The following is a 115,343-nucleotide window of genomic DNA, read 5'->3' as shown; positions in this document are numbered from 1 at the left end:
AAGCAGTAAACCTTAGTTATCAAACAAAGTTTCCATTTGCCTGGAAGGGTGCGTAGGATACCATGGGAGAGATGGAATTCCTTAGCACCCCGGCAAAGGAGACAAGTACCATGATATCCAGAGGCATCATTGACATCGACGGCTTCCCGCTCGCTTACCGGATCGAGGGGGAAGGTCCGCCCGTTCTTATCGTCGGCAGCGAAACGTATTATCCGCGGCTGTTCTCTCCGGAGCTGCGGAAGAGGCTGCAGTTCATTTTTATCGACCACCGGGCCTTCGTCAAGCCTTCCCGCGAGATCGGGCCGGATGATTACACGCTGGAGCGGATCGTGCAGGATATAGAGATCGTCCGCACGGCATTGAAGCTCGGGCGCATTACGGTGCTCGGCCATTCGGGCAGCGCGTTCATAGCGCTCGAATACGCAAGGCTTTATCCCGGGCATACCGCCAAAGCGGTTCTGCTGAATACCGCGCCTACGAACAGCATAGAGCGCCGGCAGGGCAGCATCCGGCATTTCGAGGAGACGGCCTCTGCGGAGCGCAAGGCGAAGTTCGAGCGGGACATCGCGTTATTACAGGGGGATATCGAGAGGGAGCCGGAGCGGCGGTTTGCGCACGGATGCATCCGGATGGCCGCGCACAGCTTTTATGACCCCGAGGTGGATGCGGCTCCAATGTGGGAGGGTGTGTACACAAACATGGAGATCATCGACGATCTGTGGGGCAGGGTGTTCGCGGAGATTGATCTCGCAGAGCGTCTGTGTAAAGTGCATGCCCCCGTATGGATCGGACTTGGGCGGTACGATTACCTCGTAGCTCCGGTTTCTCTGTGGGATGGAATCGAGGAGCGATGCGCCCATGTGAAGAAAACGGTGTTCGAGTTCAGCGGGCACAACCCGATGTGGGAGGAGCCGGAAGCGTTCGACCGGCTGCTGACCGAGTGGGTGGATGCGAGGGAGTAGGCTTATAGCGCATTCTGGCGTTTCCGTCAGGAAGCGCTCTTTTTTTGTGGAGGCATGGTATAATAAGGAAAAAAGAGGAGCAGGAGGCGGGCACGATGCAGAGGCTTAACAGCGGGACGGCGGTAAAGGTGGAAGAAGCGGAGATCCGCGCGGTGGCTTCCCGGCTTCAAGCCATTCGCGAGCAGGAGGGGAACCCCCACGGCGTGTACATCCGGCGCTTCGGCCGGGTTCATGCCTTCCTCGTCAAAGCTATTCCGGATTTCAATTCGGTCAGGGGACTGGGACTGGAGGAAGGAGACGAGGACCTTGTGGATGAGATCCTGGACTTTTATGCGGAGCATGAGGCGGCCTGCCGGTTCGACATCGTGCCCTTCGGTGCCGCGCCGGCCCTGCTGACCCGGCTGGCGGAGCGGGGGTATGGTCAATCCGGCTTTCATACGTCACTGTGCGGCTTCGTTCCGCAGCTGGGTCTTTCCGCGGATCCGCGAAGCGGAAGGCTGGCTGTCCGGAGGCTGCGGGAGGATGAATTTGGCCTGTATGCCGAAATCTACACGGCCTCCTTCGGCATGCCGGCGTTCCTGCAGCCCGCTGTTGCTGAGAACAATCGCGTGCTGTACGGCCGGAGCGGCTGGCGCTTCTACCTCGCGCTGTACGACGATCAGCCTGCCGCGGTCGGGGTGCTCCATGCAGAGCAAGGGACCGGCTCGCTGGCCGCGGCAGCCACCCTGCCCGGGTTCCGCCGGCTCGGGTGCCAAAGCGCGCTGCTGCTCGCAAGGCTCGAGGAGGCCGTACGGCAGGAGTGCGGCCTGCTGGTGGGACAAGCGGCCTTCGGCTCGCCCAGCCAGGCCAATATGGAGCGGATCGGCATGAAGGTCGCGTACACGAAGGCCTTGTGGCGCAGGCTCGAGACCGCCAAGGGGTGAAGGAGGCCGGAGGAGCGCAGGGAAGCGGCGGGTAGGCGTCATTGAAATACCAAGACCGCGGGGCCAGTCGGCCTTACTTCTCTGTCTAGAATGCCGGCTGCTCCCGGCCCATGGTCCCTTCGGGGCACTTTTGCCATTTCTTGTCTTTACGTGACACAGCGGAGTTTATTATAATGAGGTCGAATTGTCTGTTTATGTCAAAGGAAGGGAGGAGCTGGAACGAGAGCCTCCAAGAATCGGCACAAGAGAACAAAAGACGGCAGGATCTGTCTTTTGCGATACAAAATGTATCCGAATGAAAAGGAGTTTTAATCCCATGATTCAAAGGCTGTTCACCCCGCTTCTCGCCCTGATGCTTTTCCTCCAACTATCCGCTTCGGTTTATGCTTCGGAGAATATCAAGGTCACCATGAGCCTGTCGTCCTTCTGGGAAGTGAGTGAGAATCATCTTCCCGTTACCGCTTGGGTGGAGTCCAAGTACCCCATCCGCAGCGTCAAAGCGAGCATCGATTCGACAGAGGTCGATCTGCGGGTCTGCTCTTACGAGGGTCCGTACTGCGGAGAAATTCCACTCGGGGGCATCGCCTATGGCGAGAAGACCGTGATCGTTAAAGTCGAGGATGTGGAAGGGGGGACTGCAGCCGCCCAGACGACGTATGTTCACTTGCCGAACCCCGAGCTTCAGGTGATCGAACCGCTCGAGAATTCCGTGGTAACGGACGGCAGGCTCCATGTCCGGATGAATGTGCTCAGCAACGCCTCGAATCCCAATATTTATGGGGACCTGAGAGATGACCGCGGGAATACGTTTTCCCCGTTCGAAGGTACGGACCATGTCGACGAGTGGGTGGATGTGCCGGGTAGCTATGGCAGCTCCGCCTCGCTGTACGCCCGCTTAACGGACGACACGGGCATGTCGACCGCGTACCGGTCCAAGCTCTATATCGAGAACAATCCGAGGCTTCAGCAGGTTTACTCGATCGGAGAGACCGGTCCGTTCGATATCGTCGCTTACGATGAGGCGAGAGTATTTGCCCTCTCGAACAATAAGTTGTACCAGATCGTGCGGTCGGACGGAACGAAGACCGAGATTCCCTCGGCTCCGATCGGTGAACGGTTCGGCGGCGGCTTTCATCTCACACCGGCCGGGCTGCTGTTCAGTGTGACGGATCCATACGATCAGGACAAAACCTACTTCTGGAACGGCACAGAAGCCAGGGAGCTGGCCGACCCCATCGAGAGCGATGTGCAGACCCAAGGGAATATGGCGCTCTATCACAGCGGAGAGTACGGCAGCCAGTGGGTATGGCTGAACCTGGAGACCGGCGAAGCACGACGGTATCCGCTCTCCCAGTTCAGCAGCGCATATCTTGAATCCGGCGGAGACCTGCTCACGGTGCAGGGGGATGCGATCAAGAGATGGAGGACGGATGGAACCGAGGAAGTAGTGCTCACCGGACAAAGCGGCATCGAGAGCCTAATCTCGGATGGCGGCCGGATCGTCTTTAAGCAAGCCGGCGTGGAATCGCTGCATGCTTATGACGGAGGGCAGGTGGAGACGGTCGCCCAAGGCCCGGTGGGCACCTATCTCGCAGCCGGCGGATGGATTGCTTACACGGCTCCAGCCGGGGGGGACTCAAAGCAGGCATTCCTCCGTTCGCCGCAGGGAGAGAGCCGGCAGGTCACTTCCTCCGGGAGCGAAGCGATCGTCAAGGAACTGCAGCCGGATGGGGAATTAGCTGTCGTTGACGGCGCCGACCTGTATGTTGCCAGGGCCGGAGCGCGGGAGCCTGAGCGTCTAACCTCGTACTATGTGGGAAAAGTGCAGCACGCGAACGGCAAATGGTACAAAGGCCTCGGCCGCACCCTGTTCGAGATCCGGACGGGAGCAGCGGACACGGAAGCCCCCGTCTGGCCTTCCGCAGATGCGCTAACCGTACAAGAGGTGACATATAACTCGGCCCTGCTGCAGTGGCAGCCGGCGACCGATAACGCAGCCGTAGAGCAGTACCGCATCTACCAGGGCGAATCGCTGATCGGGAGCGTTGCCGGTTCGGTTTACGCCTACCCGGCTGTAGGATTGCAGCCTGCATCCACCTATACCTTCTCGATCGAAGCGGTGGATGCCGCTGGGAATGTGTCCGCCGTAACCCCTGCGCTGAAGGTCTCCACGCCTGCACAGTCGGCGGTGGATACATCAGCACCGGTTTGGCCGTCCCAGGAGGGTGCGCTTACGGTTCAGGATGTGACTTACAGCTCGGTGAAGCTGGCGTGGATCCCAGCCCTGGATGATACAGGCGTCTCTGCCTACCGGGTCTACCGCGGCACCGAGCTGCTGGATACCGTCAGCGGGGCTGTGTATAACTACTCCGTTACGGGTCTTGCGCCGGAGACGCTGTACGAATTCGGTGTACGTGCCGTGGATGCGGCCGGGAATGCGGGGCCGGCGGCTGCCGCATCGGTTACGACCGCAGCCTATGGTCCTGTAACGCAAACGCCTGCCGTATCGCTGCAGTTGAAATCCGGGTTCCTCGCGAAGGGCTCTCCAGTTGAGGTCACCGTGCGGTCCGATCAAGCAGCGGATCTCTATGCGTTCCTGCTCAGGCTGCAGTATGACCGGAGCTGGCTAAAGCTGAACACCGTGACCCTGCACGGCGAGTTCGGCAAAGAAAAGAAGGATGCCGTCCTGTCGGCTACCGGCCTGCAGGCCGAGACAGTCGGGTTGACGGGCTCCCTGCTCGGATCTGTACCGGGTAAGAACGGGAGCGTAGGGCTGGTGACCCTGAAGTTCACCGCGCTGCAGAACGGCGGCACGGAGCTTCGGCTGCTGTCCTCATCCCTTGCGGACAGCCAGGGGAACGTGCGGCAGGCGGCGCAGCCGCAGGTCTTGACGATCCAGATCGGCAGAGGAGACTTCGATCACGACGGAGTGATCGGGCTGAGCGATCTCGTGCTGATCTCCCAGGCCTACGGATCCGCGAAGGGGGATGCCGGGTATGATCCGGCGTTCGATCTTAACAGCGATGCGCGCGTGGACCTGACCGACGTTCAGTATATCGCAGGCAGGGTGTCTGCGGGAGCATAGCCCGGGCCGGCGGATGGAATGTCCTCCGCCGCCTGCATGAAGTGGGAAACCCGCCCTCGGCGGGTTTCTTTTTGCTGGTTGAAGAAGTGCTGCCGCGAAGGCAGGTGAAGCGGTTTACCCTAATGGCGTCCGGATGAAAGAATCATTTGACTGTAACCGTTTGCGTAACATACACTGGGGGCATTTGAAAACATGAGGAGCCTGTACTGTGAATACCGAATCTCTGCCTACATGGAAAAAATTAAGCCTGTTCGCCGTCACCTGGCCGATCTTCGTCGATTCCGTCCTGCGAATGCTGCTCGGCACAGCCGATGTGTATATGCTCAGCCGCATCTCGGACCGGGTCACCGGAGCCGTCGGCCTGGCCAATGAAATCGTTGTTTTCTGTATTCTGATGTTCGGCTTTGTCGGCATCGGCACCAGCGTGGCCGTCGCCCAGTTCCTCGGTGCCGGACGGGCACAGGAGGCGAGCCGCATCTCGGCGCTGGCCATCACGATCAATTTGATCTTTGGCCTCCTCGTCAGCCTGACCCTGGTGGTCTTCGGCGAAGGAATCATGCGTCTGATGAATCTGCCGCCGGAGCAGACGGCGATCGCCAAGCAGTATCTGACGATTATCGGCTCCTTTATCTGGATCGAAGCCCTGTCGTATGCCATCTCTTCGATTATCCGCTCCAACGGACAGACGAGGGATGTCATGTTCGTCACCCTCGGTGTGAATCTGATCCACATCGCCGGCAATTATCTGCTGATCTTCGGCCACTTCGGATTCCCGGAGCTGGGGGTAACAGGGGCTGCCGTCTCCACGGCCGCCAGCCGGCTGATCGGCCTCGTGGTTCTGATCTTCATCCTGTACCGGCGCATTCCGTTTCCGATACGGCTGAAGGATTACACTACGTGGAACGGCACTTATGTGAGACAGATTCTCTCGATCGGCCTGCCTTCCGCAGGCGAGCATCTCTCCTGGCAGTCCCAGCACATGATGACCGTCAGCTTCATCAATCTCATCGGGACAGCCGCACTGAGCACCCATGTGTACGTGATGAACATTTCCAACTATTTCATGGCGCTCGGCATGGCCATCGGGATGGGCACGGAGATCCTAATCGGCCATATGATCGGGGCGGGAGAGACCAAGGCGGCCTATCACAGGCTGCTGACAAGCCTGCGGTTCTGCTTCCTGCTGACCGCGGCCGTAGTGGGGTGCGCTTCGCTCTTCCGCGAGCAGCTCATGGGACTGTTCACGACGGATGCGGATATTATCGCGATGGGCTCAAGCATTCTTCTGCTGTCCATCATCCTGGAGCCCGGACGTACCTTCAATCTTGTGGTCATCAACTCGCTTCGCGCAGCGGGGGACGCCAGGTTCCCGGTCATGATGGGAGTGCTCTCGATGTGGGGCGTCGCCGTGCCGCTTGCCTACCTGCTCGGGATCAAGCTGGGCATGGGCCTGCTCGGCGTCTGGATCGCATTCACCGCGGACGAATGGCTTCGCGGCCTGATGATGCTGCTCCGGTGGAGAAGCCGGGCCTGGGAGAGCAAAGCTCTCTTGAAGCCGGCCGGCACAACTGCCGCCGCTGCCGAACATGGCGTGTGGGGCGGCGACTGAAGAATAAGTGGACCGCTGGAGAGCTCCAGCGGTCTCTTGGCATTGGCGGTCCGGGCGCCCGTCTTCAGCCGATGGGCCTGGGGTTGACTTCGCCGCCCGAATTGCCTATTGTCGAGCTAGAACGTATGAACGTAACACTGCGGGAACCCGGAGCGTGGAAAGGGGCATAGAATATGCGCATTCAAGTGCAATTGTCGGTAGCCGGCCAACCCGTGAAGAGGGAAGAGCTCGTGATCGAGGAGACGAAGCTCGGCGAGCTCACCGACGAAGAGATTGAGCAGGCCATTGAGATCAACATCCGCAGCTGGGCGGACCGGATGATAGAGATCGCCTGGGAAGTGGTTGACGAAGAGGGCGCTTGAGCTGCGGCAGGTGGCGCCTTGCATCTTGAAGGTAGTCCTGCCGGGAGACTGATCCGGCAGGACGGCGGCCTATGGGTGCAGCACCGTCTGAATCCCCGCCCGCAGCGGCTCATGGCCGGCGATAATGCCTGTGCACCCCCAGGTGAACGGCTCCCCGGCCGGCCCGGTGACATGCCCCCCGGCTTCGGAGACGAGCAGTGCGCCAGCCGCCCAGTTGTACAGGGACTCGCCATACTCCCAGTAGGCGTCCAACCGGCCGCCGGCCACATAGGCGAGCTGCAGGGCGACGGAGCCCATCATCCGGATGAGGAAGGCTTCCGGAAGAAGGAGTCCGTAGCTTCGCGCCGCAGCTTCCGTGACGGCCGGGTCGGGCTCGGGCACCGCCGGAGGGGCCGTCGCGAGCAGGGCCGCCGACAGGGCGGTCTTGCGTGCGGTGCGGATCGGCCTACCGTTCAGGAAGGCGCCGCCGTCCCGCACCGCGTGAAAAAATTCATCGCGGTGCGGGTCATACACCGCAGAGAAGACCGGCACGCCGCCGTCGATCAGGCAGAGCGACATCGCCCAGAGCGACATGCCCTGATGCAGGTGCATCATGCTGTCCACGGCGTCAAGCACCCAGTAGGCGCCGTCCTGCTCGGGGCTTTGCTGCCGGCCGAAATCCAGCTCCGCCTCGGACCAGCCTATCCCGGGATGCAGATCATCGAGCCGCCTACGCAGCTCGTGCTCTGCCGCGGCATTCGTCTCCAGAAATCTATGATACAGCTCTTCGAGCGTTACCGGAGGCGGCTCCGCGGAACACTTCTCTACCAGCTCGCGGCCGATGAGGCGAAAAGCGTCTTGAATTCCTTGGATGTTTACATGGATCATGGTTCTATTCCTCCTGATTATAGAAGTATTAATAAATACGACTAAAAAATGGTCTGAAAAAAGGAATGCCTGCAGCGGACTACAGGTATTCCTTGTAAGGCCCGATAATGCGTTCGTAATGCTCCCCGTATCTCTCCGCCAGCTCCCCGCCCAGATCCCGCTCGATCCGTTCCATGACGAGGTCGTGATAAAAGCCGTTCTGCAGCAGCTCCACCAGCGAAGGATGATCGGTCTCCAGCAGGGAAGGCTTCAGCGCTCTGCCGAAGCTGCCGAGCAGGGCGGACCGCGAATCGCAGAGCATTGAGAATTTGCGGGTCTCGGACTTGTTCCACTCCTCGCTGCGCTTGTGCACGAGGACCTGCTTCAGCGGCGTATGGCACGGGCCGATGCTGATCACGGTGACGGCGACGCCGCGCGACTCGGCCTCAAGCAGCGCTTCCTCAGCCAGGTGGAGGTCCTCGGCCCACAGGTCGACAAGGATGCTCCGGTCCGCATTAGCGGCGAGGCGCCGGATGGCGGTGCCGACGGCTTTGTCCCCATGCCAGCTGTAGAAGGACTTGGATGACGGGGGCGGGGCCTGCAGGCGGCTCAGCAGGGTGCGCGAGGTGAGCTCGAAGTCCGCCTGGAGCAGCCGGATCAGCTGTTCGATGGGGACGGCTTCGTAGACCACCGGTTCGCTCTCGATCATCCGGCACATGCCCTTATCCGCCAGGGAGCGCAGGGCAGCATACACATTCGTGCGGGAGACCGACACCTTCTTCGCCACCTCATACCCGGTGATTCCCTGTTCTTCGTGAAGGGCCAGGTAGCATCTTGCCTCCAGATCATTGAGGCCGATCCGCCGCAGTTCTTCGATCACATGGACAGCCTCCTCTTCGACATGATGTTCACTATATGCGTATTCAAGAATACTACTAAATATTACCCGGGAATCCATTCCACGTCAAGCCAATCGTTCTATTCCGGATCGCCGGGGGCCGGCGTCCCCCCAGCAGAGCGGTCCAGGTACCCCAGCAGAAGTCCGCGTTCCGAAGAAGTGCAGTGCGGAACTCCATTTGCCTCCATCATCCTTAAGCCCGGCAGCGGCCGCTCTGATTCAGCCGTTCTTCCCCATGGTAATGTAGGGAAAGGAAGTGCTGAACAGGGGGATGCCTATGTGGTACAGAGAGAATTTTTTCAAATATACGGTCGGTGCCATTCTGGTGCTCCTGGTGATTTTTCTGCTCGGCAAGATCGGTTACTTCTTCGCCCCCTTCCGGCAGATGTTCTCCGCGTTATTCTTCCCGCTCTTGATCTCCGGCTTTCTCTTCTATCTGCTTCGCCCCTTCGTGGATTATCTGGAGGGCAAGCGGCTGCCGAGGACGATGGCGATCCTCTTCATCTTTGCTATCCTGACCATGCTGATGTCCACGGCGGGCAGCTATATCAGTACGATGATTCAGCAGCAGTTCGTCGATCTGGCGAGCAATCTGCAGGAGAGCATTCAAGATGCCACGAAGAAGACGGATGACCTGCTGCAGGAAAACAACACGTTTTTCTCCGTCCAGGACATCGAGCAGAGGGTCAGCGCCACGCTGCGTTCCCTGATCGGGTGGGCACAAAACAATGTAGGGGGCATTGTCTCGGCGTTCGCCAGCGCGGCAACGACGCTGACGCTCGTCCCGTTCATTCTCTTCTACTTTCTGAAGGACAGCACAAGCTTCCATACGAGGGTCGTCCGGCCGTTTCCGGAGGAGTACAAGGGGGAGCTGAGCAAAATGCTGCTCGAGATGGATTTCACCATCTCGGCGTATGTGAAGGGCCAGGCGCTCGTGGCCGCCTTCGTGGGCGTGTTCATCTACCTTGGGTATCTGCTCATCGGCCTCGATTTTGCCTTCATCCTGGCGCTGTTCGCGATGTTCACCAATGTCGTCCCCTTTCTCGGACCGTTCATCGGGGCCATTCCCGCGCTGTTCATCGCCCTTACGGTGAGTCCGGTGATGGCCTTGAAGGCTGCACTCGTCACCCTCGTCGTGCAGCAGATCGAAGGCAATATGCTCCAGCCCAAGATCATGGGGGATAAGCTGGATATCCATCCGCTGACCGTCATCCTTCTTGTCGTCGCCGCCGGTTCCATCTCCGGCTTCGTGGGCCTGCTCATCGCCGTTCCCGTCTACGCGGTAGGCAAGATCATCCTGTTCAAAAGCCTCCGTATCTACAAGTTCCACCATGCGAACCAGCTGGAGAAGCGGGAGCGGAGGCTGCCCTAGCGGCAGCCCGATGAGATGATCAGAATGCCCCATTTTCGCAGCTTTCACGTCTTCACCGGTATTTTCGTACAAGCAGCCGGGGGAAACTAGTAATATCCTATTCTATTCTACTAGGATAGGATGGGATAGCGATGAAGCCTAAGAACCGCTTGCCGAGACTCCAAACTCTACGGGCTCCGGGTGCCGGGAGCAGCCGGGGGCGCCTGGGCACGAAGCCGGCCCGAATCTCCCAAACGACGGTCCGCTGCTTGGTGCTCTCGGTGTATGCCGCGCCGGATTCGACGATTACACAGGCTGCCTTTATCGACCATATGAACCGGATGATCCGTATCTGGAGAAGCTGCGGCATCTACTTCTCCATTCGTTTCCGGACGGCGGCAGGAGGTCCCACTTTCCGGCGCTTTCAGACGGGACCCATTGTGAATCCGGGGACATTCCCCTGCGGCGTTCCATTCTCGAGCCTTCATCCTTATTTCCGGGCGTGGCTCAATTACAGACCGGGTGCGCTGACTACGGACGTCGCCGTCTATTATGTCAAAGGCCCCCTGATTGGAGGGGCCATCGGGTGTGCGCCTTTCATCACGGATTCGGGGCCTGCGGTAGTGATTACGAACGGCTACTCCCCAACAACCCTTGCCCATGAAATAGGTCATGTCCTGAGCCTCGGTCATGTGGCCCAGATCCCGGCGAATACCTCGAACCTGATGTATCCGGTTGCTGTTGCCACACGGAGCGAGTTAACCGCTGATCAGTGTGCGGCCGCCCTGCGGAGCAGCCGTCTGCAGAACTGCCGGCTCGGCGATTCCCGGAGATCGACGCGTCTGCCGGGCAGCCAAACGAAGGAGCCTGTCTACCGCCGGCCCAAGCCGGGCATGGCAATTCCACGGTCCGCAAGAGCGAGTTCCCCGGTCAGCCGGCTTCGGAGAGACTGACGCATACCTGTTGTGCCCGGGCGGGGGCTGCTCTGCCGGGGCTTATTGTTGTGTGACTGCCTTAATCGGTTGAAAAACCGGATTTGATCACAAGAGTTACATACCTTGGAAGGTCATAGGAATAGAAGGGCGAGGTGAACGGCCCCAGATTGCGGTAACCGATCTGCAGGGAGTCCAGGATCCGATGCTGTTGTGCCTGTTCTTCCAGGCCTTTGTTGGTGATGATCAGTACGCCGGGCGATTCCAGATGGTGATAGGCGTGCTCGAACAGCCGGTACGGAAGGAAGCTCTCCAGCGGCAGCCCCCAATGCAGCAGCGGATCCTCCGTGACGAACGGGAGAAAGAAGGTGCAGAGGTTGAACGGCTCCCGGTAGCCCAGGAAGTCCATGGGCAGGTAAGCGGCAGCGGGACAACCGAGCTCCCGCAGATAAGCCTGCGCATAATCGTAAGCCGTATATCCCGTACGGTAGCGACGGTACGCGTCGAATTCCACGCCGTGCAGCCGCTCCACGGCAGCGAGGGTCCGGTAGAAGTGGAATAAGGCCGGCGCATAATAAAAGGTTCGGCTTCCGACATCCACCGCGCGGACCCGCTCTATTCCCAGGGAAGCCATGTGGGGACGGCAGGCTTCGAGGAGATCGAGAACATACAGATTCAAGCGGTAATCCTGTGCTCCAAGCCGCTTGTGCCACCGGGTGAAATCATACCGTTCGATGAACTCCTGTTCTCTGCGGCGGACATGGGGATCGCCGAACAAGCCTTCCTTGGAGGCGGCCTTGAGGCGGACGGGGCCCAGGCTGAAGCTGAGCCTGCTGCGGACCGCGAACCGGGCTTTATTGAACAGGCTGTGCAGCCGTTTATTCATCGGACTCATGGGCGCTCCCCCTTCGGTATTCGTACGGCAAGCCTAAGCATTATGGGTGATTTGGGTACCGCGAGCCAGCCGCTACCCTAGTCTAAGTATGACCCTTCCGGGGAAGAACTTAACAAATTTCCCGCTGTTTTTCTGCTTCACTTCGGAATGCTTATCCGAAGTGCACCGTGCCTGGCTGTCTTCAGACTCCAGCCGCCTCGTTAAGGGCTGTTTATTGGTGCTGCCCAGGTTGCGCGTCCACATACCGCTTCATAACTGTCTTACTTCCGGGCCCCATCCTTCCCGGCCGGTGTCTCCTGATAAGACAGGGACAGATCCAGCACCTGGCGCCTCCCATCGTAAGAGACGAGATCCTCCTTCCCATTGCCGTCAAAATCAGCCGCAGCCCCCGTACGGCCGGCGCCCGATGCCCAAGGGCCGTATCCGTTCGGCATCGCGGCGAACCGGAAGTCCCCTTCATTGCGGTACACCTGCCAGGCTCCGGCTTCCGGTTCATACAACGTCAGGTCCGTGTCGCCATCCCCGTCGGCATCCATGCCCAGCAGCTCGCTTCCGCGGCTGGCGGCGGGAAGCGCAGCAAGGGAGACGGCAGGACCGAGGCTCCCTTGGCCGTCATCCGGGTACAGCAGCACGCCCGCTGCGGACCGGACGGCAATTCCAGCTCCGCCGCCTTCGCTGGGACGAACGGCGAGCCACTCGGCATCCTCCGGCAGGGGGAGCCCCGCCGTTTCTACCGGAGGTGAAGAACCCTCCCATACGCTTAACCGCCCTTGTCCGGAAGCGATGAAGAAGGGACCCCATCTGCCATCACGCTCCGGCCGTTTCGGATGATAGCTTATGACCTCCCGCAGTCCGGTGGGCAGCTGCGCATAGGGGGCTGCGGAAGAGAAGCCCTGCCCGCCGGAGCGGTATACCAGAACGGCGCCGTCCAGGCTGCGGTAATGCAGCAGATCCTGTCTGCCGTCTCCATCCGTGTCATCGAGCCACAGCCGGTCCCCATCCGCAAACGAGCCCTGGAGCCAAGCGCGCGGGGCGGGCTGCGTGTCGCTGCGCGGACCGGTGTAGCGGCCTTCAATGACCTCGACCCGCTCCCCTCGGACGATGACCGGATCGGCATGCCCGGCTCCCCGCACATCGCCGTACAGCACTTGTTTGGGCTTGTCCGCACCCGGAAGGGCTACCCGGTGAGCCGGGGTGAACGGTACCGCTTCGGCGAGGGAGAGCCAGCGGTACCCCTGCGCCCGAAGCCCGCTCACCAGCTTGTGCAGAGGAGACTCCCCCGGCTTGTAACGGTACAGGGGCAATCCGTCTTCTGCAGCTTGCGTCCCGTCCGGTGTCAGAACCGGCTCGAGATAAGGGAACTCCAGCATCGGGTGAAAGTACAGGGAAGCCAGGCCGCTGTAATCCTCGGACTGCTCGAGCAGCTGCTCCACCGTTCGTCCCTCATGGATGTATTTCAGAGGCGCGGGGACATAGACCGACCCCAGGGTTGGCTGCTCCCCGTACGTATTCTCCGATTCGTACACCTGACTGTCCCGCAGGGACCGGAGAGAGAAGAAGTCGGGCTCGTACAGCAGCCCTATTCTGGAGCGGAACACTTCCTCCTGCGCGCGGGTGTCCTGGTAGTGGGGGGATTCCCAGAAGCGCGGGAGCAGCCCGGCAGCTTCGAACGCCCTCAGGCTGCTGTCGATGCGGGCCTCGGCGTACGACGGTTCGTCCGACTCCGGAGCGCCTTCGACCTTGAACTCGCGGCCGATCCCGGTGGTTTGCCCGCCGTCGCCCCGGGGGACGGTACCGTACTGGTGGGAGTAGCCGTGCATGCCGAGGGCCGCGCCATCCCGCTGCGCGGACTGCAGCACCTGAACGAATTGGTGCAGGTAAGGCTCCGCGCCTTCCCGGCCGATCTCCTTGTCGTAGAGGGAGCCGTCGCCCTGGACGGCGATCCAGTGGGGAATGACGGCGATGCTGAATGGGACGTGCTGCGCTTTCAATTCCTGAAGCACGGCCCGCAGTCTGCCGAGATCTTCCGCCCCGGCATAGGCGCCTCCGGGCCCCACGTCTTCCAGACGAAGGAGCGCCTGCTTTTTTCCGATATGGGACATTGGCGTACTGCCATACAGACTGCCTGCTGCGATGCCGGCCGAGAGGAGCAGCAGAGCTGCTGCCAAGAAGAAGGGATGATGTTTACTGAGCTGAGTACGAACACGTGCCACTAGATGTTCCTCCATGCGGGCTTCGCCTCCGAAGGCCCCGATTTCGATCTTGATGCTCCCTATAGTAGCAGAAGGGACGTAGAGTTTGTTGTTTTTTGTGGAAAAAGATCGAATTCCCTTTATAATAGAATCGTTCGAATAGAATAGAATCGTTCGAAAGGTTTATATCACGGTGATCTACAGGGAGGGAAGGGACCTGCTATCGATACGCTGGCGGAAGGTATGGCGGGACTTGTGGCTGCACAAAGCCCGGACGCTGCTTGTGGTCCTGTCCGTTGCTCTCGGGGTCGCCGGCATGGGCATGATCGGCCGGTCGAAGCTCATCCTTCTGCAGGGCATGAATGACAGCTATGAAGACTCGAGCCCTTCCCATATGACCTTCCTTACCGAATCATTCGACAGGGAGCTCCTCGGAATGATCCGCAGAGAAGCCGGGGTGAAAGCCGCCGAAGCCAGGAGGAATTTGTATGGCCGCCTCCATCCGGACACCGGACTGGAAGGGGAGCCGGCCGGGACGGGCTGGACCGAGCTGCAGCTTTTTGCTTCGGACGATTTCCCGGGGCTGCGTATGGAACGGGTATATCCGGTGCAGGGCCTGTGGCCTCCGCCGGAAGGCGAAATCGTACTGGAGCGTTCGGCGATGGAGGTGGCGGGACTTCATACCGGTGAGCGCGTGTGGGTGGATTTTGGCGGGGGAACGATACATAGGCTCCGAATCGCGGGAGCCGTCAGGGACCCGATCCGGGATACGGCCGCCGTTGCGGGCCGCGCTTACGGCTATGTGGCAGCGGACACCTTAAGGGACCTGGGCCTGTCAGGCAGCTATAATCTGCTGTCCCTAAAGGTGGACAGGGAAGAGCACAGCATTCGGCATCTGAACGATACGGCTGTTCGGATCAGGGACGTGCTCCAGCGGCATGGTGTGAATGTGCTGTCCCTTGACATCCCCCCTCCGGGCAGGCACTGGGCCTATGACCTGGTGGCGTCGATGGGACTCATTCTGCAGGGCTTCGGCGGGCTGGTGCTGCTGCTCGGTACCACGCTCATCGTGAATACGGTGTCGGCGACGACCCTTGGACAGCTGAGGCAGATCGGCGTGATGAAGGTCATGGGGGCGGATACGATGGCGCTCCTGCGCATGTATCTTGGCAGCATGGCGCTCATCGGCATCCTCGCGCTGCTGGCGGGCATCCCCCTGGGCTGGGGCGCCTCAATGATCATTACAGACCATGCGGTGCGTCTGATGGGCTTCGAACAGACGCCCGGTATGCCGCTCGAGGTTCTGCTGCAGCAGGCGGCCGTCGGGCTGCTCCTGCCGCTGCTGGCCGCAGCCGCACCCGTCCTCTGGGCGGTCCGGCTGCCGGAGCGCAGCGCCATCGGGGGGACAACCGCGGGCACCAGCCCCGGCCGGTCAGGGACACGTTGGGTGTGGGACGGTCTGCCGTTTCTCTCCCGCCCGCTGCTGCTTTCGCTTCGCGGCACCTTCCGCCGGAAGGGAAGGCTTGCCCTTACGGTCCTGACACTCGGGATCGGCGGTGCTGCGGTCCTCTCGGTGTTCAGCGTCCGGGCGTCGTTGGAGCGGACGCTGGAGGATGCGGCGGGCTTCACGAATTATGACGCCCGCATCAGCTTTAGCAGCGTCCAGCCGGGAGAGGAAGCGGAGCGGCTGGCTCTTGGCACACCGGGCGTCCGGGAGGCGGAGAGCTGGTACAGCCGCATGGCGGTAAGACAGCGGCCGGATGGAACGCGCAGCCAGGACCTGTCTCTCTACGCGGTGCCGCCCGGCAGCCCGTTCTTGATTCCGCACATGTCGGCAGGACGCTGGCTGGGCAGCGGAGGGGAGGACGACATCGTCCTGAACTCCTATCTGCTGCGCAGGGAGACGGACGTGCGGATCGGCAGCCAAATCCGGCTGGAGGTCGGGGGGCAGGTGAAGAGCTGGCGTGTCGTCGGCTTCGCCGCCGCCCCCGCTGAGGTGGATGCCTATGTGAGCTACGGGCCGTTCACCTCCTGGCTTGGCGCGGACGGACGGGCCGGGATGCTCCAGCTTCGTACGGAAGCCGGGGATCGGGATGCAGCCGCCCAAGCGGCGGCCGAGGTGAAAACGCGGCTGAGTGCGGCGGGGATGAAGGTGAATGCGCCCTCCTTGACGGCCGACGTCCGGGAAGCGGAGCGGTCGCGTTACGGGATTGTGACCGTGTTTTTATCGATGATGGCCCTGATGCTGGTGCTCGTGGCCGGGCTCGGCCTGACGGGAACCCTTTCCCTGAGCACCTTGGAGAGGACCAGGGAATTCGGCATTATGCGGAGCATCGGGGCATCGGACGGAGCGGTCCGGAGGATGGTTGCCGGGGAAGGGCTGGTGATCGGGGGGCTGGGTTTTGCCGTCTCGGCTGTGCTGGGGCCGCCGGTTAGCAGGAGGATCAGCGACGGGGTCGGCAGGGCCCTTTTTGAAGCTCCGCTGCATTATGTGTTTCCACTGGAAGGGGTAGTGTACTGGCTGTGCGCCGTACTGGTCCTCTCCTGGCTGGCGGGCGTCTGGCCGGCTTGGAAGGCATCCCGGCTCCCCGTCAAGGATGTCCTGAATTACGAATAGAAGAATCGATGAATCGTACCATAGATCCGGATCAGTCATAAGGTGGGTTGACAGCTATGAGTCAGTTGTTGGATGTGGTGTTTACTGTCCTGCAGATCATCGTGGGCGGCATCGGAGTGTATCAGGTGCTGCTGGGATGTGCGGGCATTGTAAGAAAAAAGGAAGAGCGGCGCCACGCCGTGCACAAGTCTTTTGCGGTGCTGGTGGCCGCCCATAACGAAGAAGCGGTCGTTGGCGCGCTGCTCCAGAATCTGGGCGGGCTCGACTACCCCAAAGAGCTCTATGAGGTATTCGTCATCTGCGATAACTGTACCGACCGCACGGCCGAGATCGCCAGGGCGCACGGCGTGCATGCCATGGTGAGAACCGCGCCGGACCGGCGGGGCAAAGGCCACGCGATCGAGTGGATGCTCGAAGAGCTGTGGGCGTACGGACGGCCGTTTGACGGCGTCGTGATCCTGGATGCGGATAACCTCGTGAGCCCGAATTTTTTGCTCGAAATGAATGAGAAGCTATCCAGGGGAGAGCGCGTCATCCAGGCGTATCTCGAAACGAAAAATCCGTATGACTCCTGGGTTAGCCTCTCGTACGCACTGATGTATTGGTACATGAACCGGGTGTGGCAGCTGGCCAGGTATCAGCTGGGGCTTCCCAATGTGCTCGGCGGCACGGGGATCTGCATCGAGACGGCGCTGCTGCGTGAGATCGGCTGGGGTGCCCAGTCGCTGACGGAGGACGTCGAGTTCACGGCCCGCTGTGTGGAGAGGGGAATCTATCCTACCTGGGCGCACGAAGCGATAGTCTATGACGAGAAGCCAATTACATTGTGGAGTTCGATGCGCCAGCGTCTGCGGTGGATGCAGGGGCATGTCTTCTGCGCGAGACGCTACTTCTGGAGGCTGGTCATCCTGGCCTTTAAGCAGCGCAGCTGGGCTCGGCTGGATGCGGCGCTGTATCTGTTCCAGCCGTTCCGTTTTCTGCTCTATATCGTTTATATTTTTATGCTGTACGCGCAGGTGGCTACCTCCCTCATCGACCGGATGGGTGTGACCCGCCTGCTGCCCGATGCGTTCTGGACGACGGTCGGTCTGCTGCTGTTCCTGCAGACGCCCCTGGTGCTGTGGATCGAGCGAAAGTCCTGGAAAGCTTTCCTTGGGTATATCCCGTACCAGCTGTTCCTGCTGACCTGGATGCCGGTGACGGTGTGGGCCTTCTTCACGAGCAACAATCAGACGTGGAGCCATACGCAGCATACCCGGGCGATTACGATCGACGAGCTTCAGCACGAGGCGCGCCCATGATCGAGCTGCGCGGGGTGGTCAAGACGTTCATGAGCGGCGGCGGCCCCTTTCAGGCTCTGAAGGGCATTGACATGACGATCGGGGAAGGCGAGTTTACTGCGGTGATCGGCCGGTCGGGCTCCGGCAAATCGACCCTGCTCAGCATGATTACGGGCATCGACCGGCCGACCTCGGGGGAGGTGGTGGTCGCCGGCACCAGGCTGCATGAACTGCGCAGGCGGGAGTTTGCCTCCTGGCGGGGAAGGCAGGTCGGCATCGTGTTCCAGTTCTTCCAGCTGATGCCGGCGCTGACGCTGCTGGAAAATGTGATGCTGCCGATGGATTTCTGCCGGATGTATACGCCGAAGGAGCGGCGCAGCCGGGCCGAACGCCTGCTCGGCGAGGTTGGACTGGCCGAGCAGGCGCACCGGTTTCCCGCGTCCGTATCGGGGGGACAGCAGCAGCGCGCGGCGATTGCCCGCGCCCTGGCCAACGACCCGCCGCTGATCGTCGCGGACGAGCCGACCGGGAGTCTGGACTCCGTCACGGCCGATACGGTCTTCGGGCTGTTCGGGAAGCTGGCGGCCCAGGGCAAGACCGTGGTGCTCGTGACGCACGATCAGACCTTGTCGGCCCGGGTGAACCGGACGGTAGTCATGGCCGACGGCCAGATCGTCAGCGAGGGGGTGCTTCGTGCCTTCCCGAAGCTCGATCTCGAGCAGCTCACCCAGCTTCAAAGCCGCTTCCGCACGCTGCGCTTCGCTCCCGGATCGGTCATGATCCGCGAAGGCGATCCCGCGGACTGCGCCTATATCCTGATCTCCGGGGAGGCGGAAGTGGTGAAGCGCGGCGCGGAGGGAAGCGAGGCTGTCGCCGCCCGGCTCGGCCCGGGCCAGTACTTCGGGGAGATCGCTTTGGTGCTTGGCGGCCCCCGCACGGCAACGGTGCGTGCCGCCGGTAAGACGGAGACGGAAGTGCTCGCCCTGAGCGCCGATGCGTTCAGCGGGATGCTTCTGCATTCGGAGATGACCCGGCGGGAGATCGAAGAGCGGATCCGGCACCGGTTGGAGGAGCTGTCCGGCTTCCGGCCGGAGGGCTCATAATGCAGGGCGCATGACCGGCTGGCCTGCAGAAGCAAGACAATAGTGAGCAAAGGGGAACGCGCATGGGAAGGTTAGGGTGGCTGCTCGGATTGGCGGCGGCGGGACTCCTCGGAGGCAGCCTGGTGTATGTACAGGGGCGGGAGACGGAGGTCCGCACAGCGCCGGTCGTACAAGCGGATATGACCAGCTATATCGAGCTGACCGGGCGGGTACGGGCCAAGCGGGAGCAAACCGTCTTTGTGCCCGTCAGCGGCAGGATCGGCTCCCTGTCGGTGCAGGTTGGCGACCGGGTGGTGCAGGGACAGAGGCTGGCTGATCTCGATACCCGCGAGGCACAGAACCGCACGCTGGAGCTTGAGGCGCAGCTTGGGCAGCTGGACGCCGAGCGGGCGCAGCTGCAGGCCGTACCGCCGCCCGAGGAGATCGGCGGACTGGAAGAGGCGGTCCGGCAGGCGGACATTCGCAGCCAGGCGGCATTACGGGCGCTGAACAAGGCCCGCAACCGTTACGACAGCGGGGAGGCGGGCAGAGAAGAGGTCATTGCCAAAGAGGATGAATGGCGCCTCGCGGAATCCCAGCTCTCCTCGGCGAGAAGCGCGCTCCTCCTCAAGCAAAAAGGTCCCTCCGCCGAAGAGCTGGCACTGAACGGGACGAAGCGCCTGGAGGTCGAGCGGCAGATCGCCGCCCTGGAGGAAACCGTTCGCAGCGGTGTGCTGGAAGCGCCGATCGGCGGTACGGTCATCCGCCGTCCGGCGGCGGACGGCCAGTACCTTCCGGCGGGGGGCGAGCTCTTGACCGTTGCGGACCTGACCGGCGTGGAGATCGCTGCCCGGGTCAAGGAGACGCTCATGAAGGACATCCGGCTCGGGCAGGAAGCGGTACTTCGCCTGGACGCGCTTGGCGGCGGCAAGCTGGCGGCGCGCATTGTGAGGATCGATCCGGTGGCGACGGCCGAGCAGGGGCAGGACACGGCAGCCTACGTTAACGTGTACCTGGAGCCGGCTGCAGCCGCTGCAGGGCTTGTCCCGGGCTACCGGGTGGATGTCGACATGCTGGACCGCCAGGCGGCCGGAGCCCTGCAGGTGCCTTATGACGCGCTGTACCAGGATGCGGAGGGGAAGAGCTTCGTCTGGCGGGTGGAAGGGGGACGGGCGGTCCGGGTGCCGGTCCTCATCGGCATGAAGGACGAACAGGCCTTCGAGATCCGGGAAGGCCTGCACCCGGGCGAATCCGTGATCCTGAATCCGCCGGCCGGGCTGGAGGAGCACCAGCGGGTCCGGCCGGTGGCGGAGCAGGGGGGAGAATAGACCGCGCGCGGCGCGGTCTTTTTGCCGTGCCGCCATGTCTTCAGACTATGCTGTGACTAAGGCGGCGCCGACGATGGACGGGGTCATCATTTAGGGATAGGTAATCCGTTGTAAAAATCTTCAAGGTAAGTGTCCGCCCCTGGGGATGTCAGATCATGATGCCGCCCATTTATCGGTGCCGGAGCCGCTGATGTACCTTACCAACTCTCTCCCTATCTCATACTATATTTCAGTCTTCAACTTTGATCTGCAAGTAGAATCCGATAGGAGCTGAGAGGATGAGCAAGCGAGCAGTAAGGCGTTCGGGTGGCGGTCCGGCGATCGACGTCCTGATTCCCGCCATTGAGAAAGACCTGCACACCCTTCCGTATGTGATCGACAGCGTGCGCGCCTTTGTCCGGCATCCCATCGGCCGCATCTATATCGTGTCCCCGGACAGCAGGCGGATCCGCACGTTGTGTGCGAGGAAGAAATGCACCTTCGTGCTGGAGACCCGGCTGCTGCCGATCACGAAGAACCAGATTCACTACCGCTCCCGCACCTGGGAGCGCTCGGGATGGCTCTACCAGCAGCTGCTCAAGCTGAGCGGAGATAAGGTGTGCCGCCGCAGCTTCCTGGTCGTAGATGCCGACACGGTCTTTGTCCGGCCCCACCGCTTCCGGGTAGGGAGCAGGCCGGTGTTCTACTGCCGGAAGTGGAGCCAGCCGGAATACTTCCGGACGTATCGGAAGCTGATGGGCCGCAGGAAGACGGCACCGCAGTCTTTTGTCACGCATTACATGCTGTTCGAGCGTTCCAGGCTACGAGCGCTCAAGCGCACGATCGAGAAGCGTCACGGCCGGCCCTGGTACAAGGCGATTCTGAAGAGCATCAACCGGAGAAAACAGTTCGGCTTCTCGGAATTCGAAACGTACGGCAACTATGTCTATGCCCGCAGACCCGGGAAGAGTATTCTCCGCAGTGCGCGCAACAAGACGCTTTCGACTCATCCTTCTCAGTTGACGGGTTCCCGCGTACAGCGTCTGGCCCGGGCCTACCGGTCGGTTTCGTTCCACCAGCGGAGCGTCTACAAGCGCGGAGTCAAGGCACGCAGGGGATAGCGTCCCCGGCCCGCCGTCCGCCGGCGTACCTGCGGCAGGCTCAGCTTTCCGGAACCCGGAACGGGGGGGATGTTGACGCTGCAAGCAGAGAGCGGGTTTATAAAAAATCAAAGAGCAGGCAGGCCTTACAGCCTCCTGCTCTTTGGTATGCGCGGGGAAGAATTGCCCTTCAGTTGAAGGGCGCCCTTCCGTATTACAGCGCCGAGTCGTCCACGCCGTCCAGCCACGATTGAATGCGTCCGATCACGGAGGAGACCACCTGAGGGTCGAAGGGCGACCCCAGCCTCGCGTCCGCAACCAGCTCCGTGAAGGGCAGGCTGCCGCCCAGCTTGCACAGACGGTTATAGCTCCCCCAGGCTTCCGCCGGGCGCTCGGTGTGAAGCTGCCAGAACTGGAACGCACAGAGCTGGGCCAGCGTGTAATCGATATAGTAGAAGGGCGTATGGAAGATATGTCCCTGCTGCTGCCAGAAGCCGCCGCGTTCGAGATAGTCGTTGTCATCGTAGTCCCGGTGCGGCAGATACCTTCGCTCGATTTCCCTCCAAGCGCCCTTGCGTTCCCCGGGCTCCGCATCCGGATGGGCGTAGATCCAGTGCTGGAATTCGTCCACCGCGCAGCCGTACGGAATGAAGGTGAGTCCGCTCACCAGATTGGTATACCGGTATTTGTCCGCATCCTCCTGGAAAAAGAGTTCCATCCACGGGTAGGTGATGAACTCCATGCTCATCGAGTGGATCTCGGCGGCGTCCATGGTAGGCCAGTGATATTCGGGCACCTCCAGCCTGCCGCTGCAGTAGACCTGGTAAGCATGGCCCGCTTCATGGGTCAGTACGGAGATATCTCCGGCCGTGCCGTTGCAGTTCGCGTAGATGAACGGTGACCCGAAGTCCGTCAGATAGGTGCAGTAGCCCCCGGTCGCCTTGCCGGGGCGGCTGGTGAGGTCAAGCAGATTCCGCTCCGCCATGAAGCTGAAGAACGTACCGGTCTCCGGCGACAGCTCCCGGTACATCCGCTCCGCCTGCTTCACGAGCCAGGCCGGCTCACCCTTGGGTTTGGCGTTTCCGCCGGGAAAGAGGAAGCTCTCGTCGTAGAAATACAGACGGTCGGCGCCGATCCGCGACCGCTGGCGTTCCTTCAGCCGGCTAACCAGAGGAACGAGCGAGCGCAGCACGCCTTCCCGGAACCGGGCGACCATCGCTTCATCATAGTCCGTCCGGCCAAGACGGGCATAAGCAAGAGGCGTGAAGCTCTCGAACCCGAGCTTGCGGGCAAGCCCGGTGCGTACCTGTACGAGCTTGTCGAACAGGTCGTCGAAGCGGGCTTCATTGGCGCTGAAGAAGGAATAGCGGGCAGCGCTGGCTCTGCGTCTGACGTCACGGTCCGGCGACTGCAGGTACGGGCCCAGCTGCGGCAGCGGCAGCTCGCGCCCGTCGAAGGGGACGATAGCCGAAGCGACAAGCTGGGTATACTCGCTGACCAGCCTGTTCTCCGTCTGGAGATCTTCGACCACCTCGGGCCGGAATGTCTTCAGTGAAGTTTGTGCCAGAGCGAACAGCTGCCTGCCGAAGCGGGCTTCGAGCTCCGTGCGGAACGGGGAGGAGACCAGGGCTTCATAGAAGGGATTCACGAGCTTTTGGAAGGCGGGCCGCGCCTCGTCGATAAAGTCCTGCTCCGCCTTGTAGAAGTCATCCCGCGTGTCGGCCGTATGCCGGATATAAGCCAGATTGGAAGCCGTTTCGAACGAGGAGCGAAGACGGTTTATGTCCGCCAGCAGCGCTTCCTGCTCTTGCGGGGTTCCGGCTAGCCGGAACTTCTCCAACAGGCTCCCGAACTCCTTTTCCATCAAGTCCAGATCCGGCCTGCGATATGGGTACTCGGCAAATTTCATCATGGGCATCATCCTATCCGTGGATTGGCTGTCCCTTAAATTATACAACAATTGGAAAGTATGATGACGGAAATTTTTGGGGTTTCCGTGTTAAGAAATATATGGTAATATGAAAATAATATGCGAACTTTTGTTCTGATTGTGAGTCTGAGAGTTTCGTCCCATTTTTATTCCGAGGAGGGATGGAAGGATGTCGGTCCACTGTTCCGAAATCGATGAGGTCATTTCCTTTATCCATCAGCACATGGATGAGCCGCTGCCCCTGGAGAGGCTGGCGAAGGTCGCAGCATACAGTCCATATCACTTCACCCGGCTGTTCAAAGAGAAGACAGGGCTGCCGCCCTTATATTACGTATCGTCACTCAGGCTTCAGAAGGCCAAGGATCTGCTGCTGCGCACGGGCTGGAGCGTGCGCGACATCGGGCTGGAGATCGGCCAGCAGAGTCTCGGGACCTTTACGACCCGTTTCACCGAGCGGGTAGGCATGACGCCTTCCGAATTCCGGAATTCGGTGCAGCAGACGGACAACCATCTGCAGGCACTGCGGACGCTCCAGGATTGGCGTTCACCGAGTTCGGCCCCTTCCGCCTTCGACTGCATAGAAGGGACGGTCCAGGCAGAGGTGCCGTTCGAAGGGGTCATTCTCATCGGCCTGTTCGCGAAGCCTATTCCCGAGGGGATTCCGCTGTACGGAACCCTGCTGTCCTCCCTGGGCGGCTTTTGTTTTACAGGGGTGAAGCCCGGGACTTACTACCTCATGGCCACCTCCGTATCCTGGAGCATGCAGGCCATGGATGTGCTGCTGCCGCAGGCTACCCTGCGAACCCGGGCGAAGACGCCGATCTGTGTCTCGCCTTTCACCCGGGTTCCCCATCAGGAGGTTCATCTATATCCGCCGCGTTTGGACGATCCGCCCATCCTGATCTCCCTGCCTCTCCTCATGAACCGGTTCCTTCACGGGATGCTTCAAGCCTCCGCCAAGAAGGGACGATAGTCAGGGCAGCCGGTCCTCTTTTTCAGGGAAATGATATACTACATACATGAACAGAAAGAATACAAAAAAGACATATTTCAGGCAGCGCTTTCAACCCGAGGAAGCGGCAGGGAAAATGAACCGAAACCAACCCGGCCACTCCCGAACCGAGGTAGGAGAGGAAGAATCGGACATGGCTCGCGGCAAGGAGAGACGGACAGCGGGGTGACGGAGCAGGTGCGGGGGCCTGCTGGGCGATTACCTGAGCACCTGCAGCGGCCAGTACGATACGTTTAACCTTCAACCTGTGCAAGGAGGACAATGCGGCGCACAAGGCTGGGCTCGATAACGGAAGGGGTCACTGATCACCTTGCCGCCGGTGAGGACGCGGCGTATGGCCGGAAGAAAGGAGCGATACATAGTGGTTCTATCTCAGCAGGAAGCAAAAACGGACGTCTTCTATGCCGGCTATGAGGTGGTTCCCTTAAGGGTCACCTGGCGGCATTATATCAATTACAGTTATTTGATCGTCGACCGGGCGTCCCGGCAGGCAGCGGTGGTGGATCCGGCCTGGGAGCTCGATACGATTGTGTCGGAGGTGGAGCGGCAGGGAGCCGTCCTGACCTCGATCCTGCTGACGCATGCCCATCACGATCACGTCAATCTCGTGGAGGCCCTGTGCAGCCGGTATACCGGTCTTGCGGTCTATATGATGAGCCGGGAATGCGACTTCTACGGGTTCAGCGCGCCGGGGCTGCACAGGCTGGGGGACTCAGATACCCTGCTGATCGGGGCAACGCCCGTCCGCTGCTACCTGACGCCCGGGCATACGGCTGGAGGGGCCTGCTATCTGCTGCCGGACAGCCTGTTCAGCGGCGATACGATCTTCATCGAAGGCTGCGGGATGTGTGCAGGGGCCGGTAGCGACCCGCATGAGCTGTATCACAGCGTGAAGCGGATGCAGCGGCTTGTCCCGGATGAGGTAAGGGTGTATCCCGGGCATTCCTACGGGGCGAAGCCCGGCCAGACCATGCGCTATCTGAGAGAGAACAACATCTATTTCCAGATCGAGTCGCAGGAGCATTTTGTCGGCTTTCGAATGCGCAAGAACCAGTCGAATCTGCTCAATTTCCAATAGGGAAGCCGCGTCAGCGGCCGAAACCACGCATGCAGGGATTGCGGCAGCACACAATTCCATAGCACGGAAAAGGACCCGATGGCTCGGGTCCTTTGTGCCGCTTGCTCGCATACGCCGCGTATGATGCTACCAAGTGCGCATCGGCGGGGCGCCGGGGGGAGCGTGCTGAATCATGTGGGCGACGGGGATCGTGTAGGCGAACAGGATCAGCAGGATGGAGACCCCGATCCATACCGACCAGCGCTCCAGGATGGCCGGCGTGCCCTGTGCCGCTTCCTGCACTACGCCGAGCGGGTAGTCGGCAGCCTGCTTCGCGGCAGGCGCGAACTTCCACAGATAGACCACGATGAAGAGGTAGAGCAGGACGCCGACAAAGAGAATTCCGCTCCCGATTCCGATCAGTGTCCGGTAAGGCGCCCAGGTGTTGACGATCGGATGATCCATGTAGGTCGTATACGCGATCCTGCGCGGCTCCCCCAGCACACCGACGATATGCATGCTCACGGACATGAAGAGCATGCCGATGCCCCAGACCACGGCCTGGATGATGCCGAGCCGGTTGGCAAAGGGCGTAAGCTCCCGGCCGGTGAGGAGGGGAACGAGCCAATACGAGATCGCAAAGAAGGTAAGTGCCACGGTGGAGGCCACCGTCAGGTGAAAATGCCCGGTAATCCACAGCGTGTTATGTACCACCTGATCCAGCTGGTAGCTCGCATTGATGATCCCTCCGGCGCCGGCGGGGATGAAGATGACCATCCCGAGGAAGGCGGCGAAGAAGCGGACATCCTTCCAGGGCAGCTTGCCGAGCCATCCGAACAGCCCGGTGGCCCCCTGCTCCCTTCCTGCAAGCTCGAAGGTCGCCAGCATGGAGAAGGCGGTCATCAGCGAAGGGATGACGACGATCATCGTCAGCGCGACCTGCACGAACTTCCAGAAGGAGCTGATCCCCGGCTCCAGCAGCTGATGGTGGAAGCCGACCGGAATCGAATACAGGATGAACAGGATGAACGTCAGACGGGGCAGCGAATTGCTGAAGATTTTTCCCCGGACGATATGCGGAATATTGACGTACCAGTAGATGTAAGCCGGCAGCAGCCAGAAGTACACCAGCGGGTGACCGAAGTACCAGAACAGCGTCCGGCTGAGCTCCACATTGATGGTCGGCACAAGACCGAGGGACCAGGGAATGAGCTGAAATACGACTTCGGCCGCGACCCCGAGCGAGCAGATGTCCCACAGGACCATCGTGGCGATGGCCATGTAGGCGAACAGCGGGGAGACCTGTCCCGGATGCTCCCTCCGCCACCGGGTGAAGCAGAGGAACACGGCCGCACTGCTCAGCCAGCTGCCCACCACGACCAGGGCCAGTCCGATATAGAAGAACGGAGAAGCGGCCATGGGCGCATAGAAGGTATACAGCACCGAGGCATCATTGCTGAGTATGGCGTACGTGCCGAGCGCGGTGCCGATCACCATAAGCCAGAAGCCGATCCAGGCGGCCTTGCGGGACGCGGGAGTCATGGTCCCGCCGAGGGTGCGGGAGACGCCGGAATACAGGAACCCGACGATGAAGAAGGTGGTAAAGATCAGCGCCATCATCACGCCGTGCGCCGTCAGCAGCTGATAATAGCCGATCGGCGAGGGCAGCGTGATGAACCCGGTACGCTGCAGTCCCTGCAGCAGACCGGCGATGGCGCCGATGAACAAGGCCAGGAAGGCGATGCCCAGATGGACCAGAATCAGACTCCGGTCCTTGCGGTCGAACAAAAACGGCTTGGTTTCCATTGCATCCCCTCCTTAAGATGTGATGGGTTCCCATAAGCAGGACTGCGGCTAAGTCACATGGAGCCTGCCCATCATGAGGTGATGCCCCATGCCGCAGTACTCATTGCACAGCAGGGGATAATCGCCGCTTTGCTTGAAGGTGTACGTGAACTCCGTTACGTGTCCCGGCACGATCATCATATTCACGTTCGTACCGGGAATCAGGAGGCCGTGGACCACATCGGGACTCGTGATGTGAAAGTGGATCTTGGAGCCGGCTGGAACCTGGATTTCTCCGGGGTTGAAGGCGAAGATCTGGCCGACCATGAACAAATCATACTCTCCCGGCGCCCTCTGCTGAAGTGCCGGTTTATTGAAGGGCGGGGTCGCCGCAACCTCCGCCGGGGCGATGGTCTGCATATGGCCGGGAGCATCCAGCCCCATCCCAAAAGCCATCACGCCGAGGATGACCAGGAATACGACCAGGGATGCGGCGCCGATGGTGAGCCAGATTTTCTCATACCGGGGCATGTGGTGGCGATGCTCCATGATGCTCCCTCCTCTCTTAGGCTTGGCGCAGATAAATGGCAAAGAAGATCAGCCACAGGACCAGACAGAAGGCGCCGATGAACAGGACCGATACGAACGTGCCTCTCAGCGTCTCCCGGGGATCCGTGCTGTCATTACCGGCATTCTGATTGTTCTGAGACATGACGAACCGCCCCCTTTCCGGATGCTTCAGGCTCTTGCCGCCTGTTTGCGCCTTATGATTCACCGGGCCTGTACCAATTATTCCCTGAGTTCAGGATCTTCAAGGGAAGAATTCAGTCTGCACTCCTGCAATCGCTTCCAAATCCTGCCTGGTGTCAACCCTGTCCATTTCGGGGTAAACACACATAACACGAATAACCTGGCAACCCACCAAGACCTAGACAAGGGAGGAACAAGCATGCAGTGGAAAGGCAGACAGGGCAGCGGCAACATAGAAGACCGCAGAGGCATGGGCGGCATGGGAGGCGGCAGGCTGGTCGGCGGCGGGATCGGCGGGATTATTCTCGTGATCATCGTGACGCTGCTCGGCGGAGGCGGACCCGGGGATATCATGAGCGCCATTACAGGCGGAGGGGGAACCGGTTCGACCGTGGTCTACCAGGAGTCGGCACAGGATAAGGAGCTCGCGGAGTTCGTATCGGTAGTGCTGGCCGACACGGAGAACATCTGGCACGAGAAATTCCGTCAGGAAGGGCTGGATTACAAGGAGCCGACGCTGGTGCTCTACTCGGGCAGCGTCGAGTCGGCCTGCGGGGTGTCCGGCGCTTCGGCCGGTCCGTTCTACTGCCCGGGGGACCAGAAGCTGTACATTGACCTGAGCTTCTATGATGAGCTGCAGCAGAAATTCCAGGCGCCGGGGGATTTTGCGATGGCCTATGTCATCGCCCACGAGGTGGGCCACCATGTGCAGACTCTCCTCGGTACGACGAACAAGGTCATGCCGCTGAGAGGGCAGCTCAGCGAGGCGCAGTTCAACCAGTACCTGGTCCGCTTCGAGCTTCAGGCTGATTATTATGCGGGCGTCTGGGCACGCGGTGCGCAGGGACAGCAGCTGCTCGAGGAGGGGGATCTCGAGGAAGCCCTGACGGCCGCGAGTGCCGTAGGGGACGACACGCTCCAGAAGAAAGCGCAGGGCTACGTGGTGCCGGAGAGCTTCACCCACGGCACGTCGGCCCAACGGAAGCAGGCGTTCTACGAAGGGTTCGAGTCCGGCCGGCTCGGAGGAATGGACCCGATGGCCGCAGGCAGTGCAGCCAGCGGATGGTAAGGAACGCGGAAGAAGTGATGCAGGGAGGGAACCGTCTAGCGTTCTCTCCTTTTTTTGGTTGTTTATTGAAGTTTCTGATCGATCAGAGCGGTCAGCTGTAACGGGAGGTACGAAACAACGACGGAACCCGTTGGGATAGAGCCCCTACTTCAGGCATTGCTTTTAAGTAAATGATCTCTTTCTTGCAGGTTGATGAGAGCGGCACTTCTGGAAGGAGACGGGAGGCATGCGTCGAAGTGTAGTTAGGTGACGGTAGGCGGTCCGCTGTCAGTATACCGAGAGTACCGGAGGAGGAGAACTAGCAATGAAGATCGACGCACACCAGCACTATTGGAGCATAGCCCGGGGGGACTACGGATGGATCACGCCGGAGCTTCCGCTGATGAACCGCGACTATCTGCCGGAGATGCTCGAAGCGCACTTAAAGCGGCACGGCATCGAACGTACGATCGTCGTCCAGGCGGCGCAGACGATAGCGGAGACGGAGTTCCTGTTGGAGCTCAGTGAGCGGACCGAGTCGGTTGCAGGGGTGGTGGGCTGGTTGGATTTGTTTGATCCCGGACACCGGGAGCAGTATGAGACGCTCAGCCGGCATCCGAAGCTGGTGGGCTTCCGGATCATGATCCAGGAGCTCGCGGATGCATCCGCTGTCCTCGAAGACGGCTTCGTGGAAGCATTGACCTATTATGCGGAGCTCGACGTTCCCGTCGATCTGCTCGTTCTCCCGCATCAGCTGGATGTGCTTGTGGAGCTGGCGGACCGGGTGCCGGGGCTGCGCGGCGTGATCGACCACCTGGGCAAACCGCCCATCGCGTCAGGCCGGCTGGACCCATGGAGGGAGCAGCTGCAGCGACTGGCGGCACATCCGAACTTATACTGCAAGCTATCCGGCATGGTCACCGAGGCTGATCATCAGGCATGGCGTACGGGCGATTTTCAGCCGTATGTCCACCATGTCATAGAGTCCTTCGGTCCGAAGCGCGTCATGTTCGGGAGCGACTGGCCCGTCTGCCTGCTTGCAGCGGACTATGACCAGGTCGTTCAGGTGCTGGAACGATCGCTTCCGCAAGGCTTGACGGAAGAGGATCGATCGGGCCTTTACGGGAACAACGCGGCTGAGTTCTACAAGCTGGATGCCCGTTAACAGCATGCCAATCGAAATTAGGAGCGAACCGCACTCAGCAGAGGGCGGTTTTTTTGAAATAAACGCGCAACGTCCTTAAAGGACGGCGAAGCCGTTTATCTTGCATTCAGCCCACGTTATTCGTCTTCCGCAGCAGGCGGCGTTACCTTCGCTTCCATGAGTCGCACCCATTCCCTCGCCGCAAAGGACATGTATTTGTCCTTGCGCCAGATCATGGAGAGGCGCCAGGGAATGGACGGCCGCACGACCGGCACGGAGGCAAAGCGCCGGGAGTCCAGCCTCCGGCAGACCCCCTCGGGGAGCAGGGTGATGCCGTATTTGGCCGCGACCATCTCCGTCATGAAGTCCCACTGCGAGCTCTCGAAGACGATCCGCGGCTCGAAACCGGCGGCTTCGCACCGTTCCTTAATGAGGTGATGCAGGGTAAAGTCCTCGCGGAACATGATGAACGGCTCGTCCTCCAGCTGTTTCAAGGTGACGGCATCCCGGGAGGCCAGTCGGTGTCCCGCATGCACAACGAGATGGAGATCCTCGTGGACGCAGGGAAGAATATGAAACCTGCTTTCGTCCTTGACCGGCAGGATCACCAGGCTGAAATCAAGCTCTCCCTGGAGCACATCCCCCTCTAAGCTTTTCCCGCCCTGTTCCAATACATGCAGCCGGATATTCGGATACTCCGTAAGGAAGCTCTCGATGATCGAGGGCAGGAAATACCCGCCGGTCATCGGCGGAATGCCAAGCCGCAGGGTGCCTTTTTGAAGCGAAGTCACTTCCTCCAGCTCGCTGGTCATGAGCTCCACGGACTGCAGGATCCCCTTGGCCGAGTGGAGGATGCTTCTGCCCGCATCGGTCAGCTCGATCTTCTTGGCGGACCGGTCGATGAGCTGGACGCCGAGATCCTCTTCGAGCAGACGGACCATCTTGGATAAGGAGGGCTGGGTAATATGCAGGCTGCGCGCCGCTTGGGTGAAGCTTCCAGACTCCGCCACGGCAACGAAATAAGTGAGTTGTTTGAGGTCGATCATGATAGCTCCTTTGTGTGCAAGGGTCTTCCCACTGTGGTCACCTATAGTGAAAAGGAATGGAACCTATGCGATATATGTATTTTACCTATACATTCAGGTGGAGTAAACTAAGCACTGATCAAATCCAACAGAAATCAGGTGCCAGCATGAATCACACAATGAACTCCTATACCACTGCACTGACTACACGGCCCGCTTCGGCGTCCCTTACTATAAAAGACTCGATCGTCCTGCCTCCGGATACGAATCATCACGGAACGATCTTCGGCGGCAAGCTCATGGCCTACATCGATGACGTAGCTACCATTGCCGCTACCCGTCACGCCCGCCGTCCTGTCGTAACGGCTTCCACGGACTCCGTTGACTTCCTTCATCCCGTGAAGGAAGGCGACGCCGTCAGCCTGTCGGCCTTCGTCACCTGGTCCCACAAGACCTCGATGGAAGTATTCGTACGGGTCGTGACGGAGGATCTGCTCACTGGAGCGCGCAAAGTATGCGCCACGTCCTTCCTGACCTTCGTTGCGCTGGGTGAAGACGGCAGACCGACGGAAGTGCCGGGCGTGCTCGCCGAAACCGACGAAGAGCGGCTGCTCTACGATACGGCGGCCGAGCGGAAGGAAGCCCGGAAGATCCGCCGGGGTGAGAGCAAGCACTTCGCGGATTTCATGGGCACGGAGTGCGCGGTTCGGGAGTCGAAGCCGGAGCGGAAGCCCCGCCGTTCGTTCAACCGGGAGTATGAGAGCGCCTGGGAAGCGGAATGGTAATCTAAGGCGGACCGGCAGGCTCCGGAGGGATGCCTCCGGTTAAGCTGCTCGGTGTACCTTTGCCCCCCTTGTATTGCCTGGGAAATCATGGAGGAGCTTCGAAGAGCATGATGAGGCTCCCTGCGCTGAAATCGGATAAAGCTGCGCGTCGAATGCGCAGTTTTTTTGCGTTTTTTGTTGTAATATGGTGAACCATGCCGCTGCGTGGCAAAACAGATGTACATGCCGGATCGCTCGGTAGAGAGGGACTAGCTCGGATCGATAAGGATCCCGCTGCGGTGCTGCTCTGCCCACTCCCGGAAGGGGGTCAGACGGACGCCGTAAGCTGCAAGCTCTCCGATGGCTGCCCGGTGTCCGATGTCGTTCAGCCATTCATCCTCGCGGCCCAGCGCGCGGCCCTGTACCCTGGCTTTCTCGTAGGACAAAAAGACGGCGCTCACGTTACGTCGCGTGGCGGCCGACAGGGCGGCAGCGGCTTCCTCCATCGTCAGCGCCTCCGAGGTCAGCTCTAGCGTCCGGCCGCCGAAGCGGTGCGGCTCGGCGAACGCCGCCGCGGCAAACGCCCCGATATCCCGGAGGCGATGAACTGAACGCGCGTGTCCGGCCTGAGAGCGGTGACCAGCCTGCCCTGACGGAGCTCCGGGTACAGGAAGGAGGCCATGGGCGGCTTGAAATTCTCCATGAACATCGTCGGCTTGAAGATCGTGTGCAGAGGGAAGCCGGCATGGCGGACGCTCTCCTCGATCCGCCACTTGCTCTCCCAGTAAGCGTCGTTCCAATAGCCTGCCCCCGCCTTCGGCATGTGCCGGTGGTCTCCGGCGGCGGCGACGCTCGTCTGGACAAAGTGACGCACCCCTGCGCGCCGGGACGCCTCGATCAGGTTCCAGGCGTTCCGGTACTCGTACTCCGGATCCTCATGGTCCGGTACCGGGATGGCGAATACTCCTTATACCTGCTCCAGCAGCTTCCAGCGAGGCGGGGACGGACAAATCGCCGGAGCAGATCTCCGCCCCGAGCTCAGCCATGTGGCGTGCTTTGAGCGGATCGCGGACCAGGATCCGGACCCTGTGTCCCTGCTCGAGCAGGCTGCGGGCCGCAGCTCCGCCCTGTGCTCCCGTAGCCCCGATAACCAGGATGGGGCCTTGCTCCCCGGCGGTTGGTAAGTTAGGTTTCCTATTCATGTGAATGTTCCTTCTTCGTGAATCTCCTATTCAGGTACACAAGTACCTTAGTGGATGAAGCAGCCGGCGGGCAAAGCGCAGAAACCTTCATTTTGCGCCTTTTGGATCCAATGGTTCTCATCTGTGGGAGGGGAATGTACGGATCACGCTGGCTGGCTGGATTTATCTTGACTGCACGGGGCTTGGGGCGTAAGAGAATATTTCTGCTCAAAATCCTTAATGGAGCCCAGCGGCAGCCGTAACATGACAGAAACGTTAACCGGAAGGGCCGCCGCCGCGGTTTTTTGTGCTGCGCCGATTCTCTCATCGGGCAAGAAAGAATACGCTTCAAACTTGTTCCAGCTGTCTTTACGAGATATAATGGACAAGGAATTATGCAGTCGAAATAAGTACATACCAAGTCGAAAGTGAGCGGGATCAGTATGGGCCGTAAGTGGAACAATATCAAAGAAAAGAAAGCATCCAAGGATGCGAGTACGAGTCGCATATATGCAAGATTCGGCCGCGAGATTTATGTAGTGGCCAGACGGGGCGAGCCCGATCCGGAATCGAACCGCGCCCTGAAGGTGGTTCTTGAGCGTGCGAAGACCTATAACGTGCCGAAGGCGATTATCGACCGTGCGCTGGAGAAAGCCAAGGGCGGCGGCGAGGAAAACTATGACGAGCTCCGTTACGAAGGCTTCGGTCCGAACGGCTCGATGGTCATCGTTGAGGCGCTGACCAATAACGTGAACCGGACGGCCTCCGAAGTGCGGGCGGCCTTCACGAAGAACGGCGGAAGCCTCGGCGTGAGCGGTTCGGTAGCGTACATGTTCGACGCAACGGCTGTCATCGGCCTGACCGGCAAGACCTCCGACGAAGTGTTCGAGATTCTTGTCGAAGGGGAAGTCGACGTGCGCGATATCGTGGAAGAGGATGAAGCGGTGATCATCTACGCGGATCCGGAGCAGTTCCATGCCGTGCAGGAGGCGCTGAAGAACGCCGGCGTATCGGAATTCACGGTCGCCGAGCAGACCATGCTCGCGCAGAACTACATTACGCTGCCGGCAGATGCGCAGGGGCAGTTCGAGAAGATGATCGACGTCCTCGAGGACCTTGAAGATGTGCAGCAGGTCTATCATAACGTGGACTTGGATGAAGAATAAGGTGGATGGGATCGGCAGCTTTCCTGAGAGGAGGCTGCCGTTTTTTTGTAGGCTTCAGGCCGGATGAACGGAGGAGGAGGGCATGTGGGCCGGAACGTTACGGCTAATTTGGGGCACAGGCTGGATGAAGAAGGCATAATCACCCTGTGCGAGGCATTAAACAGGGGAGAACTTCGCCAAGTCAATCTTATGGCAGGTGTTCTAGAGGGACAGGGTGGAGTCTGGAAGAGAATACCCGGTGACACCGGAGAGCCTGTTGAAATTGATAGTCCAGGCGGTATGTCGTTTACTTTTTTTGAAAAGGTGTGCTACGTCCATCTCCTCATCCGCTGGAACACGTTTATATTGAATAAGGAGATGCAGGAGCAGGTAAGAAGAGGGGTATATGACTTGGCCTCCTATCTGCAGGCCTCATATGCCATCTATGTCTCGGATAATGAAGATCCGGAGTCTGCTGTTCTGGACGTTCTATACGATGACCCACGCCGGGACTTGGATGAAACGAGAGAGTGGCTGCGAAGCCGGTTCGGAGAACCGCAAAAGCATATCGCAGATCTCGTCAGGCAAGCCGGGGAACATCGCGTTTATAAAGGCTATTATATCGACACCTTTCAGATTCTAAAGTAGAGAACCCTCGCGCATGGCAGGCAGCTCGAAAGTCTTACCTCGAGGGAGATGAGCTTTCGGCAACGAAGCGCAGTGCGGAACGACACGGCGTTCAGTAACCCATCTCCCGATTGCGACCCGGGCAAGAGGACGGGATAGAGCTTTGGGGGAGGTTTGGATACCGGGCAGCTGCAGCTTGAGTCGCTGAGGGAGCTTCTCAGTGAATTGGAAGAGCTGCGGAAGCGAGATTTGTTGTAATCAGGTGGCCCAAGTCCATAGTTTCATATCCCAAGGAGGCTGAACAATAATGCTCATTGGAATTCCACGTATCCTGTCCCCGGAACTGCTCAAGGTGCTCATGGAAATGGGCCACAGTGATGAAATTGTATTGGCGGATGCCAATTTCCCGGCCGCCAGCGTGGCTCAGCGGCTGATCCGCTGCGACGGCCATCCGATCCCCGAGCTGCTGGAGGCGATCCTGCAGCTGATGCCGCTCGACACTTATACGGTGTCGCCTGCCGCGGTGATGGAGGTCGTCCCGGGAGACTCGGTCGAAACGTCGATTTGGCAGCGCTATCAGGACCTGATGGCTCAACAGCTGGGCGCGACCCCATCCTTCGAAAGCCTGGAACGCTTCGCCTTCTATGAACGGGCCCGAAAAGCCTATGCCGTCATAGCGACAGGGGAGTCAGCACAGTACGCCAACCTGATCCTGAAGAAGGGGATCATCAGAGCACAAACGGACAAGTGAAAAAGTCACTTCAGCGTTAGCAGCGCTTTCATCCCGCGGGTATGATGGGGGTATCTTCCTGCTTCCAGCAGGCTAGCCCATGAGGATGGAGGAACTGAGGATGACTCGTATCAAACGAAGGCGCAAACTGGGTACGGCCCTGCTCGCGGCGGTCCTGATCGGCACGGCTTGGCCTGCGATTGCCCCGAAAGCACAGGCGGCGGCCAGCGAGCCTTATACCTGGCGCAATGTGGTAACCGGTGCGGGCGGAGGGTTCGTGCCGGGCATCGAGTTCAATGCGAAGGAAAAGGATCTGATCTATTCACGCACGGATATCGGCGGGGCTTACCGGTGGAATCCGGCGGACAGCTCCTGGATTCCGCTGCTCGACTCCATCGGCTGGGATCAGTGGGGGTATACCGGTGTGGATGCGCTGGCGACCGACCCGGTCGATCCGAACCGTTTGTACCTCGCGGTCGGCACCTACACGAACGATTGGGACCCGAACCCCGGCGCGATCCTGCGCTCGACGGATAGGGGGACAACCTGGAAAACCACCGTGCTTCCCTTCAAGGTGGGCGGGAATATGCCGGGCCGCTCGATGGGCGAGCGGCTCGTGATCGATCCGAACCTGAACAGCACGCTGTTCTTCGGGGCGCGCAGCGGGAACGGCCTGTGGAAGAGCACCGATTACGGGGCAACCTGGAACAAGGTGATTTCCTTCCCGAATCCGGGCACGTACGTTCAAGACCCCTCCAATCCCTACCAGTCGGACATCATGGGGCTGGCCTGGATCGTGTTGGATCCAAAGTCCGGCTCAGCAGGGCAGGCTTCCAAGACGATCTATGCCGGCGTGGCCGACAAGACGACGAGCATCTACAAGAGCACCGACGGTGGAGCTACCTGGACGGCGGTCCCTGGCCAGCCGGCAGGCTATCTTCCTCATCATGGCGTGATCTCGGGCGACTCTCTATATATCACGTACAATGACGGGATCGGCCCGTATGACGGAACCAAAGGAGACGTGTGGAAGCTGAACCTGACAACCGGGGCCTGGACGAATATTTCACCGGTGCCGAGTTCCTCCACAGACAATTATTTCGGCTACGGAGGCCTGGCGGCGGATGCCCAGAACCCGGGCACGCTTGTCGTCTCCACACTGAATTCGTGGTGGCCGGATGCCAACCTGTACCGGACCCGCGACGGCGGGGCGAGCTGGACGCCGATCTGGGAGTGGAGCGGGTATCCGAACCGGACGCTGCGGTATACGCAGGATATCACGGCCGCCCCGTGGCTCGACTTCGGCAATAATCCAAGCCCGCCGGAGGTTACTCCGAAGCTCGGATGGATGATCGGGGATGTCGAGATCGATCCATTCGACAAAGACCGGCTGCTGTACGGAACGGGTGCGACGATCTACGGCACGAAGAATCTAACCGCCTGGGACACGGGGGGCAAAGTGAATCTTTCCGTAGCAGCCAAGGGGCTGGAGGAGATGGCCGTCCTAGACCTGATCTCCCCTCCGGCAGGAGCTCCGGTGATCTCGGGGGTAGGGGACGTGTCGGGCTTCAGGCATGACGACGTCACCAAGGCGCCAGCCAAAATGCTGATCAAGCCAAGCAGCACGTCCTCGCTGGACTATGCCGAGCTGACGCCGGCCTTCATCGCACGCGTCGGGTATGCCGACAAGAATGCCGACCCGAACGCCAAATCCCTGTCGGTCTCCTATGACGGAGGAGCGAACTGGTTCAACCCGTCTGGCGAACCGTCCGGAACGAAGGGCGGCGGCATGATCGCCGTCGGCGCCGATGCCGGCTCTCTCGTCTGGAGCACCTCGGATCTGGGCGTGTTCCACTCGAAGAACAGCGGCGGCAGCTGGACAGCCAGCACGGGGCTGCCGGCCGGGGCGGAGGTGGCGGCGGACCGGGTGAACAAGAGCAAGTTCTACGCGGCGTCCGCGGGCAAGTTCTACGTGAGCACCGACGGCGGCGCGGTGTTCACGCAGACGGCGGCGGCCGGACTGCCAACCGAAGGAGTGCTGAACTTCAAGGCGATGCCGGGCCGGGAAGGCGAGATCTGGCTCGCCGGCGGCACAACGAAGACCACCTACGGCCTCTGGCACTCGATCGATGGGGGCGCTTCCTTCGTCAAGCTGCCGAATGTCCAGGAAGCGGATGTCGTCGGCTTCGGCAAGGCGGCACCCGGGAGGGACTACATGGCCCTGTACATTTCCGCCAAGGTCGACGGGGTACGCGGCATCTATCGTTCCGATGATCAGGGCGGCACATGGGTGCGCATCAATGACGACGCCCACCAGTACGGTGTGACGAACTCGGCTATCACGGGAGACCCCAAGCTGTACGGCCGTGTCTATCTTGGGACGAACGGCAGGGGAATCCTGTACGGCGACTCTGCGGGAGCAACCACACCGCCGCCGGTACAGAACCCGGCGATCTCTCCGGCATCCGCCGCTTTTGACAAGAACGCTTCGAAGGCTGCGGATCTCCCGGTGGGGCTGACCTTGAACGGCAGCACCTTCACTGGCATCCGTAATGGCAGTACCGCGCTTACGGCGGGAACGCACTATACCGTCAGCGGGTCGACCGTTACGCTGCTGAAGAGCTATCTGGCCGCGCAGCCGGTGGGCACCGCCACGCTGACCTTCCTGTTCGGGAACGGTACGACGGCTGCATTGACCGTTACGATCACGGAATCCACGACAGCCCCTCCTCCGGTGAGCGGCGGTTTGAAGGTCCAGGTTCAGAACGGCACGACGGCCGCGGCGGCGAATTCCATTGCCCCGCGGATCCGCCTTATGAATACGGGAACATCGGCGGTTGAGCTGTCGGATGTGACGCTGCGTTACTATTACACGACGGACGGGGACCAAGCGCAGAGCTTCTTCTGCGACTGGTCCAGCAGCGGCTGCGCGAATGTGACGGGAACCTTCGCCAAGCTCACGGCTGCGAAGCCTGGCGCGGACAGCTTCCTGGAGATCGGCTTCAAGGCGGGGGCAGGCACCCTGCCTGCGGGCAAGAGCATCGATATCCAGGCCCGCTTCTCCAAGACCGACTGGTCGAGCTATACCCAGACCGGAGATTACTCCTTCGATGCCGTGGCCGCATATACGGACCGTGAACAGGTAACCGCCTATATCCAAGGCGGGCGGGTATGGGGCATCGAGCCGTAAGGTACGCGGCGGAGGCTCGATTCGAATAGAATCGTCACTGCCGGGTCCCGTGCAGGCGGTCCTTTGAGGATCCCACACCAAAAAGCAGTCCGCCCTCCCTGGATGCAGAAGGAGGCGTGGACTGCTTTTATGATATACCGCTTCTGACCAAGCTAGGCTAGGCACAACGGGCCGGTGCACGGTCTAGTAAGAGCCAAGCCGCCTCGCAGCTGAGAGGCGGGATACCCTTCCCGAGATTAGACTTCCCCCCAGTACACCTCGGTTTCGTAGTCGAACGACACCCGGCCCTCCACGGCATTGCGGTCGAATATGCGGCGCAGTTCTTTCAGCATAGGTTCATGCATGGCATGGCCCGGAGGCGGCGCATAGGAGGAGGACAAGAGCCGGCCGCACAAGCCGTCGTAATCGAACAGCTGCCCGTAAGGAAAGCGGGCCTGGTGGAAGTCTCCCGCCCGGAAGAACGGTGCTAAGGCTTCGGGCGAGATATTCTTGTGGTTGACCTGGGCGTAATCCGTTCCATAGTTATGAAGCAGCTGTTCGTACTCTTCGAGGAACGGGGTGCCCTTCGTCAGCCTGGAATTCCAGATGAGCACCGCCCGGCCCCCGGGCCTCAGGATGCGGCGGAATTCCGTCTGCGCCCGCTCCCGGTCGAACCAATGGAACGCCTGCGCGCACACAATGAAGTCCACTGACGAGCCGGGGAGGCCGGTTTCTTCGGCGGAGGCGGCAGCCGTACGGAAGGACGTGTACGCTCCCAGCGCATCTTCGGCGGCAGCCAGCATGGCCGGGTTCGGTTCGACGGCGGTCACCCGGCAGCCCCGTTCCAGCAGCAGCCTCGAGAATTTGCCGGTTCCGGCTCCGATATCCGCGATCTCCGCGTCGGGATGCAGACCCACAGTGCCGAACAAGTAATCGAGCGCTTCCGCCGGATAATCGGGCCGGTATTTGACATAGTAATCGACGCGTTCGGTGAAACGTTCCTTGGAATCTTGGATACTCATAGGATCACTGCTCCTCTCCTAAGCACCTGCCGCAGGCAAGCGTTACTACCATGATAACTGAACCATACCGGTTTCGTACATATTGTGGAAATTTTCTATTGAATCCTGCCCCTCGTAGGATACTAATCCTGTAATCCTTTTCCAGCTAGAATTTGATCTGCATATTTCTCAACCCTGGATGTCCGGGTTTTGGATTGTTTGGGTTCGGAAAAATAAAGAAGGTATGCTCTTTGCCGTCCCGGCGTCAATGCTTCAAAAGCCTCTTTCAAGGCAGGCATTTCTTCGAGTTTATTTTGAAATTCTTCCGGAATGACGTATTCCGTATTCTTTTTAAAGCTCACTTCCAAACCGGCTTTTTCCACTTCAATGGCTTGTTCGATATAGGCTTTCAGGATGGGTTCCATTTCAACGATTTCTTGAACATGCGTGAACCGAATCTGGCGTGCCGCCTGTACATTCTCCGTTTGCTGGACTAGAATCCCATGGGGATCCTGCAGCAGGGCACCTTTGTGAAACAGAAGCGCACAGTAGTGTTTAAATCCATGGATCAACACGACATTTTTATTCTCGAACGTGTAACAAGGATGCATCCACTTCACTTCTTCGGTCAGCTCGCAGTCAAGAAGGATCATTCTTAATTTCTCGAACTCTTCCCGCCACGTTTTGGCTTTCCTCATAAATCCATCTACCTTAGGATTCATTCGACTGATCGTCACCACGAAACACTCCTCGTCCATTTTTCGAACAGCTGACCGTCAAGAATCATTCTCGATTTCACTGAAACAGGCATGAAGAGACGATCTTGTTCTTTTTATTCGACGTTGTGTTGCGTACTCCTTGCGATCCGTGCAGCGAGACCCAATCCCTTACCATGCGATGTACCCGGCGGCCCGCAAAAAATAAGGCACCATCCACCCAACCCCACCCTCAGCTCAGCAGCTGGTGAAGCTTCCGCTCGGTCGTTGACTCGAGCTTCGGCGTATAGACGCTGCATCGCAGATCCGTCTCCCCCTGCACCTGGAGCGAGGTGAGCTCGAAGAGCATCCGGCCGGCTTTGGCATGGCGGAACTCGAGAGTGAGATCCGGAGAGGAGCTGACCTTGCTCTCCTCCCACAGACGGCCGAAGTCCGGGTGCGCCTCCTTCATTTCCGCCAGGAACCGGTTATACCACTCGTCCCCGACATACTTGCCGTAGTAGGCCCGGAAGATCGCCAGGAAGCCGCTGACGAAATCCTCCCAGTTCACGGCCAGCCTCCGGAATTCCTGACGCGTGAAGAGCAGACGAATCATATTCCGTCCTTCCGCGGGAATCTCATCGAAATTCAGGAAGACACGCTGTGCGGCTTCGTTCCAGCCGACGATATGGCAGCGGCGGTCCGAGATGATCGTCGGGCAGTACTTCAGCTCTTTCAGTATTTTTTGCAGCGAGGGGCTGATCTGCAGCACGGTATCTTCCAGCGGCGGAATGGACGGGCCGGTCTCCAGCGCCAGCGAAAATAAGTAATTGCGCTCGTCCATCGTCAGCTGCAGCGCGCGGGAGATGCTCTCGAGCACGGAGACCGATACCTGGATATCCCGTCCCTGCTCGAGCCATGTGTACCAGGTGGTGCTTACGCCGGCCAGCTGGGCTATTTCTTCTCTCCGGAGCCCGGGGGTTCTGCGGCGGGGGCCGGCAGGCAGTCCGGCGGTGTCGGGGGAGATATGGGCCCGCCGGGCTTTCAAAAAGGCGGACAAAGCCTGCAATCGTTCCTGATGGTTCATAAAATTCCTCCGGTATTCATTATCCTGGCATCCATTATACCAGTATAAACTACAACTTGTAATAGGATAGTTCGCATGTCAAACTGTTAGTGAGAGAGCAGGGAAAACTGAAGGAGGACAAGGATATGGAACGGGTAGTGATTACAGGCATGGGCATCATCTCGCCGCTGGGCCAAGAAGTCGGCAGCTTTTGGGACGGACTCGTGAAAGGCAGGTCGGGAATAAAGAAGATCGAGGCATTCGATACCACCGCTTACAAGGGCAGGATCGCTGGAAGTGTCGCAGGGTTCGACGGGGAAGGGCGGTTCGGCCGGAAGGAAGCCCGGAAAATGGACCGCTTCTGCCAATTTGCGCTGGCGGCAGCGGAAGAGGCGCTTGAGCAGTCCGGGCTGCTCAGGTATGAGCTGAACAAGGAACGGACGGGCGTCTATGTGGGATCCGGCATCGGGGGGATTCAGACGCTGCTGGAGCAGGACCGGATCCTGCTCGAACGCGGACCCGGGCGGGTGAGCCCGACGCTCGTTCCCATGATGATCACGAATATGGCGGCCGCGGCCATCTCCATGCGCTGGGACCTGCAGGGACCCTCTCTGGCGCCGGTCACCGCTTGCTCGATCGGCAATACGGCCATTGGGGAGGCGTTCCGGGCCATCCGCTTCGGTGCGGCGGACGTGGTTGTCGCCGGAGGTGCGGAGGCGGCGGTCACGGAGATCTCCATGGCCAGTTTCAGCAGTGCATCGGTGATCTCCACGCGCAACAGCGAGCCCGAGCGGGCCAGCCGCCCCTTCGATGCCGGACGTGACGGCTTCGTGATCGCGGAGGGCGCCGGCATCCTCGTGCTGGAGAGCCTCACGCATGCCAGGCGGCGGGGAGCGGAGATCCTGGCTGAGGTGATCGGGTATGGCGCGAGCTCGGATGCGTATCACATGGTTGCCACCCATCCGGAAGGCCGGGGCGCGGCGCTGGCCATGCAGGCCGCGCTGGCGGAGGCGGGGCTGCAGGCACGGGAAGTGAACGTCATCAGTGCGCATGCGACGAGCACGGAGCTCGGCGACCGGTCCGAGGCCCTGGCGATCAAGAAGGTATTCGGCGAGCATGCCGGCGTGGTTCCCGTGACGGCCAACAAGTCGATGACCGGCCACATGCTGGGCGCTGCCGGCGGGGCGGAGGCGATCGCGCTGGTGGAGAGCCTGCGGCACGGCATCATACCGCCGACGACGAATCAGGAGCAGCCGGACCCCGAGTGCGGTCTGAACGTGGTCGCCAATACGGCGCGCAGCGCGGAACTTCACATAGGCATGTCGAATTCGTTCGGCTTCGGAGGCCATAATGCGGTGATTGTGCTGAAGAAATGGGAGGAGGGGGCTTTTTGAGACTGCAGGCTATTTTATTTTCCTAAGAATGGGATCATGAGCGCAAAGGTGTTGAATAAGTATAGGGAGGAGCATGTCTGTATGGATCCTTAGGCCCGAAGCGGAAAGGAGAAAGTGGATGGCACAACACATGGAATCGGCAAACACCCGCCGCATCACAGGCAACATCTTCAAGGGCTCGATCGGCAACCTGATCGAGTGGTACGACTGGTATGTGTATACCGCCTTCGCGGTGTACTTCTCGTCCGAGTTCTTCCCAAAGGGCGACCCGACGAGCCAGCTGCTCAATACGGCGGCGATCTTCGCCGTCGGGTTCCTGATGCGCCCCATCGGCAGTCTGCTGCTCGGCCGGTATGCCGACCGTCACGGACGGCGTGCAGCGTTAACGCTGTCGATCACCGTCATGGCCGGCGGTTCGCTGATCATCGCATGCACGCCGGGGTACGGCACGATCGGTCTATGGGCACCTGTCATTCTGGTGCTGGCCCGTCTGCTCCAAGGCTTGTCGCTCGGCGGGGAATACGGCACGTCGGCGACGTACTTGTCCGAGATGGCGAGCAGCGGGCGGCGCGGCTTCTACTCGAGCTTCCAATACGTTACGCTGATTGCCGGGCAGCTCGTGGCGCTGGGCGTCCAGATCATCCTCCAGCAGCTGCTCAGCGAGCCGGATATGAAAGCCTGGGGCTGGCGCATTCCCTTCGTCATCGGCGCGCTGGGTGCCCTCGCCGTGCTGTGGCTCCGGCGCACGATGGATGAATCCGAGCAGTTCGAGCGCATGGGGAAGGAGAGCCGCACGAGCGCGGGAACGATCAAGGCGCTGATGAAGCACCCGAGGGCCGTCCTTACAGTCGTCGGCCTGACTCTCGGCGGGACCGTTGCTTTCTACACGTACACGACATATCTGCAAAAATTCATGGTCAACACGGTGGGCCTGCCGAAGGAGACGGTCAGCTGGATTAATTTTTGGGCGCTGCTGCTCTTCGTAGGGCTTCAACCGCTGGCCGGTACACTGTCCGACCGCGTCGGAAGGAGGCCGCTGCTGCTCGGCTTTGGCATCCTCGGTACGCTGCTGACCGTTCCGCTGTTCCTGCTCCTGGAGCGATCGCAGACACCGGTGGAAGCCTTCCTGTTCATGATGGCGGGGCTGGTCATCGTCACGGGATACACCTCCATTAATGCGATCGTCAAAGCGGAGCTGTTCCCGACCGAAGTCCGGGCACTCGGCGTCGGGTTCCCTTACGGCGTCACGGTGGCCGTGTTCGGAGGCACGGCGGAGTTCATCGCGCTGTGGTGCAAGAGCATCGGCTATGAGCCCTTGTTTTATTACTATGTGGCGGCCTGTATTGCTCTCAGCCTCATCGTCTACTGGCGGATGGGCGAGTCGTCGAAGGAATCCCGCATCGAAGCGGAGAGGAACCTGTTCAAGTAAACGGCAGTCCTCTCCAGCTGGATAGACGGGAAAAGGGTTTGTTTGTTTTTTCACGGTTTTTTCGTATGGTTTGCAACAGAAAGCTCTTCCTCCTTGGGATATGATACATTCAGCAACGCGAGCCAAGGAGGAATAAACAATGAAACACACGAATGGTACGAAGAACATGAGGGCAAAAGGAATCAAGTGGATCGCAGGCGCAGCCTTGACGGCGGCTCTGGTGCTGCCGGGCGCAGCCAGCTTGAAGACGGAGGCGCTATTCGCGGCCAAGCCGGAGGCGAAGCCAGCAGTCGCGATAAAGGCGGAAGCGCAGCCTGAGGCGCTGTTCGCGGTGAAAGCAGAAGCGAAGCCAGAAGCCTCGCTCGCCTAACAGAATAAGGAAGGTGCCATGCTCCAGATTTCACTTGGCCATGTGCTCCTGTAGAAAAAACCGCCTGGTGCGGTTTTTTCTGTTTTTATGGTACGAACTGCTGCATCATCCAAAGAGAACGCCGTCCGATATGCAGCGGAAATGGGAGTACGCAAGGAGGCTGGGTGATGTGACTCGGGAATATTTGAAACGATACAGGTTTAATCCAAAAATGTGGGGTGCGGGCGGCTATAGGCTATGCGGTAAGGAATGAAAGGAGATGGCGAGATAGCCCAGACCCATGATGAGGATGGAGCTGCCGCAGATGTGGAGTGTCGGGTAACGAAAGTACCGTTATAATCAACCTTTCTCTGGTGCCTGCTCCCTCTGTTCGTGCATTAATAAGGTAGATGCAGCTGAGCAAAGGGGGACAAGATGAATATGACAGCGGACATATCCCTTCGGCCGGTTACCCGAGAGAACTGGCTTGAGGCGCTGAACCTACAGGTAAAGGAACAACAGGTCGGGTTCGTCCCGCCGGCGGCGGTATCACTGGCCAAAGTATATATCAAACCGGATGGGGATCTGGTAGAGTATGAACCATTTGCTATCTATGCAGGGTCGCAGCTGGTAGGATTCGTTATGCTGGCCTACGAAGAGGGGACGAACGACATGTACTGGCTGAACGGATTCCTAATTGATGCCCGCCACCAATACAAGGGATACGGCCGGGCGGCCCTTCATCGAATGATACAGCTCATCCGCAGCCGGTTTGCAGGATGTACGGAGATCCGGCTCAGCGTGCATCCGGACAATCGTCATGCCCTGAAGCTGTACGCCAGCACCGGGTTTATCCCGACAAGCCAAATGTCGGGCAGAGAACAGGTCTACAGGCTGCCGCTCGACGTTTGCGCACGGGGGGAGCAGAAGCCGTAACCCGCTTTGAGAGGCTGAAGAAGCAGACGAGCAAACGCGGGAGCAATTGAAGTAAAAGCTCCGCTTTTTACAGGACAAGGGGAATGGACAAACAAACCTTGTAACGCCAAGAAGGGCGGAGCAGATCCATCTGTCGCCATGTATCTCCGGCCTTTCGGCAGATCATCCACTTCGGTATGTGGGACAGAAGGGTATCCGGAAGCCGATTGACTTCAACGCGCGCCCATGGAAACGTTGCGGGAGAAACGGGACTGCTCATGCAGTCGGAGCCCAAGGCGTTCAAGAAGATCATCCGGGCAGGGACTTAGGCTCCGCGTTCGACATCTTCGTCGGGAAGCGGAAAAGAATGGCGGGTACGGGCTCACAAAGGAAGTTAACGAGAGATACCCATCCGGTAGCGTGAAATAGGTGAGGGAGCATGGATTCGCGAAGCAGCATACAAGGAGAGGCGGGACTGCTGCCGGTCGTGTAGCCATGGGGCAAGCCGCTCAGCGAGTCCTAACTTTCTCGGAGTGAAGACTATTTCCAGATGCAGCCGGAGAAAACTGAGATAGCGGAACTCCGATGCGTTATGCTCTTCTTCCAAAGAGGGATTTTGATCATAGAGGAACTGAGATTCGCTATTTCGAGGGTTGAAGCTGGTTTCGAAGGAAAAAACCACTGGTAACGTACCTGAGTTCCGCTAGAATCCGGGAAATGCCGGAAATACCCAATAAGGCATCGTATTTCCTTTATTTCGAATGAACAGGGGGATCGGTCTGTAGGTGTTCCCCTCGTATATGAAGAACAACCAAAGCCGGTTAGCGGATGCTAACCGGCTTTGGTTGCGTATGTTCCTAAAACCGCTTACTACTGCGTGTGCTTACACGCTCTGCTTTTTGCCGCCGAGCAGCGCATAAGCCCCGATCACGATGAGGACGATCGCCACGATGGGTCCTTGGCCGCTCAGCTTGGTCAGAAGGGTGCCCAGCGTGAAGACGGTGAAGAACAGCAGGGAAACCACGGTTAGAATGCTGACCGGGATGAGCAGGTACCGGTTGCGGCTGCCGAACAGGTAGAACTCGAAGAGGCCGACGGCCGGCGCCAGGACGAAGCCGGGCCACATGACGCCCCAAGCGTCGAACAGCATGGAGATCTGGCATACGATCCCGACGGTGATCAGGATCCCGCCGGGAATGAGGAGCCCGGAGGCCCGCGGCGCGGTCATGGAGAAGTACAGCCAGTGGAAGAACAACCCCAGCGGCAGGATGAACAAGCTCGCCCAGTAATACTCGAAGATGGTGCCGATCCCCATCGGATGCCCCTGGTTCAGGAACAAGCCTGCCCCCAGGAGGATCAGCAAGGTGCCTACTATGTACCGACTCATTTGCATGGTGGAGCTCCTTTCAAAATTCCCTTCATTTGTCAGCTTGTTTGTATGTTAACATATTCCATCTTAGCCTATCGCCCATCCGAAGGGAAGGAGGGAACTGGACTTAGGTCCAGTTGTGCAGGAGACGGAACACTATACGCAAGAGAACTGCAGTTTAGTACAGCAAGACAAAGGAATTTCGCGAGCGGCATTCTGGAGTCGTACCATGAGGGCGATGCGGTGTCCTGACCATGCTTTCCTGGAGTGCTGGGCTCCGGGGCCGGTGTCGACCCAAAATTTCCATACGGCGTAATATGAAGCAGCACCGGATGTGCCCTAGGGGCGATCCGGTGCTGTTCCTTCCTGGGCACCTGTGCAGATGCAGTTCGGCCCCCCATAACCTGCAGGTCTTGCCCTCGATCACGTCATTCGGCCGCCGCGTCACCCGTTCGGTGAACTTCGGGCACTGGGCGTGCGTAACTGGGCTTGCTTTGTGATGGCAAACTCAAGTCGGGGAGCATGGGACATGTTCCGAAACACCAACAATGCCCTTTCGATGCCGTACGGCCGGTCCAGGTGTCCGTTTGGGTCCATGGAGACCGGTCCCCTGATATAGGCTACAGCTTCAGCTTCTCCGCCGCCTCCATTCCCTGGCGGATGCAGTCCGGCATGCCCGTCCCCCTGTAGGACTTGCCGGCGACCACGACATTCGGCCACTGCGCCGCCAGCTCGGATTCGATGCCTTGCAGCCGGTCCAGGTGTCCGCATAAGTATTGGGGCATGGAGTCCGGATGCCTCGATACCACGCTGAAATCGGGGCGGATCTTCTCGCCGAGGATGCGCCCGAGGTCCTCACAGACCGCTTCCGTCAGCACCTCGTTCCCCAGCTCGCAGTGGGATTCATCGCCAGCGTGTCCCAGATAAGCGCGGAGCAGGAGCCGGCCGGGCGGAGCGGTGTGAGGCCACTTGGCCGACGTCCAGGTGCAGGCCGTGATCCGGAGCCCGCCGCCTCGGGGCGTAACAAAGCCCGAACCCCTCAGTGGTGCGCGCAGCCTGCTGCTGTCCAGCCCAAGGGCCACATTGGCGACGGATACGCCGTGGATGGAGGCCAGGCTGCGGTTCAGGGACGTCGACCGTCCCCGAAGCAGCTTGGCGGCTGCATGCGCGGGAACCGCCAGGATGACCGCATCCGCGTGCAGCTCGGTTCCATCCGATAAGGTCACGCGGCAGGAGCTCCCGGGCTCTGTCCCGTGCCGGATGGATGCCGCGGAAGTCTCCTGCCGGATGACCGTGCCCCGGCGGATGAGCGCTTCCGTCAAGCGTTCCACTAAGGCGGCGAGTCCTGTGCGGAAGGTGAGGAACAGACTGCCGTGCAGATGGGGCGGGAGCTCAGCGCCGCTCGGGCCGCGGCCGGTGGTCTTTGGCATGTTCTTCGATGCCAGCATGCCCAGGATGAGACTGCGCCAGCGCGCTTCCAGGGACAGGAGCTGGGGGAAGGTGGCGGCCGTGCTGAGCTGGTGCACGTCACCCGCATAGATGCCGGCAAGGATCGGGCCAACGAGGTAGTCCGCCACCTCCCGCCCCATGCGCCTTCCGATCAGCTCGCCCAGCGGCTCATCTCCAGACCCGATGCGGCGCGGCAGCATAAGGTCCAGCGCTGCACGCGCTTTTGCCGTTGGGGACAGCAGCCCTGTCCCGAGAAAAGGAAGGATCCGGGTGGGGATCCCCATGGACAACCCCTCCGGCATAGGCTGCAGCCGGCCATTCCGGTACATATAGCTGCGCCCCGCCGCCGGGTTCAGCCCTACAAGCTGATCCTCCAGCCCGAGCTCCTTGGCGAGGAGCAGCGTCTCGGGTTTGCGGGACAGGAAGGAGTCGGGTCCTTGTTCGATTACGAAGCCGTCCCTTCTCAGTGTCCGGATCGCACCGCCCAGGCGGGCGTCCCGTTCGATCAAGGTTAACTGCAGCATCCGGTTCTCCCGGGCGGCACGCTTGTTCAAGGTATAGGCGGCCGTCAGACCGGTAATGCCCCCTCCGATGATGACGATATGTTTAGGCATGTTCCGCATGGCAGCGGCACCCACTTTCACGTTCGATGTGTTGACAGCGATACGATACCAGACGGCGGGGGTTCCCGGCTATGATTCGGATCACCCCAATGCAGCGCATTCGCTGTGATCCGGCGCACAACCTTTCCTGCAGCCCTCCGCTATACTGAGATTATTGATAACCATTCTCAAGGGGGAGACGGAATGCGGCAAAAACGTACGATGGTGCAGGGGATTCTGGGGAACGGGCCGACTGGAGCCGTTATGCAGGGCAGGAGGGAATCAGGCGTATGAAGGAGCAGGAGAACATCAGGCAGCTCGATGTAAGACCGTATTTGAACCGCAAGCTGGATCCCTTCCAGCTCATCATGAAGACCGTGAAAGAACTGAACAGGGAGGAGATGCTGCTGCTGCATGCAACGATCAAGCCGGTGCCCTTGTTCGGATTGATGAAGCTGAAGGGTTACGCTTATGCAGCGGAGGAAGTGGGGGAGCGCTATTGGATCACGGCATTCCTGCACAAGAGCCAGGATCAGGCGAGGCTTGCCCGGCTGCAGCTGGGCGGGTGGGCGGCTCCCATTCTTCCGAAGGAGAGCGACCTGCCTGCGGAGGAGGAGGAGGAGGGGATAGCCGGCCGGCAGGAGATGACGGGCGAGCGGCTATCCGGAGCGGAACACGCGGTGAAAGAGCACAGCGGAGAGGCGGACCTTGATAACCGGGGGCTCGAGCCTCCGCAGCCGATGGTTCGTACGCTGAGTGCCCTGGAGCGTCTGGGTCCCGGCGGAACGCTTACGATTCATAATGACCGGACGCCCGTCTTTTTGATGGAAGAGCTGCAGCGGCTTGGGTATGCCTATCAAGCGATTGCCCGGGCGGACGGCTCGGTGGTCATCCGGATTACGAAACCTATAACCTGACTTGGAAAAGGAGGCGGACTCCATGTTTCGGCTTCCGCTGTTATTTATGATCACGGGGATGGCGAGCTTCATCCTGTTCCACCTGCTGTCCCTTTTCTCCGTGGGGGAATGGGCCGTAGGCTCGCCGCGGAGTCCCGACGGCTGGTTCCGCCTGCACCTGCTGGTGCTGGACTGGGGGACGATGATAGCCATGGGCGCGGTATACCAGCTGATGGACGTCGTGCTCCAGAGAAGAATCCACAGCGAGCGGCTCGGGTATGTCCACTATATCGCCTTCACGGGAGGTTCGGTCATCCTGCTGGCCGGCTTCCTGCGGATGGATACGCTCTGGATCGCAGCAGGGGGGGCCGCCGCACTCGCCGGAATTCTGCTCTTCGCATGGAATGTGGGAAGGACGCTGCTTGCAGCGCGGCTGTGGAATCCGGTAACGGTCAGCACGGCCTGCGCCGTGGGTTATCTGGCCCTGACCGGGATGCTCGGACTGATGATGGGGCTGAATTTTGCTTTGAACTGGTGGGGGGCGGTTCACGAAAGACTGCTGCACGCGCATATTTGGCTCGGGATCACGGGCTGGTTCGGGCTGCTCATTACCGGCTTCAGCTTCAAGATGCTCCCCATGTTCTACTTGTCCCACGGCTTCCCGGAGAAGTCGCCGCGATGGATCGTGCGGCTTTGGAACGCCGGCGTACTCGCGGGAGCCTTCCTCTTTCTTCTCGGGCTGCGTCCGGTCTATTCGATGCTGACCGTCCTTCCGATCCTCGCGGCATTGATCCTGTACAGTCTCCATATGCGGGACATCCGCAGGCACAAGCATAAGAAGGGGCCGGGGACCGGAATCCAGTGGACGGTGATCATGACCGGAGCTTTGATCGTTTACGTGATCGGACTCTTGTGCGTATGGGCGGTCTTTCCCGACACGGCATGGGGCCTTACAATGACCCTTCTGTCCGGCTGGATGGTGCTCTGGGGGTGGGTGGCGATGACCATTCTCGGCTACTTGTCCAAGATCATCCCGTTTCTCTGGTGGACGCACAAATACGGTCCGCAGGCGGGCAGACCGAACGTGCCCATGATGAACGAACTCATCAACGAACGGCATGCGGGGTGGGGCCTTGGCGGGATGGCGGCCGGTCTGCTCGTCACGATGACGGGAACCGGGCTGCACGAGGCGCTGGTGACGGCTTCCGGCGTGAGCCTGCTGTCCCTGTGCTCTCTATTGTACATGGGACTCATTGTCAGGGTATTCGCCAAATAATTCTGGCGACGAGCTAAGCGGAAATGACAGAAAGGATGAGCGACTATGGAAAGAGAACAGAAGGTACGGGAATGGCTGAAAGGGGTCTACGACCCGGAGCTCGGTGTGAATGTGGTCGACCTGGGGCTGATCTATGAGATTCAAGCGGAGGAAGGGGAAACGCTTATCCGGATGACCCTCACCACTCCCGGGTGCCCCCTGCATGATACGATCATCGGCGGGGTGCGCCGTGCCTTGGAAGACAAGCCGGAAGTCGGTACGGTGAAGGTTGAGGTGGTATGGGAGCCGAGCTGGACCCCGGAGCGGATGACCCCTGAGGCGAAGGAGCAGCTGGGAGCCTTATAGCCCTGGTGAACTCCGGGAGCTGGAGAGTCTGATAGAGAACGCTGGCATGTCGTACATCAAAAAAAAAGGAACCCCGGAGCCATCATGCGCCATGCATCATGACGCCGGGGGTAATGTACTCTCGTCCCTTCCTCTTCGGCGCTTCTGGCGGAAGGGGGAGGCTCGATGCGAGCTTATCTCTCATGCTCACGGCGCAGGTCTTGGCCGTTGAAGGCCGGCGGCAGTGACGGGAATTCGAGGGGGCATCAGCGGCTTCTCTGAATGGATTGACCGGCAAGGTCCGGCCTGGGCGGGACGCTGTGCATGGGGGCATAGCTGGCGGGAACGTACATGCACGCCGGATCGCTCTCCAGATAGTCTCCGGTTACAGCATAGGCCCGGGCCCTGGAGCCTCCGCACAGTTCCTTGTATTCGCATACACCGCACCGCCCCTTCAGCAGGGACTTGTCCCGGAGCTCCCGCATGACCGGAGCATTACGGTAGATCTCCAGCAGCGGGGCTTCCTTCACATTGCCGCACGATATCGGAAGAAAGCCGCTCGGATAAACCTCCCCCGTGTGGCTGATGAAGACGAAGCCGTCCCCGTCTCCCACCCCCCGGGGAGCCCGGCCGAGCACATCCACTGGCCTGACGAAGGATGGGGCCCGCTGTTCCCTCCGGGCGTGAAGCGGTCCGGCCTGCGCGGCTACGCGGCGGTAATGCGGCGCCTCCGTCGTCTTGATGCCGAACGGCATCCGGGGGGCCAGCTCGACCAGCCACTGCATGACTTCTTCATGCTGTACCGGAGTGATCATATCACTCTGCATGCCGCGGCCTGTAGGCACCAGGAAGAACAGACTCCAGAGAACGGCACCGATCCGGCCGACTTGCCGGGCAATGTCCCCGAGATCGGTGAGGTTATAGTTCGAGACCGTGGTGTTGATCTGGATCGGAATGCCGTGCTCCTGCAGATAGGAGATGCCCTGCATCGTCATGTCGTAGGAACCGGGGGTGCCACGGAAGTAATCGTGAATCTGCGCACTGGAGCCGTCCAGGCTGAACGCCCAGCGGGAGAGCCCGGCCTCGTTCGCCTGACGTACGGTCTCCCTGGTTACCCGCGGCGTCGCGCTGGGCGTCATGGAGACGGACAGCCCCTTGTCCCGGATCGCATACTCGGCGAGCTTGAACAGGTCGGAACGCATGAGCGGGTCTCCTCCGGTGAGGACGAAGAGCGGCCTGCGTTCCATCGCGGCTGCTTGATCGATCAGCGCCAGGGCCTCCTCATACGACAGCTGTCCGGGGTCGGCCCGGTACTGGGCCTCGGCCCTGCAGTGAAGGCATTTGAGCGCGCAGGCCCGGGTAACCTCCCAAATGACAATGAAAGGATAGTCGTGGTAATGATCGGGGGTGGATTCGTTTCTCATATGCAGTGCCCCTTTCCGTAATGGCGTCTATCCCATCCATGATATCCCACAAGCGCCATCCCGGGAGGTGAGCAGACGCACAATGTTCTTGGAGAATCGGTGGAATCGGATGAAGGAGTGAGGGAGGAAGATTGGAGGAGAGGCTGAGGGAAGGGGAAGTTGAGGGGATAAAGCGAAGATAAGGTGGAATATAAGGCGAAACCATGACAATGCGGGCCGGAGGCAAAAATGTGGTTCCAATCACAATACGGCTGATCCAAGTAGAGTATAGTTGGGGCATGAAGATCAACGAGCCGATCTTTACTACACACGGAGGTGTCTCGATATGAGCATGAAGAGTCCATGGATTGAAGGTACAGCCACGGTAGGCGAGATCGTTGCCGAATATCCGAATACGAGCAATTTGTTTAAGCAGCATCGTATTGATTTTTGCTGCGGAGGCGGACATCCGTTATCGGAAGTACTGCAGAAAAGCGGGGTGGACAAGGCCGAGTTCCTGGACCGGCTTCAGGCGATCATAGAGGCTTCCGACCGGTCTGCACGTACCGATATCGATTGGAGGTCCTACGGATCGGAGCGGCTCATTGAGCATATTACGAAGGTCCATCACGACTTTCTGCGATCCGAGCTTCCCGTGCTCTATGATTTTGTCACCAAAATCAAACAGGTCCACGGCGGTCTCCATCCCGAGCTGGTCGAGCTGCACAGACTCTATACGAGCATGAAGGAGGAGCTGGAGGAGCATCTGGTGCAGGAGGAGGAGCGGGTATTCCCTCTGATCCTGGCTCATGAGCGCACAGGGGATGGGGCGTTGAAGCGTCAGGCCGGCGAGGCCATCCATGTCCTGGAGGCGGACCACAGCCGGGTCGGAGACATCCTGAGGGAGATGCGGAGCGTGACCGGGGATTACCAGCTGCCGGAGGGGGCCTGCCGCACGTACACCGTCTCGTTCCAAAAGCTGGAGCAGCTGGAGTCCGATCTCTTCGAGCATATCCATCTGGAGAATAACATCCTGTTCCCCCGCTACGAGAATTCGTGCTCTTGCGGAGAAGACTGAGGAGTACCCGCGTGTCCCCGCCTGGGTAGAGGTGTGCAGACTGGGGCAAGATTGGATCGGAGGCAGTCCTTTGGATTGGGATGAGCCTGGCAGCCCCTATCCCCTTCGATGATTCCAATCAGATGAAAGCGGAGAGGTATGTGAGGGGTATGCGGAATGACCCGCAGGCAGTAGATCGGCTTTCTTAGGTACCCTGTTGTAGCGAAGCACATAAATCGACCGGCATTTAAACTCCGGTGAACCGTACCCATGGGCTCATTCATGGTTTCGGATCACCGGAGTTTTTGGCGTGCCTGGAGAGATTGGGTGCACTCACGAAGCGATGACACTTTTTTACCCTCGATTCCACACGATAATCCATAGCCTGCGAAGGCGCTTACAGGTAACATGAAGGAAGCAAAAGCATTCCACTGGATTAGGAAAGGCGGTCAGGAATAATGAAATCACCTAAGATCGGGTCTGCGGCGGCGGGACTGCTGGTACTGAGTATGCTGGCGGCGGGCTGCGGGAGTGAGACGGGCTCCGGCGGAGGCAGCCAGGAGGCTGCAAACGGAGGGACAGCCGGTGCGGGGAGCGAGGCGAAGCCGGTAACGCTGGAGATTTTCCAGTATTCGCCAGAGATGGCCGACGCGATGCACCAGCTCGCCGAGGAGTACCAGAAGCAGCATCCCCATGTAAAAGTGAACGTCACCATCAACCAGGATAACTACTATCCGCTGCTCAAGACGAAGATCAACGCCGGAGAGATTCCGGATATCTTCATGACCGGTGCCTACAACGACAATAAGACGTACCAGGACTACGCCTACGATCTTACCAAGGAGCCGTTCATGGCGAACATCGCCGACAGCGCCAAGACGGGCACCACCCTGGACGGCAAAGTGCTGGGGTACCCGCTCATTCTCCAGTCCTACTCGTTTATTTATAACAAAAAGCTCTTCGCGGATGCCGGCATTACAGCGCTTCCGAAGACCTACTCCGAGCTCGAAGCGGCGGCGAAGAAGCTGAAGGACAAAGGGATCACCCCGTTCACCAACGGCTACAAGGAATGGTGGGTGCTCGAGCAGACGCTGACGCCGATTCTCGCCTCTACCGGCGGGGACTATGCGGCGGCGTTCGGCGAGATCAACGCAGGCAAGAAGAAGCCAAGCGACCTGAAGGAGCTCGCCAATCTGTTCCCGCTGATCGACCTGACGCTGAAGTACACGAGCGGCAAGCCGCTCGAGACGGACTTCAACACCTCGGTGTCCGAGTTCGCGCAGGGGAAGGCGGCGATCCTGCACCAGGGCAGCTGGGCGGAGGATGCGATCCGGAAGATTACACCGGGCATCGATATCGGCTTCCTGCCGCATCCGGTCGGGGAGGACGGCAGCAAGGCCGGTCTCATGGTCGACTCGAATATCGTCTACCGGATTCACAAGGATTCGAAGAACCTGCCCGAGGTGCTGAAATTCTTCGAGTGGCTGACCACCTCCGACTACGGGAAGAACTTCGTTCCGAAGGTCGTCAAGCAGATCTCGACGATCAAGGATGCGCCGTTCCCCGACGCGCAGCTCGCCAAGGAAACGAGCGAGTACCTCAAGAACGGAAAGACGTATCCGTGGGTCAAAGGGTACTTCCCTGACGGCTACGAGCAGCAGGCCGGCCAGATTCTGCAGCAGTATGTCGGCGGCATCGCGGATGCGGCCAAGACCGTGTCGCAGCTGGATACCACGTGGGCCAAGCTGGCGAAAGCGGCCCAGTAAAGGAAGCCGTGATGAGCCGGCGGTCAGCCGCAGCAAGGAATGGTGCGGCCGGCTCTCAGGAAGCCGTGTGCAGTAAAGAAAGTACGGAGGACAGGAACGAGCATCCGCGCGGAATACTGTCTGTCTCTTGGAGAAGCGGGTCAGCCGGGTGCGGTAGCCCCCGGCTGTTTCCCCTGCCTCCTACCTTAGTATGATCGGAGTGTGGAAGATGGCCCCAGCATGGAGACGGCGTAAGGAGCTCGCAATCTTCCTTTCGTTCGTGGCGCCTGCGCTGATCCTGATCCTGCTGTTTGCAGAGATCCCTTTTGTCATGTCGCTGTATTACTCGTTCACGAAGTGGAACGGAATCTCGAAGAACATCGCGTTCATCGGCTTCCAGAATTTCAAGGAATTGTTCACGGAGGATCCGGATGCGGCGGCCTCGTTCCGGTTCACGATCCTGTACAGCCTCATCACGCTGATCGCGACCAACCTGGCGGCCCTGCTGCTGGCCCTGGTCCTCACCCGCAAGTTCCGGGGGAGCAGCATGCTCCGGGCCGCGTTTTTCGTGCCGTATATCGTGTCCCTGGTCATCATCGGCTTCATCTGGAAATTCATCTTCTCAAGCGCGTTCCAGTCGCTCCATGAGCTGACGCTGTGGCCCCTCTTCGGTTGGAGCTGGCTCGGTACGCCAACCCTGGCCTTCCTGTCCGTCGTCTTCGTGAGCGTATGGCAGTCGGTCGGCTTCTATATGATGATCTACATCACGGGCCTGCAGTCCATTCCTGCCGAGATGGGGGAGGCGGCCGTCATTGACGGGGCGAACGGGCTTCAGCGCTTCGTACATATCACGCTGCCGCTGCTCATGCCTTCGATCACCGTCGCGCTGTTCCTGTCGATCTCGAACTCGCTCAAGGTGTTCGATATCATCTTCACCCTGACCTTCGGCGGACCGGGCCGGACGACGATGAGCACCACGATGGATATCTATAACGAAGCGTTCGTCAACAACCGGTTCGGGTATGCGACAGCGAAGTCGCTGGTATTCGTGCTGGTCATCCTGCTCATTACCTTGATCCAGGTTAAAGTGTTCAAAAGCAGGGAGGTGGAGGCGTGATGAGAAGCAAGCGGCTTACCCTCCTGCTCAGCGTGTCCGCCTGGGCAGCGGCGGCAGTGTTCCTGTACCCTTTTTATCTAGTCGTGCTCAATACGTTCAAGGACTATAAAGAAGTGGTCACGAGTGTGCTCAGCCTGCCCCAGTCGCTGCTCATAGACAACTACCTCCAGGTGTGGAAGCTCGTGCAGTATCCGAAGCTGTTCCTGAGCACGCTGCTGCTCACCCTCGGAAGTGTGCTGGGCATCGTGCTGTTCGGTGCGGCGGCGGGCTACAAGCTGAGCCGGACCAAGACGAAGCTGAGCGGCTGGCTCTTCTTCCTGGCGATCGCGCCGATGATGCTGCCGTTCCAGTCGTTTATGATCCCGCTCACGAAGCTCGCGAAGGAGCTGCATCTCATCAACCAGCTGCCGGGGCTGATGCTCGTCTATTGGGGCTTAGGCTGCCCGATGGCCATTTTCCTCGTACACGGGTTCGTCAAATCGATACCGTATGAGCTCGAGGAGTGCGCCTCGATGGACGGCTGCTCGCCCTACCGATCCTTCTTCAGCATCATCGTACCTGTCATGGTTCCCGTACTGAGCACGGTGGTCATCCTCAATGTGATGTGGATCTGGAATGATTTTCTGCTCCCGCTCATTCTGCTGAACGGGAATGAAGCTACGCTGCAGCTGGCCTCCTACAAGTTCTTCGGACAGTACAAAAGCGAATGGAACTACGCCTTGACCGCTGTCGTGATGGTGACGCTGCCGCCGATCCTGTTCTTCCTGTTCATGCAGAGGTATATCGTTCAGGGGATGATGGCGGGCGCGGTCAAAGGGTAGGCGGCCAGAGCCGGCCGGAAGTCCGTACGGGCGGGATTTTCCTTATTGTGGCAGACGTAAGCCTGCCCTTATAATGGAGTCCAACCTGAATACGATGGGAAGAATTCGCCATGACTTGGACCATTGCGCGCCGTATCGGCCGGACGGTGTCCGGACGGCTCCGCAACAAACTCGTGCTGTCCTTTTCGCTGATCGCCGCCTTCATCGTCATCCTCCTCTCTTATACCTCTTATCGGCAATCGGTAGACACGGGAAGGGAGCATTATATCGCGAGCAATATGAAGCTGCTCCGGCTCGTCAACCAGAACCTGGACAGCTACCTGGCCCAGATCGACGAGCTCTCCCTGTCCCCCCACCGGGACAGCCGGTTCATGGATGAGCTGCATTCGGATGCCTACCTGAGCCGCTTCTATATCCAGAACCAGGTCAAGAACTGGTTCTATTCCCGGGACGATATGGAAGAGCTGACGGTGTATACGCCCGGCACGGAGCAGGAGTACACGATCTCCCGCTCGGCCCCAGCCCTGCAGCAGCGGACCGATGACCGGACCGAAGCGGCGGTCTGGTACCGGGAGGCGGTCGGCAGCCCCAAGTACCGAAGCCTGGAGCCGGCAGGCGGCGGTGAGGACCGACAATCCCAGGGCAGACTGCTGACGTTCCACCGGATTATCATCGATATTGCCGACAAAACCCCGCTGGCCGCGGTCTCCATTACGCTGAACCGCAGGCAGTTCGATCCGATTGTTCATGATCTCTTCGACGACAAGGGGGAAGCGGTAGTCCTCTTGGATGAGCGCGACCGGCTGGTGTACTCCAGCGGCGGGGGATTGACGGAGGAGAGATTGGCCGGACTGCGCGGCCTGGTTCGTCCGGGCGGGAGCGGGGTGCAGATGACGGGCGGCACCGAAGGCCAGGGAGAGCTGCTCCTCTACCATATCTCCGACCGGTATCACTGGAAGCTGCTCAAGGTCACTTCCATGGAGGTGCTGAACCGGGAAGCGGCTCACGCCCGGAACATCAACCTCGCCTTCGGCAGCGCTTTCGTCCTTCTCGCGGTGCTGGTCACCGTCTTAACGGCCAATGCGATCACGGGACGGCTGAAGCAGCTGCACCACCATATCGGCCGGCTGGGGGAGGGCGACTTCGAGCCGTCGCTGGAGATCCGCGGTACGGACGAGGTGGCACACCTGTCCCGGAAGTTCAACCAGATGGCAGTCAAAATCAACGATCTGATCGCCGACCGGTATGTCCTGCTCCTCAATGAGCGAAATGCGAAGCTGCGGGCGCTGGAGGCGCAGATCAATCCGCATTTTCTGTATAATTCGCTGCAGGCGATCTCGACGGAAGCGATCCTCAGCGGGGTGGAGCCGATCCAGGAGATGGTGGACGCCCTGGCGGCTTCTCTGCGCTACTGCATTCGGGACAGCGAGAAGGTGCTGCTGACCGACGAGCTGGAGCACATCCGCAACTACCTTGTGCTGCAGCGGGCCCGCTTTGGCGACCGGCTGCAGGTAGAGGAGCGGGTTGGGGAGGAGGCACTCGGCTGCCCCATTCCCCGGATGACGCTCCAGATCCTGCTGGAGAATGCGGTGGAGCATGCGCTGGAGCAGATGATCGGGGAGATCCATATTACCATTACAGCCGTAGTTCGCAGCGGAAGGCTGATGCTTCAGGTTGAGGATGACGGCCCCGGCATCACGGCGGACCGGCTGACCGAGCTGAGCGGGCGCTTCGCGGAAGGAGACTGGGCGGACGGCGAGAGCCTGGGGCTCAAAAATCTGCATTCGCGCCTTAGGCTGCTTTTCGGGGAAGACGTCGTGCTGGACATCCGGAGCGAAGCCGGACAGGGGACCACAGTGGAGATCGGCATGAGTGCAGGGAGGGAGCCAGTGGATGTATAAAGCCTTAATCATAGATGACGAGCTGCCGGCACGCCGGGCCATCCGGGCGCTGGGACCGTGGGAGCAGTACCGCATTACCGAGGTTCTCGAGGCGGGCAACGGGCTGGCCGGACTGCAGATGATGGAGGAACATCAGCCGCAGATCGTCCTTATCGATATGAAAATGCCGCAGCTGGGCGGCGTGGAGCTGATGAGGCAGGGGGGAAGCGTCTGCGCCGCCAAATTCATCGTCGTCAGCGGATATGACGACTTCTCCTATACGCGCAGCGCCATTCAAGCGGGAGCCGTTGATTACCTGCTGAAGCCGGTCCGGGCAAAGGAGCTGGCCTCTGCGGTCGGCAAGGCGGTGGAGCTGCTTGACCTTGAGGCTTTGGAGCGAAAACGCGAGCTGGAGAACGGGATCCTCTCCAACCTCTCCGTGCCGCTCCTGAAGGAGACGATCTTCTCGGCGATCATCGGGCATAACGGCAGGCTGCATGAGATCCCGGAGCTGGCGGAGTTCGTCAATACGAGGCAGGACGATCTCTTTCGCGTTCTCGTCCTGTCCGTCCTGAACCTGGAAGAGGTATGCCGGGAGAGGTTCAAGGGGGATTACCACGCCTGTTATTATGCACTGACCAATGCCGTGAATGAGCTGATGGGGGAATCGACCGGGGAGGCGTTCAGCTTCAAGAGCGCCCGGTACGGACAGGAGCTTGTCGTCATTCTTCCCGGCAAAGTCTCTGCGTGGGCTTCGGGGGACCTGCAGGCCGTCATGGGAGCAGTTACCCGGCTGCAGGCCTTCCTCGGCTTCGACTGCATTGCCGCCTGGGGCGGGAAGCCGTGCTGCCTCGCGGAGCTCGACAAGGCGTATCACAGCGCCCGGGAGTCCCTGCTGCAGACGGATTTGCTGCGGGGAGGCACGCGTTCGGCGGCGGAAGCCGGCGTGGGGACGGCCGCCTTGTCCGTCCTGGCGGTCAAGGAAAAAGTGCAGCACGCCCTCGAAATGGGAAGCGGGATGGTCGCTGCGGGGGTGCTGCGGCAGTATTTTGCGGCTGTGCGGGCGGGAGGGCGCTTCACTGCGGAGATGATGCTTCAGGCACTGGCGGACTTCCGCCTGCTCGCTGTGGAGCTGCTGGCGGACAGCGGAAGGGCCGGCGGAGAGCCACTGGCGGAATACGACCGGCTGTTCCGCAGCCCGGTCATGCGCTTCGAGGCCTTCGAGGAGCAGGTGACCGGCTGGTTCGAAGGGTTCATCACCGGGCAGCTCCAGCGGAGCAAGCCTCCGGAGAAGTTCGACGTCGCGAAGGTGAGGAGCTATATTGACGCCCGCTTCCACGAGGAACTGCCGATCGCCTCGCTGACGGAGCGCTTCTACCTCAGCAAGGAGCATCTGCACCGGCTGTTCAAGCAGCAGTACGGCTCGGGCATCCATGAATATGTGCTGAAGCTCCGGATGGAGAAGGCGCGGGAGCTCCTGGGCGACCCGGCGCTCAAGATTCAGACCGTCTGTGAGCGGGTAGGCTACCGGGATCAGAATTATTTCAGCAAGGCGTTCCGCAAATACTGCGGGGCTTCGCCGCAGGAATACCGCAGCGCTTTGCTCGTGAAGCAAGGGGCGGATGGCACCCTTTAGAGGCAGTAGTGGGGCGGCGAAGGGCTCTGGTTTTGCCGGAGAGGCCTGAAGGGAACATGGGCTGGAGCTGGATAGAACGCGGATCGAGATACTATGTGGATAGATATTATGCGGATACAGACTATACGGATACAGACTATGCGGATAGAGAGATTACGCGGATGCGATAAGGAGTGGAAGAGGCAATGAATTCGTCGGCAGCCCTGGAGCTGGCAATGGCCCAGGGAAGACAGGCGGCGCTGAAAGCGCTGCTGCAGTATGGGCTGGAATGGGAGGAGATCCGCTTCGGGGCGCTTTCCGAAACCTGCACCTTCGTGGTCACCTCGCGGAATGAGGGAACGTGTCTGCTCCGCATCCATGTGGGTATCGACCGGAAGGCCGTCGATGCGGAGCTTGCGTGCCTGGAGCTGTGGGGGAAGGAGCTGGATGTTCCCATCCCGCAGGGTATTGCCGCACGGAGCGGTGAGAGGGCGGTAAGCATGGAGCTGGGGGACGGGTACCAGTGCAGCGCTTCCCTGATGCGGTGGGTGGAGGGAGGGCCGGCAGCCGGTAAGCTGACACAAGAGCAGATATTCCGGGAAGGCGTCCTGTTGGCCCGGCTTCACCGGGCTTCGCAGGAGGCAGGGCTGGCAGGGCATCCGGACCGGCCCGTATGGGGGGAGAGGAGCTTCCGGGAGGCGTTCGACCGGCTGACCGCTTACCATGACCGTTTTCTGACCGGGACGGAGTTCGAGCTGTACCAGGCCGCCGCCGAGCGGATCCTCTCCTGGATCGGCAAGCTGGAGAAGCGGTGGGACACGTACGGATTCGTCCATGGGGATCTCCACCAGGGGAACATTGTTTTTCTTGAAGGCGAGCCGCGGGCGATCGATTTCGGCCGGTGCGGGTCCGGCTTTTTCCTCTATGATATCGCCCATACGATCCTGGGGCTGCATCCCGTACAGAGGGAGCTTGTGCTGCGGGGGTACGAGAGCCTGCGCCCCCTGGAGGAGCATTGGCTGCCTGCATTGGAGCATTTTACGGTGATGGTCATGATCGAGAATTACAGCCATCATGCGCCGGATCCGAGAGAGGCTGGAGGGCTCCGCGCGGAGCAGCCTTATGCGCAGGCGATCCTGAAGCATTTTTTGTCGGGAAGTCCGTTCCTGTTCCATGCACTTGATCTATAAAGGAGGCTGCTAATGGCGGACGGGACTGTGAGGTATGAGATTGATGAGGTGACGTTCGAGCTGAGGGAAGCGCATGACTTCGGCTGGCTGCGGGAGCTCGGACAAGTCTTCGCTGTGTTCGACCGGCAGGATTCCGGCAATATCAGCTTCGGCGTCCTGCGCGATGGAGAGAAGCTGTTCATCAAATATGCGGGAGCGAAGCCCGTGTGCTTCAGCGGTGAGGCCTGTGAGGCCGTGACACGGCTAAGGGCTGCCACGGTGCTGTATCAGAAGCTCGCACACCCGTATCTCGTCAAGTGGATGGGGGAGATCGAGCTGCCCTTCGGATACGCCGCCGTGTTCCAGTGGCAGGAGGGGACAGGGCTGCGCGGAGCGGAAGCCATGGGGCGTTTCAAGGGGCTGCCGCTGGGGGACCGGCTTGCCGCACTCGGCCGGATTTTCGAGTTCCATGCCCATGTGGAGGAGAAGGGCTATGCCGCGGTCGATTTCTATGACGGCAGCCTCTTGTACGATTACGCGGGCGGGGGGCTCACCATCTGCGACATCGACGTGTATCAGCAGGTTCCTTTCGTCAATCCGGTGGGGAGGCTGTGGGGCTCGTCGCGGTTTATGTCTCCGGAGGAATACGTGCTTGGCGCTGAGATTGACGGATGTACGAATGTGTTCACCATGGGGGCGATGGCCTTTGCGCTCGCCGGCGGCGGGGGAGGGGACCGTTCGCCGGCGTTGTGGGAGGCGGGAGAAGCGCGGTACGCAGTAGCCCTGCGTGCCGTGCAGGCGGACAGGTCCCTCCGGTATCCGGCCGTCTCTGCGTTCAAAGCGGCTTGGGATACGGCGGGCGGGGATGGTACAATCGACCTGGAGGAGGGATGACGCCATGCAAACCGAAAACGGCTTGAACGCCATCACCCTGGGCATGGGCTGCTTCTGGAGCCCGGACGCCCTCTTCGGACAGCTTCCCGGCGTGCTCCGGACCCGCGTGGGCTACGCGGGAGGGACGACGGACACGCCGAGCTACCGGGAGCTTGGGGATCACACCGAGACGGTCGAGGTGGTCTATGACGAGAGCCGGCTTCCACTCGAGACGATCCTGGATGTGTTCTGGAACGGGCACAACCCCGACAATATCAACGATTACAAAGGCCGGCAGTACCTGTCGCTTATGCTGTTTCGGGACGAGGGGCAGCGGAAGGTCATCGAACAGGTGATGCAGAGGCGGGAGGCCGAGGGCAGAGGCAGACCGGCGACCGAGATCGCTTCCTTCCAGGCTTTCTACCCGGCGGAGGACCGGCATCAGAAATATTATTTGAAGCGGTACCCCGATGCGGTAAAGAAGCTCACAGTTCTATTCCCGACGCATGAGGACCTCGTGAACGGCACCCTGCCGGCCCGGTTGAACGGCGTGGCGAAGGGCTATGCGAACCGCGCGCAGCTCCTGGAAGAGATCCGCACTTGGAGGATCGGCGAGGAGGAGCAGGAGGAGATGCGCCGGCTCGTGGAGAGCATCCGCTGGTAGCGGGGGAGGCAGGGGCGGGTGCTCGTGCCGCCTCCGCTATGCTGTGTGCAGGGGGCTGCCCGGGGCAGTCCTCTGGGATGAGGCAGGGCAGTCTGTGCTGGGATGAGGCTACGCCCGCACCGATGCTTTATGTGGTGTTCATTAGGAGAGGAGACGAACGGTATGTCCAAACCATGGCGGGAAGAACAAAAATATCTCGTGGATGCCATCCCCCGTTACCGTGCGGAGATCCGGAACTTAGAGGTGCCGGAGGCGCGAAAAATAACTCGGAAGCTGGCACAGGAGCTGTATGAGCGGCATCCCGAGCTGCGAGCCAGAAATGATCATGAGAATGCCATCTTCGAGCGGCTTCCTTAACTCGAGAATTTGCTGGCGGGCGCGCTCCATCAAGGAGACTACGCCCGGAAGGATGCGCATCTCAATGGAGCCCTCCCCAGAGAGGACGGCAGCCGGGCGTTCAATCCGTGCAATGCCCGGCACTCGTACAAGGGGAGCGTGAAGTGAGCAGTTCGCGATAGGAAGCTGCATAGGTGACTCGCATAGTAGAGTGCTAGAATGAAGTAGGAAGTCTGGATTGTAGGGCGCAGGGAGGAAGCAGGTCGGTCTGCATAGTAGATGTGCCGGGGGTAGCAGGAAGTTTGCGCTTTGTAGTACTCGGATGAAGCAGGAGCAGCCTCCGTGGCAAAGTGTATGGACGAGTTGTGGCGTGAGCTTTGCACAGCATGGGGGTCGGAGAAATACGGCGGGTGGTTTGCGCAGGAAAGTTCCCGGTCTAGTATGGCGGATAGTCTGCGCTGAAAATTGTACGGAAGAAGCAGGCTGGCCGAATGGAGTGTTCGGACAAAAAAACCGGCTGCTCTGCAGCGAAGTCGGACCTTGTTAACCGGCGGCGAGTACCACTTATTTTAAAATAAAGGAACTCAGATGCCTTATGGCCCGCTGATGCACCGAAAAACAGCCTGATTCTGAAAATAGCGAACTTCAGTTCCTCTATTTTTGAAATGGCAGCCTCAAAAAGACACATAACGCATCGTATTTCCGCTATTTCGATTTCTTTCCGTTGAGCCCTGTACGTAAATCACGGTACACTGCCCTTCTTCCAATTGACCGCTCAACCGAGCGGCTTTTTGCATGTCCACCCGATCGTCCGTCCGGTCGCTTACAGCCCATCAGCGCCTTGAGCGAAGCGTTCTGCGCAGTGTGCTGCCGGTTGTGCCAGACGAACCGCTGCAGTGTGGTGTCCAGCTCGGGGCCCCGTGCGTGTATTCCAGAAGGGACGCTCAGCAGAGCGGCTTACGCCCAAACCATCCGCGCCTTGAGCGAAGCGATCTGCGCAGTGTGGTGCCGGTTGTGCCAGACGAACCGCTGCAGCGCGGTGTCCAGATTCAGGGCTCCGTACGTGGGACTCACGAAGGAACGCGCATAGTCCGCCGGCTGCAGGGTGAGCAGAAGCGCGGCGAACCGCTGATGGACGGCCTCCAGCAGCGCCAGCGAAGGATCGAGGGGCATCCGGTAATCGCCCAGCTCCGCCCATCGATCCTCGCGGTAGGTCCCGGCCGCCGGGCTGTCCTCCGTCAGCGCGCGTTTGAATCGCAGGAAGGCGTTCATGTCGTTGTCCGCCATGTGGTGAACGACCTGCTGCACCGTCCAGCCGCCGGGACGGTAGGGAGTGAGCAGCTGCGCCTCCGTCATAGGGTGCACGGCCAGCCGCAGTGCGGGCGCAAGTCCCATGATCCCTTCCATCCACTCCCTGCGCTGATCCGGCGAAGGATTCGGCACCTCCTGGAATGGGCCGATCGGAAAGCGGTACGTGTCCATGTTATTTTCTCCCCTCAACGATTCTGCATGGTTACCCAAACGTGTATTCGGCATTTTGGCCTATTTTTCCTCCATAATAAAGGAAATCCGCGATCTCTTGTGGAATCCAAAAAGGGAGATTCCTTTCCTTCATCCGAAACGTTAGGAGCAGCACAACCATGGTAACCATCACGGAAGCATACGTGGACTCGGCCGCCTTGAACGCGGGAGCGATCAAGAACGGCAGGGACCTCGTGAAGAAAAACAGTTTTCCGAAGCTGTGCCGCTCGGAAGACGGCACCCTGCTCTTCGGTGAATGCAAGGGGAGCGGGAAGGAGCCATACCGGTGCTCGGCGGACTGGATCCAGGAGGACAGCCCGGTGTACCGGTGCTCATGTCCGAGCAGGCAGTTCCCCTGCAAGCATATTCTCGGCTTAATGTATGCGTATACGTCGGGCAAGACCTTCTCCGTCGAGAGCATCCCGCAGGATATAGCGGAGAAGCGGGAGAAGGCGTACCAGCGCGAAGCCAAAAAGAAAGAAGCGGCCGCCGACCCTTCAGCGGCCCCGCCGGCCAAGCGCAAGAGCAGCAAGGCGGCGCTCGCGAAGAAACGGGCCGCCCAGTTGGAGGGCATCGGCCTGCTGGAGAAGCTGGTCCGCCAGAGCGTACAGCACGGGCTGGCCTCCCTGGACGCCAAGACGCTGAAGCTGCTCGGCGACCAGGCCAAGGAGCTCGGGAATTATTACATTCCCGGCGTCCAGGCGGAGTTCCGCGAGCTCCTGGAGATCCTGGCAGGCGCCAAGGAGCGCGAAGGGGTCTACACGCAGGTGATGGACCGGCTCCTGAGACTCCATACGCTGACCAGGCGGAGCCGCGAGTACCTTGAGGCGAGGGTGGAGAACCCGGAGCTGCCGATGGACACGGACAGCGCCCTGGAAGAACAGCTGGGCCATGCGTGGCAGACCGCCGAGCTGAGGGAGCTGGGCCTTCTGGAGCGGGACGCTTCCCTGCTGCAGCTCTCCTTCCGGTCCTACGCGGATACCGCCCGCGGCGAGCACATCGACGAGGGCGCCTGGATCGAGCTCGGCAGCGGCCGGATCGGCGTGACCCGCCATTACAGGCCGTTCAAGGCGGCCAAATTCATTAAGGAAGAGGACACGGTCGCCGCCGCGGTTAAGACGAAGGAGCTCTTCCTCTACCCCGGCGGGCTGAACCGGCGGATCCGCTGGGAGGACATGACGATGAGGGAGCCGGAAGCTGCGGACTATGCCGCGGCCGGATCGCATGCGCTCCGTTCGTATGCCGATGCGCTCAAGACCGTCAAAAACCAGATCAAGCACCCGCTGGCAGACAAGCATCCGGTCCTGCTGCTGCATTATGCGCGGCTGGGACGGACAGAGGATTCCTTCGTGATCGAAGACGAGCAGGGAAGGCGGTTACCGCTGTCGGATACGGCTGACTTCGGACATGCGACGACCGTGCTCCTGTCCCAGCTTGATGCCGCCTGGACCCGGGAGGGGGCGGTGCTGGTCCGTTTCAGCCACGACTGGTCCACCGGAAGCCTGCTGGTCCAGCCGCTCAGCCTCATTACGGCAGGGGGTGTGATCCGGCTTGCTTACTAACCAGAACCGAACCCACATCGAAGAAAAGGGGACTAAGGGCTCATGAGTCTACAAGTGCTGACCGAGCTGCACGAAGAAGTGCGCAGGCTCTTTATCGCCGGCAGCGGCATGGCCGCGGGCGACCTCCGGCTGCGTGCCCTGCAGCCGAAGCTGGAGAAGCTCGCAGACGCGGCTCCCGTCCTGGGGCGCCTGGCGGAGGGCGTGCGGGCCTTAGTCGATTCGGATGCTGAAGGCTCTCCCGGCCGACTGCTCGAGCTGGGCACGCTGCTGCATGCCGTGCTGTATACGCAGGGCCGGACCGGTGCGCCGGGCGAACTCAGGGAGGCTGTTGCCGACATCCCCACAGGCACGACGCATGTGCCCTACCGGAAGCTGAAGCCCCTGATCGACGCGCTGACGGAAAGGGGGCCCGGGCGGCTGGAGCTCATCCGCAGCGCCCTCGAGGAAGGGCTGTTCGAGGATATCCGCTCCCACCGTCCTGCCGTCATCGCCCTGGAGGACAGCTACACGGAGACCGCGGAGTTCGTGCAGGAGCAGGTGCTGCCGGCCATCGGCGCCCGGGTGGTTCCGCTGCTGCTTAGGGAGTTGAACCTGCAGGGAGGCAAAGCCGACGGCCGGAGGCTGCTTGCCATCCACCGGCTGCGCGGGCCCGGCGATCCTTCGCTGTATCTGACGGCCTTGGCGGAAGGAGCCGCGGAGCTGCAGATCGCGGCGGCAAGCATCCTCGGCGATTACGAAGACCAGGAAGCGGCCCTGCTGGAAGCCAGCCGCAGCCGGCGCAAAGAGCTTCGGGAAGCGGCGCTGCTGGCGCTGGCCCGCATCCCGTCAACGAAGGCGGCGGACCGCCTGATGGAGTGCCTGGCCTCGGAGAAGGATGCGCCGCTAGCCGTCGAGCCTTTCCGGCTGTCCCGGGACCCGGACATAATGGCAAGGGTGCTCGCTCACGCCGAGAGCCTACTTGCCGAATTCGGCGGAGCGGACAAGCCGGAAGCAGGGCTCATCACCCGGATGGCCGCGGTCGTCTCCAGCCTCGGAACGAAGCGGGAGAAGGAGGTTCTCTCCTTCCTGCAGAAGCTGCTGGAGTCGCCGCACTTCATGAAGAGAGAGACGGAAGAGATTCAGGAGGAGGCGGCTGCCCACCTGCTGGAGTCAGGGGATCCGCAGGCGCTCGGCTTTGTCGAATCGCTTCATGACAAGTGGAACCACGGGCTGATCTCGTTCGCGCTGCGGGCCGCGCTGCGCCGGCTTCCTCCCGAAGCCGTGTATGAGCGGTACGCGCCGTACTTGCAGGAGAAGAACACAGCGGCAGCCAAGGAGCTGCTGCAGACGATCAGGCGGCTGACCACGGGCCTCTCCCGGATCGGGGACGGATATCGTGAAGCCCGGGCTTCCCAGCCTTGGGACGAGCGCTGGCTGCCTTTGTTCATCCGGCTGGATGAGGAGGAGCTCGTATGCCGTTTTGTACCCGAGGCTCCTGATCGGGAGGCGACCGACTATCTGCTCGCCAAGCTGGAGTCGCAGGGAGGCCGGCGGGGGAACAATCCGGCTCCGCTGCTCACGGCGCTCTTCCGCATGGATAAGGCACCGGCGTCCGAGCAGCTGCTGCACGTCATCGAACAGCGCACGCTTGCCGGTTCCTGGTGGTATATCGACTATGATCTGCAGCGGCTGCTGCAGGAGCTTCCCGCTTCTTCCTCGGGCCGCCTCGAGAAGCTGGCGGCGCAGGCGAAGAACGAGGGCATCCGGCGGGCGCTGGAGGAAGCGGCGCTGTATGCCCGCAATAAGGAACATGGACCAAAAGGCGAAGCCGACAAAGGAGAGGGAATCGAATCATGAGTGAGACGAACAATGTACTGCGCCTGCCTGCAGAGCGCCTCTATGCCGCGGAGATCGAAGCGTTGAAAGCGGAAGACCGGGACCCGAGACCGGCGGGCTGGCAGCTATCGCCCCGGGCGGTGCTGACCTACATCACGGGCGGCCGGGCCGGCGGCGTGGACATCACGCCGAAATATATCGGGCACCGCCGTCTGGTGGAGATCGCGATCGCCACGCTGCTGACGGACCGGGCGCTGCTGCTGATCGGCGAACCGGGGACGGCCAAGTCGTGGCTGTCGGAAAATCTGACGGCGGCGATCCACGGCGATTCGTCCAAGGTGATTCAGGGCACGGCGGGCACGAGCGAAGAGCAGATCCGCTACTCCTGGAACTATGCGATGCTGCTGGCGAACGGCCCTTCGGATGCGGCGCTCATCAAGAGCCCGATCTACCGGGCGATGGAGAGCGGCGGAATTGCCCGCTTTGAAGAAATCTCCCGCTGCGCCTCCGAGGTGCAGGATGCGCTCATATCGATTTTGTCGGAGAAAACGATCTCAATCCCCGAGCTGGCGCGGGAAGTGCCGGCGGAGCGTGGATTCTCGATCATCGCCACGGCCAATACCCGCGACCGCGGGGTGAACGACATGTCCGCCGCGCTCAAGCGGCGTTTCAATATTCTCGTGCTGCCGTCACCGGCCGATCTTGAGACGGAAGTGGAGATCGTACGCAAGCGCGTCGGCGAGATCGCCGCGAACTACGAGCTGAAGGCGGCCCTGCCGGAGGAGGAAGCGGTGCGCAAGGTCGTGACGATCTTCCGCGAGCTCCGCAGCGGCGTGACCCTGGACAGCAAGGAGAAGGTGAAGGCGCCGAGCGGAGTCCTGTCGACGGCGGAGGCGATCTCCCTGCTCACGAACGGGATGGCCCTGGCGGCATCCTTCGGCAGCGGAACGATCGAGCCGGAGGATCTGGCCGCCGGATTGCAGGGCGCGATCGTCAAGGATGAGGACAAGGACAGCGGCGTATGGAAGGAATACCTGGAGAACGTCATGAAAAAGCGCGGCTCGGAATGGCGCAGCCTCTACAGCGCCTGCCGGGAGATGAACGGATGAGCCCTGCGCCTGCACAGCGGATAAAGGACATTCACATCTTCGGCATCCGCCACCTGTCCCCGGCAGGAAGCTATCATCTGCGCCGACTGCTGGATGAAGTGAAGCCGCTGGCGGTGCTTGTCGAGGGGCCGTCGGATGCCACAGATCTGATCCCCGGACTGGTGCGCGCAGGCGTGAAGCCGCCTGTGGCCCTGCTGGCTTATACGGAACAGGTGCCGGTGCGCACTCTGCTCTTTCCGTTCGCCGCGTATTCGCCGGAGTATCAGGCCCTGCTCTGGGCGGCGGAGCAGGGGGCGCGGGCCGAATTCATCGACCTGCCGACCACGGCTTCGGTGCCGCTGTACGCCCTGCGCAGAGAGCAGCGTCCTGAGGCGGTCGGAGAGCCTGCCGATGCTTCCGCGGCGGATGCTCCCGCAGCAGCCGCGGACCGGCGGCACGACTTCTACCGGAGGGGCCGCGGCCTGTACCAGCAGGCGGCCGAGTTGGCCGGGGAACCGGACTACGAGAGCTACTGGGAGCGGTACTTCGAGCACCAGGGAGGCACGGAGGGATATAGACAGGCCATCGCCCGCTTCTCGGCGGAGATGCGCGGGCTCCTGCAGGACGAGGAGCGTGAAGCCGACCCGTACGAAGCGTCCGTCAATGCCGTACGGGAAGCCTACATGCGCCGCCGCATTGCAGCGGTCATGGAGGAAGGCATCCCGGCGGAGCGGATTGTTGTCGTGGTGGGAGCCTACCATGTCACCGGACTCGATGCGGCTCTGCCGCCGATGTCGGACAGGGAGCTGAAGAAGCTGCCGGCGGTCTCCACCCGGCTGACGCTCATGCCCTATTCGTATTACAGGCTCTCATCGCACTCGGGCTACGGGGCCGGGAACCCGGCTCCGGCCTATTTCGAGCTGATGTGGGACGGCCTGCTGCAGGATGACCTCGGCGGCCTGCCGGCCCGGTATTTGGCCAGCATCGCGGGCCGCCTGCGGGAGTCGGGGACCTACCGTTCGACGGCTTCGGTCATTGAAGCGGTGCGGCTGGCGGGAGCGCTGGCTTCCCTGCGCGGTGCCTCCCAGCCGACGTGGAGCGAGCTCCGCGACGCCGCGGTGGTCGCCTTCGGCTATGGCGAGCTCTCTCCGGTGGCCGAGGCACTGGCCCATGCCGATATCGGGACGCGCATCGGCGAGCTGCCCGAGGGCGTCTCGCAGACGCCGGTGCAGGATGACATGAACCGCCACCTGAAGCGGCTCAAGCTGGAGAAGTACAAGTCGGCCGTCGCCGCGGACCTGGAGCTCGACCTGCGGGAGAACCGCCGGGTGAAGACGGAGGCGGCGGCGTTCCTGGACTTAAGCCGTTCGACCTTCCTTCACCGGCTGCGGCTGCTCGAGGTTCCTTTTGCCGCCAAGAAACGGGTGCGGCAGGACGCCGCAACCTGGGCGGAGCACTGGGTGCTCCAGTGGACGCCGGAAGCGGAGATCCGCATCGTCGAGTCCACCTTGAAGGGCGAGACCATCGAGCTCGCCTGCGCCTTCGTGCTGGCGGAGAGGCTCGAGCACTGCACGGACCTGGCCGAGGCGTCGTCGATCATCGAGGAAGCGTGCGTGTGCGGCCTGCCCGAAGCGATGGAGGCCGGCCGGATCACGCTTCAGGCTCTGGCCGCGGAAGCCGGCAGCTTCGCTCCCATCGCCGCGGCGCTGTCGAAGCTGTCGGTGCTCATCGGCTATGGCGACCTGCGACGGGTGCGCACGGAGTCGCTCGAGCCGCTGCTCTCGCAGCTGTTCCTGCGCGGCGCGCTGCTGCTGACGGATGCGGCGGCCTGCAGCGAGGAGGCGGGTGGAGACATTCTGTCCGCGATGAATGCGATGCACCGCGTATCGCAGGATCATGCGGAGCTGGTGAACGACGCGGAGTGGGTACGGAAGCTGTGGGAGCTCGCTTCGCGGGATGACCGGAATGCAAAGCTGTCCGGCTATGCGTTCGCGATTCTGCTGGAGCGGGGGCTCGTCACGTCCGAGCAATGCTCGCAGGAGGTGTCCCGGCGCCTGTCTCCCGGCATTCCTGCGGATCTCGGCGCCGGCTGGTTCGAGGGCCTGTCGATGCGCAACCGCTATGCGCTGCTGTCCCGTTCGGATCTGTGGGCGCGGTTGGACGAGTACATCGGATCGCTCGAGCCCGAGCCATTCCGGCGCTCCCTGGTGTTCCTGAGGCGGGCGTTCGGGGCGTTCGAGCCGCGGGAGAAGGCGGCTGTGGCCGACCTGCTCGGCATGCTGTGGGGCTCGGACGCAGCGGCCGGAGAGCAGCTTCAGGAACCATTGACGGAAGAAGAGAGAGGGATGTTAAGTGAACTTAACGAGTATGATTTCGGTGATCTCTAAATGACGGAGGATCGGAAGGACCAGCTGAGCCGCTGGCGTCTGATTCTGGGCGAGGCGGCGGAGGAGCGGCTGTGCGGACTGGGCGGCGGTGAACCGCTGCTGGACCGGGATCAGCAGCTAATGGACGAGGCGCTGGCGGCGATCTATGACGGCACCTCGGGAGGCTTCGGAGGCGAAGACGATGACCCCCACAGCGGCCGGAGAAGGTCGGCTGGATTAGGCCCGTCCGCTCCGCGGCTTGCCCGCTGGCTGGCGGATATCCGCAGCTTTTTTCCGAGCGATGTCGTCTCGGTGATCCAGACCGATGCCATGGAGCGCAAGGGCCTTACGCAGCTGCTCTTCGAGCCGGAGTTGCTCTCGCAGGTGAAGCCGGATATCCGGATGGTGGCAACGCTGATGGCGCTGAAGGGAAGCATCCCGGAGAAAACCAAGGACACGGCCCGCCAGCTGGTGAGGGCGGTCGTCGACGACATTGCGAAGCGGCTGGAGAATGAAATCCGCCGTTCAGTAACCGGAGCCCTGAACCGCAGGCAGCATTCGCCGCTGCCTTCCCTGAGCGGGATGGACTGGAAGAAGACCATCACAAGCAACCTGAAGCACTACGACAGGGAGAGCAAAAGGCTGATACCCGAGCGCTTCCATTATTTCGACCGTGCTCGAAGGAGCCGGGAGTGGACAGTCATTCTCGACATCGACCAGAGCGGGTCCATGGCCGATTCGGTCATCTACGCTTCGGTCATCGGGTCGATCTTCGCTTCGCTGCCGGCGCTGGATACGCGGGTCGTCGTCTTCGATACGGAGGTGGTGGACCTGAGCGCGCAGTGTGCGGACGATCCGGTGGATATGCTGTTCGGCATCCAGCTGGGCGGCGGCACGGACATCAACAAGTCGGTCGCGTACTGCGAGCAGTTCATCACGGAGCCCGGCAAGACGCTCTTCCTGCTGATCTCCGACCTGTATGAGGGCGGCAACCAGGCCGCTCTGATCCGCCGGATGGGCGAGATGCGCGCGGCCGGCGTCAAGGTGCTCTGCCTGCTTGCCTTGTCGGACAGCGGGGTGCCGTCCTACGATGCCGAGGTGGCGAAGAAGCTGGCCGCCTTCGGCATCCCCTGCTTCGCGTGCACGCCGGACCGGCTGGCGGAGCTGGTCGAAGGGGCGCTGCAGGGCAAGGATCTGCAGGAGCTGGCCGGCCGGGTCGGGACGGTTACAACGACCAAATAAAATTGTCATCAAGCCGAGAGCCGGAGGAACCCATCCCTCCGGCTCTTTGCGTGCAGGGAAGTGCAAGTGGCAGCGGTGGGGCACTGTACGGAGCCGCTCCTGGGACCGAATGCCATACAGGTGGACGCTGCGGCCAGGTATCCGGCCAGATTCCAGCTGGTATCCAGCCAGGCATCCAGCTAAGCATCCGGCCAAGTATCCAGCTATGTATCCGGCAGGCATTCAGCCGAGTACCAAGCTAGTTAAACATCCAGCCAGATATCCAGCGAGCCGTCAGGTTTATGTTAAGTTATCGTTAAGCACAAGGAATTGAAGAACAGGAAGAGAATGCTTAGAGGGAAGATATCTATGATCATGTTCCGGCTCCGCACGAATGTCGACTAGAGTCGAATTCCCCTGATTCATGGTAACCACTTCCGGTGGCTGCTCCCATTCCCCCCTTTTTTTCGTCAAATTATTAAATCCGTTTGTCGGGAAGCCCAAATTTAACTAAAGCTTTATTATACATCTTCAGAAATCTTGATATAATCCTACATGGAGCACCTTCCCTTTTATGTTAGATCGTGGGATTGGAGTTGATTTAATCCCGGTCAAGCTATGCACGGAAAGACCAGTCCACTGGCGACACAGCAGGCCGGCATGCGGGAGACGACAAAAGCGAATCACGGAATTTCACATCCGAGAGGGTTCTGCAGCATCGCGTTTGGAGGTTTAGAACGAACGATAAAGACCTTATCCCAAATTCCGATGGAGGATGAAGCGCGTGAGCATATTTGAAAAGCTAGAATCCAACGTAAGATCCTACTGCAGAAGTTTTCCGGTGGTATTCGACCGGGCCAAGGGGGATCTATTGTATTCCGAGGACGGCAGAGCATATATTGATTTTTTTGCTGGTGCCGGCGCACTGAATTACGGACATAACAACGATTATATTAAAGACCGGATACTCGATTATTTGACCTCCGACCGGATTATGCACGGCCTGGATATGTATACCTCGGCGAAGCGGGAGTTCATCCAGACCTTCTCGGAGCAGATCCTGGAGCCGAGGAATCTGAATTACAAGCTTCAATTCTGCGGCCCCACGGGGACGAATGCAGTGGAAGCAGCCTTGAAGCTTGCGCGCAAGGCGAAGAAGAGAACCGGGGTATTCGCCTTCATGGGCGGCTTTCACGGCATGTCGCTCGGCAGCCTATCGGCCACCAGCTCCAAGTCCATGAGAGAAGGGGCAGGCCTTCCGCTCAACGGAATTACGTTCATGCCCCATCCGAGCGGGGCGTTCGCAGGTATGGATACACTCGGCTATATCGAGAACATCCTGACGGATTCGCACTCCGGCATCGACAAGCCGGCCGCCATCCTGCTCGAAACCGTACAAGCCGAAGGCGGAATCCACGTTGTGGATGCGCAGTGGCTCCGCGGACTGCAGCAGCTGTGCCGCAGGCACGACATCCTGCTCATTACCGACGAGATTCAAGTTGGCTGCGGCCGGACGGGCGGATTCTTCTCCTTCGAGAGGGCGGGAATCGAGCCGGATCTCATCACCCTGTCGAAGTCGATCAGCGGATATGGCCTGCCGATGTCCCTCCTGCTGCTGAAGCCGGAGCTCGATCTCTGGACTCCGGGCGAGCACAACGGTACTTTCCGGGGCAACCAGCTGGCTTTTGTGGCAGCTAAGGCCGCACTTGAGTTCCGGGACAGAGCGGCCCTGGAAGCCCAGGTGAAGCAGAAGGAAGACTACGTGCACACGTTCCTCGACAAAGAAATCAAGCCGCTGCATCCGTCCATCGAAATCCGCGGACTCGGCCTGATCTGGGGCATTGACGTCTCGGGCTTCACGGATGAAGCAGGAGCGAAGCGGATGACGGAACTCTGCTTCGAGAACGGGCTGATCATTGAGAGAGCCGGAAGAGGCGATCGCGTGCTGAAGATCATGCCTCCGCTTACCGTCTCGATGGAGCACCTGGCCGCCGGCTGCAGCATCATCAAGTCGAGCATGCAGCAGGTCATCTCCCAGGAGACCCAGGAACTGCTGGTGACAACCTAATCTCCAGCGCAGCCTACATTAATTCTCCCCCCAAATCTGCAGTATGATCCGAGTTCACACCTGCGCTGCATCCGTATGGACGGACCGCGAACTCAACCGTATCCTGATCTTCGCCATACTACACAGCCATGCAGCCGCACAGCAAACTATCATCACATAACCGTAAGGAACCCCCGTTTGAATTTCCTCCGCATCCGGCAATTCACATTGCTGGGCTGCGGAGGAATACATAGACCCTGTAGTAATGCCACTTCAACATAAGCTCCGACGAACGGCGATCCCGTTAAGAGCGGACCCGGCTGGACGGCTGGCTTACCTCTGCCGGCCTGCCCGGAACAACGACATCGAGCCTTACAGCGATGGGAGGAACATCCCTTGTCCACCCCCAAATCCACATCCGAACCAAACTCAAAACCAAAACCCGTCTTCGGGCGGCTCGTACGGTATGTCCGACCATACTCGTTATGGGTTGCCGTGACCGTCATCGCTTCCCTGGGGCTGGCGGCGATCGACATCGTGCTCGGCAAGCTCATTGAACGGATGATCGACGGGACGATCGGTCCGCCGGGCGAAATCGTAGCGATCATTGCGCTGATGATCCTGATCGGTATGCCCTGCAGATACGCCATCAAATATGCTTCAGCCCGCTTCAGCGTCAAGGCACTGCAGGACCTGCGGAGCGAGTGGTCAGCTAAGATCACGTCACTTCCGGTATCCGAAGTGGAACGGAGGTTCACCGGGGACCTGGTCTCCCGGTTGACGAACGACACGGCCGTGCTGCAGAACTTTTTCATCCAGCAGTTCGCCAATCTGTTCTACCTTCCCGTCGTATTCCTCGCCGCCTTCATTATCCTCCTGATGACCAGCTGGAAGCTCGTGCTCTCCACCCTGGTGCTGCTGCCGCTCGGGATGGTCCTGACGACGCTACTGACGAAGCCGATGCAGTCGTTCTCGGAGCAGCTTCAGGAGAGCATCGGACGGCTGAGCGCCATGGCGCAGGATGCGATCGGCGGCCTGGCGATCATCAAGGCTTTCAATATGCAGGCGGCGTTCTACCGAAAATACAGCGCGCTGATGGCTGAAGCGGTCAGCCTGAGCCTGAGGCTGGAAAAACGGTATGCGCTGCTCGGCCCTCTGGCCATCCTGTTCCTGGCTTCCCCGATCGTGTTCGTCATCGTCTACGGCGGACATCTGATCGAGCAGGGCGAGCTGGATGCGGGAGGCATCGTGCTTTTCGTTTATCTTTTGAATTTCGTGCTGCAGCCGGTCAGCCTCATGCCGGTGCTCAGCGCCCAGATCCAGGAAGCTTCCGGAGCGGCCCGGCGGCTGTTCGAAGCGCTGGACTGGCCCTCGGAGCGGGAGGACGGCACAGTGGAAGCGCCCGCAGCCGATCCTGATACCCCGGCAGTGGAGTTCGACGGCGTCACGTTCACCTATGACGGGGAAACACCGGCCCTCCGGGATGTTTCGTTCCGGCTGGAGAAAGGCGAGACCCTCGCGTTCGTCGGCGGGAGCGGCAGCGGCAAAAGCACGCTGATCAAGCTGCTGTGCGGCTTCTATGAACCCCAGACGGATTCGGGCACGATCCGGATCGAAGGCCGGCCGCTCGAAGCGTGGAACCTGCAGGAGCTGAGAGCCCGGATGGCCCTGGTCGCTCAGGAATCCTACCTGTTCCCGGCCACCATAGCGGAGAACATCGGCTCGGGCCGGGAGGGAGCCTCGCTCGAAGATATCGTGGAAGCGGCAAGGTCAGCCGGTGCGCATGAGTTCATCGCCGGGATGCCGGACGGCTACGGAACGGTCCTTGGCGAGAGAGGCGGAGGCTTATCCGGCGGCCAAAAGCAGCGGATCGCGATTGCCCGGGCGCTGCTCAAGAGCGCTCCGCTGCTGCTGCTCGATGAGCCGACCTCGGCGCTTGACATGCAGTCGGAGGCATGGGTGCAGGAGGCGATTCAGCGCCTGATGCAGGGCCGAAGCGTCATCGTGATCGCCCACCGGCTCTCCACGATCAAGCAGGCGGACCGCATTCTGGTGATGGAGCAGGGGCGGATCGTCGAGAGCGGCACACACGAGGAGCTGATGGGCAGGGACGGGGCTTACCGCAAGCTGTCCATGTACCAGAACGTCCAAACCGTAGAGACAGAGGAAGAGAAGAAGAAAGAGACAGATATTCATACAGCCGGCGCGGAAAGGGGGAGAGGACGTGTCCTTCAAGCAGGCGTACGCTGAGTTCGGCCAGCTCATGGCCTATATGAAACCGCGGGCCCGCACCTACTATGCGGGGATGATCGGCGAGAGTCTCGTCAGTGCGGCACTGGCCATCCTGCTCTCATTTGTAATCCAGTACCTGCTCAATTATGCCGTACACCGGGATCCGTCGGAGCTGCAGCGGGCCGTCTATCTGGTCTGCGGAACGGTAGGGGTGCTCAGTATCCTGTCGCCGATCTGTAATTACCTGTTCCTGAAGTGCATCAAGATCACGATGGGCGAGATCCGCACGGAGCTCTTCGGGCATATCGCCCGGATCGATTACCGGTCGGCCGAAAGCCGCCACTCCGGCGACCTGCTTTCCCGCATCACGAATGATGTCCAGTCGATCGAGATGACGTATGCCGAGCATATCAAATCCATTGTGTCGCAAATCCTTCTGTTTATCGGGTCTGCGGTCGTGGTGTTCATCATCGATTGGCGGTTTGCTCTAGTCCTGCTGGCGCTGGGCGGCTTCTCGGTGCTGCTCAACACCCGCTTCTCAGAGCCTCTGCGCCGGGTGAGTGACGAACTGCAGGCGCAGATGGGAGTCCTGACGGAGCGGGTCGGCGACCTGATCGCCGGCCTGCAGGTCATCAAGCTGTTCGGTCTGCAGCAGCGGGCAGGACGGCTCAGCCAGGATGCGATCGCTGCGGTTAGCCGCTCGGGCATCCGGCAGGGGCATCAGGCCGGTCTGCTCGAAGCGGGGAACTTCCTGATCCAGTTCCTGAGTCTGGGGGGAGTTCTGCTCATCGGTCTGCTGATGGTCTCATCGGGGCAGCTCGAGCTTGGGGTGCTGGGCCAGATTGTACAGCTGCAGAGCGGAATCGCCGTGATGTTCCTAAGTCTCGGGACCTCCGTTGCCATGATGCAGAATTCGTATGCCGGGTTAACGCGTATCCGGGAAGTGCTCGCCGAACCGGTTGAATCGGAGCGCCATGCGATGCAGGCTTTGCCGTCGCCCGAGGAGAAGACGGCGGTCCGGCTGGAGGCTGCGGTACAGTTAACCGATGTGACCTTCGGCTACGAGGCCCATCGTCCCATCCTGAAGAAGCTTTCGCTGTCCCTGGCCGAAGGCACCGTAACGGCGCTGGTCGGACCAAGCGGAGGCGGCAAGAGTACGGTCGTGAAGCTGCTGCTCGGCTTTTATCCGCCGGACAGCGGTATCGTTTGGCTCGGGGGCCGGCCTGCCGGCAGCTGTACGCTGCAGGAGATCCGGGAGCAGATAGCTTACGTCCCTCAGGAAGCGACGCTGTTCCAGGGGACCATCGCAGACAACATCCGCTTCGGTTTGCCGGATGCCAGCGATGCCGAAGTGGAGGCGGCGGCCCGGGCGGCTTATGCCCACGGCTTCATCACCGGGCTCCCGCAGGGGTACGATACCCCGGTCGGCGAGCGGGGAGCCAACCTGTCGGGCGGCCAGCGCCAGCGGATCGCCATTGCCCGGGCGCTGCTCAAGAACGCGCCGATTCTCCTGCTGGACGAGGCGACATCGGCCCTCGACGCCGAATCGGAGCATGAAGTCCAACAGGCGCTGCAGGTGCTGATGAAAGGCCGGACGACCTTGGTCGTCGCCCACCGGCTCAGCACGGTAGAGAATGCGGACCTGATTTGCGTCATTGCGGAAGGCCGGGTGCAGGAAGAAGGGACTCATGAGGAGCTGCTGGCCATGGAGGGCCAGTATGCGGACCTGTATCATCTGCAATTCCGGAAGAAACCGCCTGAGCTTGCCGTAAGCTTGTGACAAGAAACGGTTGACCCATAGATTACATTTTGGAGAATAGGGAGCGTACAACGATGTTTCGTGAATCGGAGAACACAACGGTTATGCCGACTGCCTTGAACTATCAGCCCCTGACGCAGCCCCAGAAGCGGATCTGGTATACGGAGAAGCTCTATCCGGACACCAGTCTGTCCACGGTTACAGTAACGGTGAAAATGACGGGGGCCGTGGATCTCGGCATTCTCAAACGGGCGATCAACGGAGTGATCGAAGCCAGCGACGCTTTCCGGATGAAGATGACCGTGAAGGACGGCAGCCCTTATCAATATGTGGAAGCATTTGTGGAGAGGGAATTCGAGCTGCTTGACTTCTCACATGAAGCAGAAGCGGCGGCGCAGGCAGAGGCATGGGTGCAGGCACAGATTCGCAGACCCATGGCTATGGTGGAGGCGGACCTGTATGAGATCGTTCTCCTGAAGATCCGTCCGGACGAATATTGGTACAGCTTCAAAATGCATCATATCGTGACCGACGGGGTAGGTATGATTCTTTCGGTCAACCGGATCTCGGAGCTGTATGAGCGCATCAGCAAACAGGAGGGAAATCCGGAAGAGAGCAGACCGGAATGGAACGCTTCTTATTTTGAGTTCGTCCAATCCGAGATGAACTATGAAGCCTCCGACCGGTATCAGAAGGATAAGACGTACTGGTACGAGAAGTTCCGGACACTGCCTGAAATCACAGGCTGGAAGGTTTATAACCCCGTTACGCTGAGTACGGAATCCACCAGGGAAACAGCGGAAATCTCCGAGGAGGCTTACCGGGGAGTGAAGGCCTTCTGCGAGGAACACAAGGTATCCCTCTTCACGTTCTTTCTGGCGGCTTTCTACATCTATATGCATAAAGTGACCGGGGGCAGCGATATTGCCATCGGCACCGCCTATGCCAACCGGACGACCCGCAAGGAGAAAGAGACGGTCGGTATGTTCGTCAGTACGGTTGCTACGCGGGCTGTTGTAGAACCGGAGTCGGAGATCACGGCCTTCATGCAGCAGGTGGCCAAAGAACAGTCCTCCATCCTGCGCCATCAGCGGTATCCGTACAACAAATTGATCCAGGATCTCCGTGATCTTCATTCGTTCAGCGACGTACAGCGCCTGTTCGCCGTGAGTGTGCAGTACCGCACGATGAGCTGGCTGCACCCGGAAGGGATCGGTCATGTGATCGACACGCCTTTTGCAGGCGCTACGGGCAACGACTTTGATATTCATGTCGTTGATATGCTGGATGATGACCGTCTGGTGCTACATATGGATTACCGTATTCACTTGTTCGAGCAGGCGGAAGCCCGCCAGGTCATCTCGCAGTTTCTTGCGCTGGTCGATGCCCTTCTTGCGCAGCCGACAGCCAGAATAGCAGAGCTGGCATGGACGGGTAGCGGGGAACAGGACCGGATTCTGAACGAATTCAACGCCACCCATGCGGAATACGACCGGGAGCAGACGATATACGGGTTGATCGAAGCTCAGGCGGCCCGCGTGCCGGAGCGCACGGCCGTAGTCTGCGAAGGGAAGAGGCTGAGCTACCGCGAGCTCAACCGCCGGGCCAACAGCCTGGCGCGTACGCTGCGGGCCAGAGGAGTGGGACGGGATTCCATCGTCGGCCTGATGGTGGAGCGCTCGGTTGAGATGGTGGTCGGCATGCTCGGCGTACTGAAAGCAGGGGGCGCTTATGTGCCGATCGATCCGGAATATCCGGAGGGGCGCATCCGCTATATGCTGGAGGACTCGGGAGCCGGGCTGCTGCTGGTGAACCGGGGACTGGAGCGGAACGTATCGTTCGGCGGTACGGTCCTTTCGTTAGACAGCGAGACGCTATACGAAGGAGACGGAGACAATCCGGAGCCGGTATCGGGTCCTTCCGACCTGGCTTACATCATTTACACCTCCGGGACGACCGGCAATCCCAAAGGGGTTATGGTCGAGCACAGCGGGCTTGTTAATCTGCGCACTTATTTCGAAACCTCGCTGGGCATGACCGAGGATGATGTGGTGGTCCAGTTTGCAAGCTTCTCCTTTGACGCTTCGACCTGGGAGACGCTCATGAGCCTCTTCTTCGGTGCGGCACTGGCGGTTCCAACCTCATCTGATATTATGAACTCCCGACTGTTCGAACGCTTCGTCACGGAGCATGGAGTCACGGTGGCGACACTGCCTCCATCGTATGCCGTCTATCTTGAACCTGCCGCCATGCCGAGTCTGAAGAAGCTGATTACCGCCGGCTCCGCGCCATCCCTCGAGCTGATCCAGAAATGGAAGGACCGGGTAGCCTATTATAATGCCTATGGACCGACCGAAGATTCCATCTGTTCGACGGTATGGGACTGCAGCGGCGAATGGGCGGAGGGACGAGCGGTATCCATAGGCAGACCGATCGCCAACCACCAGGTGCTTATTGTGGATGAACAGCTTCGTCTGCTTCCCGCCGGCGTGGCCGGTGAGATGTGTCTTGCCGGCGAGGGTCTGGCCAGAGGGTATCTGAACCGTCCCGAGCTGACGGAGGAGAAATTCATCGCGCATCCGCTCGCCCGGGGAGGGCGCTTGTACCGTACGGGCGACCTGGCCCGTTGGCTGCCGAACGGGATGATCGAGTATCTGGGCAGGATCGACCACCAGGTGAAGATCCGCGGATACCGGATCGAGCTAGGCGAGGTGGAAGCCCAGCTCATGAAGGTGCCGTCCGTGCAGGAGTGCATCGTCATTGCGCGCGACGACGAAGCCGGCCAGAAGCAGCTCGCCGCCTACTTTGTGGCGGAGCATCCGCTTACGGCAGGCGAACTGCGGGGGAACATGTCCCGGGAACTGCCGGCCTACATGATTCCGGCGCACTTCGTCCAGCTCGAACAGATGCCCCTCACACCGAACGGCAAGATCGACCGGAGGGCACTGCCGGCACCGAGCGCGGAGGTGCAGACCGGGAGCGCCTATGCCCCTCCGCGGACGGACATGGAACGGATGCTCTGCGGCTTGTGGGAGAAGGTGCTCGGAGCCAGGAAGGTCGGTATTCACGATCATTTCTTCGAGCTCGGAGGCGATTCCATCAAGTCGATCCAGGTGTCCTCCCGTCTTTTCCAAGAAGGATTTAAACTGGAATCGAAGGAGTTCTTTCAGTTCCCGACCATTGCCGATCTGGCGGGAAGAGTGGAGCTGCTTACCCGGACGGCTGATCAGTCGGAAGTTACGGGTGAAGTGGAGCGTACCCCGATTCTCGAATGGTTCCTGCAGGGTGAGTGGACGGACCGTCATCATTTTAACCAGGCGTTGATGGTTCACCGTGCCGAGGGCTTCGATGAGGCAGCACTCCGTCAGGCGGCTGCGAAACTGGCAGAGCACCATGACGCACTGAGGATGGTGTACCGCGCTACGGAGGGCAAGCTGTGGAACCGGGCGGCCGGAGAGGGCGAGCTGTACCGTTTGGACGTTCAGGACTTCCGTCACCTGGGAGACTGCGCGCAGGCCATCGAACTCAAAGCGAACGACATCCAGGCCTCTATCGACCTTGAAAACGGCCCGCTTCTGCACATGGGCCTGTTCCGCTGCGCGGATGGGGACCACCTGCTGATTGTCATTCACCATCTCGCGGTGGACGGGGTTTCCTGGCGCATTCTCTTCGAGGATCTGGCACTGGCTTACGAGCAGGCTCTGGCAGGACGGGAGCCTGCGCTTCCCCGGAAGACGGATTCCTTCCAGCTCTGGGCCCGTCAGATTCGCGAGTATGCGAACGGGGCCGCTCTGGCATCCGATCGCGCCTATGCCGAGAAGATCGCCCGTCTCGAGCCTGCGACTCTGCCGAAGGACCACGAGCAGGAGCATGCGCTCGTAGAGGATAGCGACATCGTAACGGTTGTGTGGCCGGAGCAGCTCACCAGCCGGCTGCTGAAACAGGCCAACCAGGCCTACGGCACGGAGATTAACGATCTTCTTCTGACGGCTCTCGGTCAGGCCGTTCATTCCTGGTCCGGCTTGGAGCGCGTCCTTGTGAATCTCGAAGGGCACGGCCGGGAAGCTGTCGTAGATGCGGATATCTCCCGGACGGTCGGCTGGTTTACGAGCCAGTATCCTGTTGCCTTGGAGATCAAGGCAGGCGAGAGCCTCGGCATGCGCATCAAACGAGTGAAGGAAGAACTTCGCAGCGTTCCGAATAAGGGGATCGGTTACGGGATTCTCCGCTACCTTGCATCTCATGAAGGGGATGGGCAGTTCGGCGTGGAGCCCGAGATCGGCTTCAACTACCTCGGGCAGTTCGATCAGGATCTCGATAACAGTTCCATGCGCTTCTCTCCTTACAGCACGGGGGCATCCGTCAGCGGCCGCAGCAAGCGGAAATTTGCCCTGGATCTCAACGGGATGATCACCGGAGGTGCGCTGAGCCTGACTATCAGTTACAGCAGGGGGCAGTACCGCAGCGAGAGGGTGCAGGAACTGGCGGGACTGCTGCAGGAAAGCCTGCAGGAGATCGTGGAACACTGCTGCACGCAGGAGCAGCCGGAGCTGACCCCGAGCGATCTCACGCTGAATGGCGTGAGCTTCGGCGAGCTCCAATCGCTCCTGGAACGCACTTCCGCTCTCGGAGAGCTGGAGGATGTCTACGGCCTTTCACCGATGCAAAAAGGCATGCTGTTCCACTCGCTGCTTCACGGGGACGACGGCGCTTACTTCGAGCAGGCTTCCTTCGATGTGCTCGGCCGGTTCCGTCCGGACGTCTTCGAGCGAGCCCTGCATGTGCTCGTGAGCCGGCACGGCATTCTTCGCACGAACTTCTTCAGCGGTTGGCTGGAGCAGCCGGTGCAGGCCGTGCTGCGCAGCCGGAAAGCCGGCTTCCGATTCCAGGATCTGAGCGGACTAGGGGAAGTGGAGCGTGCTGAAGCGGTCCATGCGGCAGCCGAAGCGGATAAGGCGAGAGGCTTCGATCTGGAAGCGGACCCGCTGATGCGTGTCACGCTGCTCCAAACAGGTGTGGAAAGCTTCCACGTCCTGTGGAGCTTCCATCACCTGGTCATGGACGGCTGGTGTCTCTCGCTGATCATACGTGAGGTGTTCGAAACCTACTTTGCGGAGTTGGAAGGCCGGGAGCCCGTGCTGCCGGAAGCCCGTCCATACAGCAGGTATATCCGTTGGCTGGACGAGCAGGACAGCGGAGCGGCGGCAGCCTACTGGGCGCAGTATCTCGAGGGCTACGAGCAGGAGACGTCCCTGCCGAAGTCCGATCTGCCCCGCCGTGCAGAGGGCTACGACGTACGCAAAGAAGCGGTTCACCTCGGCGCGGAGCTGACCGCCAAGATGCAGGCGCTGGCCAGCCGCCACCAGGTGACGGTTAACACGCTGCTGCAGGCGGCATGGGGCGTGCTGCTGCAGAAGTACAACCAGACGCAGGATGTCGTCTTCGGCTCCGTCGTCTCCGGACGTCCGGCCGAGCTGCCGGGCGTGGAAACGATGGTCGGTCTCTTTATTAACACCGTTCCCGTACGGATTACCTGCGAAGGGGATATGTCTTTTGCCGATCTGCTTCGGCAGACGCAGGAGAAGGCGCTGGCCTCCCGGCCCTACGAGACCTATCCGCTCTATGAAATCCAAGGACTTGCGGCGCAAAAGCAGGATTTGATCAACCATATTCTCGTCTTCGAGAACTACCCGGTGGAGCTGCGCCTGGAGCAGCAGGGAAGCGGGGAAGGCTTTACACTGGCCAATATCTCGATGCACGAGCAGACGAACTATGATTTTAACCTGAACGTCATTCCGGGCGATGATCTTCGTCTGGAGCTCGAATATAACGCGCTGGCTTACAGCCGGGCCAATATGCTGCGCATCGCAGGGCACCTGGTGACCGTACTGGATCAGGCTACGAAGGATCCGGCCATCCGGCTTGGCGGTCTGGAACTGACGCAAGCTTGGGAAAAACAAGAACTGCTCGAAGCCTTCAGCGGGACCGGTGCACCGGATGCCCTGGATGTGCCGCTGCACGTGCTGTTCGAAGAGCAGGTCCGCCGCACGCCGGACCATCCGGCTGCAGCGGACGCGGATCGCGAGCTCACTTACCGGGAGCTGGACGACCGGGCGAATGCGCTGGCCGCCAGACTGCGGGCGTGCGGTGTAGACCGCGAACGCCTGGTCGGCATCCTGGCCGGCCGCAGCGTGGATCTGCTGGTCGGCGTGATCGCCGTCTGGAAAGCCGGCGGGGCTTATGTGCCGCTTGACCCGGATTACCCGGCGGAGCGCATTGCGTTCATGCTCGAAGACAGCGGGGCGCAGGTGCTGCTGACCCAGACCGGCTTGTATGAGGGTGAGGCTGCTGCCGCAGACGAAGGCTCCGGGCCGAAGCATGTGCTCTGCCTGGACGACGAGGCACTGTATGCCGGCGCCGAAGGGCAGCCGGTGGCAAATGTGAGCGAGCCGGGGGATCTCGCTTACGTGATCTACACCTCGGGCACTACAGGACGTCCGAAGGGCGTCATGATCGAGCACCGCAGCCTCGTGAATACGGCTCTCGCCTACCGCAGGGAGTACAGGCTGACGGAGTTCCCCGTTCGGCTTCTGCAGCTGGCGAGCTTCTCGTTCGACGTGTTCACTGGAGATATTGCCCGCGCCCTGATCAATGGAGGCACGATGTTCCTCTGCCCGAAGGAGGACCGCATCGATCCCGAGCGCCTCTATGGCTGGATCCGCGACCGGCAGATCACGGTGTTTGAGTCGACGCCGGCGCTCATCATCCCGTTCATGGAGCATGCGGCTGCCGCCGGACTCGACATGTCGTCGCTGCAGCTGCTCATCACCTCGTCGGATTCCTGCGGCGTGCCGGATTACCGCGCCCTGCAGGAGCGCTTCGGCTCGCAGATCCGCATCATCAACGCATACGGCGTAACCGAAGCGGCGATTGATTCCAGCTTCTATGACGAACCTCTGGACAAGCTGCCGGAGGCGGGGAATGTGCCCATCGGCAGAGCTTATCTCAATGCGCGCTTCTACATTCTGGACAGCGGGCTGAGGCCCGTGCCGATCGGCGTGGCCGGCGAGCTGTGCATCGGCGGACCGGGTGTGGCGAGGGGCTATTTGAACCGTCCGGACCTGACGGCGGAGAAGTTCGTGGACAATCCGTTCGTCCCGGGCGAGAAGCTCTACCGCTCCGGCGACTCTGCGCGCTGGATGGCGGACGGCCATGTGGACTTCATCGGCCGGATCGACCACCAGGTGAAAATCCGGGGCTACCGGATCGAGCTCGGCGAGATCGAGACCGCCATGCTGCAGTTTGCGGGCGTGCGCCAAGCGGTTGTTATAGACCGAACCGATGAGCGCGGCCAAAAATACCTGTGCGGTTATGCGGCATCTGCAGAAACACTGGATATCGGCACGCTGAAGAGCTTCCTGGCCCGGTCGCTGCCATCGCACATGGTGCCATCCAGGCTCATGCGTCTGGAGAGGCTGCCGCTGACGCCAAACGGCAAAATCGACCGCAAAGCCCTTCCCGAGCCTGCGGCGGAGGCCTTCAGCGGAGCGGATTTTGCACCTCCGCGCACTGCAGCCGAAGCGATGCTTGTCGGCGTATGGGAAGCGGTTCTGGGCACCCGGGGCGTCGGCATTCATGATTCGTTCTTCGAGCTCGGCGGCGATTCGATCAAATCGCTTCAGGTGTCATCCCGCGTTATGCAGGCCGGCTATCGGCTGGAGATGAAGGACCTGTTCCAATATCCGACCGTTGCGCAGCTCGGCGGCAGGCTGAAGACGGCCGTAAGCCTGGCGGAGCAGGGTGAAGTGACGGGTGAAGTGCCGCTTACTCCGGTGCTCGGCTGGTTCTTCGAGCAGCGGCATGGGGCGATGCACCACTACAACCAGGCGATGTTCTTCCGCCGGGAGGCGGGTTTCGAGGAAGCGGCGCTGCGCCGGACGGCGGCCAAGCTGGCCGAACATCACGACGCGCTTCGTATGGTGTTCCGTGCCGAGGAGAGCGGGTATTCGCTGCGGGTTCGTCCGGTAAGCGAAGGAGAGCTGTACAGCCTCGATATCATCGATATGAGAGGCGAAAGTGATCCTGCCCGGCTCATCGAGGCGAAGGCCAATGAGATCCAATCGGGAATTTCGATCGAGAACGGACCGTTCTTCAAGCTGGGACTGTTCCGCTGCAGCGACGGAGATCATCTGCTCGTCGTCATTCACCACGCAGCGGTGGACGGCGTGTCATGGCGCGTGCTGATCGAAGATCTTGCCGCCGGCTACGAGCAGGCGGTCGCAGGAGAGCCGATCCGGCTGCCGCAGAAGACGGACTCGTTCAAGGCATGGGCGGAGCGACTGACCGCGTTCGCGGACAGTCCGGCCATGGAAGCGGAGCGGGCGTACTGGCAGACGGTCGAAGAGGGCGGAGCCGCCCCGCTGCCGAAGGACCGGGAAACCGGCCGCACGCTGCAGCAGGGCAGCGAGCTGCTCCGGATCACGTGGAGCGGCGTCCGGGAGACGGAAGCGCTGCTGAAGCAGGCGCACCGCGCCTACGGTACGGAAGTGAACGATCTGCTGCTGGCGGCACTGGGCCGGGCGGTCCGCGCATGGAGCGGCTTAGACCGTGTACTCGTCAACCTGGAGGGCCACGGCCGGGAGGATATCCTGGAGGAGACCGACATCACCCGTACGGTGGGCTGGTTCACTTCCATGTTCCCGGTGCTGCTCGAAGGCACGGAGAATCTCAGCGTAAGTCAGGAGATCAAGCAGGTCAAGGAAGCACTGCGCCGCATTCCGAACAAAGGGATCGGCTACGGCATCCTGCGTTATGTGTCTTCCAAGGGGAGCGAGGCTCCCCTTACCGCGCAGCCGGACATTTCCTTCAACTATATGGGACAGTTCGACCAGGATTATGAGCATGGCGGGTTCACAAAATCGCCGTTCAGCGAAGGACTGCAGGTCAGCGGGGAGGCGTGGCTCGAGTTCCCGCTGGATCTGAATGCTGTGGTATCCGGCGGCGAGCTCGAGCTCTATATCCGATACAGCCGTGAGATGTACGACAGCGAAACGGTCGACGCGCTGGCCGGTCTGCTCCGCAGCTCGCTGCAGGACGTGCTGACGCACTGCCTGGCGCAGGAGCATACCGAGCTGACGCCGAGCGACGTGCTGCTGAAGGACGTCCATGCAGCCGAGCTGGAGCAGCTCACGCGGCAGACGGCGCACATCGGCGAGCTCGAGAACGTCTACGCGCTGACGCCGATGCAGAAGGGGATGCTGTTCCACTCCCTGATGCATCCGTCGGAAGGGACCTATTTTGAGCAGGCCGCCTTCGATCTGACGGGCTCCTTCGATCTGGAGACGTTCCGTCAAAGCTTGGATAGCCTTATCCAGAGGCATGAGGCACTGCGGACCAACATCCACAGCGGCTGGCGCGAAGAACCGGTGCAGGTGGTCTACCGCCGGCGGGAGCCGGATCTGCGCTTCGAAGACCTTCGCGGTCTGGAGGCCGAGGAGCGGGATGCTGTCCTGGCATCTCTGGCACGGCGCGATCTCGAGATGGGCTTCGATCTGGCGCAGGATGCGCTGATGCGGGTAACGGTGCTGCAGATAGCGGAGGCGTCATACCGCTTCATCTGGAGCCATCACCACCTCATCATGGACGGCTGGTGCATGTCCCTCATGACGAAGGAAGTGTTCGACACCTACTTCGCGCTGAGAGAAGGACGCCGTCCGGAGCTTCCGGCCGTGACGCCATACAGCCGGTATATCGACTGGCTCGAGCGGCAGGACAGCAGGAAAGCGGCAGACTACTGGAAGTCGTACCTGGAAGGCTACGAAGCCGTAACGTCGCTTCCGGCTAATGACGGGCTTCCGGCAGGCGGACAGGATTACGTGCCGGCTCGGATGGACTTTACGCTGGGCCGTGAGCTGACCTCACGGCTGGAGAGGACGGCCAGAGGGCAGCAGGTGACCGTGAACACGCTCCTGCAGACCGCCTGGGGCCTCATCGTTCAGAAGTATAACGGCGCAAGAGACGCCGTCTTCGGCTGCGTCGTATCGGGCCGTCCGGCAGAGATTTCCGGCGTGGAAGGGACCATCGGCCTCTTCATCAACACGATCCCCGTGCGCATCCGCGCCGAAGGCGAAGAACGCTTCGCAGATGTGCTGAAACGCGTACAGGAAGACGCCCTGGCTTCGAACCGCTACGAGACGTTCCCGCTCTATGACATCCAGTCTCTGTCCGGCCAGCCGGATCTCCTGAGCCACATCATGGCCTTCGAGAACTTCCCGGTGGAGCAGGAAGTGGAGAGCATCGGCAGCGGCGGACGGGAGACCTTCCGGATCTCCGGCGTGGAGTCGGCCGAGCAGACGAACTTTGATTTCAACCTGATTTTCATCCCGGGTGAGGAACTGAACGTCCGCTTCTCCTATAATGCGGCCCGTTTCAGCGAGACGAGCATGAAGCGGATGCGCGGTCATCTGTCTCACGTGCTGGCTCAGGTTTCGGCGAATCCGATGATCGGGGTGGACGAGCTGGAGCTGGTCACGCCGGAGGAACGGGAAGCACTGCTCGGCGCGTTCAACGATACCCGTACGGATTATCCACGGGAGAAGACGCTGCATGCTCTCTTTGAAGAATTCGCCGTGCTTACGCCGGATGCGGTGGCTGTGGTTCACGAAGGCGGCGATCTGACGTATGAGGCGCTGAACCGGCAGGCGAACCGTCTGGCCCGTACACTGGCCGCCTCAGGTGTGGCGGCAGGCTCTCTTGTGGGCATGCTGACCGAGCGTTCCGCGGATATGATCGTGGGCATCCTGGCCGTGCTCAAAGCCGGCGGAGCCTACGTTCCGATCGATCCGGAATATCCGGAGGAGCGGATTCAGTATATCCTTTCGGATTCGGAGGCGAAGCTGCTGCTGACCCACAGAGACCTGCAGAGGCCTGCGGGCTGGGAAGGCGCGGTGCTTCGTCTGGATGACGAGGCTTCGTATGCCGGTGACGATACGAATCAGGAAGCTGCCGTGGATGCCGGGGGACTCGCTTATGTGATGTACACCTCGGGAACGACGGGCAGGCCGAAAGGCAACCTGACGACTCACCGCAATATCGTTCGCATCGTTCGGGATACGAACTACATCGAGATCACCGGCGAAGACACCCTGCTTCAGCTATCGAGCTATGCGTTCGACGGCTCCACCTTCGATATCTTCGGGGCGCTGCTGAACGGAGCAAAGCTGGTGCTCATCTCGAAGAGCGAAGTACTGGATATGGATAAGCTGTCCGGTGTCATTGCAGCGCAGCGGGTCACCGTCATGTTCATTACAACGGCTCTGTTCAACGTGCTCGTGGACGTCAATCTGGGCAGCCTTACTTCGGTACGCAAGGTGCTCTTCGGCGGAGAGCGCTCGTCGGTCACTCACGTCCGCAAAGCGTTGGAGTTCCTCGGTCCGGACCGACTCATTCACGTCTATGGCCCGACCGAGAGCACCGTCTATGCCACGTATTATCCGGTGAACGAACTGTCCGCTGAGGCGGCAACCCTGCCGATCGGCTATCCGGTGAGCAACACGAGCGCCTACATTCTCGGCGAAGGAAACCGTCTGCTTCCGGTAGGCGTGACGGGAGAGCTGTGCGTCGCAGGCGACGGATTGGCCCAAGGCTATCTGAATCAGCCGGAGCTGACCCGGGAGAAATTCACCGGGAATCCGTTCGCCGCCGGCGAGCGGATGTACCGGACCGGAGACCTGGCGCGCTGGCTGCCGGACGGCTCGATCGAATTCGAGGGACGGATCGATCATCAGGTCAAAATCAGAGGCCACCGGATCGAGCTCGGCGAGATTGAAGCCCAGATCATGAAGCAGCCTTCCGTCCTGGAAACGGTCGTCGTGGCCCGGGAGGACGGAGGACCTTCGAAGCAGCTCGTCGCCTACGTGGTGGCCGAAACTCAGCTGGCTTACAGCGAGTTCAAGAACTTCCTGGCTGCCGATCTGCCGGGGTATATGATCCCGGCTGCGCTCGTACAGCTGGAGAAGATGCCGCTGACGCCGAACGGGAAGATCGACCGCCGTGCGCTGCCGGCGCCGGAGATCGGCCAGAACTCCGGGGCGGCCTATGCCGCCGCACGGAACGCAGCCGAAGAGTCGCTCGTTTCCGTCATGGCTTCCGTGCTGGGTGCGGGGCAGGTCGGCATTCACGATAACTTCTTCGACCTCGGCGGGGATTCCATCAAGGCGATTCAGGTGTCCTCGAGGCTGCTTGCGGCCGGCTACAAGCTGAACATGAAGGATCTCTTCCAGTATCCGACCGCAGAGCAGCTGGCCTCCCGCCTGACGACGGCAGGACGCCTGTCCGACCAGCGCGAGGTGACCGGGGAAGTGAAGCATACGCCGATCCTGCAATGGTTCTTCGAGCAGGAGCAGGCGGAGCCGCACCACTTCAACCAGGCGGTCATGCTGCACAGGCCGCAGGGCTTCCAGGAAGCGGCGCTCCGGACGGCGCTGGATCAGCTGGCAGCGCATCATGACGCGCTGCGGATGGTGTTCCGCCAAGGAGCAGGCGGGTATGAGGGCTGGAACCGCCCCGTGAAGGGCGAAGCGCTCTACACCCTGGAGACGGTGGACTTCCGCGGAGCGGAGGACGTCGCAGCACGGGTGGAAGCCAAGGCCAGCGAGATCCAAGGCGGGATCGATCTGGAACGCGGACCGCTGATGAAGCTTGGGCTGTTCCGCTGCGATGACGGGGACCACCTTCTCATAGTGATCCATCACCTGGTGGTGGACGGCGTGTCGTGGCGCATCCTGTTCGAGGATCTTGCCTCGGGGTACGAACAGGCCCTCGCCGGAAAGCCGGTCCGGCTGCCGGCCAAGACCGATTCGTTCCGGCTGTGGGCGGACCGCCTCGCGGACTACGCGGGCGGCAGCGAGCTCGAGCAGGAGCGGGCCTACTGGCAGGAGATCCTTGCAGCCAAGGAAGAACCGCTGCCGAAGGATCGGGCACGCGAGGGTCTTCCGACCGTGGAAGAGTCCGAGACGATCACGGTCTACTGGACGAAGGAAGAGACCGAGCAGCTCCTGAAGCAGGCGCCAAGAGCTTATCACACCGAAGTGAACGATCTGCTGCTGACAGCGCTCGGCATGGCGGTTCAGTCCTGGACCGGCCGGGACCGCGTCCTCGTCAACCTCGAGGGCCACGGCAGGGAGGACATCCTGCCGGGCGCGGACATCTCGCGCACGGTCGGCTGGTTCACGACCCAGTTCCCGGTGGTGCTGCAGGCGGGAGCTGACCTTCCGCTCGCCCGCCGGATCAAGATGGTGAAGGAATCGCTGCGCCGCATTCCGAACAAAGGGATCGGCTTCGGCATCCTGAAATATATGACGGCCTCCTCCGAGGGCCTGAACGGTCCGGAGCCGCAGCTCAGCTTCAACTATCTCGGCCAGTTCGACCAGGATCTCGAGCAGAGCGGCATGACCTTCTCGCCGTACTCCATCGGTGACGTGGTCAGCCGGAGGACGACGATGAAGTATCCCGTCGATGTCAGCGGCATGATCTCCGGCGGAGTGCTGGAGCTGACGATCCGCTACGACGACCCGTCCTACCGCAGGGAGACGATAGAGCGTCTGGCGGAGGCGCTGCGGTCGAGCCTGCAGGAGGTTATCTCGCACTGCGCCGGCAAGGAGGGCAGCGAGCTGACGCCGAGCGACGTTCTGCACCAAGGTCTTACCCTGGAAGAACTCGAAGCACTGGAGACCGGGGCGCGGCATCTGGGTGAGGTGGAGGATGTCTATCCTCTGACCCCGATGCAAAAAGGGATGCTGTTCCACAGTTTGATGGATGCAGGCTCGGGGGCCTACTTCGAGCAGGCGACCTTCGACCTGCACGGCGATTTCCGTCCGGAGCTCTTCGAGCGCAGTCTGGATGCTCTCGTACAGCGGCATGCGATCTTCCGCACGAACTTCCTGGCCGGCACGGGCAGCGAACCGCTGCAGCTCGTGCTGCGCAGCCGGAAGGCGGACTTCCGCCATGAAGATCTGCGCGGCCTGCCGGCTGAAGCGCGCGAGGCCTATGCGGCGAACTTCCTGCAGGAAGACAAGGCAGCAGGCTTCCGCCTCGCCGAAGATCCGCTGATGCGCGTGACGATCCTGCAGATGGAAGAGGAACGTTACCGTTTCGTCTGGAGTTTCCATCATATGCTGATGGACGGCTGGTGCCTGTCGCTGATGACCGGCGAGGTGTTCGAAGGCTACTTCGCGCTGGCGGAGGGCCGGGAGCCGGTACTTGCTCCGGTTGCCCCGTACAGCCGATACATCGGATGGCTCGGACAGCAGGACAGCACGGAAGCTGCCGATTACTGGAGCGGCTATCTGGAAGGCTACGAGGGGATGACGCTCCTGCCGGGCGCCCGCACGCCGGAGCCCGAAGAGGCTTACCTGGCGGATAAACGGATCTGCCTGCTGCCCGAAGAATTGACGGCCAAGCTGGACCATACGGCGAAAAAGTACCAGGTCACCGTCAATACGGTCATTCAGACGGCATGGGGCATCCTGCTGCAGCATTACAACAACTCCCGCGATGTAGTCTTCGGCAGCGTGGTGTCGGGCAGACCTTCGGAGATTCCGGGCGTCGAGCGGACGATCGGGCTGTTCATCAATACGGTCCCGGTCCGGATGCGGAGCGAAGCAGGGGAAACCTTCGCGGGACTCCTCCGGCGGACACAGCAGGAGGCTCTGGCTTCGAAGGACTACGAGACATATCCGCTGTTCGACATTCAAGCGCGCACGTCACAGAAGAAAGACCTCATCCACCATATCACGGTGTTCGAGAACTATCCGGTGGAGCAGCAGGTCGAGCAGCTGGGCGGAGATCAGCATGGCTTCACGATCACCGGCGCGCAGGTGGCCGAACAGACGAACTACGATTTTAACCTGGTCATCATGCCGGGCGCGCAGCTGCGGATCGACTGCGAATTCAATGCGGCCGTGTACGACAGAGAGACGATTGACCGCATCCAGGGTCATCTCGTGCAGGTGCTGGAGCAGGCGGCCGGGAATCCGGAGGTGCTTCTGGAAAAACTGGAAGTGCTGACGGACGCCGAACGCGGTCAAATTCTCGGCGCATTCAACGATACGGCGGCCGAGTATCCGCAGGACGCGACCATCGTCTCCCTGTTCGAAGAGCAGGCGGCGCGGACGCCGGAACGCATCGCGGTGCTGTTCGAAGACGCGTCGCTGACCTACGGCGAGCTCAATGCCCGGGCGAATGCGCTGGCCCGTACGCTGCAGGCGGCCGGCATCGGACCGGACGCGAGAGCGGCGGTCATGACCGAGCGCTCGCTCGAGATGATCGTGGGCATCTACGCGATCCTGAAGGCCGGCGGGGCTTATGTGCCGGTGGCGCCGGATTATCCGGAGGAGCGCATCCGCTACATTCTCGAAGACTCGGGGGCGAAGGTGCTTCTCACGCAGGAGCGGTTCGTGGCGGCCGTGCCACAGGAGTATGAGGGGATTATCGTGAACCTGAACGATCCGAACGTGTCCAGCGGCGATGGGTCCAACCTCGTGCCGGCCGCAGCAGGCCCGCAGGACGCGGCCTACGTCATCTACACCTCGGGTTCGACAGGCAAACCGAAAGGTGTTCTCATCGAGCACACTTCGGCCGTGAACCGCATCCTGTGGATGCATGAGAAGTACCCGATCGGCCCGGATGACACCATCCTGCAAAAAACAGCGTTCACCTTCGACGTCTCCGTCTGGGAGCTGTTCTGGTGGGGGATGGTCGGCTCCAAGGTGTGCCTGCTGACACCTGGCGGCGAGAAGAACCCGGCGCAGATCCTCGAGGCGATCGAGAGGTACGGCATTACGACGATGCACTTCGTGCCGGCGATGCTGCACGCGTTCCTTGATTATGCGGAAAGCCTGCCGGCTGAAGAGGCGGCGGTTCAGCTTGCCGGCCTGAAACAAGTGTTTGCCAGCGGCGAGGCTCTGCCTCCGCAGCACGTGGCCCGGTTCCAATCCTGCGTCGCCAAGGTTCGCGGGGCACGCCTCATCAACCTGTACGGCCCGACGGAAGCGACGGTCGACGTCTCGTACTTCAACTGCGAGCCGGACCAGCCGTATGCCATGGTGCCGATCGGCCGTCCGGTCTGGAACACGCGGCTGTATGTCATGAAAGAAGGTACGACCCAGCTGCAGCCGATCGGCGTGGCGGGCGAGCTCTGCATCGCCGGCGTCCAGGTGGCCAGAGGCTACCTGAACCGGCCGGAGCTGAACGAAGAGAAGTTCGCGGCCGACCCGTTCGTGCCGGGGGCCCGCATGTACCGTACGGGTGACCTGACGCGCTGGCTGCCGGATGGCAATATCGAGTACCTCGGCCGGATCGACCACCAGGTGAAGATCCGCGGCTACCGGATCGAGCTCGGCGAAGTCGAGTCGGCGGTGCTGGAAGTGGAAGGCGTGCTGGAAGCGGTCGTGACGGCCCGTGAGGACGAAAGCGGCCAGAAGCAGCTCTGCGCCTACTATGTCGCAGACCGTGAACTCGCAGCCGGCGAGCTGCGGGAGGTTCTCTCCGCACAGCTGCCAAGCTACATGGTGCCGGCTTACTTCATGCAGCTCGAACGGATGCCGCTGAGCCCGAACGGCAAAATCGACCGCAAGGAGCTGCCTGTCCCTGACGCCGGCTTCGGCTCCGGGGCCGTGTACACGGCTCCGCGGACGGCGGTGGAGCGCGAGTTGGCCGCTGTTTGGCAGTCCGTGCTCGGCGTGCGCGCAGTGGGCATTCACGACAGCTTCTTCGATCTCGGAGGCGACTCCATCAAGTCGATCCAGGTCACCTCGAGGATGTTCCGCAGCGGCTACAAGGTGGAGATGAAAGACCTCTTCCGCTATCCGACGATCGCGGCGCTGAGCCCGCACGTCCGAAATGTGACACGGGTGGCCGACCAGCGGGAGGTGACCGGAGACGCCCTGCTGACGCCGGTGCAGTGCTGGTTCCTGGACCGCGGGCAGGCGGAGCCGCATCACTTCAACCAAGCCGTGATGCTGTACCGCCCGGAAGGGTTCGACGAAGCGGCCCTGTGCCGGTCGATGGAACAGCTGGTGATCCACCACGACGCCCTGCGTCTGGTGTTCCCGCGGACGGCATCCGGTTACGGGGCGAGGTTCCGGAGCAGGGGGGAAGGCGAGCTCTTCGGCTTCGATGCCTTCGACCTGCGCAGCCTTGCCGATCCCGGCAAGGTACTCGAAACGGAAGCTACGGCCATCCAAGGCTCCATGTCGCTTGAGGAAGGACCGCTCGTGAAGCTCGGCCTCTTCCGCTGCGATGACGGCGACCACCTGCTGATCGCGATTCATCACCTGGCCGTGGACGTTGTCTCCTGGCGCATCCTCTTCGAGGATTTCTCGAACGCCTATGAGCAGGCCCTTCAGGGCAAGGCAGCCGGGCTGCCTTACAAAACGGACTCGTTCCGGGAGTGGGCGCAGCGGCTGAACGAATATGCGGGAAGCGCAGCGCTCCAAGCGGAATTGGATTATTGGCTGGAAGTGGACCGGGCCGGCGGCGTTCGTCTGCCGAAGGATCCGGACGGCGAAGCTTCCACTGAAATTGGCACTGACCAACTCCATGAATCCGACACCGCCGCGGACAGCGAAGTGGTCACGGCCGAATGGACCGCCGAAGAGACGCAGCTGCTTCTCCGTCAGGCGAACCGCGCTTACGGCACGGAAGTGAACGACCTGCTGCTTGCGGCTCTCGCAACCGCTCTGACGCAGTGGAGCGGACTCGGGCAGGTGCAGGTGGCGCTCGAGGGCCACGGGCGCGAAGACATCGGGCACGAGCTCGACATCACGCGTACCGTCGGCTGGTTCACGAGCATCTATCCGGTGGTGCTGCGCTCGGAGTCCGGCAGGACGCTGGCAGAGCATATCAAAGCGACGAAAGAATCGCTGCGCCGTATTCCGAACAAAGGGATCGGCTACGGTATTCTGAGGTACCTGGCGGCAGGGGAAGATCCTGCACTGCAGCTGCGTTCCGAGCCGGAGATCTCGTTCAACTACCTCGGCCAGCTGGATCAGGACGTGCAGGAGAGCGGAATCCGCTTCTCGCCGTACGGCGGCGGAGAATCCTCGAGTCCGCAGGCCGAGCCGCGCTATGCTCTGGATATCAACGGCATGGTGACGGACGGCCGCCTGCAGGTGACGATCCGCTACAGCGGCAGGCAGTACCGCGGGGAATCTATTCAGCGACTGGCTGCCGCACTGCAGATCGCGCTGCAAACTGTAATTGCGCACTGCGCCGCACAGGAGGGGACGGAGCTGACACCGAGCGACCTGTCGCTCAAGGGGATGGCCGCCGGGCAGCTGGACCGCCTGGCGCGTGATACGGCGGCGGCCGGCGAGCTGGAGAACGTGTATGCTTTGTCGCCGATGCAGATGGGCATGCTGTTCCACAGCCTGATGGACTCCCGCTCGGGAGCGTATCTCGAGCAGTCCTCGTTCAACCTGCAGGGCGAATTCCGCCTCGATCTGTTCACCGCCTGCATGAACGAGCTCGTCCAGCGGCACGAAGCGCTGCGGACGAACTTCCTGACCGGGTATGGAGAGCAGGCCGTGCAGGCTGTGTTCAGACAACGGGCCGCGCAGGTAGAGGTAGAGGATCTGCGCGGACTCGGCGAGGAAGAGCGCGAAGCCTATGTGGCTGCGTTCACCGCCAAGGATAAGGCTCGGGGCTTCGACCTCGCGGCCGACCCGCTGCTCCGCCTGTCGGTGCTGCGGACGGGCGACGACCTTTACCGCTTCATCTGGACGTTCCATCATATCATCATGGACGGCTGGTGCCTCTCGCTCGTCGCGACGGAAGTGTTCGGCACGTATTTTGCCAAGCTGCAGAACCGGCAGCCGCAGCTTCCGCCGGTGACGCCGTACAGCCGGTATATCGAATGGCTGGAAGCCCGGGACAAAGGCGAGGCGGCCGCATACTGGAGCGAGTGCCTCGCAGGTTATGAAGGCATGACGCTGCTGCCGGGCGCGCCGGCGCAGGGCCGCAAGGAGGGCTATGCCGCAGGCCGGTTCGAGCTGGAGCTCGGCTCGTCACTGACCGAACGCCTGCACCGGATTGCGAGGAAGCAGCAGGTGACGATCAACACCCTGGTGCAGACGGTATGGGGCTTGCTGCTCCAGCGATATAACGGCTCGGATGATGTCGTCTTCGGCAGCGTCGTGTCCGGAAGACCGGCGGAGATTCCGAATGTGGAGAGCATCATCGGCCTCTTCATCAACACGATTCCGGTCCGGATCCGCAGCATGGAAGGGTTGACCTTTGCCGAAGCGCTCCGGCAGAACCAGGAAACGGCGATCCGCTCCCACGCTTACGACACATTCCCGCTCTATGACATCCAGGCGCTGACCGAGCAGAAGCAGGACCTGATCTCGCACATCCTCATTTTCGAGAACTATCCGGTGGAGGAGCAGATCGAGGAGCTGGCCAGCGGCGGAGAAGTGCCGTTCTCGATGACGGGCGTAGAGTCGGTCGAGCAGACGAATTACGATTTCAACCTGGTTGTGCTGCCGGGCGAATCGATGAAGCTGATCGTGGGGTACAACGAGCATGCGTTTGAGCCTCAAGGGGTCGAGCGGATCATCGGCCACCTCGTTCATCTGATGGAGCAGGCGGCGGCACAGCCGGACGTTCCGGTAGGCGCACTCGAGATCGTAACTCCGGGTGAAAAGGAGCAGATCTACGTCTCCTTCAACGATACGGCTGCCTATTCGCCAAAGGACAAGACGATCCACCGGCTGCTTGAGGAGCAGGCGGAGCGGACGCCGGAGGCGGAAGCCCTGGTCTTCGAAGGCGAACGGTTGACCTACCGTGAGCTGAACGACCGGGCGAACCGGCTGGCGCGCACCCTGCGTGAAGCGGGCGTCGGCCGTGATACGCTCGTTGGTCTTATGGCCGAGCGGTCGCTTGAGATGTTCGTCGGACTCTTCGGGATCCTGAAGGCCGGCGGGGCGTATGTGCCGATCGATCCGGAGTATCCGGCCGAGCGCATCCGCTACATGCTGGAGGACTCGGGCACGAAGCTGATGCTGACGCAGCGCAGCCTGATCGAGCAGGCGGCAGGAGCGGAGACCGTGCTGCTGCTGGAAGACGCTGACCTGTACCACGAAGACGGAACGAACCTGGAAGCGGTCTGCGGGGCGGATGACCTGGCGTATGTCATCTATACGTCCGGTACGACCGGCAAGCCGAAAGGCGTCATGGTCGAGCATCACGGCCTGACGAACCTCAAGGTGTATTTTGACGAGGTGCTGAAGCTGGGGACGCAGGACCGGATCATCCAGTTCGCCTCGCTGTCGTTCGACGCGGCGTGCTGGGAAATCTACGGCGCCCTCTTCACCGGTGCGGCGCTGTACGTTCCGACGTCTTCCACCATCATGAACTACCGTCTCTTCGAGCAGTACATGCAGGAGAACGGGATCACGATGGCGGCCCTACCGCCGACCTACGCGGTGTATCTTGAGCCGGACACCATGCCGGCGCTCCGGATTCTCTTCACCGCAGGCTCCGCTTCGTCGGTGGAGCTCGTCGGCAAGTGGAAGGACCGGGTGGCCTACTACAACGGCTACGGCCCGACCGAGAACTCGATTGCGACCACAATCTGGCCGGTATCGGAAGATCCGGATGCGGAGAAGGGCATCGTGTCCATCGGACGCCCGATGCCGAACCAGCACGTGTACGTCATCGATCCGCACGGCCACCTGGCCCCGGTCGGCGTGGCAGGCGAGCTGTGCGTCGCGGGAGCGGGACTGGCCCGCGGTTATCTGGACCGGCCGGAGCTGACGGACGAGAAATTCGTCGTGAGCCGATTCAGCGGGGAACGGATGTACCGCACGGGCGACCTTGCCCGGTGGATGCCGGACGGCAAGCTCGAGTACCTCGGGCGGATCGACCATCAGGTCAAGATCCGCGGATACCGGATCGAGCTCGGCGAAGTCGAGGCCCAGATCCTGAAGGCGGCATCCGTGCAGGAAGTCATCGTCATTGCCCGGGAAGACGGGCAGGGACAGAACCAGCTCTGCGCCTACTTCGTGGCGGAAGAGCGGCTGGAGACGAGCGAGCTTCGCAGCCGGCTCTCGGCCGAGCTGCCGGGCTACATGGTGCCGACGTACCTGATCCAGCTCGACGCCATGCCGCTGACGCCGAACGGCAAGATTGACCGCAAGGCGCTGCCGGCGCCGGATCTCAGCCAGCCGGCGGGCGGGGAGTATACCGCTCCGCGCACGGCCGTGGAAGAGACGGTCGCGGGCATCTGGCAGAGCGTGCTCGGCGTGAATCGGATCGGCATACACGAGAGCTTCTTCGATCTCGGAGGCGATTCCATCAAGTCCATCCAAGTGGCTTCCCGGCTGCTGCAGGAAGGGTACCGGATGGAGATGAAGGACCTGTTCGCGAACCCGACGGTCGCCCGTCTCACGCCGCAGCTCAAGGCGGCCGGCGGACAGGCCGACCAGGCTGAAGTGAAGGGCGAAGTGCCGTTGACACCGATCCAGCGCTGGTTCTTCGCGCAGTCGTTCGAGGAGCCGCACCACTTCAACCAGGCGGTGATGCTGCATCGTCCGGAAGGCTTCAGCGAGGAGGCGCTGCACCGGGTACTGGGCCGCTTGACGGCGCATCACGATGCGCTGCGGACGGTGGTCCGCCAGAGCGGCGAAGGGCTGCAGGCCTGGAACCGGGCCGTCGGCGAAGGGGAGGCCTACCGTCTGGAGACGTCAGATCTCCGAGGGGCCGCAGAGGCCGCCGCAGAAGCAGAGGCGCGGGCGAATGCTATTCAATCGAGCATCTCCCTCAGCGAGGGGCCGCTTCTCAGAGCGGGGCTGCTGCGGTGCGATGACGGCGACCACCTGCTGCTCGCCATCCACCACTTGGCCGTAGACGGCATCTCCTGGCGCATCCTGCTGGAGGATTTCGAAACGTGCTACGAGCAGGCCATAAACGGCGAGGCGCTGAGCCTGCCGCCGAAGACGGATTCCTTCCGCACCTGGGCCGAGGGGCTTGCCGGGTATGCCGGGACTTCTGCGCTTGAGCAGGAGCTTCCTTACTGGCGGGAGGTGGAAGCCTCCGCTTCCGAACACCTTCCGAAGGATGGACCGGAAGACAGCCGGCTGCTGCTGGATAGCAGCGGAACGGTAACCGTCGAGTGGACCGGGGAGGAGACGGAGCGTCTCCTGAAGCTCTCGAACCGCGCGTACGGTACGGATGTGAACGATCTGCTGCTGACGGCGCTCGGCATGGCCGTAGGGCAGTGGTCGGGACTCGGCCGTGTGCTCGTCAGCCTCGAAGGCCATGGACGCGAAGCGATCCTGCCGGAGGTGGATATCACCCGGACGGTCGGCTGGTTCACCAGCCAATATCCGGTGGTCATTCCGGCCGGCCGCGAAGGGGATCTCGCCCGCCGGATTAAAGAGGTCAAGGAAGGCCTGCGCCGCATTCCGAACAAGGGCATCGGCTACGGTGTGCTGCGTTACCTCTCGCAGCTTCCGGAGGCAGGAAGCCTTGCGGCAGAGCCGGAGATCTCCTTCAACTACCTGGGCCAGTTCGATCAGGGCGGCGAAGAAGGGGCGATGAGGCTGTCCTCCTATCCGACCGGCGAATCCGTTAGTCCGAGAACGGCGATGAACCATGTGCTGAGCCTGAACGGACTGGTCTCGGAGGGGCGGCTCTCGATGTCGATTCTCTACAGCGGGGAAGCCTACCGCAGGGAGACGGTCGAGACGCTCGCCGGCCTGTTGAAGAGCAGCCTGCAGGAAGTCACCTCGCACTGCGCAGCCAAGGAAACGGCCGAGCTGACGCCAAGCGATGTGCTGCTGGAAGGGTTAACGCTGGAGGACATGGAGGAGCTGACCGCACTTACGTCCCCAGTCGGCGAGCTGGAGAATGTATACCCTCTGACACCGATGCAAAAAGGCATGTACTTCCACAGCCGGATGGAGCCGCAGTCGGGCGCTTACTTCGAGCAGGCGACCTTCACCATCAAGGGAAGCTTCGCTCCGGATGTATTCTTCGAGAGCCTGGGCCGGCTCACGGCAAGGCACGAAGTGCTGCGGACAGCCATTCTCAGCGGATGGAAGGACGAGCCCCTGCAGGTCGTCCTTCGGAGCCGGCGAGGCGAGTGCCGGTTCGAGGACCTGCGCGGCCTGAACCGGGAAGAGCAGGAGGCGTATGTATCAAGGTTTACGGCTGAGGATAAAGCGAGAGGCTTCGACCTCTTCCATGATCCGCTGATGCGCGTCTCGATTCTGCAGACCGGCGAGCGCACGTACCGCTTCGTGTGGAGCTTCCATCATATCGTGATGGACGGCTGGTGCTTGTCGCTGATGAGCGGTGAAGTGTTCGGCACCTACTTTGACCTGAAGGAGAACCGCACGCCGGAGCCGCTGCCGGTCACCCCGTACAGCCGGTATATTGCCTGGCTGCAGGAGCAGGATCCGCTGGAAGCGGCTCGCTACTGGCAGAGCTACCTGGCCGGCTATGACGGCCAGACCGTACTCCCGGGCGCAAAAGCGAAGCCGGCGGAAGGCACGTATGAGCTTCGCAAGCGCAGCCTTGTGCTGGATGCCGCGCTGACCGGCCGCCTCAATGCGGCTGCGAAGCGGTCGCAGGTGACGATCAATACGCTGATGCAGTCGGCGTGGGGCGTTATGCTGCAGAACTACAACAACAGCGCGGACGCCGTCTTCGGCAGTGTCGTCTCCGGGCGGCCGGCCGAGATTCCGGGCGTCGAGACGATGATCGGTCTGTTCATCAACACGGTGCCAGTTCGCGTAGTCTGCGAGCCGCAGGAACACTTCTCTGACCTGCTGAAGCGAAGCCAGGAGTCCGCCATCGCCTCCAACCGGTACGATACGCATCCGCTCTACGAGATCCAGGCGGCAGCGGACCAGAAGCAGGAGCTGCTCTCGCATCTTATGATTTTCGAGAATTACCCGCTCGACCGGCAGCTGGAGCGTCTTGGCGGCCGAGACGGCGAGTCGCTTGACATCGTGGATTCGGAGATGGCCGAGCAGACGAACTACGACTTCACCCTGACCGTGATGCCGGGCGAGGAGATCCTGATCGATCTCGGCTATAATGCCCATGCTTATGAGGACGAGGCAATCGAACGCATCGGCATGCACCTGCTGCATGTGATGGAGCAGATCGCCGCCAATCCGGATCTTCGCATCGGTGACATCGAGCTGCTGACGGAAGCCGAACGCGGCCAAATCCTCGGCGCGTTCAACGACACGGCGGCCGAGTATCCGCAGGGCGCGACGATGGTCTCCCTGTTCGAGGAGCAGGCGGCGCGGACGCCGGAACGCACGGCTGTGCAGTTCGAAGACGCGTCGCTTACCTACGGCGAGCTCAATGCCCGCGCAAATGCGCTGGCCCGCACGCTGCAGGCGGCCGGCATCGGACCGGACGCGAGAGCGGCGGTCATGTCCGAGCGCTCGCTCGAGATGATTGTGAGCATCTACGCGATCCTGAAGGCCGGCGGGGCTTATGTGCCGGTGGCGCCGGATTATCCGGAGGAGCGCATCCGCTATATCCTCGAGGACTCGGGCTCGAAAGTGCTGCTCACACAGGAGCGGTTCCTGGCCGCCGTGCCTCAGGAGTATGACGGGATCATCATGAACCTGAACGATCCGAGCGTGTACAGCGGCGATGAAGCCAACCTCGTGCCGGCCGCAGCAGGCCCGCAGGACGCGGCCTACGTCATCTACACCTCGGGTTCGACAGGCAAGCCGAAGGGCGTCCTGATCGAGCATACTTCGGCCGTGAACCGCATCCTCTGGATGCAGGAGAAGTACCCGATCGGCCCGGATGACACCATCCTGCAGAAAACGGCATTCACCTTCGACGTGTCCGTCTGGGAGCTGTTCTGGTGGGGCATGGTCGGCTCCAAGGTGTGCCTGCTGACACCTGGCGGCGAGAAGAACCCGGCGCAGATTCTGGAGGCGATCCGGCAGTACGGCATCACGACAATGCACTTCGTGCCGGCAATGCTCCATACGTTCCTGGAACATGTAGAAGGCTTGCCTGCACAAGAAGCGGCAGATCAGCTCGCCAGCCTCACCCAAGTGTTCGCCAGCGGTGAGGCCCTGCCTCCGCAGCACGTGGCCCGCTTCCAGGCCAGCGTCTCGAAGACGCGCGGCGCACGGCTTATCAACCTGTACGGCCCGACGGAGGCGACGGTCGACGTCTCGTACTTCGACTGCGAGCCGGATCAGCCGTACGCGATGGTGCCGATCGGCCGTCCGGTCTGGAACACACGGCTGTATGTGATGAAAGAAGGCACGACCCAGCTGCAGCCTGTCGGCGTGGCGGGCGAGCTCTGCATCGCCGGCGTCCAGGTGGCCAGAGGCTATCTGAACCGGCCGGAGCTGAACGAAGAGAAGTTCGCCGCGGATCCGTTCGTGCCGGGGGCCTGCATGTACCGTACGGGGGACCTGACGCGCTGGATGCCGGACGGGAACATCGAGTATCTCGGCCGGATTGACCACCAGGTCAAAATCCGCGGCTACCGCATCGAGCTCGGCGAAGTCGAGTCGGCGGTGCTGGACGTGGAGTGCGTGCTGGAAGCCGTCGTGACGGCGAGGGAGGACGAGACCGGGCAGAAGCTGCTCTGCGCCTACTATGTCGCAGACCGGGAGCTCGCAGCCGGCGTGCTGCGGGAAGCCCTCTCGGTGCAGCTGCCAAGCTACATGGTGCCGACCTACTTCGTGCAGCTCGACAAAATGCCGCTGAGCCCGAACGGCAAGATCGACCGGAAGCTGCTGCCTGCGCCGGAAGCAAGCGTGCAGTCCGCATCGGCTTATGCCGCCCCGCGCACGGAGCTCGAAGCGAAGCTGGCTGCGGTCTGGGCCGACGTGCTTGGGCTGCCGCAGGTCGGCGTGACCGACAACTTCTTCGACATCGGCGGGCATTCGCTGCGTGCGACCACCCTGGTGTCGAGAATTCACCGGACGCTGGAGGTCGAGCTGCCGCTCAAGGAGGTATTCCAGCATCCGACGGTCGAGGCGATGGCCCGTGTAATCGCGGGCCTCGGACACAGCGCCTACCCATCCATCCCGGCTGCCGCACCGGCCGAGCACTATCCGGTGACCTCCGCCCAGAAGCGGCTGTATATCCTGAGCGAGATGGAAGGCGGGGAGACCGGCTATAACATGCCGAGCGTGATGCGCATCGACGGTCCGCTGGATCCGGAGCGGGTACAGATCGCCTTCCGTGAGCTGATCGCCCGGCACGAAACGCTGCGCACCTCCTTCCCGCTGGTGGACGGCGAGCCGGTGCAGAAGATTGAGCCTTCCGTGGAATTCAGCGTAAGCATGACGGAAGCTCATGAAGACGAAGTCCAGGAGCGGGTTGACGGTTTTGTTCGTCCCTTCGACCTGACGAAGGCGCCTCTGATGCGGGCGGAGCTGATCCGTCTCGGGGAAGAGCGGCACCTGCTGCAGTTCGATATGCACCATATCATCTCGGACGGCGCGTCCCTCGGCACGCTCATCCGCGAATTCACGGAGCTTTACCAGGGCCGTGAGCTGCCGCCGCTGTCCATCCAGTACAAGGATTACGCCGTGTGGCAGCAGGAGACCGGCCGCAGCATCTATGACGGGCAGGAAGCCTACTGGCTTGAACGTCTGTCGGACGAGCTGCCTGCGCTGGATCTGCCGACTGATTATCCGCGGCCGGCCATACGCGGCTTCGAAGGGGCGCGTCTCTCCTTCCCGGTCGGGGAAGAGCTGACGGCCGCCCTGCGCAGGCTCGCGGAGGAGACGGGCACCACCCTCTTCATGGTCATGCTGGCCGCCTACTCCGTCCTGCTCTCGCACCACAGCGGGCAGGAAGATCTTGTGGTAGGGACGCCGATTGCCGGAAGACGGACGGCGGATGTCGAGGGGCTCATCGGAATGTTCGTCAATACGCTGGCCCTCCGCCAGTTCCCGGAAGAAGGGAAGACGTTCCGTGCCTATCTGGAGGAGGTCAAAGAAGGTGCGCTTGGCGCCTTCGAGCATCAGGATTATCCGTTCGAGGAGCTTGTGGAGAAGCTCGGCGGCGTACGCGACCACAGCCGGAGCCCGCTGTTCGATACCCTGCTCGTGGTGCAGAACCGGGAGGACGAAGAAGTTCGCGTAGACAACCTGATCTTCACGCCGCTCGCCCGCGATTATGATATTGCGAAGTTCGACCTGTCCCTGTATGTCGTGGAAGAAGCCGAAGTCCTGGAGTGCTCGCTCGAATACGCGGTGAAGCTCTTCAAGGAAAGCACGGCCGGGAAGCTTGCGGAAGATTTCATCCAGGTCCTCGAGGCGGTGACGGAAGACCCGCAGGTGAGGCTCGGGGAGATCGGGCTGTCCGGCGGGACAGCGCTCGAAGCCGCAGAGTTCCTTTTCTAGACCCCGGCCCGAAGGCCGGCAGCATCAACCCGAAGATGATCCCCTTTCATACGAGCGGGAACCTGCCGCTCCTCACAAGCGTGTGCGCCGCGGCGGCGCGCACGCTGTGAGCTATCTTTTATAACAAGCGAAGAACCTGGCTGCAGACCAAGGCCATAACCATACATAGCTCAGATATCGTTAACCCCAAGGGAATAGGGTGGGATACTCATGAAGAAGGCAAGAGCTTACTGGAACGGAGCATTTCAAACGGGGCAGCGGATCACCTGCCTGCCTTACAGCAAGGCCGAGTGGAGAAGCGCGGGAAGCCTCGCACCCGCATCTATTCGAGCCTGCGAGAGTACGGTGCCGCAGGCAATCACGGAGCGCATCCGTGCGGTAACCCAGGGAACACCGGCAGCGGTCTATACGCTGCTCGTTGCGGCGGTATCCTGTCTGCTTCACCGCTACACGCAGGAAGAAACCGTCATTGTCGCGGCCCCGGCCGTCCGCGCAGCGGGCAGCCGCCAGCTGAACGACGTGATCCTATACAAGCTTCCGGTTGACGGCACGGTCCCTTTCCGGACCTTCCTCGGACAGGTGAGCGGGACGGTGCGCGAAGCGGTGGCGAACCAGAACGTCGCTTTTCAGGCGATGGCCGGGGAGCTGGATGTGGATTACACCCCGGAAGGCGCCCCTGTGCTCCATACGCTCGTCTCGTTCGACGGGATGAATCCGGCGGACGCGGGGGAGTCCATCATATCGGATCTTCAGTTCCGCTTCGAGGAGACGGCGGAAGTCCTGAAGCTGAACATCGTCTACCACAGCGGGCTCTATGAAGAAGAGGCCGTGCTGCGTATGGCGAATCATCTCTATGCATTGATGGCGCAGGCGCTTGGGAATCCGTCGCAGGAGATCGGCGTCTTGGAGATGATGTCGGAGGAGGAGCGCGGGCAGATCCTGGGCGCGTTCAACCATACGGCGGCGGAGTATCCGCAGGACGCTACGATGGTCACCCTGTTCGAGGAGCAGGCGGCGCGGACGCCGGAACGCACGGCGGTGCTGTTCGAAGACGCGTCGCTGACCTACGGCGAGCTGAACGCCCGGGCAAATGCACTGGCCCGTACGCTGCAGGCGGCCGGCATTGGACCGGATGCGAGAGCGGCGGTCATGACCGAGCGCTCGCTCGAGATGATCGTGGGCATCTACGCGATCCTGAAGGCCGGCGGGGCTTATGTGCCGGTGGCGCCGGATTATCCGGAGGAGCGCATCCGCTATATCCTCGAGGACTCGGGCTCGAAGGTGCTGCTCACACAGGAGCGGTTCCTGGCGGCCGTGCCTCAGGAGTATGACGGGATCATCGTGAACCTGAACGATCCAAGCGTGTACAGCGGAGATGGTTCCAACCTCGTGCCGGCCGCAGCAGGCCCGCACGACGCGGCCTACGTCATCTACACCTCGGGTTCGACAGGCAGGCCGAAAGGCGTTCTCATCGAGCATACTTCGGCCGTGAACCGCATCCTGTGGATGCAGGAGAAGTACCCGATCGGCCCGGACGATACCATCCTGCAAAAAACAGCGTTCACCTTCGACGTCTCCGTCTGGGAGCTGTTCTGGTGGGGTATGGTCGGCTCCAAGGTGTGCCTGCTGACGCCGGGCGGCGAGAAGAATCCGGCGCAGATTCTGGAGGCGATCCGGCAGTACGGCATCACGACGATGCACTTCGTACCGGCGATGCTTCATACGTTCCTGGACTACGCCGAAGGGCTGCCGGCTGAAGAGCTTGCCCGCAGGGTGGACTCGCTCAAGCAGGTGTTCGCCAGCGGTGAGGCCCTGCCGCCGCAGCACGTGGCGCGCTTCCAGGCCAGCGTCTCGAAGACGCGCGGCGCACGGCTCATCAACCTGTACGGACCGACGGAAGCGACGGTCGATGTCTCGTACTTCGACTGCGAGCCGGACCAGCCGTATGCGATGGTGCCGATCGGCCGACCGGTCTGGAACACGCGGCTGTATGTCATGAAAGAAGGCACGACCCAGCTGCAGCCTGTCGGCGTGGCGGGCGAGCTCTGCATCGCCGGGGTCCAGGTGGCCAGAGGCTACCTGAACCGGCCGGAGCTGAACGCCGAGAAGTTCGCCGCTGATCCGTTCGTGCCGGGGGCCCGTATGTACCGCACGGGGGACCTGACGCGCTGGCTGCCGGACGGGAACATCGAGTATCTCGGACGGATCGACCACCAGGTCAAAATCCGCGGCTACCGGATCGAGCTCGGCGAAGTCGAGTCGGCGGTGCTGGACGTGGAGGGCGTGCTGGAAGCCGTCGTGACGGCGAGGGAGGATGAGACCGGCCAGAAGCTGCTCTGCGCCTACTATGTCGCCGACCGGGAGCTCGCAGCCGGTGAGCTGAGGGAAGCCCTTTCGGCGCAGCTGCCAAGCTACATGGTGCCGACCTACTTCGTGCAGCTCGACAAAATGCCGCTGAGCGCGAATGGCAAGATCGACCGGAAGCTGCTGCCTGCGCCGGAAGCAAGCGTACAGTCCGCATCGGCTTATGTCGCCCCGCGCACGGAGCTCGAAGCGAAGCTGGCCGCGATCTGGGCCGAGGTGCTTGGGCTGCCGCAGGTCGGCGTCACCGACCATTTCCTCGACATCGGCGGACACTCGCTTAGAGCGGCGGCCGTCGTGGCGCGGGTCCACAAGGAGCTCGGCCGGCCGCTGGCGCTGAGGGACATGTTCCGCTCGCCTACGATAGAGGCGCTGGCCGCTGTGCTCGAGTCCATGAAGGAAGCGGACTACACGGCGATCACCGCTGCGGAGCCCCGGGAATATTACCCGCTGTCCTCGGCCCAGAAAAGGCTCTACCTGCTCAGCCAGCTGCAGGGCGGAGAGACTGGCTACAACATGCCGGGCGTCATCCTGGCCGAGGGCGCACTGGATCGCGCACGGCTGCAGAATGCGTTCGAAGGGCTGATCGCCCGCCACGAATCCCTGCGCACCCGCTTTGAGATGGTGCAGGGCGAGCCCGTCCAGCGGATTGTGCCGCTGTCGGAGACTCCTTTCCGGATCGAGGAAAGGGAGGCCTCCGAGGAAGAAGCTGCCGGACTGATCGAAGCGTTCGTCCGCCCGTTCGATCTCGCTGAAGCTCCGCTGCTGCGGGTAGGCTTGATCACGCTGTCGCCCGAGCGTCATCTGCTCCTGTTCGACATGCACCACATCATCTCCGACGGCGTATCGCTGAGTGTGCTGGTCGAGGAATTTACCCGCATGTACCAAGGCCTGGAGCCTGCTCCGCTGCGCATCCAATACAAGGACTACGCCGTGTGGGAGCAGGACCGCCTGCAGAGCGAACTCCTGCGCAAACAGGAAGCCTTCTGGCTCGAGCAGTTCCGCGGCGAGCTTCCGACGCTGGATCTGCCGGCGGACTACGTCCGTCCGGCTGTCCAGAGCTTCGAGGGGGCCCGTCTGGAATTCACGGTTGGAGGTGCGGCTCTGTCCGGCCTGAAGCAGCTCGCCGCCCGGACAGGCTCCACCCTGTTCATGGTGCTCCTGGCCGCTTACACGGCGCTGCTGCACAAATATACCGGCCAGGAGGACGTCGTGGTGGGCGTGCCTGTGGCCGGCCGGGGCCAGAGCGAGCTTGAGCCGCTCATCGGGATGTTTGTGAACACGCTGGCGCTCCGCCAGGCGCCGGCAGGTGAGAAGACGTTCCTCGGGTATCTCGGCGAGGTGAAGGAGGGGGCGCTGGCCGCTTTCGAGCACGGTGAATATCCGTTCGAAGCCCTAGTTGAAAAGCTTCAGCTGAAACGCGACCTCAGCCGTTCGCCGCTGTTCGATACGATGTTCGAGCTCAAGCATGCCGCAGGCCCTGAGCCGCAGCTCGAAGGGCTGCGCTTCACGCCTTACCCAAGCGAGCACAAGACGTCGAAGTTCGATCTCTCGCTGGAAGCCATGGAAGCCGAGAACGGAGAGAAGCTGCGCTGCTCCTTCGAATACGCGCTCTCCCTGTTCCGCCGGGAGACCGTCGAACGCATGGCCGCTCACCTCGTGCAGCTCGTCGAGTCGGCTGTCAGCGATCCGGAGTCCACGCTCTCCGAACTCGTCATGGTGACGGAGGGCGAGCGGCGGCAGCTGCTGGACGAATTCAATCCGGCGGTCCCTCAGGCCGATCTGGCTGAGCCGTTCCACGTCCATTTCGAACGGCAGGCCCAGCTCACACCGGATCATCCGGCAGTCAGCGACCGCAGCCGCACGCTGACCTACCGCGAGCTGGACCAAAGAGCTGGGGCGCTGGCCGCCAGACTCCGCAAGCTCGGCACCGGCCGCGAGAAGCTCGTCGGCATCCTGGCCGAGCGCAGCGTGGATCTGCTCGTTGCCGTGCTGGCCGTCTGGAAAGCCGGCGGGGCTTATGTCCCGCTTGATCCAGACTATCCGGCGGAACGCATCGCCTACATGCTGGAGGACAGCGGAGCGGAGGTACTGCTGACGCAGACCGGCATGTCCGGTCTTTATGCGGAAGCCGAAACTGCGGGCGAAGGTCTCCGCCATGTGCTGCACCTCGACGACGAGTCGGTGTATGAAAGCGGCGGCGAAGCGCTGCGTCTGGCGAACATCAACGAGCCTGAGGATTTGGCCTATGTCATCTATACGTCGGGCACGACCGGCCGCCCGAAGGGCGTCATGATCGAGCACCGCAGCCTGGTCAATACGGCCCTGGCTTACCGCCGGGAATACCGGCTGACGGAGTTCCCGGTGCGGCTGCTGCAGCTCGCCAGCTTCTCGTTCGACGTATTCACAGGCGACATCGCCCGGACAATGATGAACGGCGGGACGATGTTTATCTGCCCGAAGGAGGACCGCATCGATCCGGAGCGCCTCTACGGCTGGATCCGTGACAAGCGGATCACGGTGTTCGAGTCGACGCCTGCACTCATCATCCCGTTCATGGAGCACGCAGCGGCCGGCGGACTGGACGTCTCGTCGCTGCAGCTGCTCATCTCTTCTTCAGATGCATGCGGGGTGAAGGATTACCGGACTCTGCAGGAGCGCTTCGGCTCGCAGATCCGCATCATCAATGCGTACGGCGTCACCGAAGCGGCGATCGACACGAGCTTCTACGACGAGCCGCTGGATAGGCTGCCGGCATCGGGGAACGTTCCGATCGGCCGGGCGTATCTGAACGCCCGCTTTTACATCGTCGACAGCAGCCTGAAGCCGGTACCTGTGGGTGTGGCGGGAGAGCTTTGCATCGGCGGACCGGGAGTGGCGAGAGGCTACCTGAACCGTCCGGACCTCACGGCCGAGAAGTTCGTGGAGAACCCGTTTGCGCCGGGTGAGCGCATGTACCGCAGCGGTGACCTGGCCCGCTGGAAGGCGGACGGGCACGTCGATTTCATCGGGCGGATCGACCACCAGGTCAAGCTCCGCGGCTACCGGATTGAGCTCGGTGAGATCGAGACGGCGATGCTCCGTTATCCGGGCGTACGCCAGGCGGTCGTTGTCGACCGGACGGACGAGCGCGGACAAAAGTATCTCTGCGGCTATGCGGCCGCAGACGAAGAGCTGGATCTTGGCGCCCTGCAGCGGGAGCTGCAGCAGTCGCTGCCGTCCCATATGGTGCCTTCCCGCTTCCTGCGGCTGGAACGCCTGCCTCTGACCCCGAACGGCAAGATCGACCGCAAGGCGCTTCCTGTGCCGGAAGCGGGGACCGCAGCCTCGCAGACCGCATACGCCGCCCCGCGCTCGGCCGTGGAGGAGACGCTCGTCTCCATCTGGCAGGGACTGCTCGGAGGCGGGCCGGTCGGCATCCATGACAGCTTCTTCGAGCTCGGCGGCGATTCGATCAAGGCGCTGCAGGTGTCCTCGAGGCTGTACCAGGCCGGCTACCGGATGGAGATGAAGGATCTGTTCCAGCATCCGACCGCGGCCGCCCTCAGCCCGCTGATCCGGCCGCTGGCGCGGATGGCGGATCAAGGGGAAGTCAGCGGGGAGGTTCCGCTGACGCCCATACAGCGCTGGTTCTTCGAACAGTGCTACGAGGACGCGCACCATCATAACCAGGCTGTGATGCTGTACCGGCCGGAAGGCTTCGATGAAGCAGCGCTGCGCACCGCGGCGGCTGCGATTGCGGCGCATCACGACGCGCTGCGGACGGTTTTCCGGGAAGGGGCTGACGGATATGCCGCCTGGAACCGGAGCATCGCCGAAGGCGAGCTGTTCAGCCTCGAGGTCGTGTCAATCGAGGCATCCGAGGACCTGGCCGCCCGTGTCGAAGCGGAAGCGGAGCGCGTGCAGGCGTCCATGGATCTGGAGAACGGGCCGCTCTTCAAGCTGGGACTGTTCCGCTGCCCGGACGGGGATCATCTGCTGATCGCGATTCATCATCTGGTCGTCGATGGCGTATCCTGGCGCATCCTCTTCGAGGATCTGGCCAAGGCTTACGGGCAGGCGGCGGGAGGCGAGGCTGTCTCGCTGCCGGCCAAGACGGATGCCTTCCGCACTTGGGCCGATGGGCTGATGCTGTACGCGGATTCCCCGGCTGCCGAGCGCGAGCATGCCTATTGGCAGGAGCTGGAACGGCTGGACCGCGAGCAGCTGCCGAAGGATGCGGATCAGGCGGCACCGCGTCTCGGGGACAGCGATATGGTGTCCGTGCAGTGGACGGCGGAGGAAACCGATCTGCTCCTGAAGGGGGCCCATCATGCCTATGGCACGGAGGTCAACGACCTGCTGCTGGCGGCGCTCGGGATGGCGGTCCACCGGTGGAGCGGCCTGGAGCGCGTCTGGGTGAACCTCGAAGGCCACGGACGGGAAGCGATCGTTCCAGACCTCGATATTTCGCGGACTGTAGGGTGGTTTACGAGCCAGTATCCCGTGGCCCTGGAGATGCAGGCGGGCCTGGAGACCGGCCAGCGCATCAAGGAGGTCAAGGAATCGCTGCGGCGCATCCCGGGCAAGGGAGTCGGCTTCGGCATCTGGAGATACTTGTCGGCGGCCGGCCGTGCTGTGGAGGCCTACCGGCCGGAGCCGGAGATCTCGTTCAACTATCTCGGGCAGTTCGATGGGGAGCTCGAGAACGAAGCTTTCTCCGTATCCCCTTATGGGGCGGGCAGGGAGCTCTCGCCGCGGGCGGCACGTACGTACGCCCTTGATATTAACGGGATGACGGCCGGCGGCCGGCTGTCGCTGACCGTCAGCTACAGCAGGGAGCAGTACCGCCCGGAGACGATGGAGCGATTTGCCGAGGCTTTGCGGCAGTGCCTCTCGGAGATACTGGCCCACTGCGCGGCCCGGGAGACGACGGAGCTCACGCCGAGCGATCTGACGCTGCAGGGGATGACGATCTCCGAGCTGGAAGAGCTCGTGCGCGGTACGGCGGAGATCGGCGAGGTAGAAAACGCCTATGCGCTGACGCCGATGCAGCAGGGGATGCTGTTTCACGCCCTGATGGATGCGGACTCGGGAGCCTATTTCGAGCAGTCGACCTTTGACCTTGTCGGACGCTTCGACCTGGATCAATTCGAGAAGAGTGTGGAGTCGCTCGTTCAGCGCCACGAGATCTTCCGGTCGAATGTGTATACCGGGTGGAGAGACCGTCCGCTGCAGGTGATTTTCCGTTCCAAAACGGGGTTGTTCCGCAGGGTGGATCTGCGGGAGATGGGCGGCGCCGAACAGCAGGAAGCGATCGAACGGATCACCCGCGAAGACCAGGCCCAGGGCTTCGACCTGACACGCGATCCGCTGATGAGAGTGACCGTGCTTCGGACCGCGGAAGATGCTTACCGGTTCATCTGGAGCACACATCACATCCTGATGGACGGCTGGTGCCTCTCGCTTGTAACGGAGGAAGTGTTCGAGCTCTACGCGGCGCTCCTCGAAGGACGGGAACCGAAGCTTGCGCCGGTCACGCCGTACAGCCGGTATGCCGAATGGCTCGAGAAGCAGGACCAGGAGCAGGCGGCGGGATACTGGGCCGGCTATCTGTCCGGTTACGAGACCCAGACCCTGCTGCCGACCGGTAAACCGCAGGGGCGCCCGCAGGATAAAGCAAAAGACGAGGCGTTCCACAGCCTGTACTGCGACTTCGGCAGCGAGCTGAC

68 protein-coding genes (2 of these 68 only partly in view) are annotated in these 115,343 nt (G+C 61.2%); 49 read left to right on the top strand and 19 right to left on the bottom strand.

The annotated features are described in order from the left end of the window. The 6 genes from ACP26L_RS21605 to ACP26L_RS21580 form a co-directional block, all read left to right on the top strand. Positions 1-9 carry the 3' portion of an alpha-keto acid decarboxylase family protein gene (locus tag ACP26L_RS21605; protein ID WP_426446253.1) on the top strand. Its footprint begins 1,707 nt before the window's first position, so 9 of the gene's 1,716 nt are visible here — the last part of the coding sequence; its start codon lies off the left edge, out of view; the stop codon is at positions 7-9. A gap of 101 nt (positions 10-110) precedes the next feature. Further along, a complete protein-coding gene (locus ACP26L_RS21600) occupies positions 111-962 on the top strand; it encodes an alpha/beta fold hydrolase (protein WP_426446252.1) in 852 nt (283 codons plus the stop codon). Between the two features lie 95 nt (positions 963-1,057). Further along, positions 1,058-1,885, top strand: a complete 828-nt coding sequence (locus tag ACP26L_RS21595; protein WP_426446251.1) for an acetyltransferase — start codon at positions 1,058-1,060, stop codon at positions 1,883-1,885. 316 nt (positions 1,886-2,201) lie between these two features. Beyond that, positions 2,202-4,970, top strand: a complete 2,769-nt coding sequence (locus tag ACP26L_RS21590; RefSeq protein ID WP_426446250.1) for a fibronectin type III domain-containing protein — start codon at positions 2,202-2,204, stop codon at positions 4,968-4,970. A gap of 208 nt (positions 4,971-5,178) precedes the next feature. Beyond that, entirely contained in the window at positions 5,179-6,579 is a 1,401-nt protein-coding gene (locus ACP26L_RS21585) for an MATE family efflux transporter (protein WP_426446249.1), read from the top strand. A 173-nt stretch (positions 6,580-6,752) separates the two neighbouring features. Then, on the top strand, positions 6,753-6,941 hold the full coding sequence (locus tag ACP26L_RS21580) for a hypothetical protein (RefSeq protein ID WP_426446247.1): 189 nt from the start codon (positions 6,753-6,755) through the stop codon (positions 6,939-6,941). A 69-nt stretch (positions 6,942-7,010) separates the two neighbouring features. Here the strand turns inward: ACP26L_RS21580 and ACP26L_RS21575 are convergent, their stop codons facing one another. Beyond that, on the bottom strand, positions 7,011-7,808 hold the full coding sequence (locus ACP26L_RS21575; RefSeq protein WP_426446245.1) for an inositol monophosphatase family protein: 798 nt from the start codon (positions 7,806-7,808) through the stop codon (positions 7,011-7,013). A 79-nt stretch (positions 7,809-7,887) separates the two neighbouring features. Further along, the gene (locus ACP26L_RS21570; protein WP_426446243.1) at positions 7,888-8,667 is read right to left on the bottom strand and encodes a TrmB family transcriptional regulator; all 780 of its coding nucleotides are present in this window, start codon (positions 8,665-8,667) and stop codon (positions 7,888-7,890) included. A gap of 295 nt (positions 8,668-8,962) precedes the next feature. On the opposite strand from ACP26L_RS21570, the gene ACP26L_RS21565 reads away from it, so the two are divergent. Both ACP26L_RS21565 and ACP26L_RS21560 read left to right on the top strand, forming a co-directional pair. After that, on the top strand, positions 8,963-10,057 hold the full coding sequence (locus ACP26L_RS21565; RefSeq protein ID WP_426446241.1) for an AI-2E family transporter: 1,095 nt from the start codon (positions 8,963-8,965) through the stop codon (positions 10,055-10,057). Between the two features lie 131 nt (positions 10,058-10,188). After that, positions 10,189-10,989: a hypothetical protein gene (locus ACP26L_RS21560; protein WP_426446240.1), complete on the top strand. Its 801-nt coding sequence runs from the start codon at positions 10,189-10,191 to the stop codon at positions 10,987-10,989. 61 nt (positions 10,990-11,050) lie between these two features. On the opposite strand, the gene ACP26L_RS21555 is transcribed toward ACP26L_RS21560, so the two are convergent. Next, positions 11,051-11,863 carry a hypothetical protein gene (locus ACP26L_RS21555; protein WP_426446239.1) on the bottom strand — a complete coding sequence of 271 codons (813 nt, stop codon included), beginning with the start codon at positions 11,861-11,863 and terminating at the stop codon, positions 11,051-11,053. Positions 11,864-12,123: 260 nt separating this feature from the next. Then, entirely contained in the window at positions 12,124-14,091 is a 1,968-nt protein-coding gene (locus ACP26L_RS21550; protein WP_426446237.1) for a DUF2334 domain-containing protein, read from the bottom strand. A gap of 217 nt (positions 14,092-14,308) precedes the next feature. Between ACP26L_RS21550 and ACP26L_RS21545 the strand changes: the two genes are divergently transcribed. The 5 genes from ACP26L_RS21545 (at position 14,309) to ACP26L_RS21525 (ending at position 21,462) form a co-directional block, all read left to right on the top strand. Then, positions 14,309-16,672 (top strand): FtsX-like permease family protein, encoded by a 2,364-nt coding sequence (locus tag ACP26L_RS21545; protein WP_426446235.1) that lies wholly within the window; start codon positions 14,309-14,311, stop codon positions 16,670-16,672. Between the two features lie 47 nt (positions 16,673-16,719). After that, on the top strand, positions 16,720-17,973 hold the full coding sequence (locus ACP26L_RS21540; protein ID WP_426446233.1) for a glycosyltransferase family 2 protein: 1,254 nt from the start codon (positions 16,720-16,722) through the stop codon (positions 17,971-17,973). After that, positions 17,970-19,055 (top strand): ATP-binding cassette domain-containing protein, encoded by a 1,086-nt coding sequence (locus ACP26L_RS21535; RefSeq protein WP_426446231.1) that lies wholly within the window; start codon positions 17,970-17,972, stop codon positions 19,053-19,055. Before ACP26L_RS21540 ends, ACP26L_RS21535 begins: the two co-directional genes overlap by 4 nt. Positions 19,056-19,117: 62 nt before the next feature. Then, complete coding sequence (locus ACP26L_RS21530) at positions 19,118-20,362, top strand: efflux RND transporter periplasmic adaptor subunit (RefSeq protein ID WP_426446230.1); 1,245 nt, start codon at positions 19,118-19,120, stop codon at positions 20,360-20,362. Positions 20,363-20,640: 278 nt separating this feature from the next. Next, on the top strand, positions 20,641-21,462 hold the full coding sequence (locus ACP26L_RS21525) for a DUF6492 family protein (RefSeq protein ID WP_426446229.1): 822 nt from the start codon (positions 20,641-20,643) through the stop codon (positions 21,460-21,462). A gap of 193 nt (positions 21,463-21,655) precedes the next feature. On the opposite strand, the gene ACP26L_RS21520 is transcribed toward ACP26L_RS21525, so the two are convergent. Next, on the bottom strand, positions 21,656-23,353 hold the full coding sequence (locus ACP26L_RS21520; RefSeq protein ID WP_426446228.1) for a M3 family oligoendopeptidase: 1,698 nt from the start codon (positions 23,351-23,353) through the stop codon (positions 21,656-21,658). Positions 23,354-23,540: 187 nt separating this feature from the next. Between ACP26L_RS21520 and ACP26L_RS21515 the strand changes: the two genes are divergently transcribed. Both ACP26L_RS21515 and ACP26L_RS21510 read left to right on the top strand, forming a co-directional pair. Further along, positions 23,541-24,344 (top strand): helix-turn-helix domain-containing protein, encoded by an 804-nt coding sequence (locus ACP26L_RS21515; protein ID WP_426446227.1) that lies wholly within the window; start codon positions 23,541-23,543, stop codon positions 24,342-24,344. A gap of 400 nt (positions 24,345-24,744) precedes the next feature. After that, the gene (locus tag ACP26L_RS21510) at positions 24,745-25,461 is read left to right on the top strand and encodes an MBL fold metallo-hydrolase (RefSeq protein ID WP_426446226.1); all 717 of its coding nucleotides are present in this window, start codon (positions 24,745-24,747) and stop codon (positions 25,459-25,461) included. 126 nt (positions 25,462-25,587) lie between these two features. Here the strand turns inward: ACP26L_RS21510 and ACP26L_RS21505 are convergent, their stop codons facing one another. Genes ACP26L_RS21505 through ACP26L_RS21495 form a run of 3 tightly spaced genes read right to left on the bottom strand, consistent with a single transcriptional unit; the run spans position 25,588 to position 27,937 of the window. After that, positions 25,588-27,246: a b(o/a)3-type cytochrome-c oxidase subunit 1 gene (locus tag ACP26L_RS21505; RefSeq protein WP_426446225.1), complete on the bottom strand. Its 1,659-nt coding sequence runs from the start codon at positions 27,244-27,246 to the stop codon at positions 25,588-25,590. Positions 27,247-27,294: 48 nt separating this feature from the next. Next, on the bottom strand, positions 27,295-27,774 hold the full coding sequence (locus tag ACP26L_RS21500) for a cytochrome c oxidase subunit II (protein WP_426446224.1): 480 nt from the start codon (positions 27,772-27,774) through the stop codon (positions 27,295-27,297). A gap of 16 nt (positions 27,775-27,790) precedes the next feature. Next, on the bottom strand, positions 27,791-27,937 hold the full coding sequence (locus ACP26L_RS21495) for a cytochrome c oxidase subunit 2A (RefSeq protein ID WP_426446223.1): 147 nt from the start codon (positions 27,935-27,937) through the stop codon (positions 27,791-27,793). A 237-nt stretch (positions 27,938-28,174) separates the two neighbouring features. On the opposite strand from ACP26L_RS21495, the gene ypfJ reads away from it, so the two are divergent. Both ypfJ and ACP26L_RS21485 read left to right on the top strand, forming a co-directional pair. Further along, positions 28,175-29,044 (top strand): KPN_02809 family neutral zinc metallopeptidase, encoded by an 870-nt coding sequence (gene ypfJ, locus ACP26L_RS21490; protein WP_426446222.1) that lies wholly within the window; start codon positions 28,175-28,177, stop codon positions 29,042-29,044. Positions 29,045-29,348: 304 nt separating this feature from the next. Then, positions 29,349-30,188, top strand: a complete 840-nt coding sequence (locus ACP26L_RS21485; protein ID WP_426446221.1) for an amidohydrolase family protein — start codon at positions 29,349-29,351, stop codon at positions 30,186-30,188. A 116-nt stretch (positions 30,189-30,304) separates the two neighbouring features. Here ACP26L_RS21485 and ACP26L_RS21480 read toward each other — a convergent pair whose 3' ends face one another. After that, positions 30,305-31,213 carry a LysR family transcriptional regulator gene (locus ACP26L_RS21480; protein ID WP_426446220.1) on the bottom strand — a complete coding sequence of 303 codons (909 nt, stop codon included), beginning with the start codon at positions 31,211-31,213 and terminating at the stop codon, positions 30,305-30,307. Between the two features lie 146 nt (positions 31,214-31,359). On the opposite strand from ACP26L_RS21480, the gene ACP26L_RS21475 reads away from it, so the two are divergent. Beyond that, a complete protein-coding gene (locus ACP26L_RS21475; RefSeq protein ID WP_426446218.1) occupies positions 31,360-31,977 on the top strand; it encodes an acyl-CoA thioesterase in 618 nt (205 codons plus the stop codon). Between the two features lie 248 nt (positions 31,978-32,225). Here the strand turns inward: ACP26L_RS21475 and ACP26L_RS21470 are convergent, their stop codons facing one another. The 3 genes from ACP26L_RS21470 to ACP26L_RS21460 form a co-directional block, all read right to left on the bottom strand. After that, positions 32,226-32,546: a hypothetical protein gene (locus ACP26L_RS21470; protein ID WP_426455040.1), complete on the bottom strand. Its 321-nt coding sequence runs from the start codon at positions 32,544-32,546 to the stop codon at positions 32,226-32,228. After that, complete coding sequence (locus ACP26L_RS21465; RefSeq protein ID WP_426446216.1) at positions 32,486-32,830, bottom strand: NmrA family NAD(P)-binding protein; 345 nt, start codon at positions 32,828-32,830, stop codon at positions 32,486-32,488. The genes ACP26L_RS21470 and ACP26L_RS21465 overlap by 61 nt, the downstream gene beginning before the upstream one ends. A 61-nt stretch (positions 32,831-32,891) precedes the next feature. After that, positions 32,892-33,158: an NmrA family NAD(P)-binding protein gene (locus ACP26L_RS21460; protein WP_426446215.1), complete on the bottom strand. Its 267-nt coding sequence runs from the start codon at positions 33,156-33,158 to the stop codon at positions 32,892-32,894. Between the two features lie 422 nt (positions 33,159-33,580). Between ACP26L_RS21460 and ACP26L_RS21455 the strand changes: the two genes are divergently transcribed. The 4 genes from ACP26L_RS21455 to ACP26L_RS21440 all read left to right on the top strand — a co-directional run bounded on the left by ACP26L_RS21455 (position 33,581) and on the right by ACP26L_RS21440 (position 38,829). Next, positions 33,581-34,303 carry a YebC/PmpR family DNA-binding transcriptional regulator gene (locus ACP26L_RS21455; protein WP_426455039.1) on the top strand — a complete coding sequence of 241 codons (723 nt, stop codon included), beginning with the start codon at positions 33,581-33,583 and terminating at the stop codon, positions 34,301-34,303. A 63-nt stretch (positions 34,304-34,366) separates the two neighbouring features. Next, positions 34,367-34,930: a hypothetical protein gene (locus ACP26L_RS21450; RefSeq protein ID WP_426446213.1), complete on the top strand. Its 564-nt coding sequence runs from the start codon at positions 34,367-34,369 to the stop codon at positions 34,928-34,930. 286 nt (positions 34,931-35,216) lie between these two features. Beyond that, entirely contained in the window at positions 35,217-35,660 is a 444-nt protein-coding gene (fucU, locus tag ACP26L_RS21445; protein WP_426446211.1) for an L-fucose mutarotase, read from the top strand. 100 nt (positions 35,661-35,760) lie between these two features. Then, positions 35,761-38,829: a X2-like carbohydrate binding domain-containing protein gene (locus tag ACP26L_RS21440; RefSeq protein WP_426446210.1), complete on the top strand. Its 3,069-nt coding sequence runs from the start codon at positions 35,761-35,763 to the stop codon at positions 38,827-38,829. A gap of 236 nt (positions 38,830-39,065) precedes the next feature. Here the strand turns inward: ACP26L_RS21440 and ACP26L_RS21435 are convergent, their stop codons facing one another. The 3 genes from ACP26L_RS21435 to ACP26L_RS21425 all read right to left on the bottom strand — a co-directional run bounded on the left by ACP26L_RS21435 (position 39,066) and on the right by ACP26L_RS21425 (position 41,591). Next, complete coding sequence (locus tag ACP26L_RS21435; protein WP_426446208.1) at positions 39,066-39,830, bottom strand: class I SAM-dependent methyltransferase; 765 nt, start codon at positions 39,828-39,830, stop codon at positions 39,066-39,068. A 122-nt stretch (positions 39,831-39,952) separates the two neighbouring features. Beyond that, positions 39,953-40,546 (bottom strand): YdeI/OmpD-associated family protein, encoded by a 594-nt coding sequence (locus ACP26L_RS21430; protein WP_426446206.1) that lies wholly within the window; start codon positions 40,544-40,546, stop codon positions 39,953-39,955. 211 nt (positions 40,547-40,757) lie between these two features. Beyond that, positions 40,758-41,591, bottom strand: a complete 834-nt coding sequence (locus ACP26L_RS21425; RefSeq protein WP_426446204.1) for a helix-turn-helix transcriptional regulator — start codon at positions 41,589-41,591, stop codon at positions 40,758-40,760. A 125-nt stretch (positions 41,592-41,716) separates the two neighbouring features. Between ACP26L_RS21425 and fabF the strand changes: the two genes are divergently transcribed. From fabF to ACP26L_RS21405, 4 genes are all read left to right on the top strand, one after another. Further along, complete coding sequence (gene fabF, locus ACP26L_RS21420; protein ID WP_426446202.1) at positions 41,717-42,964, top strand: beta-ketoacyl-ACP synthase II; 1,248 nt, start codon at positions 41,717-41,719, stop codon at positions 42,962-42,964. 118 nt (positions 42,965-43,082) lie between these two features. After that, positions 43,083-44,393 carry an MFS transporter gene (locus tag ACP26L_RS21415; protein ID WP_426446200.1) on the top strand — a complete coding sequence of 437 codons (1,311 nt, stop codon included), beginning with the start codon at positions 43,083-43,085 and terminating at the stop codon, positions 44,391-44,393. 139 nt (positions 44,394-44,532) lie between these two features. Further along, positions 44,533-44,763 (top strand): hypothetical protein, encoded by a 231-nt coding sequence (locus ACP26L_RS21410; RefSeq protein WP_426446198.1) that lies wholly within the window; start codon positions 44,533-44,535, stop codon positions 44,761-44,763. Between the two features lie 420 nt (positions 44,764-45,183). Beyond that, positions 45,184-45,678: a GNAT family N-acetyltransferase gene (locus ACP26L_RS21405; protein ID WP_426446196.1), complete on the top strand. Its 495-nt coding sequence runs from the start codon at positions 45,184-45,186 to the stop codon at positions 45,676-45,678. An 862-nt stretch (positions 45,679-46,540) separates the two neighbouring features. On the opposite strand, the gene ACP26L_RS21400 is transcribed toward ACP26L_RS21405, so the two are convergent. Both ACP26L_RS21400 and hemG read right to left on the bottom strand, forming a co-directional pair. After that, positions 46,541-47,044 (bottom strand): hypothetical protein, encoded by a 504-nt coding sequence (locus ACP26L_RS21400; RefSeq protein ID WP_426446194.1) that lies wholly within the window; start codon positions 47,042-47,044, stop codon positions 46,541-46,543. 602 nt (positions 47,045-47,646) lie between these two features. Next, positions 47,647-49,089, bottom strand: coding sequence for a protoporphyrinogen oxidase (gene hemG, locus ACP26L_RS21395; RefSeq protein WP_426446193.1), 1,443 nt, complete (start codon positions 49,087-49,089; stop codon positions 47,647-47,649). A 278-nt stretch (positions 49,090-49,367) separates the two neighbouring features. On the opposite strand from hemG, the gene ACP26L_RS21390 reads away from it, so the two are divergent. The 3 genes from ACP26L_RS21390 to ACP26L_RS21380 are packed head-to-tail and all read left to right on the top strand — an operon-like array spanning position 49,368 to position 51,594. Continuing rightward, positions 49,368-49,994 carry a DUF2249 domain-containing protein gene (locus ACP26L_RS21390; protein WP_426446192.1) on the top strand — a complete coding sequence of 209 codons (627 nt, stop codon included), beginning with the start codon at positions 49,368-49,370 and terminating at the stop codon, positions 49,992-49,994. Positions 49,995-50,016: 22 nt separating this feature from the next. Then, entirely contained in the window at positions 50,017-51,249 is a 1,233-nt protein-coding gene (locus ACP26L_RS21385; protein WP_426446191.1) for a hypothetical protein, read from the top strand. A 45-nt stretch (positions 51,250-51,294) separates the two neighbouring features. Further along, positions 51,295-51,594 (top strand): metal-sulfur cluster assembly factor, encoded by a 300-nt coding sequence (locus ACP26L_RS21380; RefSeq protein WP_426446189.1) that lies wholly within the window; start codon positions 51,295-51,297, stop codon positions 51,592-51,594. Between the two features lie 245 nt (positions 51,595-51,839). Here the strand turns inward: ACP26L_RS21380 and ACP26L_RS21375 are convergent, their stop codons facing one another. After that, positions 51,840-52,997 carry a TIGR04053 family radical SAM/SPASM domain-containing protein gene (locus ACP26L_RS21375; RefSeq protein ID WP_426446187.1) on the bottom strand — a complete coding sequence of 386 codons (1,158 nt, stop codon included), beginning with the start codon at positions 52,995-52,997 and terminating at the stop codon, positions 51,840-51,842. Between the two features lie 325 nt (positions 52,998-53,322). Between ACP26L_RS21375 and ric the strand changes: the two genes are divergently transcribed. From ric to ACP26L_RS21325, 10 genes are all read left to right on the top strand, one after another. Beyond that, on the top strand, positions 53,323-54,054 hold the full coding sequence (ric, locus tag ACP26L_RS21370; protein WP_426446185.1) for an iron-sulfur cluster repair di-iron protein: 732 nt from the start codon (positions 53,323-53,325) through the stop codon (positions 54,052-54,054). 437 nt (positions 54,055-54,491) lie between these two features. Beyond that, complete coding sequence (locus ACP26L_RS21365) at positions 54,492-55,799, top strand: ABC transporter substrate-binding protein (RefSeq protein ID WP_426446183.1); 1,308 nt, start codon at positions 54,492-54,494, stop codon at positions 55,797-55,799. Between the two features lie 208 nt (positions 55,800-56,007). Next, a complete protein-coding gene (locus ACP26L_RS21360; RefSeq protein WP_426446181.1) occupies positions 56,008-56,895 on the top strand; it encodes a carbohydrate ABC transporter permease in 888 nt (295 codons plus the stop codon). Beyond that, complete coding sequence (locus ACP26L_RS21355; protein ID WP_426446179.1) at positions 56,895-57,716, top strand: carbohydrate ABC transporter permease; 822 nt, start codon at positions 56,895-56,897, stop codon at positions 57,714-57,716. Before ACP26L_RS21360 ends, ACP26L_RS21355 begins: the two co-directional genes overlap by 1 nt. Positions 57,717-57,826: 110 nt before the next feature. Further along, positions 57,827-59,617, top strand: coding sequence for a cache domain-containing sensor histidine kinase (locus ACP26L_RS21350; RefSeq protein ID WP_426446177.1), 1,791 nt, complete (start codon positions 57,827-57,829; stop codon positions 59,615-59,617). Next, positions 59,610-61,232, top strand: coding sequence for a response regulator transcription factor (locus ACP26L_RS21345; protein ID WP_426446176.1), 1,623 nt, complete (start codon positions 59,610-59,612; stop codon positions 61,230-61,232). Before ACP26L_RS21350 ends, ACP26L_RS21345 begins: the two co-directional genes overlap by 8 nt. Before the next feature lie 185 nt (positions 61,233-61,417). Then, the gene (locus ACP26L_RS21340; RefSeq protein ID WP_426446174.1) at positions 61,418-62,401 is read left to right on the top strand and encodes a phosphotransferase enzyme family protein; all 984 of its coding nucleotides are present in this window, start codon (positions 61,418-61,420) and stop codon (positions 62,399-62,401) included. A gap of 12 nt (positions 62,402-62,413) precedes the next feature. Continuing rightward, the gene (locus ACP26L_RS21335) at positions 62,414-63,274 is read left to right on the top strand and encodes a serine/threonine protein kinase (protein ID WP_426446172.1); all 861 of its coding nucleotides are present in this window, start codon (positions 62,414-62,416) and stop codon (positions 63,272-63,274) included. Between the two features lie 4 nt (positions 63,275-63,278). After that, positions 63,279-63,917, top strand: a complete 639-nt coding sequence (gene msrA / locus ACP26L_RS21330) for a peptide-methionine (S)-S-oxide reductase MsrA (protein WP_426446170.1) — start codon at positions 63,279-63,281, stop codon at positions 63,915-63,917. A 162-nt stretch (positions 63,918-64,079) separates the two neighbouring features. Continuing rightward, complete coding sequence (locus tag ACP26L_RS21325; protein ID WP_426446168.1) at positions 64,080-64,274, top strand: hypothetical protein; 195 nt, start codon at positions 64,080-64,082, stop codon at positions 64,272-64,274. A gap of 936 nt (positions 64,275-65,210) precedes the next feature. On the opposite strand, the gene ACP26L_RS21320 is transcribed toward ACP26L_RS21325, so the two are convergent. Beyond that, entirely contained in the window at positions 65,211-65,735 is a 525-nt protein-coding gene (locus ACP26L_RS21320) for a YfiT family bacillithiol transferase (RefSeq protein WP_426446167.1), read from the bottom strand. Positions 65,736-65,893: 158 nt separating this feature from the next. On the opposite strand from ACP26L_RS21320, the gene ACP26L_RS21315 reads away from it, so the two are divergent. From ACP26L_RS21315 to ACP26L_RS21270, 10 genes are all read left to right on the top strand, one after another. Further along, entirely contained in the window at positions 65,894-67,336 is a 1,443-nt protein-coding gene (locus ACP26L_RS21315) for an SWIM zinc finger family protein (protein WP_426446165.1), read from the top strand. Positions 67,337-67,378: 42 nt separating this feature from the next. Beyond that, positions 67,379-69,172, top strand: a complete 1,794-nt coding sequence (locus ACP26L_RS21310; RefSeq protein ID WP_426446163.1) for a hypothetical protein — start codon at positions 67,379-67,381, stop codon at positions 69,170-69,172. Next, positions 69,169-70,260 carry an AAA family ATPase gene (locus ACP26L_RS21305; RefSeq protein ID WP_426446161.1) on the top strand — a complete coding sequence of 364 codons (1,092 nt, stop codon included), beginning with the start codon at positions 69,169-69,171 and terminating at the stop codon, positions 70,258-70,260. The genes ACP26L_RS21310 and ACP26L_RS21305 overlap by 4 nt, the downstream gene beginning before the upstream one ends. Then, on the top strand, positions 70,257-72,626 hold the full coding sequence (locus ACP26L_RS21300; RefSeq protein ID WP_426446160.1) for a DUF5682 family protein: 2,370 nt from the start codon (positions 70,257-70,259) through the stop codon (positions 72,624-72,626). The genes ACP26L_RS21305 and ACP26L_RS21300 overlap by 4 nt, the downstream gene beginning before the upstream one ends. Next, the gene (locus tag ACP26L_RS21295; protein ID WP_426446158.1) at positions 72,627-73,847 is read left to right on the top strand and encodes a VWA domain-containing protein; all 1,221 of its coding nucleotides are present in this window, start codon (positions 72,627-72,629) and stop codon (positions 73,845-73,847) included. A gap of 763 nt (positions 73,848-74,610) precedes the next feature. Further along, positions 74,611-75,894, top strand: a complete 1,284-nt coding sequence (gene ectB, locus ACP26L_RS21290) for a diaminobutyrate--2-oxoglutarate transaminase (protein ID WP_426446156.1) — start codon at positions 74,611-74,613, stop codon at positions 75,892-75,894. A 375-nt stretch (positions 75,895-76,269) separates the two neighbouring features. Further along, complete coding sequence (locus ACP26L_RS21285; protein ID WP_426446154.1) at positions 76,270-78,123, top strand: ABC transporter ATP-binding protein; 1,854 nt, start codon at positions 76,270-76,272, stop codon at positions 78,121-78,123. Next, a complete protein-coding gene (locus ACP26L_RS21280) occupies positions 78,098-79,885 on the top strand; it encodes an ABC transporter ATP-binding protein (RefSeq protein WP_426446153.1) in 1,788 nt (595 codons plus the stop codon). The genes ACP26L_RS21285 and ACP26L_RS21280 overlap by 26 nt, the downstream gene beginning before the upstream one ends. Before the next feature lie 53 nt (positions 79,886-79,938). After that, on the top strand, positions 79,939-107,271 hold the full coding sequence (locus ACP26L_RS21275; protein WP_426446151.1) for a non-ribosomal peptide synthase/polyketide synthase: 27,333 nt from the start codon (positions 79,939-79,941) through the stop codon (positions 107,269-107,271). Between the two features lie 210 nt (positions 107,272-107,481). Then, positions 107,482-115,343: the 5' portion of an amino acid adenylation domain-containing protein gene (locus tag ACP26L_RS21270; protein ID WP_426446149.1), read on the top strand. It continues 6,943 nt past the right edge of the window; 7,862 of the gene's 14,805 nt are visible here — the first part of the coding sequence; its start codon is at positions 107,482-107,484; its stop codon lies off the right edge, out of view.

This window comes from Paenibacillus sp. S-38 (assembly GCF_049942825.1).
Taxonomy (GTDB): domain Bacteria; phylum Bacillota; class Bacilli; order Paenibacillales; family NBRC-103111; genus Paenibacillus_G.
The sequence above is the reverse complement of the archived record's forward strand: the minus strand, read 5'-3'. Positions and strand labels throughout refer to the sequence as shown.

Coding starts and splice junctions, on each gene's coding strand:
- ACP26L_RS21345 (WP_426446176.1), top strand. CDS start 59,610: ATGTATAAAGCCTTAATCATAGATGACGAGCTGCCGGCACGCCGGGCC.
- ACP26L_RS21455 (WP_426455039.1), top strand. CDS start 33,581: ATGGGCCGTAAGTGGAACAATATCAAAGAAAAGAAAGCATCCAAGGAT.
- ACP26L_RS21415 (WP_426446200.1), top strand. CDS start 43,083: ATGGCACAACACATGGAATCGGCAAACACCCGCCGCATCACAGGCAAC.
- ACP26L_RS21320 (WP_426446167.1), bottom strand. CDS start 65,735: ATGGACACGTACCGCTTTCCGATCGGCCCATTCCAGGAGGTGCCGAAT.
- ACP26L_RS21315 (WP_426446165.1), top strand. CDS start 65,894: ATGGTAACCATCACGGAAGCATACGTGGACTCGGCCGCCTTGAACGCG.
- ric (WP_426446185.1), top strand. CDS start 53,323: ATGAGCATGAAGAGTCCATGGATTGAAGGTACAGCCACGGTAGGCGAG.
- ACP26L_RS21535 (WP_426446231.1), top strand. CDS start 17,970: ATGATCGAGCTGCGCGGGGTGGTCAAGACGTTCATGAGCGGCGGCGGC.
- ACP26L_RS21275 (WP_426446151.1), top strand. CDS start 79,939: ATGTTTCGTGAATCGGAGAACACAACGGTTATGCCGACTGCCTTGAAC.
- msrA (WP_426446170.1), top strand. CDS start 63,279: ATGCAAACCGAAAACGGCTTGAACGCCATCACCCTGGGCATGGGCTGC.
- ACP26L_RS21550 (WP_426446237.1), bottom strand. CDS start 14,091: ATGGAGGAACATCTAGTGGCACGTGTTCGTACTCAGCTCAGTAAACAT.
- ACP26L_RS21590 (WP_426446250.1), top strand. CDS start 2,202: ATGATTCAAAGGCTGTTCACCCCGCTTCTCGCCCTGATGCTTTTCCTC.
- ACP26L_RS21300 (WP_426446160.1), top strand. CDS start 70,257: ATGAGCCCTGCGCCTGCACAGCGGATAAAGGACATTCACATCTTCGGC.
- ACP26L_RS21425 (WP_426446204.1), bottom strand. CDS start 41,591: ATGAACCATCAGGAACGATTGCAGGCTTTGTCCGCCTTTTTGAAAGCC.
- ACP26L_RS21355 (WP_426446179.1), top strand. CDS start 56,895: ATGAGAAGCAAGCGGCTTACCCTCCTGCTCAGCGTGTCCGCCTGGGCA.
- ACP26L_RS21305 (WP_426446161.1), top strand. CDS start 69,169: ATGAGTGAGACGAACAATGTACTGCGCCTGCCTGCAGAGCGCCTCTAT.
- ACP26L_RS21520 (WP_426446228.1), bottom strand. CDS start 23,353: ATGATGAAATTTGCCGAGTACCCATATCGCAGGCCGGATCTGGACTTG.
- ACP26L_RS21460 (WP_426446215.1), bottom strand. CDS start 33,158: ATGAATAGGAAACCTAACTTACCAACCGCCGGGGAGCAAGGCCCCATC.
- ACP26L_RS21400 (WP_426446194.1), bottom strand. CDS start 47,044: ATGAGTCGGTACATAGTAGGCACCTTGCTGATCCTCCTGGGGGCAGGC.
- ACP26L_RS21435 (WP_426446208.1), bottom strand. CDS start 39,830: ATGAGTATCCAAGATTCCAAGGAACGTTTCACCGAACGCGTCGATTAC.
- ypfJ (WP_426446222.1), top strand. CDS start 28,175: ATGCAGTGGAAAGGCAGACAGGGCAGCGGCAACATAGAAGACCGCAGA.
- ACP26L_RS21385 (WP_426446191.1), top strand. CDS start 50,017: ATGTTTCGGCTTCCGCTGTTATTTATGATCACGGGGATGGCGAGCTTC.
- hemG (WP_426446193.1), bottom strand. CDS start 49,089: ATGCCTAAACATATCGTCATCATCGGAGGGGGCATTACCGGTCTGACG.
- ACP26L_RS21360 (WP_426446181.1), top strand. CDS start 56,008: ATGGCCCCAGCATGGAGACGGCGTAAGGAGCTCGCAATCTTCCTTTCG.
- ACP26L_RS21560 (WP_426446240.1), top strand. CDS start 10,189: ATGAAGCCTAAGAACCGCTTGCCGAGACTCCAAACTCTACGGGCTCCG.
- ACP26L_RS21555 (WP_426446239.1), bottom strand. CDS start 11,863: ATGAGTCCGATGAATAAACGGCTGCACAGCCTGTTCAATAAAGCCCGG.
- ACP26L_RS21500 (WP_426446224.1), bottom strand. CDS start 27,774: ATGGAGCATCGCCACCACATGCCCCGGTATGAGAAAATCTGGCTCACC.
- ACP26L_RS21515 (WP_426446227.1), top strand. CDS start 23,541: ATGTCGGTCCACTGTTCCGAAATCGATGAGGTCATTTCCTTTATCCAT.
- ACP26L_RS21475 (WP_426446218.1), top strand. CDS start 31,360: ATGAATCACACAATGAACTCCTATACCACTGCACTGACTACACGGCCC.
- fucU (WP_426446211.1), top strand. CDS start 35,217: ATGCTCATTGGAATTCCACGTATCCTGTCCCCGGAACTGCTCAAGGTG.
- ACP26L_RS21405 (WP_426446196.1), top strand. CDS start 45,184: ATGACAGCGGACATATCCCTTCGGCCGGTTACCCGAGAGAACTGGCTT.
- ACP26L_RS21410 (WP_426446198.1), top strand. CDS start 44,533: ATGAAACACACGAATGGTACGAAGAACATGAGGGCAAAAGGAATCAAG.
- ACP26L_RS21295 (WP_426446158.1), top strand. CDS start 72,627: ATGACGGAGGATCGGAAGGACCAGCTGAGCCGCTGGCGTCTGATTCTG.
- ACP26L_RS21365 (WP_426446183.1), top strand. CDS start 54,492: ATGAAATCACCTAAGATCGGGTCTGCGGCGGCGGGACTGCTGGTACTG.
- ACP26L_RS21580 (WP_426446247.1), top strand. CDS start 6,753: ATGCGCATTCAAGTGCAATTGTCGGTAGCCGGCCAACCCGTGAAGAGG.
- ACP26L_RS21440 (WP_426446210.1), top strand. CDS start 35,761: ATGACTCGTATCAAACGAAGGCGCAAACTGGGTACGGCCCTGCTCGCG.
- ACP26L_RS21480 (WP_426446220.1), bottom strand. CDS start 31,213: ATGATCGACCTCAAACAACTCACTTATTTCGTTGCCGTGGCGGAGTCT.
- ACP26L_RS21495 (WP_426446223.1), bottom strand. CDS start 27,937: ATGTCTCAGAACAATCAGAATGCCGGTAATGACAGCACGGATCCCCGG.
- fabF (WP_426446202.1), top strand. CDS start 41,717: ATGGAACGGGTAGTGATTACAGGCATGGGCATCATCTCGCCGCTGGGC.
- ACP26L_RS21600 (WP_426446252.1), top strand. CDS start 111: ATGATATCCAGAGGCATCATTGACATCGACGGCTTCCCGCTCGCTTAC.
- ACP26L_RS21390 (WP_426446192.1), top strand. CDS start 49,368: ATGAAGGAGCAGGAGAACATCAGGCAGCTCGATGTAAGACCGTATTTG.
- ACP26L_RS21595 (WP_426446251.1), top strand. CDS start 1,058: ATGCAGAGGCTTAACAGCGGGACGGCGGTAAAGGTGGAAGAAGCGGAG.
- ACP26L_RS21380 (WP_426446189.1), top strand. CDS start 51,295: ATGGAAAGAGAACAGAAGGTACGGGAATGGCTGAAAGGGGTCTACGAC.
- ACP26L_RS21350 (WP_426446177.1), top strand. CDS start 57,827: ATGACTTGGACCATTGCGCGCCGTATCGGCCGGACGGTGTCCGGACGG.
- ACP26L_RS21310 (WP_426446163.1), top strand. CDS start 67,379: ATGAGTCTACAAGTGCTGACCGAGCTGCACGAAGAAGTGCGCAGGCTC.
- ACP26L_RS21335 (WP_426446172.1), top strand. CDS start 62,414: ATGGCGGACGGGACTGTGAGGTATGAGATTGATGAGGTGACGTTCGAG.
- ACP26L_RS21485 (WP_426446221.1), top strand. CDS start 29,349: ATGAAGATCGACGCACACCAGCACTATTGGAGCATAGCCCGGGGGGAC.
- ACP26L_RS21375 (WP_426446187.1), bottom strand. CDS start 52,997: ATGAGAAACGAATCCACCCCCGATCATTACCACGACTATCCTTTCATT.
- ACP26L_RS21325 (WP_426446168.1), top strand. CDS start 64,080: ATGTCCAAACCATGGCGGGAAGAACAAAAATATCTCGTGGATGCCATC.
- ACP26L_RS21565 (WP_426446241.1), top strand. CDS start 8,963: ATGTGGTACAGAGAGAATTTTTTCAAATATACGGTCGGTGCCATTCTG.
- ACP26L_RS21525 (WP_426446229.1), top strand. CDS start 20,641: ATGAGCAAGCGAGCAGTAAGGCGTTCGGGTGGCGGTCCGGCGATCGAC.
- ACP26L_RS21450 (WP_426446213.1), top strand. CDS start 34,367: ATGAACGGAGGAGGAGGGCATGTGGGCCGGAACGTTACGGCTAATTTG.
- ACP26L_RS21340 (WP_426446174.1), top strand. CDS start 61,418: ATGAATTCGTCGGCAGCCCTGGAGCTGGCAATGGCCCAGGGAAGACAG.
- ACP26L_RS21530 (WP_426446230.1), top strand. CDS start 19,118: ATGGGAAGGTTAGGGTGGCTGCTCGGATTGGCGGCGGCGGGACTCCTC.
- ACP26L_RS21505 (WP_426446225.1), bottom strand. CDS start 27,246: ATGGAAACCAAGCCGTTTTTGTTCGACCGCAAGGACCGGAGTCTGATT.
- ACP26L_RS21575 (WP_426446245.1), bottom strand. CDS start 7,808: ATGATCCATGTAAACATCCAAGGAATTCAAGACGCTTTTCGCCTCATC.